Here is a 113,244-nt window from a genome sequence, read left to right on the forward strand (position 1 = left end):
GCCTCGCGCCGGTGCGCGGTTGTCACGCCCGCCGATCCTGCTACCCTCCGGTTCGCGATCGCACATGCCAGAGGACCTGAAGGGGGTGCGATATGATTTTACGCCATCGTAAAGCTGTTGCTGCGCTTGTTGTGCTGGGCGCTGCGACCGGGGCAAACGCCACCGAGCCGCAGAAACACCGCATCACGACCCACACGACCGTAGCGGTCTGCTCCGGCGGTGACCCGTGCACGGACAGCAAGATCCCGCCGGAAAGCTACACCCGCCTGGTGGTCGAAAACATGATGGCTGGCACAGCGAGTCCGGGAGCCAATGACAAGCGGACTTGGTTCCGCCGGTTCACCTCCTCAAAGGACATCGTGTTCGAGGCCTCGCTGGCCACCGAAACCGGGCGATTCAAGGATGTCACCCCGCTGATCTACCGGCGCTATGTCAGCGCGCGCAAATCGGGCGAGAATTTCACCCGCGAGATGACCATGGATGATCGGCAATACCCGCTCTTCCTGGTCACCGGGGACCCGACCAGCCAGATCGCGCGCTTCACCTTCGACGCGCGGTTCGAAAGCAAGCCCTCGACCGATGCAGCGCAAATGTCGCTCGGTTTCCTCAGCAATGCGCTGAAGGCCGTCTCGCCCGGCTCGGCTGTGGTCACCTCGCTTACCTCGGAAAGTGCCGACAAGGTCGCCACCAAGGTGGACGAATCCTTTGGCAAGTTCTTCGCGGAAAGCGTCGGTGAAAAACTGCGCTTCGATGTCGATCTGTACCGCTTCAAGCCGATGGTCATCACGGCCTTTGGGGGGGCGAAGGAAGAACAGTCTCTCAAGCCCAACCTGATCATCGGGCAATGGCGCGTTTCCTTCGCCCCGGCGCGGCCTTCGATCTTTTCTTCGGTCGAATGTGTGGCCAACCAGAACACCGGCGCGTGCGACCCTACGCGCAAGAAAGCCGCGTTTGACGATGCAGTCACCCGGCCCAACGCCGTGCTTGCGTTCGCGCTGATCGACAAGGTCGGCAATTCAGGGACCGTGCTGAGCTATCTCAAGCAGCAGGACTGGTGGGCTTCCGATCTGGGGGCGCTGCAGGGCAGCGGCGAGTTTGCGGCCTTTTGCCGAAAGATCCGCGGCGCAATGGGCGAAATCGGCCTCAGCGACATTGACGGCAAGATCATTGCCTACTCGGTGTCGCAGTCAGGCACGGTGACCAATCGGGTCAAGACCGGGCTGCAAAATGAAGCGGACTGCAAGAGCTGAGCCTGGTTACCCCAGCATCGCCACCCCCACTGCGAGCGCCTGCTTGGTCCGCAGCGGCACCGTGGTAGCGTAGAGCACGTTGGACACGGCCTGCTCCACCAGTCGGGCGCCGCCAACTATCGGGTTCAGCGCCATGACCGGGGCTTCGCAGGAGCCCTCAAGGTGAGGCGCGGTTGCCGCGTACGTCCCGGTGCGGCAGCCCGGCATTGCGCCGAGGGCTTCGCAGAACCGCTCGAACCGGTGGGCGACCACCCGATTGCGGCGCACCCGGTCCCGGCTCATCAGCTCGAAGCTGTGCGAAACCAGCGTGACCGCACCAATCCCGTGGGCCTGGGCGTGTTCGACCAGGCCGGTCAGTTCTGGCAGGGTGAGGGCGGTGATCTGGCCATGGCGCAGGCTCCCGCCGAAGTCCTCGATGCAGGCAATCGGCACTTCGATCGTGCCATGGTGCAGCACCGGGCGGCGGATCTCGGCTCCCAGCGTGATGGCGCAGTCGCCCCGGCCCGCCAGCGCCGGAGCATGGCTGGTGTCATAGGGGATGCCGATGTCCGCCAGCGCCCGCAGGGTATCGTCGTTGGCGCCATAGTTGCCCGCGCGGAAAGCAGTCGGGCGGGGCGCGCCCGCCGCCATCAGCGTGTCTTGTGCCCATTCGAGAATGCGGCACTGTTCCTCGAACGGGAAGTGCTTGATGTGCTGACCTGAAAGCCCGTCCGCCAGTGTGCCAGCCAGCCCGTTGCCGGGGGCAAGGGCGAGCCATTCGGTATGGCAGTGCAGCTGGACATCGTGCCCGCGCGTGACGATCGGTGCGACCACGTCCTCGATTGCAGCCACCCCCCATACCAGCGCCGGCATGGGATCGACGAAGAACACGCCTTTCAGGCCATGCCGGTCCATCACCGCCATCTGGTATTCTATGCCGGCTGGCCCGCCCGCAGTCTCGCCCAGGATCGAGCGGGCGAAGTTATCCGCCCGCGACCCGGGGCCGCCTTCGCCGGGCAGGTTGGCCGCATATTCGGTGTCGATGGTGATATAGACTGCCGTCATCCGGCCACGGTAGCGCAGCAGGTTTAACGGATGGTTGTGATCAGACCTTCGGCAAGGTGCCGGACCGCGCTGCGCGATCCTGCCACAGCTCGCGGGCATAGGCCTGGAGATCGGCAACCTTGTCTACCTCATCAAGGATCTCGATGCCGAAGATGGTCTCGACCACGTCTTCCAGGGTAATCACCCCGACCATCGTGCCATATTCGTCGAACACCAGCATGAGCTGGTGGTGCTGCTCCACAAAGCGCTTGAAGACCCGGTCGATCGGCAGGGTATCGAGGGTGGTGGCAGCCGGCCTGACAACGCTTTCCAGCGTCTGGCCGCTGTCCGGCCCGAGATGGACGAATTTCTCGAGCACTTCCGACTTGATGACGAAACCGGTGATCTCGTCGGGAGTGCCGGCATAGATCGGGATGCGGGTGAACGGCTTGCCGCGGGTTGCCTGGAGAAAATCGTCCAGCGGCATGGTGCCCGGCAGCGAAAAGACCGCCCGGCGCGGAGTCATGATGTCGGCGGTCAGCACCTTGTCGAGGCCAAGCAGGTTGCGCAGCACATCGGATTCGCGTGAATGGATCTGACCGGACTCTTCGCCCATCCTCGCCACCGCCAGCAGTTCTTCGCGGTGTTGCGGCACATGCGCCGCCTTGCCGAAGGTAATGAGCCTGGTCAGCTGCTGCGAGAACCACACCAGCGGGGCCAGCGCCGTGATCATGACCGGCAGAACGCGGGCCACGAACGGGCCGAGGCCCGCTGCATAACGCGCCCCGATCGTCTTGGGGATGATCTCGGTCAGGACCAACACGGCCACGGTCAGCCCTGCTGCGAAAAAGGCCTGCGTCGCATTGCCGAAAATCCGCACATATTCAGCCCCGGCGCCGGCTGCACCCATGGTGTGCGCGACGGTGTTGAGTGTAAGGATAGCCGCAAGGGGGCGATCGACGTTCTGCTTGAGCTCGGCCAGCCGGTCAGCCCAGGTTGCCCCATTGGTCTTTGCCGTCTGGATCGCGCTGGGGGTCAAGGTCAGCAGCGCAGCCTCGAGCAGGGAACAGAGGAACGAGATCCCCAGCGCCATCCCGATGTAGATGACCAGCATGGTCATCGTCAGATCCCGCCTGGCGTCCAGGCAAAGCCCAGCCGGTCCAGCCCGGCGCACAGGTCGGCAAGGCAGGCGTCAAGCGCGGCCCGTTCGGTCGAGCGGACGACGAAGTTCGACCCGACCCGGCCTTCGCGGAAGAAGGGATAGCTCCCGATCTGGCACCCGTCGTGCGCCTTTTCGACATCGCGCAGCAGCACGGCAACCTCGCTTTCGGGGATGAACCCGCCCACGGTCTCGCTGATCAGCGGCGCACCGCCTTCGAGCTGCCCGGTCAGGGCATCGAGCATGCCCGCCGTGATATGCGGAACGCCCGCCATCAGGAACAGGTTGCCAAGGCGGATGCCCGGCGCGCCGGACATGCGGTTGGGGATCAGCTCGGCGCCTTCCGGCACGCGGGCCATGCGCAGGCGCCCTTCGTTCAGGCCGCCCTTGTCGGTGTAGTAGCGTTCGAGGATCGCCCGCGCTTCGGGATGGATGACCACCGGCACTCCGAGAGCAGCAGCGACGGCATCAACCGTGATGTCGTCATGCGTCGGGCCGATTCCGCCTGTGGTGAACAGATAATCGTTGCGCGCGCGCAGGGCATTGACCGCCTCGACGATCCGCTCCTCGATATCGGCCACCACCCGCACTTCGGCCAGGCGGATGCCCTGCACCTGCAGCCAGCTCGCCACCTGGGCGATGTTCTTGTCGTGGGTACGACCGGAAAGGATCTCGTCGCCGATCACGACGAGCGCGGCAGTGAAAATGCGCTGGCTCATGCCCGTCTGTTAGGCGAGCCTGACGGCGCGCGAAAGGGCCGATTTGCCTATTCCGCCGCCTCCAGCTGCTCCTCCGGCAACGCGGCGCTGGCTCCGGCCTTGCGGAAGGCGAGGATCCCGTCATCGACCGGCGCCTCGCGCAGAACCTTGCGGTCGTAGACATATTCCTGGTTCAGCCGCCAGGGATAGGCCGTCGCGCTCTTGGGCATGATGTGCTTGCCGCGCTGGATATAGCCGGATGAGAAATCGAACAGGTCGTCTTCTTCCAGGCCGTGGTTTTCGGCCAGCACCGGCACGGCCGTATCGACCCCGCGCTTGTCCATCTCGTTCAGCACCCGACAGACGAATTCGGAATTGATGTCTGCGCGCAAGGTCCAGCTTGCGTTGAGATAGCCGAACACCACCGCCAGGTTGGGCAGGTTGGAGAACATGCAGCCCTTGTAATAGAACCGCTCGTTGAACTGCACCGGCGTGCCATCCTGGGTGATCTCGATCTTGCCGGCCAGCGCAAGGTTGAGGCCGGTGGCGGTGACAACGATGTCGGCCTCCAGCTCTTCGCCCGTTTCCAGCTCCACCCCGTGCTTGAGGAAGCGCTTGATCCGCCCCGTCACCACGCTGGCCTTGCCGCGCTTCATCGCGCTGAACAGGTCGTCGTCGGGCACCAGGCACAGGCGCTGGTCCCACGGGTTGTAGGGCGGGGTGAAGGGGGCGAGGTCAAAATCCTGGCCCATCGACTTGCGGATGCGCTTGTGCAGCCCGTCCTTCACCTTCTGGGGCTTGTTGCGGGCCAGCTTGAAGCTGAAATCCTGCATCGTGATGTTCTTCCACCGCGTGATCCGGTAGGCCAGTTCCTCGGGCAGGATGGAGCGCAGGAAGTTCGCCAGCCGGTCCTTGGCCGGGCGCGAGAACATCCATGTGGGGGTGCGCTGGAGCATGGTCACATGCGCCGCCTTGTCTGCCATCGACGGCACGATGGTGACGGCCGTGGCGCCAGAGCCGATCACGACCACCTTCTTGCCGGTGTATTCAAGATCCTCGGGCCAGAACTGCGGATGGATCACCTGCCCGGCAAACTCACCGAGATCGAAGCCCGGATCGTAAGGCTGGTCGTAATCGTAGTAGCCCGATCCGAGATAGAGGAAGTTCGCCGTCATCTGCGTGTGCGAACCGTCATCCAGCTCCATCGTCACATGCCAGCGCGCCTCGTCACTGCGCCAGTTGGCGGAAACGACTTTGTGCCCGAAGCGGATGTGGCGGCGGATATCGCGTTCATCGACGATGCGGTTGAGGTAGTCCAGAATCGCGGGGGCATCGGCGATCGACTTCTCGTGCTTCCACGGTTCGAACACGAAGCCCAGCGTATGCATGTCGCTGTCCGAACGGATGCCGGGATAGCGGAACAGGTCCCAGGTACCGCCCAGGTTGGCACGCCGCTCGACGACCGCGTAGCTGCGGTCGGGACACATCATTTCCATGTGCGCCGCCATGCCGATACCTGAAATCCCCGCGCCGACGATCAGGACGTCGAAATCCGCCGGAATACCCGCCGATGTTGCCAACATATGCCTCTCCTCTTGACGGAAAGGTAAACCATCGCAGCCCGCTTGGCGAGTCTTGATGGCAGTTTGCAACTGACTGGTGGAGCAGGTGCCGCTATGGGCCTTGGCATGCCTTCACGAATAACCCTTGTCGCCGCGCTGCCCGCGCTTGCCCTGCCGATTGTGTTCGCCGCGCCGCTGGCCGCGCAGGAGCAACCTGCCGAGCCTGCCGAGGTAATCGTGGTGACCGGGCGGGGCCTGCCCGAGCCGCCAGCGTCACCCGCCTACGGTGCGGTCGACATCGCCCGTGAAACACTGGTTTCGGCCCCGTCCGGCCGGATCGAGGAAGTGCTGGGCGGGGTGGCCGGTTTCCAGCAGTTCCGCCGCTCGGACAGTCGATCAGCCAACCCCAGCGCGCAAGGCATCACCTTGCGGGCACTGGGCGGCAATGCCTCCAGCCGTGCGCTGGTGTTGCTGGACGGGGTGCCGATGGCCGATCCGTTCTTCGGCTATATCCCCCTTTCCGCGCTGGCGCCTGAGCGGCTCGGCAGCGTGCGGGTGACGCGCGGTGGCGGTTCCGGGCCATTCGGGGCTGGCGCGCTGGCGGGCACGATCGAGCTGACCAGTGCCGATGCGGCTGCGCTCGGCCCGGTCTCTGCCTCATTGCTCGCCAATGACCGGGGGGAAACCGAAGCCAGCGGCACTGTGGCGACGGCGCTCGGCGCAGGCTTCGTGACGCTGGGCGGGCGATGGGACCGGGGCGAAGGGTTTTTCACCACGCCTGACGACCAGCGTGTCGCCGCCAGCGTCCCGGCCGCATTCGACGCATGGTCGGCGCGCCTTCGCGCAGTCGCCCCGCTCACGCCCGATATCGAACTTCAGGCCAGCGGGCTGCTGTTCCGTGACGACCGTACGCTCCGCTTCGCCGGGGCAGACAGCATGAGCGAAGGGCAGGACGCCAGCGTGCGGCTGGTCGGGCGGGGGGCGTGGCAGTTCGATGCCCTGGCTTATGTGCAGGCGCGCAATTTCGCCAACGTGGTCATCAGCTCGACCCGATTCACCCGCACGCTCGACCAGCGCAATACGCCCTCGACCGGGCTGGGCGGCAAGCTGGAGTTGCGCCCCCCGGTAGGGCCGGATCATGTTCTCCGGCTTGGCGTGGATTATCGCCGGTCGTCGGGCGAATTGCAGGAAGAGGCCTACAACGCCTTCAGCGGGGCGCAGACCGAACGGCGCCGCGCGGGCGGCGTTACCAGCGATCTGGGGCTGTTTGCGGAACATGACTGGCGGATCGGCGCACTGGTGCTGACCGGCGGTGTGCGGGCCGACCGCAGCGTGATCGCAGACGGTTTCTACCGCGCCGTCACCCCGGCGGGCGCGGTCGTTTCGGAAACGATTGCGCCGGACCGTTCGGACTGGACGGTGACCTGGCGCGGCGGGGCCGCCTGGCAGGCCAGCGATGCGCTGCGCCTGCGCGCGGCGGCCTATCGCGGGCTGCGGCTGCCGGCCCTGAACGAACTCTATCGCCCCTTCGTGGTCTTCCCGGTCGTGACCCAGGCCAACGCCGATCTGCGAAACGAACGCTTGCTCGGCTTCGAGGCGGGCTTTGACCTGCGCCCGGCCCAAGGCGTCTCGCTGGGCCTGACCCTGTTCGACAACGAGGTGGAGGACGCGATCGCCAATGTGACCTTGGCACCCAACCTGCGCCAGCGGCAGAACCTGCCGGCGATCCGCGCGCGCGGGGTCGAGGCAACGCTTTCTGCCACGCGCGGGGCGATCGGGTTTGAAGGCGCGCTTGCCTGGACCGACGCAGAGGTGCTTGGCGAAGGCGCGTCCCTGCCGCTTGACGGATTCCGCCCGGCGCAGACGCCTCGCCTTGCCGGGTCTGTGGCGGTGGCATGGAAGCCCGCCCCGGGCTGGCTGCTGTCCGCCACGTTGCGCCATGTCGGCGCGCAGTTCGAGGACGACCTGGAAAGCGATGTCCTGCCTGCCGCAACCACTCTGGGCGCTTACGCCCAGGTGCCGCTGACCCAAAAGCTGGCGCTGGTGCTGCGCGGGGAGAATCTGACCGACGAGACGGTCGTCACCCGCAATTCAGGCGGCAGCGTTGACCTCGGCACGCCCCGCACCCTGTGGGCGGGGCTTCGCTGGGGCTACTGACGGGCAACCAGTCCCCGCTGCTCCGCCATCCCCATCGAGACCAGCAGCGGCCCGGTACCGTCAGGACTGTCCTGCCGCGCCTTGAAATCCGTCTTGCTGCCCATCCCGCGCCAGTTTGCCAGGATCAGGGACTGCGCCACAGCCCCGCCCAGCGTGGTGCCAGGGCCGGTGACGATGAACAGGTCAGGCGCGAACTCGCGGGCGGCGACGGCGATGGTGCGGGTGAAATCATAGGTTTCGGTGACCTGCTGGCCCAGCGTGTAGCCCCGCAAGGCGGCCATATTGGTCGCGTGAGGCCACCAGATTGCGCCGCGACCGTCGACGAGCGGCACCCGCGGCTGCCCGAACAGCGATTCGGGCAAGGCTGCCCGCCCCCGCTCGGCGACGGGTCCCTGCAGTTGGGTGTGGAACGCGGCGTGGTTGCCCAGGCGCATCGGGAACCGGCCCTCGACCGGCTCCGCCTCGGTTTCGAATGCCTTGAGCCCGGTCTCGTTGCCCGCCAGCACCAGCATGCCCCCAAGGTCGATCGACAGGGCCAGTACGTGCCCCTCGCGTGCGTCGATCTGCGCGACATGTTCGAGCAACGCCGCCTTGCGCGCGGGGTCCGGCACCCAGTCCGGCCCGAGAAAGGGATAGACCAGTTGCCCGCCGATCAGCGCCTGCTGCATCAGCGTGCCCATGGTGTTGGCAATGGTAAAGCCATCGGATGGCGTGACCGCCCCGGCGCAGGCGAGGGCGGAGTACCAGCCCATCGAATTGCCGGTCACCGCCACCACGTCGATCCGCTCGCGGTCGATTGAAAGGACATCGCCCAGCGTGGCGGCGAAGATCAGGCCGGAGGCGTTATCGCCGCGGGTGTGGCGGGCAAGGCTGAACCGTTCCGCCCCGTCGAGATCGCTGAGCGTATCCTGCCCCTGCGCAGCCCGCTCCGCGTTGAATGCTGCCAGCAGGGCGGGATCGGGGAAGTGTCGGCCGAGATAGCCCAGCTCATCCTTGTTGTAGGTGCCGCGCCCGGGGCAGACCAGCACCGCGGTCTTGCGGCTGCTCATGACTTGCCCCCTGTTAGCGCCATGGCTGCGGCCACGATACTGTCGGCCGAAGGCATGGTGGCGGCATAGGCCGGGCCGGTGGGGATGAAGCTGTCCTCGGCCACATGCCGCGCGATGGGCTTGTCGGTCCGCTCCGCCAGCAGCGCCATCAGTGCTTCGGCGAGACCGCCGGTCCGGCGTGTTTCATCGACGATCAGCACATGTGCTGCATCACCCAGCGCCGCGATAAGCGCTTCCTCCGGCAAGGGGTTGAGCCAGTGCAGGTCGATCACCCGTGCCGCGATCCCCTGCGCTTCCAGCCGCTTCTGGGCCTGGAGCGAGAGGTGCAAGCCGTTGGCATAGCTGACGATGGCGAGATCGCGCCCCGCGCCATGCGTGGTCACCTGGCCCAGCCCGATCCGCTCCGAAGGATCCGGATAGTGCCGCAACCACGCGCCATCGCCTGGCTCATGGAGGTCGCGCATCGGATAGAGCGCGATCGGCTCGAGGAACACGACCAGCCGCTGCTCCTCGCGCGCCAGCCGCACGCATTCGCGCAGCAGCCGCGCCGCGTCCGCCCCGTTGGAGGGGCAGCACAGGATTACGCCGGGCACATCGCGCAGCGCAGCGAATGAATTGTCGTTGTGGAAGTGTCCCCCAAACCCCTTTTGGTAGCCGAGCCCGGCGATCCGCAGCACCATCGGGTTGGTGAACTGGCCATTGGAGAAGAACGGCAGGGTCGCGCCTTCCCCCCGGATCTGGTCCTCGGCGTTGTGGTAATAGGCGAGGAACTGGATTTCCGGCACCGGAATCAGCCCGTTGTGCGCCATCCCCAGCGCCAGCCCGAGGATCGATTGCTCATCCAGCAGGGTATCGATCACCCGCGCCTTGCCGAACCGGGTGACCAGCTTCTGGGTCACGCCATAAACCCCGCCCTTGGCCCCGACATCCTCGCCCATCAGCGCGATCTCGCGGTGTTCGAGCATCAGGTCGGTCAGCGCCCAGTTGATGCACCGGCTCATGATCTGAGGTGATTCCATCGCCTTGAGGTCCGGCCCGAACGCTTCGGCCCGCGCTTCGGCAGAGGGGCCGTTGCTCGGCGCATTGTTGCGGCGGGGCGGAACCAGACTCGCCATCACCTCTTTCGCGGCCTTGAGGCGCGGGCGGGTGACGACCTCGGCGCGCGCCCGCTCGACCCGGGCCAGCGTCTCCTGGTAGATCGCCAGTGCTTGCTCGCGGTCCAGCGCGCCCGCCTCGCCAAGCAGGCGGACAGTGTGGAGCAGCGGATCGTTCGCCTCGTCCGCTTCGACCTCGGCCTTGGTCATGTAGGCGGTCTGGACGTCGGCGCCGGCGTGGCCATAGAGCCGCACCGTGCGGATGTGCAGGAAAGCGGGCTTGCGCCGCTTGCGAACATAGTCCGCCGCCTCGCGCGCGACGCGATAGGTTTCATAGATGTCGAGGCCGTCGCAGGCGAAATATCCCAGGTCCGGGCGGCGGGAGAAGTTGGCCGCGATCCAGCCCGATGGGGTGCGGGTGGAAATGCCGATGCCGTTGTCCTCGCACACCCACAGCACTGGCATGGGCACCTTCTGGTATGCCGTCCAGCAGCTGGTATTGATCGCCCCCTGCGCGGTCGAATGGTTGGCGCTGGCATCGCCGAAGCTGCACACCACGATGGCATCGTCGGGCAAAATTGCGTGCTCGGGCCTTACCCGCTTGGCGAGGCCGATCGAGTAGGCCGCACCGACCGCCTTGGGCAGGTGGCTGGCGATGGTCGAGGTCTGCGGCGGAATGGTCAGCGCGCGAGAGCCCAGCACCTTGTGCCGCCCCCCGCTGATCGGATCATCGCTCGAACAGGCGAAGCTCAGCAGCATGTCCCACAGGATGGACTGGCCCGGTACCTGATTGGCGCGCTCGATCTGGAACGCGGCATCGCGGTAATGGAGGAAGGCCATGTCGGTCGGTCGCAGCGCAGCGGCGACTGCCGCCATCCCCTCGTGTCCGGAGGAGCCGATGGTGTAGAACCCCTCCCCCGCCGCCTGCATCTTGCGGCTCACGATATCGAGCGCCCGGGTCAGGCAACCGCTGCGGTAGAGCTGCACCGCCTGCTGTGCCTCCAGCGGCCCCAGCGGCGGCTGTCCTGAAGGCAAGCTCCCCCCTGCGACGTGGCGCAGGAAATTCTCGTGTACGATAACGCTCCGGTCCATGCAGCCCGGCCATAAGGCCGAATGCGGGCTATGGAAACGGCGTCTTGCACCAGATGCTCCTGCACTGCGGCCAGGGTGTCGTGACATGCAAGTCCAATGTCAGGACAGACATAGGCACCATTCGCAAAATCCCCCGGGTTCTGTCACAGAACCCGGGGGAAGGTGCGTTGCCAGTCTGGCTGCTCCACCACTTCAGTGGTGCCGGCAGCCCGTTTCCCGATCAGAACCGGACACGCAGGCCTGCGCGAGCACCATAGGCTTCGAATTCGCTGCCCTTGGCGCCGTTGGCTTCGATGAAGCCGCTCACGCCATCTGCCGAGCCAACGTTCACGCCAATCACGGCTTCGCCATAGTCGCCGATCGCGCGGTTATCGATCCGCACGGTCTGGCCGTTGTTGGTAAAGTCGATGCTGTCATCGCCCTTGAATTCATGCACGTAGTTGCCACCCGCATAGAGCACCACGTTACCCACCGATTGGGTGGGGAAGCTGGCCCCGATGCGTGCGCCCAGCTTTCCGCGAAGGCCATCATCATCAAGAAATGCGATGGTCGAGTTCTGGACGACCAGGTCATCGAGGTTGGACCGGACGTAAGCGATTGTGCCCACCGGTTCGGCATAAAAGCTGTCCGACCCCAGGCGGAACCCGATCTCCGCCTGTGCGCCGTAGGCATCGCCCTTCAGGTCAGCCGCATACTGGCCAGTCTGGCTCCTGGAGTCAGCCTTGTAGAAGTCGTACTTCGCGAGCGCGTTGGCAAACAGGCCGCCGGCGTTGAAACTGGCGTAGAGACCCGCATTGAACGCATCGAACGAAACACGGTCACTCACCGCGTTGAAGTTCATCCGGGAGTTCAGATAGCCGCCCGTTACGCCGAAGGCGAAATTGCCGGATTCACCGGCAGCGCCGCCAAAGTCAAAGCCCAGCTGCCCGCCGAAATAATCCTGCTCATAGCCCAGGTCATAAGTCCGGTTCAAGTTGTTGACTGTCGCAACGTTGTCGCGCTCCTCAAGCGAGCCGTACATCTGTGCCCAGAGCCGTCCGCCCGAATCACCCGCGCCATTTGCCCATACACCATCGCGCAGTTCGCGCATGTGGGCCGACCAGGCGTCCGCTGACGTGTGCCAGAGGTTGCGTGATCCTTCGACGAACGAGGCCGCGCGGTACACCGCAGCCCCTGGCGCACCCACCAGTGCGAAGCTGTTGTTGGCCGGATTGAACACCAGGCCTGTTTCGATCAGGCCGAAGTTCTGATTTCCGTCCGCCAGCACGAAGGCGCCGCTTTGGGTTCCGGCTCCGCCCTGGACCAGCACCACCCCTGAATTGAGGACGGCTGGGCCATTGTAGGAGACCAGCAAATCGGTCGAGCCGGTCGCTGCTCCGCCGATGATCAGACGATCGGCACGGCCTTCCCCCGCAAGGCTGACATCAAGTCCAAGCTGACTTGCGCCGGTTCCTGTAAACGTACCGGGCAGGGTGAGCGTGTCCCCCGTCACGCCGTTGCGCAGATCGATAATCCCGCCGGCGTTGTTGAAGGCCTCAAGGCCTGCGAAGGTTGCCGTTGCCGCACTGGTTGTTCCCGAACGCAGGCGCACCGTCCCGGCATTGTTGAACACGTCGGTTCCGGCCCCGAAATCGGGATTCGGGCCAATCACGAAGGTGCCGCTGTTGTTAACCGCTTCGGCGCCAGCCGTGAACCGAAGGTCGCTGGTCAGCGTGCCGCTGTTGTTTACCGTCAGCGGCCCGCCGAATGCAGCAACAGCAAAGCCGTTGGGGTTTTCCTGGATCACCCCCGCGTTGTTCAGCGTGCTGCCGTTGGCGGACGTCAGGACGATGCCGTCTCCATCGGTGGCTGTGACATTACCGTTGGCGCCCACTGTGACCGTAGCGGTGTCTCCGCCAGTCACCACCACCGCGTCGGCGCCTGCACCTGTGGCCTGAACGCGGCCGCGAAGAGTAGCCGCCGCATCCCGGGTTGCGGTAACCAGCACTGCGTTAACACCTGCGCCGGATGCCGACACATTGTTAACGGTGGCCTGCGCATTGCCGCCTGTTGCTTCGGCCGTAACGGTGGCGGAGTCAGCGCCGTTGAAACCCGTTCCGCTGGTCGACGCCGTGCCGGTCACAACTGCCGCAGCGTTGGCACCGCTGGCGAAAACAGCGGCTCGCCCGGTTTCAGCGTTTGCCGAGAGTGCAGCGACAGTGCTGACGTTATTGGCGCTGACAGACGCGTCGCCGGTGTCCGAAGTCGCGAAGATCCCGCCGCCGCCGCTTCCGCTGGCGACAACCGAGCCGGTTGTGGTCACACGCACATCGCCGGTGTCGGAGCTTGCCGTGATCGCGGTTGAACCGGGCCCCGAGACGGAAACGTTTGTGCCCACGACGGTAACATCTCCGCCGGTGGAGATAGCAGACAGCCCGTCCGACCCCTCGCCCGTCGTCGTCAGGTTGGCGAACCGCACGTCCGTGTTGGTACCTGCGGCCCGAATGGCGGTGGAGAAATCGCCGTCAGTGCGCACATTGCCGGCTCTCAGGACAACGTCGCCATCGCTCGATTGCGCATCAATCGCGTTTGACAAGGCACCCGCCGTTGAAACGTTGCCCGATCCTGTCAGAGTCACGTCACCCAGAGCGCGGGCGAAGATCCCGGGTGCGTTGTCGCCGGTTACAGTGACGGTCCCTCCAGCATCAATCAGCACATTGCCCTGATCGGCACGGGCAAGGACGCCAGCCGAGGCCGGAGCCGAGGCGGTGACGGCTACGTCATCGACCGAGACCTCAACATCGCCAAACTGGCTGACAGCCAGAACACCGACCGCCTCCGTCCCGGAAACGGAGACCGGAGCGCTGGCATCGATTCGCACATCGCCGCTTCCGAGCGCGAGGAGGCCGGTGGCGACGCCCGCGCTGTTCACGCTGACAGACCCGTTTGTTGAAATCGTCGAGATTGAACTGCCACCAAGGTCATCCTCGAGCAGCGCGATGCCAAACGATGCACTGGCCGGATTGGTGTTTTCAATCGTGATCGCGCCACTGTTGCTAATGGTATTGCTGACGTTTGCGCCTGCGCTCTGCCCAAACAGGCCAAGGGCGGTGGTCTGCGAAGAAGCTACATCGATATCGCCGCTATTGATGATCGTCACGTCGCCGGCAGTCGAAACGGCAGCAATCCCGGCCGCGATGTCCTGGGGGCTGGGCCCGGAAAGGGTAATGTCGCCCCGGTTCGTAATCGACGCTTCGCCGTCCGAGGCAGCGAGAATGCCGATCCTTGAAGCGCTGATCGTGGCGCCGTTATCGACAGTGGCGGTACCGCCCGGCAGGGCTGAGATCACCGAGATGCCGTCCTGGAAACTGGCAAGAGAGGCGCCATCGGCCACATTGACAACCGCAGCTGCGCCCGGTGCGGCGGCAAGCAGCTGGACCGCATCACCTACGCTGGCGTCGACCACCACATCGTCTTCGACCTCGATCGTCAGATCATCGGCAGTCGCGTAGCGAATGCCGGTGCTGTAGGGGTTGCTCTCGTCGGTGCAGGTGACCGTTCCGCCGGAGGGCAGGCCACATTCATTCTGCGCGTATGCAGCTGAGGGCAGAGCAAGAATAGATAAACTGACCGCACCGATGGCCGAACCTGCCCGCAGCGATGTGAGGCTCAGTGTAGAATTACGTAGACGCTGATTAAGCGTTTTCCCCAATGGTGTTTCACCTAACGCTGAATTCTGGCGGTCTGTGACTTTATAAGTCGGGTTAGCTGATCTCATCGGACGATCCTCTTCAACTGGCAGGTGTTTGCAGGGCCCCCGGTTACTTTCGGGTGCCCGCCTACAACAAGGAGGGCCGTCCATCGTTCCCTTGCAGCAACAGAGCGCCGGGAATTAATTTAATCCAGAGGAGCGGAGCAGATCGCACTGCTCGGGATGATCGTGGCTTTCATCGACAGAATGCCGGTCGGGGCGCAGGATGCTGCGCCTCGCGGAGGCGTGGCATGCGGGTCTGGGGCGGACCGATGGCAATGGCCGGAAAAGCGACAGAGCCGCGCTCTTCAGCGATGCTGTTTCAGGCCTAACCGTCTGACTTATTCGGGAAAGAAGTGGTGCCGCTTACGTGACTCGAACACGTGACCCCATCATTACGAATGATGTGCTCTACCAACTGAGCTAAAGCGGCGCTCCGGGTGTCGTGCACCCTGAAATGTGGAGGCCCGAGCCGGAATCGAACCGGCGTGCAAGGATTTGCAGTCCTCTGCGTAACCACTCCGCCATCGGGCCTCGCCTGCCCCGGCGGGGAGGCAGGAAGCGGCCCCCTAGCGGCTCGCCCGCGCCAAGGCAATCCGCTTTGCTCCGCGATGCTATCGGATGACGCAATTTGGGGATGGCGGGGGCGGGGCAATTGGCTATGGCCCGCGGCCATGTCTGTCGCCGAACTCCTTGCCCCGCTCGATGGCCGTGCCGGCCCGATCCACCTGCCCGCAGCCCAGGAATGGATGCAGGGGCGCACTCTTTATGGCGGCGCCTCGGCATTGCTCGCCTACACCGCTGTCATCCGCGCCTTTCCGGACCTGCCGCCGCTTCGCGCGGCACAAGTCGCGTTTGTGGGCCCGGTGGGGGACACGGTAACGGTGCGGACCGAAATTGTCCGGGCCGGGCGCAACGTCGTGCAGGTCCGCAGCGAACTGCTGTGCGACGGCGCGGTGGCGCTCAGTGCGTTCTGGCTGTTCGGCACGGCGCGCGATCCCAATGCGCTCCATGCGCCTGTCGCACTTGCCCCCTGGCCCGACTTGCCGGACCAATCGCTTGGCAGCGACAAGGGGCCAGCTTTCATCGTCAACAACTTCGAACTGCGCCGGGCGCAAGCAGAACGCGGCTCCGGTGCCCCGACGGTGCGGCGCTGGTTGCGGCTGAAGCAGCCGACCGGGCTCGACCCCGTTTCCGACCTGGTCCTGCTCGGGGATACGCTGCCGCCCGGCGCGATGCGGGCTATGCAGCGGCTTGGCCCGATCAGTTCGATCAACTGGTCGTTCAATATCCTTGATCCGGAGCCGCGCACGCAAGATGGCTGGTGGCTGGGCGAAACCGCCAGCGAATGGGCCGACCACGGCTATTCAAGCGAGCGCCTCCGGCTGTGGAGCGCGGACGGGCGGCAGGTGCTTGCGGGAATGCAGTCCGTGGCGGTGTTCGGGTAGAGCCACCTGCGCCACGCCGGGCGCTGCATCACACCTCCTGAAAAGCCGGTTTGCGCCGCTCCATCTCGGCCATCACCGCTTCTACCTGGTTCTTGGAGCGGATGATGCCGTGCTGTTCGCGGCTTTCCTCCATCAGCAGGGTATCCGTGTCCGCCTCGGGCATCTTGGCCGCGAGCCGCTTGGCCGCACGGATGGCGTGCGGGTTCTTGCCTGTAATCAGGCGCGCGATTGCCATGGCCCGGTCGAGCGGGTTGTCCTCGACATGGGTCGCCAGGCCCAGGGCCTGCGCCTCGGCGCCGGAAAATTCGCGGTTGGTGTAGACCAGTTCGCGCAGGACATCATCGCGCACCAGCCCGCGCCACAGGGCGTAGCCGCCCATATCGGGCACGAGGCCCCATTTCAGTTCCATGATCGCCATTCGCGTGTCGGGCGCGACCACCCGGATGTCGGCCCCGCTGGCAATCTGCAGGCCGCCGCCAAAGCACACTCCGTGCACGGCAGCGATCACCGGCACGGGCAGCTTGCGCCATTGCATGGCTACCTGCTGCGCCCGGTTGGCGTTGCCGTGCGTGCGAACGGTCAGGTCAGGCTCGTCCGGGTCGGGGTTGCGGGCGAAATTGGACAGATCGAGCCCGGCGCAGAACGCCTTGCCTTCCCCCGACAGGACCACTGCCCGCAGCCCCTTGCGGTCATGCAGCGCATGGCCAGCCTCGATGATCCGCTCGAACATCTGCGGGTCGAGGGCGTTCATCTTGTCGGCGCGGGTCAGGCGGACGTGGGCAAGCCCGTCTTCAAGGAAATCGATCGCCACGCGTTCATTGGGGGCAAGGTCCATGCTGGTTATCCGGGTTGTGATTCCTGTCGTTCACCGTTGCCGATCAGGAGATAACTGTCCAGCGCTTCGCTGGCTGCCGTGGCGGGCAGGACAGGTATCGCTTCGGCATCGAGCCGGTATCCGCCGCCCGGATCTGTCACCACCAGGCCGGTTATTCCATGCGCGGCAAGCTTGCGCCGCAAGCGGAAGATGTGGACTTCGAGCGTATTGGTCTCCGGCTCATGCCGCAGGCGCCAGACATCGCGCAGCAGGACGGTGCGGCTGAGGCTCGTGCGTGGTGATTCTGCCAGCCGCCAGAGCAGGCCGAACTCGCGGGGATGGAGGCGCAGCCAGCGATCCTGCAGCCAGGCATCGCGGTGATAAAGGTCAAGCAGGAGCGGCCCTGCGCTGAGCTGGCGCGGGATCAGGCCGGCCGGAGTGTTCACAGATAGCCGCCGCCAGCCATGCTGAAACACCGTCCACGGGCAAAGATGAGATGATCGATCAGCTCGACTTCCAGCGCGGCGCCGAGATCGCGCAGCAGCGCGGTTGATCGAATGTCAGCCGCGCTCGGGCGGCAATTGCCGGAGGGGTGGTTGTGCGCCAGCAGCAGCCCTCCTGCTCCAAGAGCGAGGGCGCGTTCGAACAGGGGCCGCACCCGGCCGACCAGCCCGCCGGTCGCGCCATCCGAGAAAACCTCGTCGAACAGGTAATGGCGCCACTGGTCGCAGTAGATCACCCGAAGCGATTCGCGTCGCGAAAAGGCAAGGCAGGAATGCAGGTAGGCCAGCAGCGCCGGATCGCAGCTGTCGATCCGATATCCGTGGCGGCCGGACGCAGTGCTGCGGCAAGGGTGGCTCCAGGCGGATCGGACTGGCTTGACGGATTCGACCACAGCCATGGCACGGTCAGGCCGTTAGGGCCGCGTGCCGCCAGTCGCGATAGGGGCCGTGCCGACGTTGGCGCTGGACATGGGCCCCTATCCCGCAGGCCAGTATGACCAGCTGCAGGTACGACGGCGCGACTACCAGTATGCTGTAGGCAATCGGCGTGATCTGGGTGAACGAATCGCGCGCGATATGGGCGTTGACGGCAATCAGCTGGCAGGCGGCCAGACCCATCGGATAGAGCCGGTTGGCCCGCAACGCGATCGGCACGATTGCGGCAAGGACGGCGATATCCAGGGCAAAGTGCCAGCCGTCCACGGTTTCAAGCTCGATCGCGGGCGTTACGAGAAGGTGATAGAGCCGGTCAGCCACGAACATCCCCACGAAGGCCCAGGCGCAGGCCTTCTCGGGCCCGCCTCCTCTCCGCCACGCCCAGACGGCCAGTATTGCAAACAGGGCCATCTGGATCACGAAGCGATAGGGGAAGGCGAGGATGTCCATCGCGATCAGGCGTGCTCTGGAACGCCGCTTGCGGGCGCGGCTTGCGGGCGGGCCTGATCGGGCAGGCTGCCCTCCAGCGGCGTGATGATCTGTTCGTCGGGGCCGCAGACGATCCGGGCGACGTCGTTCAGATCCCCGTGCACCCGGAAGATGTTGCTGGACATGGACACGGCCTGGCTTTCGGCCTGGACCAGCCGCATGATCGCGCGCTGGCCGATATCGACCGGCACGTCGGGGTTCTGGCGGGCGAGCAGCATGGCTTGCTTGAGGCGGGCGAGGGCGATCATCGCCTCATCCGACACGGCCTCTGCCTCCCGGATCAGTTTGCGAAGGGTGAGGGCGTCTGCCCCGATCTTGTCCGACATGGTCACATCCCGCTTCTGCGCCAGCTGCGCCCGCTCGATGGCGCGCCGCTATGGAGCTTCGGGGACGACGACTTCAGTCCCTGCGAGCGCCTCGCTCACGGTGAGTGCTGCCGTCATCACCAGCAGGACTACGGCAACGATGCCGACGGTCAGGCCAGTGATGACGGCGAGGCGAAAGAGGACAGCGTTCTCGCCGTTGAGCACCCCGGGGACTACCCGGGGCTCGTGCTGGACAGACCATGGCGCCTCGATCGCAAGTGGCGCCACATCTGCCAGCACGAATTCCCCGGGTGCGACCCGGTCTTCTGGTTGCGGCAGATCTGCAGGCTCCGGCAGGTGAGAATTTCTGTATGCAGGTTTTCTGGAGGGCTGTGCGCCGGTGCTTCGCGCGCGCTCCACCAGTTCGCCCAGCGATTCCACGGCGTAAATATCCTTGAGCGCCCGGATGTGCTGGTTGACCCGGCTTTCCGATACCCCGAGTTCGGCAGCGATTACCTTGATCGGCACGCGCCGGTCGAGCCGTTCGAGGACGGCGCGCTGTTTTTCCGTCAGCCGGGGGCTCTGGCTGGCAGGCATGGGCGGTCTCCTGTTGCCGCCGCAGGGTAAGTCACTCGGTAACTTTACGCAAACCTTGCGGCACCGGCGCCCCGGCGGGGCTCAGGCCGCGCCGGCATTGATCCCCAGCGAGGCGAAATAGCGCCGGATGTTGCGCGCCGCCTGGCGCAGCCGCTGCTCGTTCTCGACCATGGCAATCCGGACATAGCCCTCGCCATCCTCGCCGTAGCCGACCCCCGGGGCCACCGCGACATCGGCATGGACCAGCAACTGCTTGGAGAACTCGAGGCTGCCCATTTCCCTGAGGGCAGGGGGCAAGGGGGCCCAGGCGAACATGCTGGCCGGCGGCGGCGGAATGTCCCATCCGGCCCGCCCGAACGCCTCGACCATCACGTCGCGCCGCTTGTGATAGAGCTGCCGGTTCTGCTCGACAATGTCTTGCGGGCCGTTGAGCGCGGCGCAGGCAGCCGCCTGAATCGGCGTGAAGGCCCCGTAATCGAGGTAGCTTTTCACCCGGGTCATGGCCGCGATCAGCGCCTGATTGCCGACGGCAAAACCCATCCGCCAGCCTGCCATGGAATAGGTCTTCGACATCGACGTGAATTCGACCGCCACGTCTTTCGCGCCCTTGACCTGCATGATCGACGGCGTCGGGTTCCCGTCGAAATAGAGTTCGGAGTAGGCCAGGTCCGACAGGATCCAGACCTTGTTCTCGCGCGCCCAGGCCACCAGCCGTTCGTAGAAGGCAAGGTCCACTGTTTCCGCCGTGGGGTTGGACGGGTAGTTGACCACCAGCAGGCTGGGGCGCGGCACGGTGAAGGCCATGGCCCGCTCCAGGCTGCGGAAGTAGTTTTCGTCGGGCGTGGTCGGCACGCTGCGGATCGTGGCCCCGGCGATGATGAAGCCGAAGGTGTGGATCGGATAGCTCGGGTTGGGCGCCAACACGACGTCGCCCGGTGCGGTGATCGCAGTGGCAAGACTGGCCAGACCCTCCTTCGAGCCCATGGTGACCACCACCTCACGCTCGGGGTCGAGCTCCACGCCAAAGCGGCGGGCGTAGTAGTTGGCCTGAGCGCGGCGCAGGCCGGGAATGCCCTTGGACTGCGAATAGCCGTGGGCATCGGGCTTGGCCGCCACTTCGCATAGCTTGTCGATCACGTGCTGGGGCGGGGGCTGGTCAGGATTGCCCATGCCGAGGTCGATGATATCCCGCCCGGACTGGCGGGCCGCGTGGCGCATCGTGTTCACCTCGGCGATCACGTACGGCGGCAGGCGCTTCATGCGGTAGAATTCGGTATCCATCGACTTTTCTCGGATTCAGGTCTTGGTTGCGGTATCTCGGGTGCAGCGACGCTTCAGGAGCCGCTGCACGGCGCGCTACCGCACGATGCATACGAATCCTAGGAGAATAGCGGTCGCAGAGGAAAGCGATTTTCGCTATTGCCCCATGGCATTGCCGCTTGGTGCAGGACTTGGGAGCTTCGCAGATGGCCGGACGTCAGGACCCCTTCGGTGCCCTGTTTGACATGCAGGGCGAAGCCATGCGGGAAATGTTTGCCGGTGTCGGACTGACAGGCCCGGACGCCGGCGCCGCAGCGTCCGGGCAAGACGGGCAGGGTGATCAATCCGCGTGGCTGGGCGTGGCGGGGCAGCTCCAGTCGATGTGGCTGTCGTTCCTTGCGGAAAAGGGGATGGATGGCACCGGCGTGCCCAATCCGCTCGATCCGGCGCAGTTCCTGCTGATGACTCAGGGCTGGGCCAAGGCTGCACCTTTCCAGCCGGAAGCCATGCAGCAGCTCGTGCAGGACGGGATGGATCTGTGGCAGGGTGTGCTCGGCTCCATGCTGGGCAAGAGTGAACCGGCCGCCAGTCTGCCGCGCAAGGATCGCCGCTTCGCTGACCCGGCCTGGACCGGGCACCCCGCATACACCCTGCTGCATCAGACTTACCTGATGGTGGCTGATTATCTGGTCAAGGCGGCCAGAGATGTCGACGGCGTGCCGGACGAGGGCAAGGCGCAGCTGCGGTTTGCCACTCAGGCGCTGGTCGATGCCATGAGCCCGGACAATTTCCTTGCCACCAATCCCGTGGTGCTCAAGCGCACGATCGAGACCGGCGGGCAGAACCTGGTCAAGGGGCTGGGCCACCTGATCAACGATCTCAGGCGCGGGCAACTGACCCACACCGATGCCGAAGCGTTTACGCTGGGCGAAAACCTGGCTGCCACGCCGGGCAAGGTGGTGCACGAGACGCGGCTCTTCCAGCTTATCCAGTACACACCCACCACCGACAAGGTTCTGGCGACCCCGCTGGTGATCTTCCCGCCGTGGATCAACCGGTTCTACATTCTCGACCTGACGCCCAAGAAGAGCTTCATCAAGTGGGCGGTCGATCAGGGTGTGAGCGTGTTCGTGGTCAGCTGGAAATCGGCCGATGCGAGCCTGGCTGACGTGGAATGGGATGATTACATCCGGGCCCAGATCGAAACGATCGACTTTGTCCGCGCCCGGCTCGACGTGCCCGCAGTCCACGCAATCGGCTATTGCGTGGCAGGCACGACGCTGGCGGCAACCCTGGCTATTCTGGCGCGGCGGGGCGAGGCGGAGAAAGTCCGCTCGGCCACGTTCTTCACCGCCCAGGTCGATTTCGAGCGGGCGGGCGAGCTGCTCAATTTCATCGACGACAAGCAGATGGAGCTGATCGGCTCGCTCTCGCCGGACGGCTATCTCGACGGGCGGTTCCTGGCAGCGACCTTCAATTCCTTGCGCGGCAAGGACCTGATCTGGAACTATGTCGTCAACAACTACCTGCTGGGGGAGGATTATCCGGCGTTCGACCTGCTTCACTGGAACGGGGATGTCACCAACCTGCCCGCGCGCTGGCATCTGGCCTACCTGCGCGATCTCTACCGCGACAACAAGCTGGTCAAGCCTGATGCCATGAGCGCGGATGGCACGCCGATCGACCTCGGGCTGGTCGAGACGCCGAGCTATGTCCAGGCTGGCAAGGAAGACCATATTGCGCCCGCTGAAAGCGTGTGGCGGATTACCGAGCATTTCAGTGGCGACGTCACGTTCCTGCTGGCCGGGTCAGGCCACATCGCGGGTGTGGTCAACCCGCCCGCAGCGGGCAAGTACCAGTACTGGACCGGCGACAGCAAAGCCGGGTCGCTCAAGGAATTCGTGGCGGGCGCGACCGAGCATCCGGGCAGCTGGTGGCCCAATTGGCTTGCCTGGCTGTGCAACCTGGACGGGACAACCGTGGCTGCCAAGGGCAAGCGGGTGCCGGGCGGCAAGGGTGACAGCGTGATCGAGGATGCGCCTGGGCGCTACGTCAAGACCCGGTAATTCTGAGGCAATCCGGATTATTGTGCACTGCACAAAAAACCCTTGACTTGGGCTTGCGAACGACTATTTTGTGCACTGCAACATAAAGGGCTTCGGCCCGCAGAGCACAGGATACCCGCACGATGGCCACCAAGCCCGAAAGCAAGATCGATGCAGCTGCCGAAAAGGCCTATGCCGAAGCGGCTGCCAAGAAGGCTGACACCGCGCCTGCTGCTGCAGACGTGACTCCTGCTGCTTCCGCCGCGCCGGTCGTGGCAGAGAAGGCTGCGGCCGCTCCGAAGGCCGAGGCCAAGGTTGCCGTCGCCAAGAAGGCGGCACCGAAAAAGGTCGCGGCCCGTAAGGCCGCCGTCAAGCAGCCCGCGCCCAAGAAGGCCCCTGCCCGGGTCGCCGCCAAGATCGCAACTCCCAAGACCACTGCGCCCAAGCGCCCGGTCGCGGCCGTCAAGGCCACTGAACTGAAGGACACCATCATGACCAAAGCCAAGACTACCGCCGCTGACTACACCGCCCAGGTCAAGGAAGGCCTCGCCACCGCCCAGGAACGCGCCAAGGCCGCCTACGAGAAGAGCACCGTGCTGGCCGCCGAAATGGGCGAGTTCAGCAAGGGCAACCTCGAAGCCGTCGTCGAATCGGGCAAAATCCTCGCTTCGGGCGTTCAGACCATGGCCAAGACTCAGTTCGAAGACGCCAAGGCAGCAGTCGAAGTGCTGACCGCCGACGTCAAGGAAATGACTGCCGTCAAGTCGCCGACCGACTTCGTCCAACTCCAGGGCAAGATCGCCAGCCGCAACTTCGACGCTGCCGTGGCGCAGCTGTCGAAGACCACGGAAGCCTGGGTCAAGCTCGCCAACGACACTTTCGCGCCGATTTCGAGCCGCGCTGCGGTGGCGATGGAAAAGGTCCGCAAGGCGGCCTGATCCTCGCAAGAGTTCAGCGAACCCGGGCGTCTCTCCTCTCCCTTGCCCGGGTTCAGCCTAACGGGCCGGATTGCCTTTCGGGGCAGTCCGGCCTTTTCTTTCGCACCAGGCATCTTGCGGTCGCCTGCTTGCTTACGATATTGGCCCTGCCATGATCCGAACCCCGAACCTCGCCGACACAGCCGCCGCGCCCGTCCGCGCCGCCGACGAACGTGACGGAGAGGTGCCTGGAGACGGGCAGACCGGCGTTGCCACCAAGGCCAAGGCCAAGTCGAAAAAGCCCAGCCAGTACAAAGTGCTGATGCTGAATGACGATTACACCCCGATGGAGTTCGTGGTGCTGGTGCTCAAGCGTTTCTTCCGGATGGATCTGGAACAGGCAACCCGGGTCATGCTGCACGTGCACCAGCGCGGCGTCGGCGTGTGCGGCATCTTCCCTTATGAAGTGGCCGAAACCAAGGTGAACCAGGTGATGGATTTCGCCCGCCAGAACCAGCATCCGCTCCAGTGCACGCTGGAAAAGGCCTGATCGCCCTTCGCTGGTCAGGCGGATTCGCCGGGCCACACCGTTCGAAAACCATGACAGGGCATGACCGGGCCGATTTTTCGCGCTAGGGCAGGCGCTTCAGCAAAGGACTGGCCGGGCCCCGCGTGTTCGAATTCATTCCCAAGATAGACCGCTACATCTTCCGCCTCGTGCTTTTGCCGATGCTCGGCGTGTTCGCGCTGGCCGCCTCCTTGCTGACACTCGACAAGATGCTGCGTCTGTTCGACTTCGTCGCCGTCGAAGGCGGCCCGATCGGCGTGGTGTTCAAAATGCTCGGCGCGCTGGTGCCCGAATATGCCAGCCTGGCGATCCCGCTCGGCCTGCTGCTCGGCATCCTGCTCGCCTTCCGCAAGCTCGCCACCAGCAGCGAGCTGGACGTGTTGCGGGCGGTGGGGCTGGGATACGGCCGACTGCTTCGGGTGCCCTATGCAATCACGGCCGTGCTGATGCTGGTCAATGTGGCGCTGGTGTTCTTCGTCCAGCCGGTCAGCCGCTACTATTACGAGCAGCTCGATTACGAGCTTCGGTCCGGCGCCTTGGGAGCGTCGATCAAGGTGGGTGAATTCACCACCCTGAAGGACCGGATGGCGCTGCGGATCGATGCGAGCGAGGATGATGGCCGCCGCCTGCAGGGCATCTTCGCCCGCGTTGCCAACAGCAAGGGGCAGGTGCTGTCCATCTCCGCGCGCGAGGGCAGCTTCCTGGCGACCTCGGACAGCCCGGACACGATCATCCTGCGCCTCACCGAAGGTACCATCGTGCAGGATACCGGGGGCGAGGGCACAACGCCCCGGGTGCTCAGCTTCAGCCGGCACGACCTGCCAATAGACTTGCCGCGGATCGAGGAATTCCGCGCCCGGGGCGATGTCGAACGCGAATATATCCTGCCCGAACTCCTGCGGGTGGGCTGGAGCGCGGAGGTCACGCCTGACAAGCGCGCGGCGAGCCAGGCCAGCTTCAATTTCCGGCTGGTGGAAGTGGTGATGATGGCGCTGATGCCACTGCTGGCAGTGGCGCTGGCGATCCCGCCCAAGCGGTCGAGCAGTGCGCTCGGAGTGTTCGTCTCGATCGTGATGGTCGTCTCCTATCACAAGGTGAACCAGTATGCGGAGGATGTCGCCGCGCTCGGGCGGGTCGATCCGGTGATCGCCTTGTGGGTGCCGATGCTGCTGTTCGCGGCCCTCATCGTGTGGATGTACTACCGCGTTGCTCATGTGCCCGGCGGGCAGGCCATCGGCGCGCTCGAGGTGTGGTTCGCCAAGCTGGGCAAGCGGCTCAAGACGCTGTTCCGGCGCAGGGCTCGCGCTGGCTCTCGCCTGGCTCCGGCGGAATAAGGCGCACCACGGACATGCAGCTGGATTTCTTTCCCTCTCGCACGCTGACGCTCTACCTGGCGCGCCTGTTCGTGTTGCGGATCATGGCCATGCTGGCCCTGCTGGTGCTGGTGCTGATGATGCTCGACCTGCTCGGCACGAGCGGCAAGATCATGGCGGTCGAGGGCAATGGCCAGGCCGAGCTGTGGCGCTATGTCTCCTTGCGGGTGCCGCAGCTGATCGCGCGGTTCCTGCCTTACTCGGTTCTTCTGGCCACGGTCATCACCCTGCTCGCGCTCAACCAAAACAGCGAGATCGTGGCGATGAAGGCGGCCGGAATGTCGGCGCATCAGGTACTTGCTCCTTTGTTCCTTGCCGCCGCGGCTGTTTCCCTGGCCAGTTTCGCCTTCAACGAACGGGTGGTCACGCGCGCCACCGCCACCCTGAAGGCCTGGGAAGGCGCTCAGTTCGGCCCGGTTCCGCAAGAGGTGGGCGCCCGCAGCAATGTCTATTTCGCCGACGGCAATGACGTGCTCAGTGCGGCAACGATGACCGGCTCAGGCGAGACAATGGCCCTGCAGGACGTGACGTTCTATCGCCGCACCGCCGCCGGTACGCTGACCGAGCAGTTCCGCGCTCCGCGGGCGACGTATGCTGCTCCGGGCTGGGAGCTGGTCGGGGCGGAACGCTTCGACGTAGCGGCCGCCCGTACCGACCGGGTCGAGCGGATCGTGGTGGGAGAAGGCTTGACGATCGAACAGATCGAGCTCGACAGCGTCGATCCCGATGCACAGGGATTCTTCGCATTGCGGGAATCGATCGAGGCCTATGAGCGCGTGGGCCGCCGGACCAGCGAGCTCGAGGCAAAGTGGTGGCACAAGCTGGCTGGCCCGCTGTCTGCCATGCTGATGCCCCTGCTTGGGGCGGTGGCGGCTTTCGGGCTGGCGCGTTCGGGCCAGTTGTTCGTCCGCGCGCTCATCGCGATGGCGCTGGGCTTTGCCTACTTCGTGGTCGACAACGCCGCTCTGGCGATGGGCAGCTTCGGGGGTTATCCTCCGCTCCTCGCGGCGTGGGCGCCCTTCTTCCTGTTCCTGCTGATCGGGGAAACCGTGCTGGTTCGGACCGAAGAGTGAGCGCCGACTGGCACTTGCGGCTCGCCCGGCCAGAAGATGCAGCCCTGATGCCTGCCATCGAAGCGCGCGCCGGCAGGCTGTTCCAGGCGGTTGAAGGTCTTGCGGACATAGCGGGCCAGCACACTGTGCCGGTGGAGCAGCTGCAACGCCTGATCCGCAAGGGGCACTGCCTCGTCGCCCATGTCGATGACAGGATGGCAGGCTGGCTGGCCAATGAGCCGTTCGGCCGGGAACTGCACATCCGGGAATTCAACGTCGATCCCGACTTCCAGCAGCAGGGGATTGGGTCCGGCTTGCTCCGCGCCTGCCTGATCGACGCTGTCAATTGCGGCTTCCGGGCAGTCACCCTTACCACGTTTCGCGACGTTCCCTGGAACGCGCCGTTCTATGCCCGCCTGGGGTTCGAGGAGGTCACTGCACTGGACGCCCATCCGCGACTGGCAGGTCAACTGGCGGCCGAATCCGGGCACGGCCTGCCTGCCGACCGGCGCTGCGTAATGATCCGCTTTCTCGGTTGAACGCCTAGCGCGCCCGCATCGTGCTGCGGGCAATCCGGCTGACCAGATGCACCATGCCGGGATGATTGGCCCCGTCATAGGTGGAGCCGGCGCCGAGTTCGCGCTTCAGCCTGCGATGTGCCTCAGGCAGCGCGTGGTACGGCATGCTCGGCATCAGGTGATGGAGCGCATGATAGCGCAGGCCCACCGGTGCCCAGATTTCCGCCGCCAGCCCGGGGGGCGGTACGTTGACCGAATCGAGGAACTGCGCCGTTACCGTCATGGCTTCGCCTTCGTTCTCCCACAGGTGGGCCACCAGGGTACGGAGCTGGTTGAGCACGGCCGTCAGCGAGAGCACGGCCAGCGCCACCAGCAACGGCTTCCAGCCAACCAGCGCGGGGCTTGCGAGCAGCGCTACTGCCCAGACCGCGCCAGCGGCCTCCTGCCACAGAACCTGGCGGCGAAAGGCGCCTTCGGGCGGCTTGCGGCGGAAATCGGGATTGATCGACAATGAGGATGCCCGCTCCCACACCATCGTGCGCAGCGGCGGAATCAATGCGCCCAGGGGTACCAGCAGGCCGAACCGGATCAGCAGACCGATCGGCGCCAGCAGCGCGATGAGGACGAACAGCGGCAGGCTCCACGGCTTCATCAATGCCAGCGGGAGGTATTCCGGATCCTCGACCGTGCCATATTGGGTGCGCTTGTGGTGCAGGGTGTGCACTCCCTCGTACATGAAGGAGGGCATCAGCATCGGCACCCCGACCATCAGGTTCCAGCCCAGCCGGAACCCGGGCAGTGCATCGCGGTGGATATGGGTGAGTTCGTGAATGAACAGCAAGGCCCGGTAGAGCGCCAGCGCCGACACCAGACCAAGTGCGACGGCCAGCGGAACGCTCTCCACCAGTATGGCACCTGCCAGTGCGCCGTAGCCCAGCAGCGCGGAACCGACCATGTCGGGCCAGTAGATCCCGGGCCTGGCCTCGGCGATGTCCCGGGTAAGGTCGCGGGCGGCGCGCAGCATCGCCTTGTCGTCAGCAATGGCCGCCAACTTGCCCGCGCCGTGCGCAGGTTCCGGTGCCGCAAGGGCAGGATCAAGGGTCTGTTGCATGGTCATGGCATTTCCCGTCGTGCCGCCTTACCGCAAAATCACAGGCGAGGACAAACGAGTCCTCACTGACACAGTAATCGCCTCGCTTGCTTGACTTGGCGCAAAACGGACGCACAGGTCCGGGGCAGAGCTGTACAGGACAAGTCCGTGACCGTGGAAATAGGTATCCGCCCCCTATCCGGCAAGGCCGGGAGAGCCGCTTTCGTCGATCTCGGCCGCCGGTTTGCGGCGGAACTGCCCAACGCTGTGCCCCAGCTGCGATCGGAGCAGCTGGAGTTGCTGGACCCTGACCGCAACCCGTTTTTCGGCCACGCACGGGTGCAGCTGTTCCTGGCTGAGCGCGGGGGGCGGGCAGTCGGGCGGATCTCGGCCCACATTGACGAAATGGCCCTGGCCATGCCGGCCGAGCAGGGTTTCGGGCCCGGCACCGGCATGTTCGGCTACTTCGATGCCGAAGACGAGGCCGTGGCTCACGCCCTGCTCGCCCGGGCGAGCGAATGGCTGCGGGCGCAAGGCATGACCCGGGTGCTGGGGCCGATTTCGCTGTCGATCTGGGAGGAACCGGGTCTGCTGGTGCGCGGGCAGGACCATGCTCCGATGATCATGATGGGTCATCATCCGGCCAGTTACCACGGGTGGATCGAAAGCGCGGGGTTCAAGCCCGCCAAGCGCCTGCTGACCTATGATCTCGACGTGACAAAGGAATTCCCCCCGCTCATCGCACGGATCGTTGCCTCCGGGGAACGGAACCCGCGCATCCGGGTGCGGCACGTCGACAAGTCCCGCTGGCAAGAGGAGGTCGAAACGGTCCTCGGCATTCTCAACGATGCCTGGTCGAACAACTGGGGCTTCGTGCCCTTCACACCCGCAGAAATCGCCTATGCGGGCAAGAAGTTGCGGCCCCTGATCCGCGAGGATCTCAACATGATTGCCGAGCTCGACGGCAGGCCGGTCGCATTCATGCTCACCTTTCCCGACGTGAATGGTGTGCTGCAGAAGATTGACGGGAAGCTGTTCCCCTTCGGCTGGGTCAGCATGCTGCGATGGCTGCGGTTCCCCAGGGGATCGGGGATGCGGGTGCCGCTGATGGGCGTGATGCGCGATCTGCATAATTCGCGGCTCGCCAGCCAGCTTGCCTTCATGATGATCAACCGGATCCGCCACACCGCACATGTCACCTACGGCACAACCCGGGGCGAGGTGGGCTGGGTCCTTGAAGACAATCAGGGCATGGTGGCGATTGCCGACGCCATCCAGAGCAAGGTCAACCGCGAATATGTGATTTTCGAGCGAAAGCTCGCGAGTAAGATCGCTGAGGCGCTGTGAAAAAAAGGCCTCCACCCTTTTTGGGGGCGGAGGCCTTCTGGATATTGTCACCGCCGCTTGGACGGGAGGGGGGGTCTCGACGGTGACATGGAATAAAAGCCCGGCTGCGCGAAGCGTTCCCGCTGTGCCGCAAATTTTCGTGATTTTTCCCTCTCGTTCAGATTTCGAGCCTGCCGGGAACTTCCCCGCAGCCAGTGCGTTGCACGCGCAAACAGTCATTATGCATTTCCGATGGAGGGAAGGGACTACATGCCGCTCGGAGACCAGGTTGCCGCAAATCTTCCGTTTTTGCGCCGCTATGCGCGCGCTCTCACCGGCTCGCAGGAAACAGGCGATGCCTTCGTCCGGCAGGTACTCGAAGCCGCGTTGGCCGATCCTGACCTGAAAGCCTCCTTCGCAGATGGTCGGGTGGCGCTCTATCGGGCGTTCAACAAGATCTGGTCAGGTGCGCGGCTGGAAGCGGTCGGGAGCAGCGAGCCCGCCGGGATGCACGAGGGCGCCGTCCAGGAACGCCTTCTCGCGGTAACCCCGTTGGCCCGTCAGGCGCTGCTGCTGACGACGCTCGAAGATTTCTCCAATGCCGAAACCGCCGAGATTCTCGATCTGGACGAAGACGAGGTAGCGCGGCTGGTGCGGGAAGCCGTCTCCGACATCGATCGGGAAAGCGCGACGACCGTGCTGATCATCGAGGACGAGCCGCTGATTGCAATGCAGCTGGAGGACCTGGTGGCAGCACTGGGCCATGAAGTGTGCGGCACGGCTGCCACCCGGACCCAGGCCCAGTCGGTCTTTGCACGGACCACCCCTGGCCTGGTGCTGGCGGACATCCAGCTGGCCGATGGGTCGAGCGGGCTTGATGCAGTGGACGACATTCTCGCCACCACCAGCGTGCCGGTCATCTTCATCACTGCCTATCCCGAACGGCTGCTGACCGGGGATCGGCCTGAGCCGACCTATCTGGTCACCAAGCCGTTTCGCGAAGCAACCGTGCGTGCGGCCATCAGCCAGGCATTGTTCTTCAATTCCATTCGGCCGCTGTAGGGGCTGAGCCTGCAGGTCTGGCAAGGGCTGGACTGGTTCTCGGGGAGGCCGGGAGCTTTGGTTCCCGGCCTCTCCCGTTAGGTCGGCGACAAGAGCCTTACTGCGTCCGGTAACGGGCCCGCAGTGCGAAGTCGCTCGGCTTGCGCACCGGAATCAGCATGACGCAACGGACGCCGTCCGCTGCGAATTCGATTTCAACTGGCTGGCCCAGTTCATGGGCCACGATGCGCTCGATGAGATGAAGCCCGAAACCGCGCTGCCGCTCCGGCTTGACCGGCGGTCCGCCGTGTTCCTGCCAGGTTACCCGGACAAGCTTGTCGCTGACCAGGTCCCAGTGAACCGTGACATTTCCGCCGTGCACGCTGAGGGCCCCATAGCGCCCGGCATTTGTGCCAAGCTCGTGCACGGCCAGGCCGAACGACAGCGCGTCGTTCGGGGCCAGCTGGACCGGCGGACCACTGAGTTCGATGATCCGGTCATCCTGAGCGAGATAGGGCGCCAGTTCCGCCTCGACCACGTCGCGCAATGGCGTGGTTCCCCATTCGGACCGGGTGAGCAGGTCATGGGTGGCCGACAATGCGCGGATCCGGCCATCCAGCCCGTCCGCAAACTCGTCGACCCGATCGGTCCGGTTCCGTGTCAGGGCAATGATCGACAGAACATTGGCCAAGGTATTCTTGACGCGATGGTTGAGCTCGCGCGTCAGCGACTCCCGGATGGAATCCTGTTCCTGCAACCATTCGAGGGCGGCCCGGTCTTCATTGGCCTGGCGCGTGAGCAGCCTGAGCAGGGCCAGCATCAGGCTGGCTACCAGGAGCCCGAACGCCAGCGTCAGCACACCCATGTTCGACAGCCCGGCACCCCCGGACGATTCCAGCTGCAGGATCATCTGGTGGTTGGAGAAATTCACCGGCTGGGACACCGAAATGCCACCGGCCGCCGTGCTGCCCATCTGCGCGAGAAGGTTCTCCTCGTCGGGAGCACCGTCATAGAGGCTGATCCTCTGGCCGTAGTCAGGGGGCAGCTGGATTGTTGACGTAAGGAAGTCGCCGGCGTTGAAAGGACTGAAGATAAAGCCCTTGAGCCGCCGTGTGGGGCCAAGACCCTCGAAAACCGGCATGTAGATCAGAAAGCCGGGTTGGTCGCTTCGCCCTTCCTGGACGAGCACGACCCGCCCGGTTGCAGTAGGACGGACGCTCCGCTCCGCCTCATCCATGGCCGCGCGCCGCGCCGATTCGGAATACATGTCGAACCCCAGCGCCCGCTGGTTCCGCTCGGTATTGGGGTGAAGGTAGGTTATCGGAACGATCCGGTTGCCGCCGAGCAGAGGGCGCGGCGTGACCCGCAAGGGGGTGCCCAACTCCTCGCTCAAGGCAGTTTCGAATGCATCAATCTGCATCCGCGTGATGCCTCGCGCCCAGCCGATGCCCTCTGCGCCCAGATACTGGCTGTTGATCCGCAGTTCGTCGACGAAGGCGCCAAATTCCTCGCGGCTCAGGTCGCCATGGACGACAAACAGCGCCGCGCCCGCGCGCAGATAGGCCGCCGCGCCATCGCCCCGCCGCTCGATCGCCGAACCGATGGCCTGCGCTTCCTTGCGCAGCTCGGCCATGCTGCGTTCGCGCTCCCCGGCTTCGATGGCAAACACGCTCAGGAGCGTAATTGCCAGAACCAGCAGTAAGACAGCAAGCGGGACGGCCCTGGGAAAATCGGTCAGCCAACGCTGAATTCCGCCCCGCCGCGATCCGCTTTCGCGATTGCTGTCTGGCGTTGCAGTCAACATCTTCCCCGTAACAGTAACTCAGGCCCGTCGAGAGTGGGAACCATGTCCGGTCGACATCGTTCCCCATGCAACCTAGTAAATCAGCCGGTCGGCCAGTTCGGTCGCATCGTACGGCACAGACAGCATCTGGTAACAATAATGGCAACGCAGAATTTCAGTAATGGCAAGCCTCATCCCGGTATGATCGGAGCGGGCAACTCAGGGCGGGATTCACCGCCGCGGACGAAGGCAAAGGAAGGCCCTGAATGGGCGGATGGCCTGCGCAAGCTCTATGATTCGGTCGTCGAAGAGCCCCTCCCCGACAGTTTCCGGGACCTGCTCGACAAGCTTGATCGAGGCGCCTGATGGCCGTTCATGACCTGACCCAGGCCGACAGGGCGGCCTTCAAGCGCGAATTGGGGGAAGTGATTCCCCACCTGCGCGCTTTTGCGCGGGGCCTGTGCGGCAGGCCGGACATGGCTGACGATCTGGTGCAGGAAACCATGCTGAAAGCCTGGGCGGCGCAGGACCGGTTCGAACCCGGCACCTCCATGCGCGCCTGGACTTTCGTCATTCTGCGCAATGCCTACCTGACCGAGATGCGCCGCAACCGCTTTCGCGGCGAATACGATGAAGTGCAGGCAGAGCGCATCCTGGTGACGTCCGCCACGCAGGAAGAACCGCTCCATCTGTCAGACATGCGGCGCGCGCTGATGTCGCTGCCCGATGAACGGCGCGAAGCGCTCCTGCTGGTCGGGGCTGGCGGCTTCAGTTACGAAGAAGCGGCGCAGATCTGCGAATGCCCGGTGGGCACGATCAAGAGCCGGGTGGGCCGTGCCCGCGCCGCGCTCACTGCCATGCTTGATGACGGCCAGATGCCCGATGGAGATGGCGAGCCGGCCGAGAATGCCCATGCTGCCATCCTCCACGAACTGGAACGGCTGACCCGGCCCAAACCGGCGGCAGCTCTTTCCTGAAGCGTCTCTAGCGGCCTGACCCCAGAAGTCGGGACAGGCCGCTCGTTCCGGCGGCTTGCCCTCGGGCCGCCTTGACGGCGGCCGAGGGCGGTGCCGACTCAGGCCGGATAGGTCCAGGCTGTCCCGCGCGCGAGGTTCTCCGACGCGAAGGCCCAGTTGAGCTTCCCGCCGATAACCGCGTCGAGATAGGCTGGGCGCTTGTTCTGGTGGTCGAGGTAGTAGGCGTGTTCCCACAGGTCGATCACCAGCAGCGGGTTGAACCCGATGTCTGCCAGCGTGTCACCATCATGGGTTTCCTCGATCGACAGTGCGCCGTCCTTTTCCGCCAGCCATACCCAGCCGCTGGCGAAGTGGCCGACGCCCCGGTCAGCCAGTTGCTTGGCGAGCGCATCGTGCGATCCGAACGCGCTGTCGATCATCGCGGCCAGCTCGTCCGACGGGGTGCCACTTTCGGGTGACAGCGAATGCCAGAAGAAGCCGTGGTTCCAGCTCTGTGCGGCATTGTTGAACAGTCCCTGGTTGCTGCCGCGGGCGGCCACGATCACCTCTTCGAGCGACTTGCCGGCAAGGTCGGTGCCTTCAATCGCGGCGTTGGTCTTGTCGATATAGGCCTGGTGATGCTTGCCGTGGTGATACGAGAACGTCTCTGCCGAAATGGCAGGTTCCAGGGCGTCAGCGGCATAGGGCAGGTCGATCAGGGAGAAAGGCATGTCAGCTCCTGTTTGAGGGGTTTGTTTGATAATACCCTGCGAGCGTTTCGGTTGCAGGTCAATCGCTGCGCGCGCGCTCGACGGACGAGGCGACGGCCACGTTCATGGTCACATTGCCGAGGGTGCGCATGATGTCGGGCAGCATTTCCACCGCCACCAGCAGCGCCAGCGGCTCGACCGGCACCCCCATGGCAATCGCGATCGGGCCGATCGAGATGACGAAGCTGATCGATCCGGGCAAGCTGACCGAGCCGACGCTGATGACAAAGGCGACCGCGATCCCCGCCAGCAGCACGGTTGGAGTCAGCTCGACCCCCGCCAGCACCGCAATGTAAATCGCCACTGCCATGTTCATCGCCGGGCTGGTGGCGCGGAAGATGGCGACCGCCAGTGGCAGGGCGAAGTCGGCCGTGCTGTCGCGCAGGCCGAGCCGCTTGGCGCTGGCGAGCATGGCGGGCAGGCTGGCGAGCGAGCTCTGGGTCGAGAGGGCCACGGCCTGGGCCGGGATCATGGCCCGGCCGAAGGCCAGCGGGGAGATGCGCCCGCCGATCCAGGCCAGCAGATAGCCGCCGAGCAGCACCACCGTACCCATTGCCGTGACGGTCAGGATATAGTGCAGGAAAGTGGCAAAAGCGCCGCCCCCCGCCTTGGCTGCCACCCCGATGCCCAGGGCGAACACCCCGACCGGGGCCAGCCACAGCACCCAGCCGATCAGGGTCAGCATGGCATTGGCCAGCGCCCGGAACAGGGCGAGCAGGGTCTCGCGCTGGGCCTCGGGCAGGCGGGCCACGGCCACGGCGAACAGCGCGAAGAAGATGGTCAGCGGCAGCATTGCGGTCTCGGCCGCGGCTGCAATCACGTTGGGTGCGATCAGGGAGGTGACGAAGTCCGCCAGGCCCGGCACTTGCTGGGCGCCCACGCTGCCGGTATCGAGCAGGGCTTGCGCCGCCTGCGGGGCCGGGAAGGCGGCCAGCAGCAGCGGCATCAGCAGCGCGGTGGAAAGCCCGCTCAGCACCAGGATGGAAAATACCAGCAGCAGCATCCGGCGCGCCACCGCGCCGGCACTGGCGGCCAGCACCAGCTTGGCAATGCCCATCACCAGCAGGGCGGCGACCAGCGGAATGATGGTCATCTGCAGGGCGCGCAGCCACAGCTTGCCGACCACGTCGGTGACCGGGAGCACGCTGGCCAGCAGCGCGCTGTCGGACAGGATCCAGCCCAGTGCCAGGCCCGCCATCAACCCGCCGAAGGTCCACCAGACGGGCAGACGAATCGCGATCAGTTCGCTGGTTTCGGCTTTCGCCCCACCCACTTTGCCTTCATCCACGCCTGCTTGCCCTTCCCTTTGCCGCCGTTCCGCGCCAGAAGCCCGTTGCCAATAACCGCATGGGCGCCAGGCCCCAAGCAGCAAACGGAAAATCAGATCTATGGGACGCAAGTTCTTCGGCACCGATGGTATTCGCGGGCAGACCAACCGCGGCGCAATGACCGCCGCGATGGCGATGAAGGTCGGGCAGGCGGCGGGCGCGCATTTCCGCCGGGGCGACCATCGCCACCGGGTGGTGATCGGCAAGGACACGCGCCTGTCGGGCTACATGATGGAAAGCGCGCTGGTGGCGGGTTTCACCAGCGTGGGCATGGACGTGATCATGACCGGCCCGCTGCCGACCCCGGCGATTGCCCTGCTTACCCGCGAGATGCGGGCTGACATGGGGGTGATGATCTCCGCCAGCCACAACAAGTACCAGGACAACGGGATCAAACTGTTCGGCCCCGATGGCTTCAAGCTGTCGGATGATGACGAGCTGGCGATCGAGGCGCTGATCGAAAGCGATGTCCCGCTCGCCTCGTCCGATGCCATCGGCCGCGCCCGCCGGATCGAGGATTCGCGCGGACGCTACATTCACGCCGTCAAGCAGTCGGTTGCAAACGACATCCGGCTCGACGGGCTGAAGGTGGTGGTCGATTGCGCCAACGGTGCCGCCTATCAGGTCGCGCCCTCCGCCATCTGGGAACTTGGGGCAGACGTGATCACCCTGGGCGTCACCCCTAACGGCACCAACATCAACGACGGGGTCGGTTCGACTGCCCTTGACGCGATCAAGGCCAAAGTGGTCGCAGAAGGGGCGGACATCGGCATTGCGCTCGATGGCGATGCCGACCGGCTGATCGTGATCGACGAGAAAGGGCAGGAAGTCGACGGCGACCAGATCATGGCCCTGATTGCCACCCGGATGCTGGAGCGCGGCACCCTGCGCGGCGGCGGGGTAGTCTCGACCGTCATGTCCAACCTCGGGCTGGAACGGTACCTTGGCACCATCGGGCTGACGCTGGAGCGGACCAAGGTGGGTGACCGCTATGTGCTGGAGCGGATGCGCGAAGGCGGGTTCAATGTCGGCGGCGAGCAGTCAGGCCATATGATCCTGCTCGACCATGGCACCACCGGTGACGGCACCGTGGCCGCGCTGCGGGTGCTGGCCGGTCTGGTCCGCTCGGAAAAGCGCGCCAGCGAGCTGTGCCATGTGTTTGACCGGGTGCCCCAGCTGCTGCGCAATGTGCGCTATGCCGGTGCCTCACCGCTGGAGAACGCTGCGGTGAAGGCCTGTATTGCCGACGCCGAGGGAGAGCTGGCGGGCAAGGGGCGCCTGGTGATCCGCGCGTCCGGAACCGAGCCGCTGATCCGGGTCATGGCCGAAGGCGATGATCCGGCCCAGGTTGATGCCGTGGTGGTGCGGATCTGCGCCGAGGTGGAAAAGGCCGTCTGATGCTGGAGATGCGGCCCGATTGCGAGCGCTGCGGCACGGACCTGCCGGCCGAGGCACCGGGCGCGTTCATCTGCTCGTTCGAGTGCACCTTCTGCGCCGAATGCGCCGACGCCCTCGACGACCGCTGCCCCAATTGCGGCGGTGAACTGATGGACCGCCCGGCCCGGGCCAGGGCGTTGCACGCGAAGTTCCCCCCGGGCACGGAGCGCAGGTTCAAGGGGTAGAGGATACGCTAAAAGCGGGCATCTGGTTGGAGAACCCCGGAGCGCTCGATGCTTCTCTCCTGCAAGGGAAGAGGGCTATGTCTGTGCCCACCTCGCGCCAATACGATCCCACTCCCCGATCACCAAAAGCCGCCATCCCGTCTGCCCTGCAAAAAGCCGTCCCTGCCTGAGCGCGGGCTTGCTAAGGGGCTTGCCATGAGCACCACCCCTCCTCCTCCTCCACGCATTCTCTCCATCGCCGGTTCGGACTCGTCCGGCGGCGCGGGTATCCAGGCGGATATCAAGACCATCGCCATGCTGGGCGGCTATGCCATGACCGCCGTGACCACCGTCACCGCGCAGAACACGGTCGGGGTGCAGGCCATCGCCCCGCTCTCGGCAGATGTGGTGGCGGCCCAGATTTCCTCCTGCGCCAGCGACATCGGGGTCGACGCGATCAAGATCGGCATGCTGCACGATGTCCAGATCATCACCGCTGTGGCCGGGTGCCTGACCGGTGAGGCGGCGCTGGCCGGGCCGGTGGTGCTCGACCCGGTCATGGTCGCCACTTCCGGCGCGGTGCTGATCGCGCCGGACGCGATTGCGGCGCTTAAGGCGCATCTGTTCCCGCTGGCAACTGTGATTACCCCCAACCTGCCGGAACTGGAACACCTGTGCGGGCGGACCCTGCGCACCACCGCGCTGATGCAGGAAGGGGCAGCCGAGCTGGCGGCGCAATACGGCTGCCACGTGCTTGCCAAGGGCGGCCATACCGAAGACGCGCGGATCATCGACCTGCTGGTCGCCCCCGATGGCACGCCCGTCTTCTACGAACACGCCCGGATCGAGACGCGCCACACCCACGGCACCGGCTGCACCCTGTCATCGGCCATCGCGACCCTGATCGGCCACGGTCAGCCGCTCGACCAGGCGGTCAGGCTGGCGCGGCAATTCGTGCTCCGCGCGATCGAGGCAGCCCCCGGCTTCGGCGCAGGCAATGGCCCGCTCGGGCACCAGGCGGTCAGACGCTAGGGTTCAGCAGTCCAGTTCGTAGAACTCGGCGATGTGACACCAGGCGTCTTCGGCCGTTTCGCACCACTGGAACAGCTCCAGGTCCTTGTGGTTGATCGTGCCTTCGTCGGCCAGTGCCTCGAAATCGATCACCCGGGTCCAGAACTCCTTGCCGAACAGCATCACCGGGATGGGCTTCATCTTGCCGGTCTGGATCAGGGTCAGCAGTTCGAGAAACTCGTCCAGCGTGCCGAACCCGCCGGGGAACACGGCCACCGCGCGCGCACGCAGCAGGAAGTGCATCTTGCGCAGCGCGAAATAGTGGAACTGGAAACTCAGCGACGGGGTGACATAGCGGTTGGGTGCTTGCTCGTGCGGCAGCACGATGTTGAGCCCGATGCTCTCGGCCGAGGCGTCGCTGGCACCGCGGTTGGCCGCTTCCATGATCGAGGGACCACCGCCCGAGCAGATCACGAACTGGCGCTGGCCCTTCTCGATGATCGCCTTTTCGCTGACCATCCGGGCCAGCTTGTAGGCTTCGTCGTAGTACTTGGCCTTGGCGGCAAGGTTTTCGACCACGCGGCGTTCGCGCTCCGGCAGGTCCTTCGCCATGGCGAGCGAGGCCTCGGCCGCCTCGGGCGAGGGGATCCGGGCCGAGCCGTACATCACCAGGGTCGAGCCGACGCCGGCTTCGTCGAGCAGCATTTCGGGTTTGAGCAGTTCGAGCTGGAAACGGACCGGGCGCAGTTCCTCGCGCAGCAGGAAATCGCGGTCCTGGAAGGCCAGCCGGTAGGCCTGGTGCTCGGTCTGGGGGGTTTTTTCCGGCGCTGCCTTGGAGAATTCGGCCTCTTCTTCGGCCGGGTAGAACTTGCGCCCGGCAAGATCGTGCTGCTTCTTTTCTTCTTCAGTCATTTGGCCTGCGATAGGCGCGACGCCAGCAGCGGGCAAGTGCCGTGGGACCGGCCTGCCTCAGAACCGCGTTGTCAGCCGCAGCCCGGCGATTACCCCGGTATTGCGCACCGCAACTGCACTGTCGATCACCTGCACGCTGGCGGTCAGGCGGACGGGCTGTGCCACCTGCACGGTGTAGAACGCCTCCAGCCCTTCCTCGTCTTCCAGCGCGACCCGGTTTGCCAGTACCCGCACCAGCCGGTCCGTCAGCGAATAGCGGAACCAGGCGATGCCGAAGCGGTCATCCGGCCGCGCGCGCGGGTTGCCCGCTACGCCGATAAAGGCACTGCGATCGAGAAAGGTCGGGTCGCCGCGCGAGAGATAGACCTGCCCGAAAACGCCCCAGCCCTTGCCCGGATGTTCCGCGTATTCGACCAGGTTCTGGTACATGGCGAGGACCGCGCTGAACTCGCCGCGCCGCTCGGCAAAGCCGCTGCCCGGGGCGGGGATCAGCACCGGCGGCAGCGCGTCGTCGGCGATCGACCGCCGCGTCGATCCGGCCAGCTTGAGCGCATAGTATCCGCGCTTGCCCCCGATCTTGACCGGCAGCGTGACCGAGCTGAGGAACGCCACACCTTGCGAAAAGGGATCTTCCAGCCCGCTGCGGCGCGAGGACGAAACCGGATCGAACACCCACAGCCGGTAAAGCGCCTTCTTTGTCGGCACTTGCAGCAGCGCACCGGTGATCGAGCCCGGAACGATCGCGGTCGGGGGCAGCGCCATCGAAAGGTTCTGGAACCCTTCGTGCCCGCCGCCGCCAACGACCGGCAAAAAGGCAGCCAGATCAAGCACGTTGACCTTGCCCACCGTCAGCGTTGCGCCGCTTTTCCACTTCTTGGTGACATTGACGTTGAGATCGAACGCGTCGCCTTCGCCCGGATAGAACAGCTGGGTGTTGCTGGGGATCAGGCCGATCGTGCCATTGGCGCTCTCTCCGTACTTGAATTCGGGGTGGAGGTGGAAGGTGATCGAATCGTCGATCCCGAACGTGCTGCCCGCAATGTCGATATAGACATCGACCTTTCCGCCATGGCGCAGGGTCGAATCGGCATCGCCCGACACCGGAATGTCGAGAAACTGCGACCACACCACCCTGACGGCGTCAGGCCGCGCCGTTGCCGGTTTCGCTGGCTGGGGCGGCAGGGCAGCCGGGGCAGGGGTTTGCTGCGGGCCGGGCGACGAGATGGCATCCGGCGGAGCGGACTGATCCTGCGCTGCTGCTGGCATGGCGACAGTCAGACTGAACAGCGCAGCCACAAAGGATATGGTGCGCAAAAGAGGCAGGCGGCGCGAGGCGCGCGAAGAAATGGCTGTGATGGTCATGCGATCCGATGACGGTACCGCGGTGCGATCAGGCCGCTGCCCGGTTCTCTCCCGATTTGCGCTTCGCTCTGTTGTGGCGGGCGCCTGTCCACTTGCGCCCGCTGCAACTCATCGCCGCAAACGGCGGGTTTGGCAAGGTTCTGCCAATCCCCGCCCCACAGGTCAGCGCGGCAGGGTGGTCGCACCCATCAGAGCCAGATCGACAGACCGGGCGGCCTGGCGGCCTTCGCGAATCGCCCAGACGACCAGGCTCTGGCCCCGCCGCATGTCGCCACAGGCGAACACGGCTGCTTCGCTGGTGGCGTAATCCTGGGTATTGGCTGCGACATTGCCGCGCGCATCAAGCGCCACCCCGGCCCGGTCGAGCAGTCCGCGTTTGCGCGGGCCGGTAAAGCCCATTGCCAGCAGGATCAGGTCGGCCTGGAGCACGAAGGCGCTGCCGGGCACTTCCTGCATCTGGCCGCCGACCCATTCCACCCGCACGCATTCGAGCCCGGTGACCTGATCACCTTCGCCGATGACCCGCTTGGCCAGAACCGACCAGTCTCGCTCCACCCCTTCCTCGTGGCTGGAGGAGGTGCGCAGCTTCAGGGGCCAGTCCGGCCAGGTCAGCGCCTTGTCTTCCTTCTCCGGCGGGCGGGGCATGATTTCGAGCTGCGTGACCGAGGCCGCGCCTTGCCGGTTGGACGTGCCGACGCAGTCGCTGCCGGTGTCACCGCCGCCGATCACGATCACGTGCTTGCCAGTGGCGGTCAGCGAGCCGCGCGGGGCCGCGCGCACTTCGTCATCGCCTGCCACGCGCTTGTTCTGCTGGGTGAGGAACTCCATCGCCAGCCGCACTCCGGGCAGCTCGCCGCCGGGGATGTCGAGCATCCGGGGCTCCTCGGCCCCACCGGCGAGGACCACCGCGTCAAAGTTTTCCCGCAGCGCCTTGAAGCTGACCTCGACCCCGACTTCGGCACTGGTCTTGAAGGTCACCCCTTCGGCTTCCATCTGCACGCAGCGCCGGTTGATCAGCTGCTTTTCCATCTTGAAATCGGGGATTCCGTAACGCAGCAGGCCGCCGATCCGGTCGTTCTTTTCGAACACGGTCACGGCATGGCCTGCCCGCGCCAGCTGCTGCGCACAGGCCAGCCCGGCCGGACCCGATCCGACCACGGCGACGCATTTGCCGGTCTGCTTGTGCGGCACCTGCGGCTTGATCCAGCCTTCCTGCCATCCACGATCGACGATGGCGCACTCGATGCTCTTGATCGTGACCGGCTGGTCAACGATGTTGAGCGTGCAGCTCGCTTCGCACGGGGCCGGGCAGACCCGGCCAGTGAATTCGGGGAAGTTGTTGGTGCTGTGCAGCACGTCCAGTGCGTTCTTCCAGTCCCCTTCGTAGACCAGGTGGTTCCAGTCGGGGATCAGGTTGTTCACCGGGCAGCCGTTGTGGCAGTAGGGAATGCCGCAATTCATGCAGCGGCTGGCCTGTGCAGCCAGCTTTTCGGCCGGCAGCGGGACGACGAACTCCTTGTAGTTCTTCAGCCGCTCGGCCGGGTCGAGATAGGTCCGGTCGGACCGGTCGAGTTCGAGAAATCCGGTTTCCTTGCCCATTGTCCTGACCCTTATTCCGCCGCCACGCTTGCCGCTTCGAGGCGTTCGGCCTCGAGCGTGCGCAACGCATTGGCATAGTCGCGCGGCATGACCTTCACGAAGTGGCGAAGCGCCTCGTCCCAGTTTTCCAGCAGCTCGGTGGCCCGCTGCGAACCGGTGTGGAGTTTATGCCGCTCCATCAGGATGCGCAGGCGTTCGGCGTCGTGGCGCAGCATGTCGCCCATGCCGAAATCGTTGACCGACGTGCCGCGCTGCTTGGGCCGCCCGGTGCCCTCATCCGCGTCGATGCTCGTGGTGACCGGTTCCAGATCGACCTGGGCCAAGTTGCACAGCGAACCGAACCGACCATCGGGATCGTAGACATAGGCAATCCCGCCGCTCATCCCGGCAGCGAAGTTGCGGCCTGTAGCGCCGAGCACCACCACGACCCCGCCGGTCATGTATTCGCAGCCGTGATCGCCGGTGCCTTCGACCACCGCAATGGCACCCGAATTGCGCACGGCGAACCGTTCTCCGGCCACGCCGTTGAAGTAGGCCTCGCCCGCGATTGCGCCGTAGAGCACGGTGTTGCCGACGATGATGTTGTCAGTCGCGGTGCGGCTGGTGCTGGCAGGAGCACGCACGATGATCCGCCCGCCCGACAGGCCTTTGCCGACATAGTCGTTGGCATCGCCGGTCAGATCAAGCGTCACGCCGTGAGCCAGCCATGCGCCGAAGCTTTGCCCGGCCACCCCGGTCAGCTTGACTCGGATCGTATCGGGCGCAAGCCCGGCATGGCCGTGGCGCCGGGCGACTTCGCCCGACAGCATGGTGCCGACCGTGCGGTTGACGTTGCGAACCGCGCGCGCAATCTCGACCGGCTGGCCGCTTTCCAGCGCGGGACGGCAGGCCTCGATCAGGTCCCGGTCAAGCACGGTATCGAGCCCGTGATCCTGCTCCCCGACATGATGGAGCGCCTTGTCGGCACCCAGTTCGACCGTGTGGAGCAGGCGCGACAGATCGATCCCGTGCGCCTTCCAGTGGCGTTCGACCCGGCGCATGTCGATCCGGTCGACCCGGCCGATCATCTCCTCCACGGTGCGGAAGCCCATCTCGGCCATGATGGCGCGCAGTTCCTCGGCCACGAAGAACATGTAGTTGACCACGTGTTCCGGCTGGCCGGTGAAGCGGGCGCGCAGAACCGGGTCCTGCGTTGCCACGCCGACCGGGCAGGTGTTGAGGTGGCACTTGCGCATCATGATGCACCCGGCGGCGATCAGCGGGGCGGTGGCAAAGCCGAACTCGTCAGCCCCGAGCAGCGCGCCAATCGCGACGTCGCGTCCGGTGCGCAGACCGCCGTCCACCTGCACCGCAATGCGGCTGCGCAGATCGTTGAGCAGCAGGGTCTGCTGGGTTTCGGCAAGGCCGATTTCCCACGGAGAACCGGCATGGGTCAGGCTGGTCAGCGGGCTTGCGCCCGTGCCGCCTTCGTATCCGGAAATGGTGACATGGTCGGCCTTGCACTTGCTGACGCCTGCAGCAACCGTGCCCACCCCGACTTCGCTCACCAGCTTGACGGAGATGCGCGCGACCGGGTTCACGTTCTTCAGGTCGTGGATCAGCTGGGCCAGATCCTCGATCGAATAGATGTCATGGTGCGGCGGAGGGCTGATCAGGCCGACGCCGGGGGTCGAATGGCGCACTGCGCCGATCCGCTTGTCGACCTTGTGGCCGGGCAGCTGTCCGCCTTCGCCGGGCTTTGCGCCCTGGGCCATCTTGATCTGGATATCGTCCGAATTGACCAGGTATTCGGTGGTCACACCAAACCGGCCGCTGGCGACCTGCTTGATCCGGCTGCGCATCGAATCGCCGTTGTCCATCGGCGCAAAGCGGAACGGTTCCTCGCCCCCTTCGCCGGTGTTGGAGCGCCCGCCGATGCGGTTCATCGCGATTGCCATGGTCGAGTGCGCTTCATGACTGATCGAGCCCAGGCTCATGGCCCCGGTGGCGAAGCGCTTGACGATTTCGGCGGCCGGTTCGACTTCATCGATCGGCAGCGGCTGGTCAGCCTTCTTCAGCTCCATCAGCCCGCGGATCGTCAGCAGGCGCTCGGACTGCTCGTTGATCGAGGCGGCGAACTCGGCGTAGTTCCTCGGATCGTTGCCGCGCACGGCGTGCTGGAGCTGGGCTACATTGGCCGGGGTCCAGGCGTGTTCCTCGCCCCGCAGGCGGAACTGGTAGATGCCGCCGGTATCGAGCATTCCGGCATAGAGCGGGTCATCGCCGTATGCGAGGGCATGGCGGCGGACGGTTTCCTCTGCCACTTCAGCCAGGCCAATGCCCTCGATGGTGGTCGCGGTGCCGGTGAAATACCGGTCGACGAACGCCGATGACAGCCCGACCGCGTCGAAGATCTGCGCCCCGCAGTAGGACTGGTAGGTCGAAATGCCCATCTTGGACATGACCTTGAGAATGCCCTTGCCGATTGCCTTGACGTAATTGGCCTCGACCTTGGCGGGGTCCATCTCGGGATACTTGCGCGCGCGCAGGTCTTCCATCGTCTCGAAGGCGAGATAGGGATTGATCGCTTCCGCCCCGTAACCGGCCAGCACGCAGAAGTGATGCACTTCGCGCGCCTCGCCCGTCTCCACCACCAGCCCGGTCTGCATCCGCAGGCCCTGGCGGACGAGGTGATGATGGACGGCGGCAGTGGCCAGCGCGGCCGGCATCGGGATGCGGTCAGGCGATTGGGCCCGGTCGGACAGGATCAGGATGTTCTTGTCCTGCAGTACCGCCTCGGTCGCGGCCCAGCACATTTCCTTGAGCGCCAGTTCGAGGCCCTCGGCCCCGGTGGCCGCGTCCCAGGTGATATCGATCGTATCGGTGCGGAAGGCACCGTCCAGTGCCGCCTCGACCGAGCGGATCTTGGCCAGATCCTCATTGGTCAGGATCGGCTGGCTGACCTCGAGCCGCTTGTGGGTGCCGGCGTCACGCCCCAGCAGGTTGGGGCGCGGGCCGATCATCGACAGCAGGCTCATGACCAGTTCCTCGCGGATCGGGTCGATTGGCGGGTTGGTCACCTGGGCGAAGTTCTGCTTGAAATAGTCGTAGAGCAGGCGGCTGCGACCGGAGAGGACCGCAATCGGCGTGTCGGTGCCCATCGAGCCGATGGGGTCGTCACCCTGGAGCGCCATCGGTTCGAGGAAGCGGCTGATGTCTTCCTGGGTGTAGCCAAACGCCTGCTGGCGGTCGAGCAGGCTGGCTGCGGCATCCGCCGGTGCCAGGGCCTCGGGCGTCTGCTCCGGCTCGACCGTGTCGAGGTCCTCCAGCTTGTACTGGGTGCGGGCGAGCCAGTCATGATAGGGATGCTCTGCCGCCAGCCCTGCCTTGAGCTCGGCATCCTCGATGATCCGGCCCTGCTCCAGGTCGATCAGCAGCATCTTGCCCGGCTGCAGGCGCCACTTGCGGGTGATGTCGGCTTCTGCAAACGGCAGCACACCGCTTTCGGAGGAAAGACAGATCAGATCGTCCTTCGTGGTGCAGTAACGCGCCGGGCGCAGGCCGTTGCGATCCAGCGTGGCGCCGATCTGGCGCCCGTCGGTGAAGCATACCGCGGCCGGGCCGTCCCACGGCTCCATCAGAGCGGCATGGTATTCGTAGAAGGCGCGCCGCTCCGGCTCCATCAGCGGGTTCTTGGCCCATGCTTCAGGCATCAGCATCATCATTGCGTGGGCCAGGCTGTAGCCGCCCGCCAGCAGCAGCTCGAGCGCGTTGTCGAGACAGGCCGTGTCCGACTGGCCATGCGGGATCAGCGGCCACATCTTGTCGAGATCCGCGCCGAGCAGCTCCGATTCCATCGTCCGGCGGCGGGCGTTCATCCAGTTGACGTTGCCGCGGACGGTGTTGATTTCCCCGTTGTGCGCCATGAAGCGATAGGGGTGGGCCAGCCGCCAGCTGGGAAAGGTGTTGGTGCTGAAGCGCTGGTGCACCAGGCCGAGCGCCGAAACGCAGGCAGGGTTGCGCAGGTCGTCGTAGAACGAGCCCACCTGCGTCGCCAGCAGCAATCCCTTGTACACGATGGTGCGGCTGGAGAAGCTGGGAATGTAGGTGCTGGTCAGGTCCGGCAGGCCGTGCTTTTCCGCCAGCTTGGCCAGCGGGTTGAGCGTCTGCTTGCGGATCACGATCAGCTTGCGCTCGAAGGCGTCCTGGTCGGCGCAGTTGCTGCCGCGCGCCACCACGCACTGGCGCATGACCGGCATGGAGGCGATGACTGCCTTGCCGAGCCCGTCGAGTGTGGTCGGGACATCGCGCCAGCCGACCAGGCGCTGGCCTTCCTTGGCGACGAACTTTTCGAGCTGCTCGGTCACGAAGCCCCGGGCCACTTCGTCCTGCGGCAGGAAGCACTGGGCCACGGCATAGTCACCGGCCGGCGGCAGGTCGTGCCCTGCATCGGCAGCCCATGCGCGGAACAGCGGATCGGGAATCTGGAGCAGGATGCCGGCGCCGTCGCCCAGCAGAGGGTCGGCTCCCACGGCCCCGCGGTGGTCAAGGTTGGCGAGGATTTCCAGCGCGCTCGACACAATCGCGTGCGATTTCACGCCCCGGATATGCGCGACCATGCCGACGCCGCATGCGTCATGCTCGTTTGCGGGGTCGTACAGTCCTTGGGGCGCAAATTGTCCCATGCGAAACCATCCCATCATGTCCGGTGCCCGGCCAGGCGGCACGAGGGCCGCTGCGGGCAATGAAGCGCGCTACACCATGCCGCGCAGCGCAGCAAACTACGTGCGGGCACGCCACATGGCGACACGAAATGATTTTTGCAACTGCGAAGGGTTTCTTTGGCGGGTTAGCCAGACCCCGGATGGCCGGTGCCGGTCCGAAACGCCAAGGCCCCTGCGCCCGATGACCGGGGGCAGGGGCCAGGCTGTCGAATCACGTGCCGGGTCAGGCAGCGCCGCTCATGTGCTGGAGCTTGGCCAGTGCATCGCGCAATGCCGCTTCAGTAGCCTGCCGATCAGCGGGCTGGGCGAAGGCATGGCCGGAATGCTGGGCCGGAGACAGAGGCGGCGCAAACGGCGGGCGGCCGAAGGGCGCAGCCGCCGCAGGCTCGCGCGAGGGGCCATCGGGTGCCGGCGCGGCGCGCCCCGGCTGGGCCGTGCCGGGGAAAACCACCACCGGCTCGATTCCGGCGGCCGGGGCATCTTCGTCTTCGATCCGCACGAATTCACGGCCGGGCCCGAATCCGCTCTTCATGGCCAGAAGAGAGCCGAAGTGATCGTCCTCGACCGCGCTCTCTTCCGGTTCAGGCGCAGTGTCCTCGACCGGCTGCGGCATGGCGAAAGGCGCCGCAGGGGCTGCAGGTGCCGGGGCATCGGGCGTTGCAAAGGGCCTGGGCAGGCTGCCCAGCGGCAGAGAAAAAGCGTGGCTGAAGGCATCGCCATCGCCGTCATCGCCATCGATGTCTTCGTCGGTTTCCCCGAACCCGAACGGCTGCAAAGCCGCCGGCAGGGATGTTGGCAGGGAGGCGGGCAGCGAAGCGGTGCCGGCCAGTTTGCCGAATGACAGGGGGGCGGCCGGCTCTTCGACCGGGGCGGTGACAACCGGCGGGGCAAACGGTGGCAGAGCAGGCTCGACCGCCCCGATCGCCGCTTCCGGTATCGTGAAGGCTGGTGCGGCAGCTTCGTTCGCAATCTGTGCCGAAAGCTTGCTGGCCCGGCGCAGCGATTCGGCGAATCGATCGACCAGGTCGACCATCCCGAGGCCTGCGAGCCCGCCCGATTCGGGGCTGGTCCTGGCGGCAACCGGCGCTACTGGCGAATCCGGCGTCTGGTCGAGTGCCGGCGTACCCGGCAACGGCTGTGGCAGGGCGGAAAGTGGCGCGGCTACCGGGGCAGAAAACGGGGCAGAAAACGTAGCCGGGGCGGCGGCGGGCTGAGGCATTCCGAACGGAGCCATTGCCGACGCGGGAGCCGGAGCCGCAACAGGATCGGCAACAGGCTCGGTCGTTGCGAAGGGGCGGCCGAACGGGGGCGCAACCTCCGGCTCGGGCGCTGGTGCAGGGTCTGCAGCCGGAGCAGCGAACGGCGCCCGTGCAGCAGGCGGGGGCGAGAACGGGCGCGGCAGGTCGGGCGCGGCAAACGGCCCTGCGGCCAGTGGCGCGGTCGGCGCCGGCTTTCCGGGCATCGGCACTTCATCGGCAGGCCGGGCGAAGGGCGCACCGCCAAAGGGCTCGTACGCACTGTCCGCAGCGGCACTGCTCGCGTCGGTAATGGCCGGATCCGAAGGAAACGCCAATGATGCGGCGAACGGCTCCTGCACGGGAATGAAGGGTGATGCTGCCGGCTCGGTGCCGTCCTCGAAGTGGCCGAGTTCCAGTACCTGGTCATCCGCCAGATCGTGCACCCCCATCAGATCGAGCACATCGCCGCCACCGGGCAAGGGTGCCTGGGTGAGGTATTCGCTGGGAGCACTCTCGTCCGTCACCGCGAGGGCGCGGCGGCGGCCCGCCATGGGCTCGGACCCCGGCCGGTTCATCGCGGTCGCAATCGGTTCATCGAGGCCATCGCTGCCGAGTTCCTCAAGCGCGGAAATCGGGCGTTTGGCAGCGCGATCTGTCTTTTCGGCCAAGCCGCGCGTGGCGGCGGCCCGGGGTTTTGCCGTGCCTTGCCCGGCAACGGCCATGCGCGCCATCAACAGGCCGATCGCCGCACCGCCCAGTCCAGCCACCAGGCCGATACCGAACCGGAAGCCGAGGCCTGTCGTGCCAAGACCAGCGGCGCTGCCCAGCGCATCGAACAGCGTCTGCGGCAGCACTATCGTGCCCACGCCGAGCAGAGCGGCAAACCACAAGGCCACGATAACCGGAAACAGCGGGTGGGCGCTGACAGGGGCCTTGGCCGCCGGTTTCGCCATCCTCTGGGTGGTCACGATATCAATTCCCCGTTCAATTTCGGGCGCATCGCTGCCTGTTCAGGCGGCAGCGGACACTTGCCGATTGGACGACCGGCCTAGCAAGAGATGGTAAACGTCTTGATAACGACGCACGTTGCGTGACCAGTCATGGTTGTCGGCAACGTGCTGCTGTGCCCGCTGGCGCATGGCGTCCCACGATTCGCGCCGCCGGAGCAGGCCAGCCAGCGCGGCTGCGCAGCCTTCCGGATCGTCGGCCGGGAACAGCGTGCCGGTCACGCCGTCGGTGATCAGCTCGCGGTGCCCGCCGACGTCGCTGGCGGCCACCACCCTGCGCTGCGCCATCGCCTCGAGCGGCTTGAGCGGGGTAACCAGGTCGGTCAGGCGGCTGCGCTTGCGCGGATAGGCGAGCACGTCGATCAGCGAGTAATACCGTTCAACCTCCGCGTGCGGCACGCGTCCGGTGAAATGGATGGCCGCCGAAGCGGGCGACTGCCTTGCCTGCGCCTGCAGGGCCTGTTCCATCGGCCCCCCGCCAACCAGCAGCAACCGGGTGCCCGGGGCTTGCTCGCGCAGCAGGGCCAGGGCCGCAATCAGGTCGTCAAGCCCCTCGTAATCGTAGAAGCTGCCGATGAAGCCGATGACCGACTCCTCGCCGAAGCCCAGCTGCTGCGCGAGGGCGCAATCGCGCGAGGGCGGCTCGCCGAACAGTGAAAGGTCAACCCCGTTGGGGGCGATCCCGATCCGCCCGCCATCGAAACCGCGGCTGATCAGATCGTCGCGCAGGCCGTGGCAGATGGTGAACATCGCGTCCGCCCCGGCAATGACGCGATTTTCCAGCGCCCGGGTCATCCGGTATTTGAGCGAGCCTTCCTGCCCGGTGCCGTTGCCCACGGCGGCGTCTTCCCAGAAGGCGCGAATCTCATAGACCACCGGCAGCCCCAGCTTTCGGCCGGCGCGCAGGGCCGCCATGCCGCCCAGCGCAGGCGAATGGGCGTGCAGAACATCCGGCCGCCAGGTTTCGGCCAGGGCCACGATGGCATCGGCCAGCCGGGCGATCTCGCGCCATTCGCGCAGACCGACCGGACCGGAAGGCTCGCCTGGCGTACGGTGGAAGGTCAGCCCCTCCACCGTCTCGCAGGCAGGCCCCTCTGCGGCATGGCGAAGCCCGGTGATCCCCCTGACCTCCAGTCCCGCGGCCTGCTGCGCCTTCAGGATCGCGCGGGTGCGGAAGGTGTAGCCGCTGTGCAGCGGCAGCGAATGGTCGAGGACGTGAAGGATCCGGGTCATGGACCCACCATCTGCCACGCCTTGCTTAACGCGCCGTCAACTTGCCCCTGCTAGCAGGCGGCAAGGCCTGGCGTGCATGGGGCACGAACGGCTGGCCGGATGGCTTCAACCCGCAGGTAGAACCACGTGATCGACTATTTCGCTCTCGCGCTGATCCATGGCCTGCTGGCGGTGATGGTAATCCGCCTGTCCGGCCGGCCGGATCTCGACCGCGAGCAGCCTGCGGCGGCAGAGGACAGCGCCGATGCTTGACCTCGCGCTGTTCCTGTTCATCTGCTTCATGCTGCTTGCAGGCTTGCGGCGCCCGTACCTGTGGGTGCTGACCTATCTCTACATCGACATTCTCGCCCCCCAGAAGATCGGCTGGACGATTACCCCGGCCTTCCAGGTTTCGCTGATTGCGTTCTGCGCCGCCTTTGCCGGGTGGATCCTGGTCGACCCCAAACGCGGCAGCAAGTTCACCCTGCGCCAGGGGCTGCTGCTGGCCTTGCTGGTCTATTGCGGCTGGACCACCATGAACGCCGACTTCCCGGCAGACGCGCTGTTCAAGTGGGACTGGGTGTGGAAGACGCTGGTCTTCGCAATATTCCTGCCGCTGGCCCTGACCACGAAACTCCGGATCGAATCGGCGGCGCTGACCATGGTGCTGACCGCCGGGGCAATCATCATCGCCACCGGCATGAAAACCGCGCTGGGCGGCGGCGGCTATGAAAGCCTCAGCTTTTTCGTCAACAACAACAGCGGCATCTACGAAAGCTCGACCCTGGCGACCGTGGCAGTCGGGATCATCCCGCTGATCCTGTGGTTCACCAAACACGGCACGGTGTTCCCGCCCGACTGGCGGGTCAAGGCGTTCGCCTACGGGCTGATCTTCGCCTGTCTGCTGGTGCCGATCGGCACCGAAGCGCGCACCGGCCTGATCTGCATGGGCGTGCTGGCGCTGGTTTCGCTGCGGGACGTCAAACGCAGGCTGACCTTCCTGATGGGCGGCGCGGTGATGGTCATGGTGGCGCTGCCGTTCCTGCCCACCAGCTATTACGAGCGCATGGGGCTGATTGCCGGGTACAAGGAAGATTCGTCCGCCTCGACCCGCGTGGCGGTGTGGCAATGGACCTATGAATATTCGCTCGAAAATCCCTTCGGCGGTGGATTCGATGCCTTCCGCGGCAACCGCTTCGCCTATCAGATGCCGGTCAAGGAAGAGAGCGGGGCAAATACCGTTTCGATCGAATATCGCGAAGTGGTCGATGAAGCGCGGGCCTATCATTCGGCCATCTTCGAGATGCTGGGCGAACAGGGCTGGCCGGGCCTGATCATGTGGCTCTGGTTCCAGGCGCTCGGCGTCTGGCAAATGGAGCGGCTGCGGCGGCGCTGGCGCAATCGCGGCGGCCATGGCGAGCAGTGGCAGGCACCACTGGCCAGCGCGCTGCAGGTGGCGCAGATCGTCTACCTGGTCGGTGCGCTGTTCCAGGGCATTGCCTACCAGCCCTTCATTATGATGCTCGCCGGATTGCAGATCGCGCTGTGGACTTACTGCCGCCGCCATGATTCGCAGGTGCGCGACGCACGCCTGCCGCGCCGGCCGGTTGCCAGGGTGCGGACCGGCGGCAAAGCCGTAGCGGCAGGGGCGGGTGCGTTGCGCTAGCTGCAATCATGCGCCATGAAGCCGCCGCACAAACGCAGAATCGCGGCACAAAGGAGAGGCGCATGACCCCGCAGGAAATCGCAACCAAGGTCGGCCAGCACATCGGCACCAGTGAATGGGTGGAGATGAGCCAGGAACGGATCAACCTGTTCGCCGATGCGACCGGTGACCACCAGTTCATCCACATCAACGAGGAAGCCGCCAAGATGACGCCGTTCGGCGGCACCATCGCGCATGGCTTCCTGACCCTGTCGATGATCCCCTACCTCAGCGCCAATTCCGACCTGCCCAAGCCCGAAGGCGTCAAGATGGGCGTCAACTACGGCGGCAACAAGACGCGCTTCATCGCCCCGGTCCGCTCGGGCAAGCGCATCCGCGGCCACTGGAAGCTGCTCGAACTGGTCGAGAAGCGCCCCGGCCAGTGGCAGCAGACCCATGAGATCACCATCGAGATCGAAGGCGAGGACAAACCCGCCCTGATCACCGAATGGATCATGCAGTTCTTCGTTTAACCGTCGTCCCAGCTAAAGCTGGGATCGCTGTCCGCCAGATCGGACATATCCGAGAAAGATCCCAGCTTCCGCTGGGATGACGACTTTAGGGAAATCACAATGCGTGACGCAGTCATCGTCTCCACCGCCCGTACTCCGCTGACCAAGGCGGCCCGCGGCGCATTCAACAACACCACTGGCGCAACGCTCGGTGCCTGGTCGATCAAGGCCGCGGTCGAGCGCGCCGGGCTCGAAGGGGCCGAGATCGACGACGTGCTGATGGGCTGTGCGGTCCAGCAGGGCTCGACCAGCGGCAATGTCGCCCGGCTCGCGGCACTGCGCGCCGGCCTGCCCGTGACCGTCCCCGCGATGACCATCGACCGCCAGTGCTCCAGCGGCCTGATGACCATCGCCACGGCGGCCAAGCAGGTGCTGGTCGACAACATGGACATCTGCGTGGCCGGCGGGCTGGAAAGCATTTCCAAGGTGGTCGGCAGCGGCAAGATGTTCGTCGAGCCGGATCGCGAGCTGCTGGAAATGCACCCGCACATCTACATGCCGATGATCGGCACCGCCGAAGTGGTGGCCAAGCGCTACAACATCAGCCGCGAATACCAGGACGAATATTCGCTTGCATCGCAGCAGCGCACGGCAGCGGCGCAGGCGGCCGGCAAGTTCGATGACGAAATCGTCGCCTGCACCGCCACTATGGCGGTGATGAACAAGGAAACGAAGGAAGTGACCTATCAGGAGGTCACCGCCACCAGGGACGATTGCAACCGCCCCGATACCACGCTGGAAGGACTTGCCAGCCTCAAGCCGGTGATGGGCGAAGGCGGCGTGATCACGGCCGGCAACGCCAGCCAGCTGTCCGACGGCTCCTCTGCCTGCGTGGTGATGGAAGCCAAGGTTGCCGAAAAGCGCGGGCTCGAGCCGCTCGGCCGCTATGTCGGCATGGCAGTCGCCGGGACCGAGCCTGACGAAATGGGCATCGGCCCGGTCTTCGCCATTCCCAAGCTGCTCGAACGCTTCAACCTGAAGATGGACGACATCGGCCTGTGGGAACTGAACGAGGCCTTCGCGGTCCAGGTGCTCTACTGCCGCGACAAGCTGGGCATCCCTGACGAACTGCTCAACGTCAACGGCGGCTCGATCTCGATCGGCCACCCGTTCGGTATGACCGGCGCACGCTGCACCGGCCACGCGCTGATTGAAGGCAAGCGCCGCGGTGCGAAATATGCCGTGGTGACGATGTGCATCGGCGGCGGCCAGGGTGCAGCCGGCCTGTTCGAGGTGTTCTGATGCGGTTGGCCGCGCCGAGGATCGAACCGGTCGACATGGACCGGCTCGACCAGGCGCAGCAAGAGGCACTCGGCCCGTTCGCCAGCCCTGACAACAAGGTTGGCGGCGGGCGGGTGCTCAACATCTTCCGTACCCTGGCCCACGCGCCCAAGGCGCTGGCGGCTTTTCTCGGCTGGGGCAACTACGTCCTCTCGCGCCGCAACGCCCTGCCCGAGCGGGAGCGGGAACTCGTCATCCTGCGCACTGGCTGGAACTGCAAATCCGGCTACGAATGGATGCAGCACCGCCGGATCGGTCTCGACTGCGGGCTGACGACCGAAGAGGTCGAACGGGTCAAGCAGGGGCCGGACGCGCCGGGCTGGACGCCGCTCGAAAGCGCTCTGCTGCGCGCGGCCGACGAACTGGTGGGCAACCATTTTGTCAGTGACGGCACCTGGGCAGCGCTGGCGGAACTGGGGGACAAGGGCCGGATGGACCTGGTTTTCACCGTCGGCCAGTACACCCAGGTTTCGATGCTGCTGAACAGCTTCGGCGTGCAACTGGAAGACGGCGAAACCTGCGACCCCGACCTGAAGGGCTGAGCGCCCGCGATTGCGCTTTATGTCCTGCTGGCCCATGTTTGCTCCCTGATGGGGAGCATCGGCCATGGGCATAATGGAAGTGATCGGGATTGCCGGCAGTGTCAGTCTGCTGGCTGGCTGGCGGCTCTACCTGTGCATTTTCGCCACCGGGCTGGCCATGCGCTATGACGTGCTGCCCTTGCCCGAGCATCTCGCCAGCCTGGGCGTGCTGGAAAATCCCTGGATCATGGCCATCGCCGCCCTCGCCGCGCTGGCGGAATTCTTTGCCGACAAGGTGATGTGGCTCGATTCGCTGTGGGACAGCGTGCACACCCTCATCCGGCCGGTCGGCGGTGCGCTGCTGGCGCTGGCGATTGTCGATCCGGGCGATCCGGCGACGCAGGTGATCGCTTTCCTGCTCGGCGGCAGCGCCACTCTGGCGGCGCACGCGGGCAAGGCTGGTTCGCGCGCGGTGGTCAACGCCAGCCCCGAGCCATTCTCGAACATGGTCGTTTCGACGACCGAAGACGTGGCGACGGTCGGCCTGCTCTGGCTCGCCTACGAATACCCCTATGCTGCCGGCGCGATCGCGCTGGTGCTGCTCGCCCTTACGGTCTGGCTGCTGCTGGTTACCCGGCGGATGGTCCGCGCCCTGTTCGGGCGGCGGACGGCCGGGGACAACCCTTAGCGGCTTGCGTCAGGCCGACCCGGCCGGAACGATCTCGCCCTTGCCGTGGCGGGCAATGAACGCCTCGACCACCGGAGCGATCTGGTCACGCCAGCGGCTGCCGTTGAAGATGCCGTAGTGGCCTGCCCCTTCAGCGAGGTGGTACTGCTTCTTCGACTGGGCGAGGTCGGTGGCAAGCTCCAGTGCGGCCTTCGTTTGCCCTAGCCCGGAAATATCGTCGCGCTCGCCCTCGACCGCCAGCAGGGCAGTGTCGCGGATGTCCGACGGCAGCACGAGTTCGCCGCGGTGGCGGAAGGTGCCATTCGGGATGGCGTGGACCTGGAACACCTCTTCTACCGTCTGGAGATAGAATTCAGCCGTCATGTCGCAGACGCTGCGGTATTCCTCGTAGAAGTCCTTGGTCGTCTGGGCGCTGTCCTGGTCGCCAACCGTCAGGTGCTTGAACATCTCGTAGTGGCTTAGCATGTGGTTGCCCAGGTTCATGCTCATGAACCCCGCCAGCTGGAGGAAGCCGGGATAGACTTTCCGTCCGGCGCCGGGATAGGTCATCGGCACAGTGGCGATCACGTTGTGACGGAACCAGCTCAGCGGACGCTCCATCGCCAGGTCGTTGACGGTGGTCGGTGACTTGCGGGTGTCGATCGGACCGCCCATCAGCGTCAGCGTGGCCGGGCGGCAGGGATCCTTGCGCGCGTTCATCAGTGCCGTGGCGGCATAGGCCGGAACCGAAGGCTGGCACACCGCAATCATGTGCGGGCGACCACCGTTACCGTCGAGCCCGATGAAGTCGAGGAACTCGACCAGGTAGTCGATATAGTCGTCAAGGTCGAACCGGCCATCGCTCACCGGCACCATGCGCGCATCGGTCCAATCCGTGATGTAGACCTCGCATCGCTCGGCCATCCGTTCCACGGTGCCGCGCAGCAGGGTGGCGTAGTGTCCGCTCATCGGGGCGACGATCAGCACCTTGGGGGCCTTGTCGGCCAGGCCTTCGCGCCGGAAGCGCAGCAGGTCGCCGAATGGCTTGTGCAGCACGGTCGCCTCGCTCAGCGCGTGGCGCGTGCCGTCCACCATGACGCTGTCGATCCCGAAAGACGGCTTGCCGCGCGGGGCGGCCGCATGGGCAAACACCTCCAGCGCCGAGGCCGCGATCGGGCCCAGCCCCATGTAGCCCATCGGCAGACGCGGGTTGGACAGCATTCCTGCAGAAATCGTGGCCCAGTTGCTGGCGCTGGTCAGCCAGGCGCGCTGGAGTTCATAAGCGTGATAAAGCAATCGTATTCCCCTGCTTCAGCGCTTCTGGCGAGCGCCTCGACCCCTACCCTTGTGCAGTGCAAGGTAAGCCCTGCCTTAAATTGTGCAATGCATCATTTTATCCGAAATGCCGCTTTCCCGTATCCTGAGGCTTGCGGAGGTGGATTTCTGGCGCCGCGATAGCTAGCTGAGAAGCATGGATGTGGAGACAACCGCCGAAGCCCCTCGCCGGGGCCTGTTCGCCCGCCGGGGCACCCCAAAGCCGCAGGATGACGCCGCCAAGCCGGCCCGCACGCTCGGCCCCTTGCGGATGATCCTGCGCGAAGCGGCCAATTACCCGGGGCCGCTGGCGGCGGCTGCGGCGGCATTGCTGGTGACGGCGGTGATCACCTCGCTGGCCCTGCCGACCGCGCTCAAGCTGATCATCGACCGGGGTTTTGCCGAAGGCGGCGACCCGGCCGATATCGGCCGCTGGTTTCGCTATCTGCTGATGCTGGTCGCCCTGCTGGGCGCAGGCACGGCGGTGCGGTTCTACTTCGTCAGCTGGCTGGGCGAGCGGGTGGTGGCCGACATCCGCCGCAAGGTGCAGGACAACCTGCTGCGCCTGTCGCCTGCCTTCTTCGAGGAAAACAGCCCGAAGGAGATCTCCAGCCGGATGACCGCAGACACTGCGATCATCGAGCAGGTGGTGGGGACCACGCTGTCGGTCGCGGTGCGCAACGTCATCATGGCGGTGCTGGGGACGGGCTACCTGTTCTGGCTCGCCCCGCAGCTGGCGATCTGGATGTTTGTCGCGATCCCGCTGGTTATCGTGCCGATCGCGGTGTTCGGGCGGCGCCTGCGCACGATCAGCCGGACCAGCCAGGACCGCGTGGCCGATGTCGGCGCGATCATCACCGAAACCCTGTCAGCCATGAAGATCGTCCAGGCCTTCAACCAGGAGAGCCGCGAAGGCGAACGCTTCGGCGATGCGGTCGAACGGACTTTCGATACGGCGCGCCGCCGGGTCCTGATCCGGGCTGTGATGACCGCGCTGCTGATCACCCTGATCTTCGGCGCGCTGACCGTGCTGTTGTGGCGAGGGGCCCTGCTGGTGATAAGCGGCGCCATTACCGGGGGGACGATCTTCGCCTTCATCATCGCCGGGGTGATCGTGGCCGGTGCCTTCGGTGCGCTGACCGAGGTGTTCGGCGACCTGCTGCGCGGTGCCGGTGCCGCCAGCCGGCTGGAGGAACTGCTCAACGAAAAGCCGGTGATCTCCGTGCCGGCCCGGCCGGAAAGCCTGCCGGAGCCCCCGCGCGGCAGCCTCTCGTTCCGGAACGTCACCTTCCGCTACCCCACGCGCCCAGAACAGGCCGCGCTCAAGGACTTCACGCTGGAGGTGGAGCCGGGCGAGACAGTCGCGCTGGTCGGCCCGTCAGGCGCAGGCAAGTCGACCGTGTTCCAGCTGGCTGAACGGTTCTACGATCCGCAGGCGGGCACGATCCGGCTCGATGGCGTGCCCCTGCCCAGCGCTGACCCGGCCGAAGTGCGCAAGCGGATCGCGCTGGTGCCGCAGGACGGGGTGCTGTTCAGTGCCAACGCGCGGGACAACCTGCGCTATGGCCGGTGGGACGCGAGCGACGAAGAGATCTGGGAGGCCGCCCGCGCCGCCAATGCCGAAAGTTTTCTGCGCGAACTGCCGCAGGGGCTCGATACGTTCCTCGGCGAAAGCGGCACCCGCCTGTCGGGCGGGCAGCAGCAGCGGCTGGCGATTGCCCGCGCCCTCCTGCGCGATGCGCCGATCCTGTTGCTGGACGAAGCGACCAGCGCGCTCGACGCCGAGAGCGAGCGGCTGGTGCAGGATGCGCTGGAGCGGCTGATGCAGGGGCGGACCACGCTGGTCATCGCCCACCGGCTGGCCACGGTGCGCTCGGCTGACCGGATCGTGGTGCTGGAAGAGGGGCAGATCGTCGAACAGGGCACCCATGCTGTGCTCTCGGCCCAGGGCGGTCTCTACGCCCGGCTGGCCGCCCTGCAGTTCACTGCCAGCGAAGCCGCCTGACGCCCCTGTTGCGTCCAGGTTTTCGACCAACTCCGCTCTGCGCCCGACCAGCGGCCCCTCCCGGCTGCACGGCTGGCTATGGCTGTACGCATTCTGGCTGTCGCCTCGTCGCGGCGGCCCAATACTCGGGGATGCTGTGATGACCAAGACTTTGCTTGCCGCCGGTGCCAGCGCGCTGGCCCTGATGTTCGCTGCGCCGCTTGCTGCGCAAGGGGACGATATCGTGGAAGTGGCGCAGCCAGCCGAGACGGGCTCGACCCTGCCGACCATGAGCTTTGGCGAGTGGGGGGTCGACACCACCCTCCTGTCCGACACGATTGCGCCGGGTGACGACTTCTTCGGATACGTCAATCAGGAGTGGCTCGACGCCAATCCCCTGCCGCCCGAATTCAGCCGCTTCGGTGCGTTCACCTTGCTGGCCGAAAAATCGACCGCCGACGTGAAGGCGCTGGTCGATGAGCTGGTGGCAAGGGACGGCGCACTGTCGGCTGGCGAGCAGCGGATCGTCGATGCCTACAATGCCTTTGCCGATACGGCTGCAATCGAGGCGGCAGGGCTTGCTCCTGCCCGGCCCTACCTGGGTGCGATCTTCGGGGCTGCCGATCTCGATGCCCTCGTCAAGGTCTGGGCCACGCCCGGCATTCCCTCTCCGCTCGGTGCATTCGTGACGGTCGACCAGAAGGCGCCCGATACCTATGTCACCTATGTCTCCAGCGGCGGGCTGGGCTTGCCGGACCGCGATTACTACAGCGACGAAAGCGAGCGCGGCCGGACCATCCAGCAGAAATACCGCGAGTACCTGGAATTCCTGCTGGGCGAGGCCGGCTATGCTGACCCAGCCGCCGCTGCACAGGCGGTCTATGCACTCGAGGAGCGGATTGCGCGCGAGATCTCTTGGGACCGCACCGTCAGCCGCAACCGGGACCTGACCTACACGGCGGCCACGCCGGAGGAATTCGCGGCGATGGCAGGCGATTTCCCGCTCGCAACCATGCTGGCGGCGACCGGGTTCGACCGCGCACCCAAGTTTGTCATCCCTCAGGTTCCCCCATCGCCGGAACGGGTGGCCGAACTCGGCCTGGCGCCGGAGGTGGTCGCCAAGATTGGCAAGGGCACCCCGGGTATGTTCGGCCTGCTCACCGAGACGCCGCTTGCAACCCTGCAGGCGTGGACTGCGGTGCGCCTGCTGTCGGGCAATGCAGCCGTGCTGCCGGAGCGGTTCGACAAGGCCCAGTTCGCCCTCTACGGCACCTTGCTCACCGGCACGCCGGAGCAGCGCCCGCGCTGGAAGCGGGCGATTGCCGAAACCGAGGGGCATCTCGGCGAGGTAGTTGGCAAGGCCTATGTCGAGCGCCATTTCCCCAAGGAAAACAAGGCTGCGATGGATGAGCTGGTGCGCAACCTGCGCAGCGCCATGGCCGAATCGATCAGCGAACTCGACTGGATGGGGGCAGACACCAAGCGCGAGGCCATGGCCAAGCTGGAAAGCTTCGACCCCAAGATCGGGTACCGGGACAACCTGGAAACCTACGAAGGCCTTGCGATCACCCGTGATCCGATGGCCAACCGCATGGCGGCGGCCAGGTGGGGCTTCGAGGACAATCGCGCCAAGCTGGGCCAGCCGATCGACCGGACCGAATGGGGCATGTTGCCGCAGACCGTGAACGCCTATTACAACGCCACCAAGAACGAGATCGTCTTCCCGGCCGGTATCCTGCAGCAGCCGTTCTTCGGCATTACGGCGGACCCGGCGGTCAACTACGGTGCCATCGGCGGCGTGATCGGCCATGAAATGGGCCACGGCTTCGATGACCAGGGCTCAAAGTCCGACGCCCGCGGCGAACTGCGCAACTGGTGGACCGACGCGGACCGCGCCGAGTTCGACAAGCGTGGTGACAAGCTGGTGGCCCAGTACAATGCATTCTGCCCGCTCGACGATGGCAAGACCTGCATCAACGGCCGCCTCGCGCTGGGCGAGAACATCGGCGATATCGGCGGCCTCAGCCTGGCCTATCGCGCCTACAAGCTCTCGCTGGGCGGGCGTGAGGACAAGGTGATCGACGGGCTGACCGGCGACCAGCGCTTTTTCATCGCCTGGGCGCAGGTGTGGCGGGCGCAGAACCGCGAAGATGCCATGCGCCAGCGTATCCGCCTCGGGCCGCACAGCCTGGAGCAGTTCCGCGCCAATGGCCCGGTGCGCAACATGGACGCGTGGTACGAGGCTTTCAACGTCGGGCCGGAGAACAAGCTCTACCTGCCGCCGGAACAGCGCGTGCGGATCTGGTGACACCAATGGCGGGGCAAGTCGCGGTTAGCGTTGACTTGCCCCGGCCAATCGCCTTGAGCGGCGAGCCATGAACGAAACAGTCACCGCAATCCTGCTCGGTATCCTGGAAGGGCTGACCGAGTTCCTGCCGGTATCCTCCACCGGGCACCTGATCCTCGCCACCGAGCTGTTCGGCTATGATGCCGCGCAGTGGGCGCAGTTCAACATCGTCATCCAGCTGGGGGCGATCCTGGCGGTAGTGGTGAGCTATTTCCGCACATTCTGGACTATGGGCACCGGCCTGCTGCGGTGGGAGCCCACCTCGGTCCGGTTCGTGCGCAATATCCTCGTCGCCTTCATTCCCGCCGCCGTCATCGGGCTGATGGTCAAGGATACGATCGACGTGATGCTCGAATCGCCCAACGTGGTGGCCTGGGCGCTGGTTATCGGCGGGATTGCCATGCTGGGGCTGGAGAAGACAATCCGCCCGTCCGAAGACACCGGCGTTGCCGACCTTCCCCTGAAGAAGGTGATCGGGATCGGGTTCGTCCAGTGCCTGGCGATGATTCCCGGGACCAGCCGTTCGGGGGCGACCATCCTGGGCGCACTGGCGATGGGCGTGGGTCGCAAGACCGCGGCGGAGTTCAGCTTCTTCCTTGCCGTGCCGACCATGATTGGCGCCGCAACGGTGAAAATCCTCTCCGAGCCTGAAAAACTGCTCGCGGGCGGCGGCCTGGTTGGGTGGGACGAAATCGCCATCGGTTTCGTGGCTGCCTTCCTTGTCGCTCTGGCGGTGATCCGCGCATTCGTCGCCTATGTCAGCCGTTACGGCTTTGCACCGTTTGCCTGGTACCGCATCGTTATCGGAATCGCGGCGCTGGCGTGGCTCACCTTGCGCTGATTGTCACGGTTCATCGCATCTTCGGGAACCAGATTGCCGTCGCTGTTTTAACCCCACAGCGGGGCGCGTGTGCCGCGTTCAACGGGTGCAGTGCACCCTACGACAAGGGGAAAATACCATGAAGAATTCGTTCCTGATTCCGGCCGCCATCCTCTCGCTCGGCCTTGCTGCCTGTGACGGCCCGCGCGAAGAAGCGGCTGAGGAAACTGGCGAGCAGATGGTCGAGAATGCCGACGCCCAGGCCGAAGCGATGGAAGAAGCCGGCCAGATCACTGACGCGCAGGAAGACGCCATGGTGGACAACGCCGAAGAGCAGGCGGACGCCATGGAAGAGAACGCTGAAGAAGTTGACGAGGCCACCGGTCAGTAAGCCAGGCAATCTGTTACAGCGAGGGCGGTCCGGGAGCGATTCCGGGCCGCTTTCGTTTGCGTTCGATCCTGTGGTCAGACCGGCGCGGCGCCGCTGCCCCGCCCGCCGCGCAGCAGGTATTCCTGTGTCCCGCGATGCAACACGTTGTCGACGTCGATCACCGCCGAGTTGGCATAAGTGAAAGCCGGGGCGAGGTTCCGGTAAAGCCGGTCGAAATCGCGCTCGACGGTCTGGCGGTAGAGATCCTCGAAGCTCTCGATCACGAAATAAGTCGGTTGCAGGTCGCTGATCACGTAGTCGGTCCGCATGACCCGGTCGACATTGAGCATGATCCGGTTCGGGCTCTGGGCCTCGATCGCATAGACCGCCTCGGTCGGGCCGGACAGGATTCCGGCACCATAGGCGCGCAGGTCCTTGCCATCCTCGAGGATCAGCCCGAACTCGACCGTATACCAGTAGAGCGCACCCAGGGCCTTGAGCCGGTTGTAGCGCATCGCCTTCCACCCGGCGCGGCCATATTCCTGCATGTAGTCGGCATAGACCGGGTCGGCCAGCATCGGCACGTGCCCGAACACGTCGTGGAACACGTCGGGTTCCTGGATGTAATCGAACGTCTCGCGGGTGCGGATGAAGTTGCCGGCCGGGAACCGCCGGTTGGCCAGGTGCCAGAAGAACACGTGGTCCGGGATCAGCATCGGCACGGGGACCACGCTCCAGCCGGTCAGCGCGCCCAGTTCCTCCGACAGCTTGCCGAAATCGGGCACGCCGCCCCGGCCGAGGTCCAGCCGGTCGAGCCCTGACAGGAACGCGCTGGCGGCCCGGCCGGGCAGCACGTCCACCTGCCGCGCAAACAGATCGTCCCAGATCCCGTCTTCTTGGCGGGAATAAGCGGTCTGGGCCGGCTCCAGCCAGTCCTCGCCCACGTGTGCCGGCCGCCGGAGCGGCGCAGTGAAGACATCGGCCGGCATTTCCGGCAGGACAGTGAAATCGGATTCGGGGTTCGCGAGCGTGGCCATGGTTTCAGTTGCAACCATTAGCACTTTGCGGGCGGACTGACAAACAGGAGAACACCGGTTGGAAAAGCTCAAGGGCAAGGCCTACGAAGAACTGCTCGAGCCGCTCGAGGAGGAACTGGTGGCCATGGCGCGCTGGGCGCGAACCACCGGTGCGCGCATCTGCGTGCTGTTCGAGGGGCGTGACACGGCGGGCAAGGGCGGCGCGATCAAGGCGGTCAGCGGTCGGCTCAATCCGCGCCAGTGCCACGTGGTGGCGCTCCCCAAACCGACCGAGCAGGAGCGCGGCCAGTGGTATTTCCAGCGCTTCGTGCCCTACCTGCCCGGGGCGGGCGAGATCGTGCTGTTCGATCGCAGCTGGTACAACCGGGCCGGGGTGGAGAAAGTCATGGGCTTTGCCAGCGAGTCCGAAGTGGCGCGTTTCCTGGAGGCCGCGCCTGCGTTCGAGCGGCAACTGGTCGATGACGGCATCCTGCTGTTCAAGTACTGGCTCACCACCGACCAGGCGCAGCAGGAGGAGCGGCTGGCCGAGCGGCTGGATGACCCGCTCAAGCGCTGGAAACTCTCCCCGATCGATCTTGCCGCGCGGGAAAAATACGCCGCCTACACCGAAGCGCGCGAGGCGATGCTGGCGGCGACCCATACCGAGTGGGCGCCGTGGACCCTGGTCGACTTCAACGACCAGAAGCGTGGGCGGCTGACCCTGATCCGCAATCTGCTGGACCGGCTGCCGGAAACCCATGTCGAGCCGGAAGCACTGGAGTTCCCGCCGCTGGGGCACGAACCGATGGAAGAAACCTACGGCGTGGTGCAGCCGATTGCGCCCTATCCTGTCAGCGAAGCGTAGCGCCGGCCTTCAGCGTCTGGCGCCCGTCGCTGGCGAACGACCCCAGTTCCAGCCCCTCGGCCGTTTCGCGCACGGCCAGATGGAGCGGCTCGCCCGCAATCGCCGGGCTGACGGCGCGGAAGCTGAATGTCTTCAGCCGGTTCTCGCCGTGAATGCGCGCGGCAAGGCCGAGCAGCAGCGTAGCGATCAGCGGGCCGTGGACCACCAGTCCGCGATAGCGCTCTATCTCGCGCGCATAGGGCGCGTCGTAGTGGATGCGGTGGGTGTTGAAGGTCAGCGCCGAGTAGCGGAACAGCAGCGTTTCCGATGGCACAATTGTTTCAACCTGCTCCCATTCGTCCGGCGCAAAGGCACCATCGCCTGTCGGGGGCGGGCTGAGCGGTGCATCAGGCAGACTTGCCTCGCGATAGACCAGCGTCTGCTTCTCCCGCACTGCCTCGACAGCGTCTGCCGTGGTGACATGCTCGACCTCGACGAAGCCGAGTTTGCCGGTCGATCCGTCCTTCTCGCTGACCGAGACGATCCGGCTGGTCCGCTCGATCTGCGCGCCGACCGTGATCGGGGCGAGGAAGGCAATGTCGCTCGCCGCCCACATCCGGCGCGGCAGGGGTAGCGGCGGGAAGAAGCTGTCGGGGCTGTCGTCGCGGGCCGGGTGGCCGTCGATACCCAGTGCGGCGGTGGCGGCTTCAGGCGTGCAGAGGCAGAAGTGGATGCCCTGCGGCATCGCGCTGCCTGATGGAGCAGCCCGGTCGAGCGCAGCCAGCCAGCGGCGGCACAGCGCCTTGTCGGCCCGGTCGGTGCGGACTTCGGTGCGCCCGATCCAGGCATCCCAGGCGCCCATCAGGCGGCCCGTTCGAACACGGCGGCCATGCCCTGCCCGCCGCCGATGCACATGGTCTCGAGGCCATAGCGCGCACCGCGCCGGTGCATTTCGTGCGCCATGTCCGCCAGAATGCGCCCGCCGGTCGCCCCGATCGGATGGCCGAGCGAAATGCCCGAGCCGTTGACGTTGAGGATTTCGCGGCGGCTGTCGTCTGCCGACCAGCCCCAGCCATTGAGCACGGCCAGCACCTGCGGCGCGAAGGCCTCGTTCAGTTCGACCAGGTCGATCTGGCTCCAGTCCATCCCCGTGCGGGCGAACAGCCGCTCCACCGCCGGGACCGGGCCGATGCCCATGCGGCTGGGATCGCACCCGGCGGCTGCCCAGCCGGTGAACCACAGCATCGGTTCAAGGCCGAGTTCCTCCAGCTTGTCTTCCGCCACCACCAGGCAGGCGGATGCAGCATCGTTCTGCTGGCTGGCGTTGCCGGCGGTCACCACCGCACCGGGCGTCCTGGCTTCAAGCGCGCGCAATGCACCGAGGCTGTCCATGCTTGCATCCGCGCGGAAGCCCTCGTCGCGGGTGAACAGCACCGGATCGCCTTTCCGCTGCGGCACGGGGACGGCGACCAGTTGCGCATCGAACTTGCCCGCTTCCCAGGCAGCGGCGGCGTTCTGGTGGCTGCGCACGGCATAGGCGTCGCAGGCCTCGCGGCTGATATCGTAATCCTTCGCCAGGTTCTCCGCCGTCTCGATCATGCCGGTGATGACGCCGAACCGCTCGACCGGCTGGCTCATCACCCGGCCCCGGGTGAGCCGGTCATGCAGGGTGAGGTTGCCCGCCTTGATCCCCTGACGCACGTCGGTGGTGTAGTGCTCGACGTTCGACATCGATTCGACCCCGCCGGCCACCACGCAGTCAGCCACCCCGGTCTGGACCATCATCGCCGCGTTGGCGACTGCCTGCAGGCCAGAGCCGCAGCGCCGGTCAACCTGATAGCCGGGCACTTCCAGCGGCAGCCCGGCGGCAAGCCAGGCCCAGTGGCCGATTGCCGGGGCCTCGCCATTGCCGTAGCCCTGGCTGAACACCACGTCGTCCACCCGCTCCGGGTCCACCCCGCTGCGCTCGACCAGCGCCTTGAGGATCACTGCGCCAAGCTGGCCGGCATTCATGCTCGCAAGCGAGCCCATGAACCGGCCCACGGGTGTGCGCAGGGGTGAGCAGATGGCAACGCGTCTGAGGGTCATGCTTCCGTATTCCTAACCGAGGTGGTGAAAAGTCATCGCGCTTGATCCGATAGCGCCACCGTCCCCGCATCGACCAGTTTCGCGATCGCCCCAGACGACAGCCCCAGCCGTTCGCACAGTACTTCCTCGCTGTGCTGGCCAAGATAGGGTGCAGGCTTGGGGGCGCCCGGTTCGTGCCCGTGACGCCGGGCGAAACTGCGGGTGGCGGGATAGGCGAAGCCGCTCGGGTTGGCGGGCGATGGGCCGAACAGCGGGTTTTCGCCCACCAGCACGGGGTCATTCGCTGCCTCGTGCATGGTGCGATAGCGTTCGAACGTGCATCCCTGTGCAGCCATCCGCTGCGACAGGTCGGACCAGTCGAGTGCGTCCGCCGCCTGCTGGAACAGCGCGAACAGCCGTGCCCGGTGGTCGAAGCGGGGCGTGTCGCCATCCGCGAATCGCACGCCGAGTTCGTTCTCGAGCGCGGCGATCCCGCTGTCGATGCCGAATGCGGTAACCAGCCCGTCCCACTGCTTCGGGGTAAGCGCGGCGACCATGAAGCGCACCCCGTCACGGCTGCGGAAATCGCGCCCGAACGCGCCCCAGATCGCGTTGCCGAGCCGCTGCCGGTCCGCCCCGCGATAGAGCATCTCCGCCATCGATCCGCTGTTGGCCATGGTCCCGATTGCGACATCGCCCAGCGGCAGTCGCAGCTCGCTGCCCTCGCCGGTGCGGGCGCGGTGGTGGAGCGCGGCCATCAGCGCGAAGGCACCGTAAGCACCGGTGATGAAATCCCACGCGGGAAGCACCTGATTGACCGGCGGTGCGGTCGCCGCGTCCCAGTCTTCCGGGCCGCACATCAGCGGATAGCCGCTGGCCGCGTTGACGGTGAAGTCCATCGCCTGGCGCCCGTCATGCCAACCCATGACCCTTAAAGACACCATATCGGGCCGCCCCTGGGAAAGGACATCATGACCGAGGAAGCTCCGCTCGGGCAGGTTGGTGACCAGCTGGCCGGTGGCCCGCGCCAGTTCCACCAGCAGCTCGCGTCCTTCGCCCGATTGCAGGTCGAGCGCGACCGACTTCTTGGCCCGGTTGAGGTTCTCCCAGCTCAGGGAGCGGCCATCAGCCGTGAGCATATAGCGCCTGTAGTCGAGCCCGCCTGCCTTGTGGTCCACCCGGATCACCTCGGCCCCCATCTGTGCGCAGTAGAGGCCGACTGTGGGCGAGGCGACGAAGCTGGAGACTTCGATCAGCGAAAGGTCCGGCAGGAGGTTATACATCGGATTGGAGACCTATCTTGATTGCCGCATCACACGGCCCGTAGGGCCGCAAGCGCGACTGCGCGCCCGCAGCGACGGGGCCTTCAGGCCCCATGAGCGAGGAAGTCGCAGCCCGGATGGGCTGCGGAAAATCAAGACTCTCTCCATTCGCGCAGCATGTGCTTGGCGATCTGGAGCTGGAGGATCTGCGTCGTCCCTTCGTAGATGCGGTAGATGCGGGCATCGCGGAAGAACCGCTCGGCATCGTATTCGGCAAGATACCCTGCCCCGCCGTAGATCTGCACCACCCGGTCGACCACCCGGCCGCACATTTCGGAAGCGAAGACCTTGAACGCGGCGGCCTTGACCAGGATATTCTCGCCCGCATCGGCGCGGGCGGTCACGTCGGCCATCATGCATTCGGCAGCGTAGATTTCGGTCTCGCTCTCGGCCAGCATCTGCTGGATCAGCTGGAAGTTGGCGATCGGTTCGCCAAAGGCCTTGCGCTCGTTGGCATAACGCAGCGCGGAATCGAGCGCGCGGCGGGCATAGCCGGTGCTGGCCGCGCCGACCGAGATGCGGCCGTTGTCGAGGCTCTTCATCGCGAATACGAAGCCCTGGCCGGTTTCCCCGCCGAGCAGTGCCTCGCCGGGCACATGGACATCCTCCAGGATCACGTCCGAAATATGCGCCCCGGCCTGGCCCATCTTCTTGTCCGGGCTGCCGGTCGAGACGCCGGGCGTGTCCATCGGCACGATGAAGGCGGAAACATGGGCGTTCTTGGGCAGGGCCTCCTTCTCCGTGCGCGCCATGATCAGGGCGACATCGGCGTGCGGGGCATTGGTGATGTAGCGCTTGGTGCCGTTGAGGATCCAGCCATTGCCAGACGGGTCGGGACGGGCGAAGGTCTGCATCGCCGCGCTGTCGGAGCCGGAGCCGGGCTCGGTCAGGCCGAAGCAGGCAATCGCGCCGCCCGCGATGCGCGGCCACCATTCCGCCTTCTGTGCATCGGTGCCGCCGTTCTTGATCGCGGAATTGAACATGCCGACGTTGATCGAGAAGATCGAACGGAAGGCAGGCGCGGCATAGCTCATGCACCTGACCGTGCGCGCATATTGCGTGGTGTTGAGCCCGGCGCCGCCGAATTCTTCCGGCACGGTCAGGCCGAACAGGCCCATATCCTTCATTTCCTGCAGGATATCGTCCGGCACGCGGTCATTCTCGATCGTGTCGCGCTCGGCCGGGATCAGCCGTTCGCGCACATAGCGATCGAGCTGGTCGATGAACTGCTCGAAGGTTTCGGGGTCCATACCGTTCTGGCTGATGCCGGCCTGGCTCATGGCGATCGGGCTCCTCTTGTGATCGGCTTGTTTATTATTGTGCGGGCGGTGCCGGAGCGGGCGTTTCGGCGCTGGTTGCTTCGCCCTCAACTGCGGGATTGGATAGCGCTTCGGGCGGCAAGCGCCGCTGCTCGAGCATCTCGGCGGCTTCGTCGAGTGCGCGGGCTTCGTCCACTGTCACCCCGCCCGGCCCGGGGTCATTCCCGGACGGTCCGCAACCGCCCAGAGCCAGCACGGCCAGTATCGTTCCGAAACGCATCATGGGCGCGACCATAGCGGACGCGCCGCAAAGGAAAAGCGGGCGAATCGGTTGCCCGATCCGCCCGCCCTGTTTCCTTGCCCGATGCAGCGCTTACTCGGTGGCGGCTTCGGCTTCTTCCGCAGCGGCGGCAGCGACTGCAGCGGCAGCTTCTTCAGCGGCAGCACCGGCCTCGTCGGCCGACTGGTTGGCGGCATCTTCGCCAGCCGGTTCCGGAGTGGCGGTCGCAGCCGGATCGGCGACCGGCTCGGCCGTGACATCAGCCATGGCTTCGTCGGCAGGCAGTTCGACGGTGTCGGCTTCGGCTTCTTCGGAGGCGTCATCGGCGCTGCCGCACGCAGCCAGCGAAAGTGCGAAAGCGGCAGCGGCGGCGGCCTTGAGGATTGTCTTCATGAGTATCTCCCTGGAGTGGTGGATGGGTTGCGGGCCTGAATAGCGCGGGCGCCGGAACGCTTCAAACGGGAAAACGGCCTGCCCACGGTTTCCTGCACTGCCCCGCTGTGCCATCGCCGCCGGGCCATGCCGCTGTCAGACAATCCCACTGCGCCCGCGCCTGACCAGCCGGGGCCCGATACGCTCGAACAGGCGCGCGCGCGATTGCAGGCCCTGTTCGGGTTCAGCGATTTTCGCGGGCGGCAGGGCGATGTCGTCAAGCGCGTGCTGGCCGGGCAATCGACCCTGGCCGTGATGCCGACCGGGGCGGGCAAGTCGCTGACCTACCAGCTTCCCGCCACCATGCTGCCCGGCACCTGCGTGGTGGTGTCGCCGCTGATCGCGCTGATGCATGACCAGCTGCGGGCCGCCCGTGCCAACGGCATCCGCGCAGCCACGCTGACCAGCCAGGATGCAGACTGGCGCGAGACGGTCGAGGCCTATCGGGCCGGGGCGCTCGACCTGCTCTATGTGGCACCAGAGCGGGCCAGCCAGCCGGGTTTCCGTGATCTGCTCGGCTCCGCTCCGCTGGCCCTGTTTGCCGTCGACGAGGCGCACTGCGTGTCCGAATGGGGGCACGACTTCCGCCCCGATTACCGCCTGCTTGGCCCGATGATGGACCTCTATCCCGGCGTGCCCCGGCTGGCGCTGACGGCGACTGCCGATGCGCGCACCCGTGCCGATATTCTCGCCCAGCTCGGCATCCCCGAACAGGGCATGATCGTGGCCGGGTTCGACCGGCCGAACATCCGTTATGCCTTGCGCCACCGCGATAACCCGGTGCGCCAGCTTACGGCCCTGATGGCGGCGCATCCCGGGCCGGGGATTGTCTATGTGCCCACCCGCCGCAAGGCCGAGGAACTGGCGGACAAGCTGGCCGCCGCCACCCGCCGCCGGGTGCTGCCCTACCACGCCGGGCTGGAGCCTGAGGTGCGCGCGGCCAATCAGGCCGCTTTCGTCGACAGCGAGGACATGGTGATGGTCGCCACCGTCGCCTTCGGGATGGGGATCGACAAGCCCGACGTGCGCTTCGTTGCCCACGCCGGCATCCCCAAGTCGATCGAGGCCTATTACCAGGAAACCGGCCGTGCCGGGCGCGACGGCGATCCGGCCGAGGCGCTGCTGCTGTGGGGTGCGGGCGACTTTGCCATGGCCCGCCAGCGACTGGCCGAGGTTCCGGCCGAGCGCCAGGCCGGGGAGCGCGTCCGGCTCGATGCGCTCGCCGGGCTGGTGGAGACGGCGGGCTGCCGCCGCGCGGTGCTGCTGCGCCATTTCGGCGAGGACCCGCCCGCTGCCTGCGGCAATTGCGACAACTGCCTTGAAGCCCCCGGGGTGACCGACGCGACCGATACCGCGCGCAAGCTGCTCTCGGCGGTCTATCGCACGGGGCAGAGCTTCGGCCTCGGCCATATCCAGAAAGTGCTGACCGGTGCCAGCGATGACCGTATCCGTCAGCGCGGGCATGACCAGCTGAGCGTGTTCGGGATTGTCGGGGGAGACGAAGCCCGCCTGCTCCAGCCGCTGGCGCGGGCCTTGCAGGCGCGGGGCTGCCTGGCGGCGAACGAGCATGGCGGGCTGGCGCTGGCTGGTGATGCCAGGGCGATCCTCAAAGGCGAACGCACGGTGGAAATCGTGCTGCCGCCCAAGGGCAAGCGCAAGGCCGCTGCCGAGGCCAACCCGGTGGGCGACCCGCTGTTCGATGCCCTGCGCGAGCTGCGGCGGGACCTGGCGAAGGATGCGCAGGTGCCGCCCTACGTCATTTTCCACGATGCCACCTTGCGCGAAATGGTGCGGCTGCGGCCGGGATCGCTGGCAGAGCTGGGCGAAGTCCCCGGCGTCGGAAGCCGCAAGCTGGATGCCTACGGGGAATACTTCCTCGACGTGATCATGCGGCACTGAATCATACGGCCTGAGCCGCCGCCCGCTGTCCGATCAGCGGGACAGCAGGACCGGCATTGTCAGGCCGGCGAACAGATCGCTGGTCGCACTGCCAAGCACCCAGCGGCGCAGGTTCGAATGGCCGAACCCGCCCATCACCAGCAGCGCGGCGCCGCGTGCATGGGCCTCGTCCTGCAAGGCAGCGGCAATGCTGCGCGAGCCCAGCTCGGCCACGCTGTGGCGGGCTGTCAACCCGCGCCGGGCGCTGGTGGTCACCAGCAGGCTTTCGGCCAGATCGGCAGGCAGGTCCTTCTCGCCGCTGATGGTGAGGAAATCGGCCGCATCGAGATCGAGCAGGGCCACGGCATCGCCCAGCGCCCGCGCTGCAGCTGCGGTGCTGTCCCAGGCCACGGCAGCCTGCGATCCGCCTGCGCCCGCGCCATGGCTCTGCGGCACCAGCAGCACCGGGCGGCCGCTTTCGAACAGTAAATGCTCGGCAATGTTGCGCTCGCTCAGCATGCTGCTGTCATCCGTCCCGGTCACGATCAGGTCGTGCAGCCGGGCCTGCTGGCAGATGGCCTCGTGCACCGTCATCGCATGAGAGTGGCTGGTCACGGTCTGGCAATCGACGCCGGCCGTCCGCGCCGCTTCGGCGATACCCTGGGCCACTGCCGCTGCATCGGTGTCACGCCCCGGCGTGGTCACATCGAGCGGCACGACAAAGGCGGTGAGAGTGGCGCCGTGGTTGCGGGCAAGATCGATCGCCAGGGCAGACGGACCGGCCTGCGCGCTGCCCGTTTCGGCGGGAGCAAACAGGAATATCGAACGAAGGCTCATGATACGCTTTCCTTATGCCTTGGCCGCTGGCTCGGTTTCGTCACCGCGGGTCTTCCACAGCGAATAGCCGATTCCCGCCGCGATCAGGCCCAGGGTTACACCCAGGCTGAGCAGCGGCGGAAACTTGGTTCCGCCCAGCAGGAAATCGGAAACGAAGATCTTCGAGCCGATGAAGATCAGCACCACCGCCAGCGCATACTTGAGATAGTGGAAGCGGTGGATCATCGCAGCCAGCGCGAAGTAGAGCGCGCGCAGGCCGAGGATGGCCATGATGTTGCTGGTGTAGACGATGAACGTGTCGGTGGTGATGGCAAAGATCGCCGGCACCGAATCGATCGCGAACACCAGGTCGGCGAGGTTTATCACCACCAACGCCAGCAGCAGCGGGGTCGCCGCCAGCGCCAGCTTGCCGGTTTTCGCGTCCGGCACGCGGACGATGAACTTCTGCCCGTGCAGATCGGGCGTCACCCGCATGTGCCGGGCAATCCACTTGATCGCCGCGTTGTTGGCCAGGTCCGGATCGCTGTCGTCGGTGAACAGCATTTTCACCCCGGTCACGATCAGGAAGCCGGCGAACAGGTAGAGCACCCAGTAAGCCTGCTCGACCAGCGCCGCGCCGCCCGCAATCATCAGCCCGCGCAGCACGATGACGGCGAGAATGCCCCACAACAGGGCGCGGTACTGGTATTTGCGCGGGATCGCGAAGTAGGTGAAGATCAAGCTGATGACGAACACGTTGTCGATCGAGAGCGCCTTTTCGATGAAGTACCCGGTATAGTACTTCATGCCGAGGTCGGCCCCGCGCTCGAACCAGATCCACACGCCGTAAACCATCGCCACTGCGATGTAGAAGACGCTCAGGCGGAGCGATTCGGCGATGCCGAGTTCGCGGTCTTCCTTGTGCAGGATGCCCAGGTCGAAAGCGGTCAGGGCCAGCACCAGGGTGATGAACACGCCCCAGAACCATACCGGGGTACCGAGCCAGTCGGCGAGGAGGAATTCGGGCAAGGGTAGCTCCCTGAAACGCGGTTTCGGTCTCGTTCGATCGGAGGCGCCGGGCTTGTGGAGCCACTCAGCCGGCGGGTCAGACTGGCCCTGTGCTGCGCTGAGTCGGCACTATCCGATTGCGGTCCGACATCGCGCCGCGACCACCCGAAGGGCAACCGCAGGCGCCAGAGGGGCCCGGTCCGCTTCTCCCCAATGGGCCTGTCCATCCGCGGCTTCAAGGGGGGATTGACACTAATCGTAATCTGACATTAATATGATATCAGAATTAATCAGGGGGTTTCATCAATGTCAGCTTTACCAGGTTCCATGGCGGCCAGCCGCGAATCCGGCGCCCGCACCAGCAACGGCTTTGTCCTGCTGGCGGTTATGCTTGCCGCGATCATCGTGGGGGTTCTCGCGCTCGGTTTCGAGAACGTGGGCCTGAAGCTGGCGCTGATCATTCCCGCCGCAGTTGCGGCATTGCTGATCCTGTGCGGGTTCTTCATGCTGCAACCCAACCAGGCGGTGGTGGTGACCCTGTTCGGGGCCTATCGCGGCACCGAGCGGACCGGCGGGCTGCGCTGGGTCTGGCCGTGGATGATGCGCACCAAGCTGTCGGTCCGGGCGCACAACGTTCATTCGGAACGGGTCAAGATCAACGACCTGCGCGGCAACCCGATTGAAATCGCCTGCAACGTCGTCTGGCGCGTGGCCGACACTGCCCAGGCGGTGTTCGATGTCGATGACTACAAGGAATTCGTCGAGATCCAGATCGAGGCCGGCCTGCGCACGGTCGGCGCGCGGCACCCTTACGACGACATGAGCGACGAGGACGAGACGACCCTGCGTGGCAGCGCCGACGTGGTCAACCGCGAGCTGTGCGAGGAGCTGAACGAACGGCTCAAGGTCGCCGGTATCGTGGTCGACGAGGCCGGGTTGACCCACTTGGCCTATGCGCCGGAGATTGCCGGGGCAATGCTGCGCCGCCAGCAGGCCGACGCGGTGATCGCGGCGCGCAAGAAAGTGGTGATCGGCGCGGTGGGCATGGTGGAGGATGCGCTGGCAAAGCTCAGCGCGGACGGCATCGTCGACCTCGATGACGAGCGCAAGGCGGCGATGGTGTCCAACCTGATGGTGGTTCTGTGCGGGGACCGGGAAGCCCAGCCAGTGGTCAATGCAGGGACGCTCTACCAATAGAGCGCCGCACCAGCCCACCATGCCCACCAACTCATCCCGGAAATCCTTCGCTCTCCGTCTCGACCCTGCGGTTCACGCTGCGGTCGAGCGGCTGGCGGCTGGCGAATTGCGCTCGCTCAATGCCCAGATCGAGATTCTGCTGCATGAGGCGCTCAGGACGCGCGGGATCGAAGTGGTCAGAACCCCTGCCCCAAGACGGGGCCGTCCGCCGGCTACAGTGAAGGGAGACGACAGATGATCAGATGGATGCACCGGCTAATCGGCTGCGGTGCCCTGCTGCTGGCTGCAACCGTGCCGGCGGGTGCGGAACCGGGAGGGCCCCGGGTCGATAGTGCAGGTATGGAACTGGAAGCACCCGGACCGCTGGGTTCGCTCAAAGGAACGTATCGGCCGCCTGCGCAGGGCAAGCCCGTGGCGCTGATCATCCCCGGATCGGGGCCGACCGACCGTGACGGCAACAATCCGGCCGGTCTCGCCTCGTCCACTTATCGCCTGCTGGCCGAAGGTCTGGCGCAGCGCGGCATCGGCACGCTGCGAATCGACAAGCGCGGGATGTTCGGCAGCGCGGGCGCAGTGGCTGATCCCAACGCGGTGACAATTGACGATTACGTGGCCGACATCGCCCGGTGGAAAGCTGCCGCTCTGGCCCGGTCGGCGCGCGACTGTGTCTGGCTGATCGGCCACAGCGAAGGGGGGCTGGTTGCTCTGGCAAGCGCCGCCCGGTCGCCCGAATCAACCTGCGGCGTGATCCTGCTGGCCGCTCCGGGCCGGCCGCTCGGAACCCTGCTGCGTGAACAGATCACCCGCAATCCCGCCAATGCGCCCGTGGCCGAAGAAGCGGGGCGCCATATTGCCCGCCTTGAACAGGGCCAGACCGTGGCGAAAGAGGAGATCAATCCACTCCTGCTTCCCCTGTTTGCGCCGCAGGTGCAGGGTTTCCTGATCGATGCGATGGCCCGCGATCCGGCCAGGCTGGCGGGGGAAACGGTGCTGCCCATGCTCATCGTGCAGGGCGGCAGTGATCTGCAGGTCGCTCTGGCCGACGGGCAGGCGCTGGCTGCGGCCCGCCCCGATGCCCGCCTGCTGGTGCTGGACGGCGTCAGTCACACGCTCAAGCGGGTCGAAGGCGAAGGGTTGTCCGCCAATTACCGCACCTATTTTGACACCGCCTTGCCGCTTGACCCGCGCGTGGTCGATGCGGTGGCGGAGTTCATGCAGCAGGGCTCGGCGGCGCCGGCTGACAGGGCGGGTATGCGGCGCACGCGTTGACGCGACATGACATCAGGAGGGAAGGGCAATGCTGCACAAGTTCTTTGAAAAGGGATACTGGTTCGAAACCAAGAAGCTTGGCTACGGCGCGGGCCTGCCGATTGCATGGCAGGGCTGGGTGCTTCTGTTGTCACACCTTGTCCTGATGATCGGGCTGGGCCTGCTGATGACACGGGGCGACGTGACGAGCTTTGTGCTCGGCGTGGCCGGCATGGTTGCGTCGACGGTGGGGGTGGTCATGATCGCAAAGGCCCGCACCCGCGGGGAATGGAAATGGCGCGGTTGATGCCGCTCGGGGGTTCGAACCCGGCGCATCCTTAGCCGCACGTTAAACCTTTGGCGCTAGGATGGGCGGCATGGAAAAGCCTGCCCGCCCTCCTTACGCCACCACCGCCACGGCGCCGCTGTCCAGCTGGCTGTTTGGTGCCTTGGCCGTTGTCGCCGTCGCCATGATCCCCGCTGCTGCGGTCATCGCGCAGACCGGATCGCAGCCGTTCACCGTGGCTGAAACCGGCGACAGTTTCGGCACCCTGCAGGAGGCGGTCAATGCGATCGGATCGGGCACCGGCACCATCGCCATTGCGCCCGGCACCTATCGCGACTGCGCTGTGCAGGAAGGCGGCTCGATCGCTTTCCTCGCCACCCAGCCGGGCGCGGCCGTGTTCGACGGCGGCACGTGTGAAGGCAAGGCGGCGCTGGTGCTGCGCGGGCGCGAGGCGAAAGTCTCCGGGCTCGTCTTCCGCCGCATGGCCGTGGCTGATGGCAATGGGGCCGGCATCCGGCTGGAGCAGGGCAACCTGACCGTCACCCAGAGCTGGTTCGCCGACAGCCAGCAGGGCATTCTGACCGCTGACGACCCCTCGGGCCGGATCGTGATCGACAAGTCGACCTTCTCGGGCCTCGGCACGTGCGAGAATTCGGCCGGGTGCGCCCACTCGATCTACATCGGCAACTATGGCCAGCTGCGGGTGACCCGCAGCCGCTTCGAACGCGGCACCGGCGGGCATTACGTCAAGGCGCGCGCCGCCCGGGTCGAGATTGCCGCCTCCAGCTTCGACGATTCGGCTGGCCGTGCCACCAACTACATGATCGACCTGCCGGCCGGCGCGGTCGGCCAGATCACCAACAACTGGTTCGTCCAGGGGCGCGACAAGGAGAATTACTCCGCCTTCATCGCGGTCGGCGCGGAAGATGTGCTGCGCGGCTCGGACGGATTGCAGATCGCCGGCAACGACGCGCGGCTGGTTCCGGCGCTGCGCCGCAGCACCACCTTCGTGGCGGACTGGACCGGCGACCGGCTGGCGATTGCCGACAACAACCTCGGCACCGGGCTCAAGAGTTTCGAAAAACGCTGACGACGAATTCGGCTGCCGAATTCAGCTGAGCAGGTGCCCTGAGCGGTCCCGCTTGGTGGCGAGATAGCGGGCATTGTGCGGGTTGTCGGGCAACTGGTGCGGCACCCGTTCGGCGACACTGACCCCGGCATTTTCGATCGCGCCAACCTTTTTGGGGTTGTTGGTCATCAGCCGGATCGATCGGACCCCCAGCAATTCCAGCATCCGGGCGGCAACCGGAAAGTCGCGCGCTTCGTCAGGCAGGCCCAGGCGCTGGTTGGCGTCGACCGTGTCGAACCCCTGGTCCTGCAGGCGATAGGCGCGCAGCTTGTTGATCAGGCCGATCCCCCGCCCTTCCTGCCGCAGATAGAGCAGCACGCCCCAGCCGCCGCCCGCCGCTTCGTGCGCCATGGCGTGGAGCGCGGCATCGAGCTGCGGCCCGCAGTCGCACTTGAGGCTGCCGAGAATATCGCCGGTCAGGCATTCCGAATGGAGCCGCACCAGCGGCGGCACATCACCCTGCTGCTGCCCGATCACCAGTGCGACATGCTCGCGCAAGTCATCGGCGCTGCGGAAGGCGACGATTTCCGCGGTCTCGCTGGCACGCACCGGCAGGTGCGCGCGGGTGACGATCCGGAGGGCGGCATGATCCTGCCAGTGGGCCAGATCGCCCGCGCCGACGGCAACCGGCTCGCCCGCCTCAGCCGGGTCGACCATGAAGGCGGGCAGGATCCCGGCGATCCGGGCCAGTTCCAGCGCCGCCTCGGCCTGTGCCTGCCAGGCAATGGGCTCGGCCTTGAAGGGGCCTTGCAGCGGGTTGGCGAGGTCCAGCGCCGGATCGGCCACGGGCAGCGCGCTGCGCAGCGTGAAGGGCTCCCCGCCATGGATCAGCACCGGGGCGTGGGGCACGGCTGCTTCGCGCTGGTTGGCGAGTTTCAGCGTGGCCGCGCGCGCGGCAGAGATGAGCAGCTGATGCGCGGTAGCCGCAGTGGCAACGCCTGTCTCGATCGGCAGCAGGACCGGCCCACCCTCCAGCGCCAGCGCCCAGCCGTGCCGCAAGGCATCGACCGCCTGCGCCACCCGCCGCGCGGGCGACGGGCCGGATGCCGGTTCCTCGCTCAGAGGGCGAATTCCGTGATCAGCGGCACGTGGTCGCTCGGGCTCTCCCACCGCCGCGTTTCCTCGACGAAGCGATGGCTGACCGCCTGCGGGGCAAGCTCGGGGCTCGCCCACATATGGTCAAGCCTGCGCCCCTGGTCCTTCTGCCGCCAGTAGCTGCGATAGGACCACCAGGAATAGTTGCGCTCCGGCGCGGGGATCAGCTGGCGGCCCAGATCGACCCAGCCATGGGCGTCGCGGAACCGGCCCAGCGTCTCGACCTCGACCGGCGTATGGCTGACCACCTTGAGCAGGGCCTTGTGGTCGTAGACGTCGCATTCCAGCGGCGCGATGTTGAAATCGCCGACGATCAGCGTGGGCCGGTCCAGCGCATCGGCCCAGCGGGTCATGCGTTCGAGGAAGTCGAGCTTCTGCCCGAACTTGGAGTTCACTTCGCGGTCGGCAATGTCGCCCCCGGCCGGGATATAGACGTTCTCCAGCACCAGCCCCTGCCCCGGACCGAGCAGTTCCACGCCAACATGGCGCGCCTCGCCATTGTCCTGCCAGTCATTGCGGGACAGTTCGCGCAGGGGAATCCGGCTGACGGTGGCGACTCCGTGATAGCCCTTCTGCCCGTGGACTGCCTGATGGACATAACCCAGCTCGGCCAGCGCCTCGGCCGGGAACTGGCTTTCCTGGCATTTGATTTCCTGCAGGCACAGCACGTCGGGCCGCTGCTCGCCCAGCATCCGCGCCACCTGGTCGATGCGCAGGCGGACCGAGTTGATGTTCCAGGTAGCGATAGAGACAGTCGGGCTGGCCATGGCACGCGCGATAGGCAGACGGTGCGGGTTTGTCCAACCCGCCTTGTTAACGACGGAGTTCACGCCGGACAGGAAAAACGGCCCACCGATGGCGGGCCGTTCAAAGGCGCTTCAGGCGCCGGTCCAGGTAGCCGAACCGGGCGAACCCGAATCGGCTGGCGTCAGTTCAGGCGCAGAGGGTCTTGCGGCCGCGACGGCGACGGGCACGCAGCACCTTGCGGCCGCCCGGGGTTGCCTTGCGGGCAAAAAAGCCGTGGCGACGGGCGCGAACGAGATTGCTGGGCTGGAATGTCCGCTTCATGGGTACCTCGGTATTGGTTCAGATGACGTCATCAAAACGAAAAAGGGCCGCCCCGGAAGGCGACCGCCTGTGTGGGAGGGCCGTTACGGCAGCAGCGCCCCCAAGTCAAGATAGGCAAGGCGCGGTGCCGCAGCAGCCGGAGCTTCGCCAAGCCAGCGCCGCATTTCTGCAGCGCCAAGCCACTTCGCCTGGTTGAAACCGACCGAATTGGTCATGTCATAGAACGCACGCGCCTCGCCATCCGCCATGCCCATCTCGCGGTAGTAGGCAAGGTACCCGGCGTGCTCTGCCGAACCGGCGGCGAACTGGTGCGCCTCGCGCCCGTCCTCGGCAATCCAGGCATGGACGGCAAATTCGGCTCCGTCATCAATCCGCCGCTGTGTGCCCGCCAGCAGCAGTTCGACCGCGCCGGAGCGGACCGACCCCCCGGCCGGGACATGGGTTGCCAGGCCCGCGGCGCGAATCATCCGGCCCAGTTTCAGGTTGGCGCGGTCATCCTCGGTGCCGGGGCATTCGACCAGTTCGAGGGTGGCGATGCCGGGATGGTCGCGCAGCATCGCGGCAAACTGCGCCGGGCTGGCCGAATCGGTTACATCGACCAGCGCGGCGCGTTTCCCGTCGATTACCCGGAACGGGCCGTAGCGGGCGACCGCGTCGCGCTCGACTGCGGCATGAAGCGGGACAAACCGGGCACCACCCGCGGGGGCCGGGGCCATGCGCCACTGGGCGAACATCAGGTGGGTCAGCCCCTCGGGCCGGTCTGACGGCACCTGCCCCGCACCCGGCCCGGCAACCGACCCTGCCACCTGTGCAGCCACGGGCGTGGCAAGCAGGGCAAGTGCAGCAGCAAGGCAGGTCAGAAATCGCATGGTCATCCTGTGCGCCGCCTGCACTTGCCGAATGCCCAACCGATATCCTTGCCAGAAGGTTGACCGCGATGTTGACCGCGACTCGGGGCTTTGCGACAAGACCCGCCGATCGCGCATTCTGCTCAGGCCTCGCCTGCGCAGACCAATGGGGCATTTTGCGTGGTCGCACTCGTCAGGACAGTTGCCTATCTCGGCCTGGAAGCGCGTAGCGTCGAGGTGCAGTGCTCGATCGCGCCGGGCCTGCCGCAGTTCAACATCGTCGGCCTCGCCAACAAGGCGGTGGGGGAAAGCAAGGAGCGGGTGCGGGCCGCGCTCTCTGCCATGGGGCTGGCGCTGCCGCCCAAGCGGATCACCATCAACCTCTCGCCTGCCGACCTGCCCAAGGAAGGCAGCCATTACGATCTGCCAGTGGCGCTGGCCCTGCTCGCCGCAATGGGTGTGACCGATGCCGAGCAGTTGGGGGACTTCGTGGCGGTGGGTGAACTGGCACTGGATGGCCGGGTCGTGCCCTCGCCCGGCGTGCTGCTCGCCGCGCTCCACGCCAGCAGCGAGGAAGCCGGGCTGATCTGCCCAGCGGCGCAAGGGAGCGAAGCGCGCTGGGCGAGCGACATCCCGGTGGTCGCCGCACCAGACCTGGTGGCGCTGCTCAATCACCTGAAAGGGACCAGCCGCCTGCCCGACCCGCCGCCGGGCGAGGTCGAGGCCCCGGCTCCGGGGCCGGACCTCAAGCAGGTCAAGGGGCAGGAAGTGGCCAAGCGCGCGCTGGAGATTGCGGCGGCGGGCGGGCACAACCTCCTGATGGTGGGGCCGCCGGGGGCGGGCAAGAGCCTGCTGGCCTCGTGCCTGCCCGGGGTCCTGCCGCCGCTGACCTCACCCGAGGCGCTGGAGGTTTCGATGGTGCAGTCGGTCGCGGGCCTGCTCGAAGGCGGGCGGATCAGCCGCACCCGCCCGTTCCGCGCGCCGCACCATTCGGCCAGCATGGCGGCGCTCACGGGCGGGGGGCTGAAGGTGAAGCCGGGCGAGGTCAGCCTCGCGCACCTCGGCGTCCTGTTCCTGGACGAATTGCCCGAGTTCCAGCGCGCGGTGCTGGACAGCCTGCGCCAGCCGCTGGAGACCGGCCATGTCGATGTCGCGCGGGCCAATGCCCATGTCACCTTTCCCGCGCGGGTGCAGCTGGTCGCAGCGATGAACCCGTGCCGCTGCGGGCATCTGGGCGATCCCGCGCTGGCCTGTTCCCGCGCGCCGCGTTGTGCGGCAGACTACCAGACCCGCGTTTCCGGCCCCCTGCTTGACCGGATCGACCTGCATGTCGAGGTCGATCCGGTCAGCGCCGCCGACCTCGCCCTGCCCCCGCCGGCCGAAGGCAGTGCAGAGGTCGCCGCGCGGGTGGCGCGGGCGCGCAGTGTCCAGTCCGGCCGCAGCGTTGAAAGCGGCGCGCGCACCAACGCCGAACTGGAAGGCGAGGCGCTTGAGCGGTTTGCCACGCCGGATGAGCCGGGCCGGCGCCTGCTGATGCAGGCTGCCGAGGCCATGCGGCTCAGCGCGCGGGGCTATACGCGGATGCTGCGGGTGGCGCGCACGATTGCGGATCTGGCCGGGGTCGAGGGGGTCGGCCGGATCCACGTGGCCGAAGCATTGAGCTATCGCAGGCAGGCACCAAGGGCCTGAGGCTCTACTCTGCGGCGCGGATCGCCGGGTCTTCGGCGTAGCTGCCCAGTTCCAGCCGCTGGCCCGCCTCTGCGCGTGACCCGTCGGCCCGCAGGCCGAGGGTTTCCGGCTTGACCAGGCGCAAGTCAGCCGGGCCCAGAATCCGGCCATCGTGGGCCAGGATCGAGACCGGGCCGATCGGCAACCGGTCCAGCTCGTCGACCAGCACCGGGTTCTCGATCACTTCGTGGCCGTACTTCTGCCCCCACTGGCGCAGCGCGAGCATGGCCGGGAGCAGGTCGAAGCCCTTCTCGGTGAGCCGGTACTCGATCCGGCGGCGGTCCTCCGCACAGGGCGCGCGATCAAGGATGCCATGCTCGACCAGGCGGGCCAGACGGTTGGAAAGGATGTTGCGGGCAATGCCCAGTTCGCTCAGGAATTCCTCGAAGTGGTGCAGCCCGTTGAAGCTGGCGCGCAGGATCATGAAGCTCCACCGCTCGCCCATCACCTCCAGCGCTTCGGGCAGCCCGCAAGCTGTCAGATCGCGCAGCGGCTCTCGCAAATCACCCATTGGCATTCCTTCCCCGTCCCGGTTCTAGCGTGTTCTGCGCCAACGCAAAACCGAAACTAAGTTTCTAGTTGCAACCTGCAATCTAATTCATTAGGTAGCGATTCGCAACCAGTTGCCATTCGAAACCTGAATGGGAGCTGGCCAAGCCCCCAAATGACCTGTCACAGGAAAGCGACTCATGACCCTCTCCCTCCCCCGTTTCCGTACTTCGGCCGCTTTCGGCGCTGCCGTACTCTACACCGCCCTGACCTTCGGCGCGACGCTCACCCCCACTCCTGCCATGGCCCAGTCGGCCGGCGCCTATTACAGCGCCGAACTGGCCGCCCCCGCCAAGGATGCCCGCGTCATCGGCGGCGGCGTGGTGTGGCGCTGCGAAGGCACCAGCTGCGTTGCCCCGCGCGGCACCTCTGCTCCGGCCACCATGTGCCGCAAGCTGTCGCGCGAAGTCGGCACCATCGCCAGCTTCTCGGCCAAGGGCGAAGCTCTGGCTGAAGACAAGCTGGCCAAGTGCAACGGCTGATTATCCGAATAACCCCCGTCCTCTCCATCACGGGTGGCACTCGGCTCCTGGAGCACCGCTCCGGGGGCCGTTTTTTATCCGGCGATCAGGCCTCGCCCGGCAAGGTCCCGCTGAAGCGCAGCGGCTTCGGAAAAGTGATGAACCTGCCAACCAAGCGCCGCGGCAGCCGCGATGTTGGCACCATTGTCGTCGATGAACAGCATGGCCCCGGGGGAATGACCGAAACGGCGCTCGGCCAGCCGGAAGATCGCCGGGTCGGGCTTGGCGAGCTTTTCTTCACCGGACACGACGATATCGCGGAAATGGTCAAACACCGGGGCTGTCGGGCGGAACATGGCCCACAACTCCGCCCCGAAATTGGTGATGGCGTATAGCGGCACCTGCGCCGCCGCGAGCAGGCCGACCAGTTCAAGGCTGCCGGGCACTGGCCCCGGGATCGTCTCGTTGAACCGCTGGGCATAGGCGGCAATCAGGTGCGCGTGGCCGGGAAATGCGGCCTGCCGTTCGGGGACCATCTCGGCCAGCGGGCGCCCGGCATCATGCTGGAAATGCCATTCCTCGGTCACCACGTGGGCCAGAAACCAGTCAAGCTCTGCCGGATCGTGGATCAGCTTCTCGAACAGTGTCCGCAGCTGCCACTGATAGAGCACCCGCCCGACATCGAACACGACAGCCTCTACGGGCACATCAACTGGCTGCACGGGACTGCCCCCTATGCAAACGGCCCGCACTCCGCTGGGGAGGCAGGCCGGTTGTCTGCCCGGCAAAACCGGGCCAATCGGGCTGGATCAGCCCTGGCGCGCCTTGAAGCGGCGGTTGGTCTTGTTGATCACGTAAGTCCGGCCACGGCGGCGGATCACGCGGCAATCCCGGTGGCGGTCTTTCAGCGACTTGAGGCTGTTACGGATTTTCATTGGTCTATCCCGGAAACAAATCCGGCACCGGAACACGCTTCCGATGCCGTACGATCAGCCCGCGCCACTAGGGGGTGATCGCCGCTGAGTCAACCGTCTGCGCGGATGGCAGACAGGCGTTCCTCCCATGCCAGGGCATGGCTGACGATCGTATCGAGATCAGCGTGGCGCGGCTGCCAGGGCAGGGTGGCGCGCAGCAGCGCCGGATCGGATACCAGCGTGCCCGGATCGCCCGCCCGGCGCGGTTCCATCCGCCGTTCGATTCGCTTTCCTGAAACGCGCCCGACCGCATCGAGCACCTCCAGCACCGAGAACCCGCGCCCATAGCCGCAGTTCATCCGCAGCGACCGTGCTGGCTCGGCCATCAGCGCCTCGAGCGCCAGGACGTGTGCATCGGCCAGGTCGGAGACATGGATGTAATCGCGCACCCCGGTTCCGTCGGGCGTGCCGTAGTCAGTTCCGAACACGGCCACATGGTCACGCTTGCCGAGTGCTGCTTCCACCGCGACCTTGATCAGGTGGGTCGCACCTGCGGTCGATTGCCCGGTCCGCCCTTGGGGATCGGCACCAGCCACATTGAAATAGCGCAGGGCCCCGTAGTTCAACGGATGGGCCAGGGATACATCGGCCAGCATCTGCTCGGTCATCAGCTTGGACCAGCCATAGGGATTGATCGGGACCTGCGGGGTCTGCTCGGTCACGCTGGGCGTGTCAGGCACGCCATAGGTGGCTGCGGTCGAACTGAAGATGAAATGCGGCACCCCCGCCGCGACCGTCGCCGCGATCAGCGCCCGGGTCTTGGCGGTGTTGTTGTGATAGTACTTGAGCGGATCGGACACCGATTCCGGCACCACCACCGACCCTGCAAAATGCATGATCGCGCCTGTTCCCTGCTCGGCAAAGATCCGGGCCAGCAGGCCGGCGTCCTCGATATCGCCCTCGTAGAACGGCACCCCGTCAGGCACGGCGAAGCGGAATCCGGTCACGAGATTGTCGATCACCGCCACCGGCCAGCCCGCATCGCGCAAGGCCAGCACGGCATGGCTGCCGATATATCCGGCACCGCCGGTAACGAGGACGGAAGGGCGAGAGAGTGCGTTCATGGGATACCCTTTACGTCGAAGTCGTTTGCAGAAGATTGCTTCCGCATTGCTGGCCCATCGCTGGCACACCTCGCGGGATGCGCCTAGACTCATCCAGAAGGAGTCGCACCATGAAAATGTTCCCGCTTTCGGCGCTCGCCATAGCCGCATTGACAGCATCGGGCTGCGCCACGACGCCCGTTGCCGGCCCGGTCGAAGTCACCCGCTTCGTGGCCCCAGACGCATCCGCCCGCCTCGGGCAGGGGACGGTTTTCGTCGAGAGCGCGCCCGGGCAGGACGGGGAAGCGCTGGCGCTTGCACCCTACAAGGCCGCAATCGCACGGGAGCTGGCACGACTCGGGTATCGCGAAACGCCGCGCGAGGCCGCCGAGCAGGTGGCGCAGCTGCGGATCGAGCAATTCACCTCGGCGGGCGAAAGTACACGCCGCGGCCCGGTGAGCGTGGGGGTGGGCGGGTCGACCGGCAGCTGGGGCTCGGGACTGGGTCTTGGTCTGGGCATCAACCTTGGCGGCGGCGGCAAGCGTGAACAGCTTGTCACCCGGCTGGGGGTGATGATCCGTGACAAGGCAACCGGTACGACATATTGGGAAGGCCGCGCGCAATTTTCGGTAAGCCCCGATTCACCGCTTGCTGCCAGTCAGGCCAACGCCGATGCAATGGCCAGTGCCTTGCTGCGGGACTTTCCCGGTGCGAACGGCGAAACCGTAGAAGTGAAAGTGACACAGTGACCCAGATCCAGATCGACGGCCAGTTCGACAGCGGCAATATCGAAGTTCTCTCGCTCGACGGGACGACGGCCCGCCTGGCTGTCCGGGCCGACACCATGTCCGAATTCCGCCAGTGGTTCCATTTCCGCGCCAGTGGCGCGGCGGGGCAGGCGCTGACGCTCAAGATCACCGGCCTTGAAGGATCGGCCTATCCGCTTGGCTGGCCCGGGTACAACGCCCGCGTCTCGGAAGACCGGGAATACTGGGCTGCCGCCCCCACGAGCTACGATCCTGCCGAGGATGGCGGCACGTTGACGATACACTACACCCCGCAGTCTGACCTTGCCTGGTTCGCCTATTTCGCGCCCTACTCGATGGAGCGGCACCACGATCTGGTAGCGCAGGCAGCGGCAAGCGATGGCGTGCATTACCGCCATCTCGGCACCACGCTGGACGGCCAGCCGATCGACTGCCTGAGCTTCGGCGAAGGCGAGACAGTCGTGTGGCTGACCGCCCGCCAGCATCCCGGCGAAACGCAGGCCGAATGGTGGATGGAGGGGATGCTTGACCTGATGACCGACCCGGCGAGCGCGGTGGCGCGCGAACTGCGCTGCCGCTGCACGTTCCATGTCGTGCCCAACTGCAATCCCGATGGTTCGCGCCGCGGCCACTTGCGCACCAACGCAGTGGGGGTGAACCTCAACCGTGAATGGGAAAGCCCCAGCGCGGAAAAGTCACCCGAAGTGCTCGCGATCCGCAATGCGATGGATGCAACCGGGGTGGATTTCGCGATGGACGTGCATGGCGATGAAGCGATCCCGGCCTGCTTCCTGGCCGGTTACGAAGGCATTCCGGACTTGGCCGAAGAGCATCTTGGCCGTTTCACCCGCTATCGGGCGATCCTCGCGCGGCGCACGCCCGATTTCCAGGAAAAGCGGGGCTATCCGGTCTCTGCCGCGGGCAAAGCCAACATGACCATGTGCACGACTCAGGTTGCGCACCGGTTTGGTGCCTGCGCCATGACCCTCGAAATGCCGTACAAGGACCATGACGACGCCCCCGATGCGGCGCAGAACTGGAGCCCGGAACGGTGCCGCCAGCTGGGTGCTGATTGCATGGGCGCGCTGCTTGAATGGCTGGAGGGCTGATCCGCTCCGCACCATGTCCCGCACCTCACTGCGTCATCACCGATCGGCGCAACCGGGCGAGCATGTTTCGCACGATCAGGCGGTGCGCAAGCCCCACCGGGACCATGTAGGCACGACCGAACCGGTTGTGGGTGATGACCGAAGACGTGATTGTCAGGACCGGTCCGGCGCAGGAAACGCACGTCATCACGTCAAGGTGCCGGTCCCGCTCGGTCAGGACCAGCCGCTCGGGCGTGGTTTCCTCAACCAGGAAGAAGTCGAGATAGTCTCCTGCAGAAACCTCGCTCACCCGCTGTCCGCTGAAGCCACCAATCCGTTTCACGCCGAAGCGGGCGGAAATCGCATCGCGGATGCGGAAGGCGGCCCCGAGCAAGGGCTGAGGGCTTGCCATGATCATGTTCCACGCCTGCAGCGGCGCGAGTGGACGGGCCAGTGTCACCGACTGGCTGTCATGATAGTCCAGCGTGGCGACCGGCCCCAGCGTTCTGATCACGGCGCGCTCTTTCGTTCGGCTCAGCCCAGGCTTGCCGGACCGAAAGCGTGGGGGAGCAGCACTGACAGGGGAATGCTGCGGACCTCCTCGGCGCCGACGCACAGCACGACCGGGTCGGTCCCGCCGAGCTGCGCCAGTTCGTTGAGCACCTGGCGGCATCGCCCGCACGGGGTGATCGGGTCCGCCGTCGGGCCCACCACCGCGACCGCTTCCAGCCCGCCGCGCACCCCCTCTGCCATGGCCTTGGCCACGGCCACGGTTTCGGCGCACAGTGCCAGGCCATAGCTGGCGTTTTCGATATTGGTCCCGGTCACCACGCTGCCATCGGCAAAGCGCAGCGCCGCGCCGACGGCGAAGCGGGAATAGGGCGAATAGGATTGTTCGGCGGCCGCGCGGGCAGCCTGGACAAGTTCGGCATCGGGCATTTCTGATTCAGGCAGTTCAATGGCGCTCATGGCTACGTCCTTCATTCCTAGGGCCGCGCGACAACCCAGCGAACCGGCTCTTCACCGGCTGCGCTTTCGAGCGCCTCGTTGGCGGTCCACAACAGCCACGGGCGCTTGCTGTAGGTCGGTTCGAACCGGGTCCCGGTGACCCACAGGTTGCGCTCGATCCGGGCGGCAATCGGGTGCCGCTGCTCGAAGTCCTTGCCCAGCATCAGGATCACCGGCTTGCCCGCGTGCATTTCGATCTGGTTGATGAGGGTCATCAGCTCGCTTGCCACTGCTGCATCGGGCACTTCGCCGCCACAGGCATCCACCGTGCGTTCCAGTGCGATCGCGGGTGGCAGCATCCCGGTCCCGCGCGGCACCAGGGTGACGAAGTTGGCCGACTGCCCGCCGGCCATCGCGCAAGGGTCGAACCGGTGGACCGCCCCGACCTGGAGCCCGGCTTCGCGCGCTGCGGCCAGATTGCGGGCGAACCGGCGATCCTGCCCTGCCGCGCCGTCGCTCGCCTCGAGGTAGGCAAAACCCGCCCCCAGCGCGGCCGCCGTGCGGAAGCTGACCGCGCCTTCGCCCTCGCCCACCAGAATGCCCTGGTCCGGAAATGCGGCCTCGGCCGGGGTCCAGTGGGTTACGTGCCACCACAGCCAGGCACCGCCGGCCAGTGCCAGCAGAACCAGCAGCGCCAGCGCACGCGCACCCCAGCCTGATCCCTTGCGTTTGCGACCCATGAAATTCCCGCCCGGGCTGCTTTGCCCGCCCTTCCGTCAACCCTTGATGTGCAGCACGCAGATCAGCGTGAACAGCCGCCGCGCCGTGGCAAAATCGGTCTCGACCTTGCCCTCCAGCCGCTCGAGCAGGAGCTCGGCCGCTTCGTTGTGAATGCCGCGGCGGGCCATGTCGATCGTTTCGATCTCGGCCGGGGTGGCCTTGCGGATCGCCTGGTAATAACTGTCGCAGATGGCAAAATATTCGCGGATCGGGCGGCGGAACCGGGCGAGGCCGAGCAGGAGCATCTCGAGCGGATTGTCAGCCTCGTCGCGGATATCGAGCGCCAGCCGCCCGTCCTGCACGGCCAGCCGCAACCGGTAGGGGCCATTGTGGCCCGCTTCGGCAGCGCGGCACGGCTTGAAGGTGTTTTCCTCGATCAGGTCGAAGATCGCCACGCGACGCTCCTGCTCGACATCGGCATTGCGCCACAGGATCGTATCCTCGTCGAGCGCGATGTGGCTGATACGCCAGGAGGAGAGCGGAGCGGTCATGCCACCTGCCTTTCGCAGAAGCGCAGGGGGCGGGGCAAGTGTTTCGATGGTCATCCCCGATATCCACAAGTGTCCTGCGGCAATCATGCACCGGGGGGACCTTGCGATGCGCGTTTGCTGCGCCCACAAGGCTGCCCATGGCCGACAATGACCTCATGATCCGCACCGAATCAGGCCTCAAGCCGGTCAGCTCCGTGGCGCCCGGCCGCAGCCTGCCGGCCAATATCGAGGCCGAGGCGGCTTTTCTCGGTGCGGTCCTGATCGACAATTCGGTGATCGAGGAACTGCCGATCGCGTTGCGCCCGGATCATTTTTTCGAACCCCTGCACCAGCGGATCTATGAGCGGGTCCTGACCCTGATTGACCGAAATGCCGTGGTCACCCCGGTTACGCTCAAGCCCTATTTCGACAGCGACGAGACCATGCGCGAGCTGGGCGGCATTACCTATCTCGCCCGGTTGACGGCGGATGGCCACGGCCTCCTCGCCCCGCGCGAACTGGCCCAGCAGATCTACGACCTGGCCTTGCTGCGCCAGCTGATCACCGTGGGCCGCGACCTGGTAGAGGGCGCGCTCGATACCTCGCAGGAGGTCTCGCCCAAGGAGCGGATCGAACAGGCCGAGGCCGAACTCTACCGGGTGGCCGAAGGCGCCACGACCAGCAGCGAAGCGCAAAGCTTCAAGGACGCGTCCTTCGGGGCCTTGAAGCTGGTCGAGGCGGCGCTCAATTCCGGCGGCCGGTTTTCGGGCAAGACCACCGGTCTGGATGCGATCAACGAGAAAACCTCGGGCCTGCACAATTCTGACCTGATCATCCTGGCGGGGCGCCCCGGGATGGGCAAGACCTCGCTCGCCACCAACATCGCCTTCAACGCCGCGGCCCGCCTGATGCATGACCGGCGGGCGGGAATCGAGAATTCGCCCGGTGCGGCGGTGGCGTTCTTCAGCCTGGAAATGAGCGCGGACCAGCTCGCCACCCGTATCCTGTCGGAGCAGGCAGAGATCTCCAGCGAAGCGCTGCGGTCGGGCGATATTGACAGGGCGCGTTTCCAGAAGCTCTCCTTCGTCAGCCAGGAACTGGCCGAGCTGCCGCTCTACATCGACGATACGCCGGCCCTGACGATTGCCGGCCTGCGCGCCCGGGCCCGGCGGCTCAAGCGGCGGCACGATATCGGCATGGTGGTGGTCGATTACCTGCAGCTGCTGCAGGGTTCGGGCCGGGCCAACGACAACCGGGTCAACGAGATTTCCGAAATCAGCCGCGGCCTCAAAACGCTGGCCAAGGAACTGCACGTGCCGGTGATTGCGCTGTCACAGCTCAGCCGTGCGGTCGAAAGCCGCGAAGACAAGCGGCCCCAGCTGTCAGACCTGCGCGAATCGGGCTCGATCGAGCAGGACGCCGACATGGTCTGGTTCATTTTCCGGGCCGAGTATTATCACAACTCGCTCAAGCCCGACACGCCCGACGCGACCAGCTCGCCCGAAGTGCGCGAAAAGTATGACGCGTGGGAGCAGCACCACCTGGAGCTGGTGGGCAAGGCAACCCTGATCATCGCCAAGCAGCGGCACGGGTCGACCGGCAATGTCCCGCTGCACTTCCAGAGCGAGTTCACCAAGTTCAGCTCGCCCGAGCGGCGCGATTATTCGGACTTCGAATAGGTCCTGCGCCCCTAGAGCCCCAGGTTCAGCCGCCGGCTGACAGTGTAGTCGACCACCGTCACCAGGAACCATGACAGGCCCCAGCGCAGCCGGTTCCATAGGGTGGCCCGGCGGCGATGTTCGGCCAGCACGATCTCTTCCGACCAGGGCAGATGCCCAGCCACGAAGCCGCGCATCCGCTCGGCCAGGACAGCATCGTCAATCCGGATCATCAGTTCCAGGTTGAGGAACAGGCTGCGCATGTCGAAGTTGGAGCTGCCGAGATAGGTCACATCATCGATCACGATCAGTTTGGTGTGCAGCTTGCACGGGGCGAATTCCCAGATCCGTACCTTGCGCTTGAGCAGGTAGGTGTAGAGTGAGCGCGTTGCGCCGACCGTGGCCGGATTGTCGCTCTTGCCCGCCAGCACCAGTCTGGCCTCGCCCGTCCGCCCGATCCGCGCGATCCGCCGCAGCAGGCCGGCCGAGGGCGAGAAATAGGCCATGACCATGTCGACCCGCGATCCCTGGCGCAGGTCATGCCCGACGTGCCGGGCCCAGCCTGACAGCCCTTCGGTTGGCCCGCCGATCAGCAGCTTCGCCGGACCATCGCCCGGCTCCCACCGGCGGACCTGCCGCCGGATGGCCAGCAGTTGCTGCCGGGGATGGGACAGCCATTGTTCCAGCGCGCCGTACCAGCGCACCAGATCGGTCACCAGCGAGCCTTCGATGCCGATCCCCAGGTCGCGCCAGCCGTCAGTCTCGGGCGGGTCGAAATAGCCGTGCTCGATGTTGAAGCCACCGATCAGCGCCCGCACGCCATCGGCAATTGCCATCTTCTGGTGATTGCGGATCAGGTAGCGCCGCCCGAAGCGCGGGGTGAAGACGTGGTACTGCCCGCCGGCTGCCTTGAATGCGGCAAAGAAGGGGGAATCTTCGTCTGCCGCCGCGCCGAACCCGTCGACGATGAGACGGGTATCGACCCCGCGCTCGACCGCCGCGACCAGCGCATCGCGCACCCGCAGCCCGGCTTCGTCCTCGACAAAGATGTAATAGCACAGCCGCAGGGACTCGCGGGCGCCCGCGATCAGGGCGAGCAGGGCATCTAGCCGGTCTTTCCCGGCAGGATAGAACGTCAGCGCCTGCCCCTGTGCGGAAACCGCAAAGGGTTCCTCATCGCGGAAAGCTGCGGCTGGCTCCGCCGCAGCGGGCGTCAGATGCGGAGGGTGCTCGCCGGTCATCGCGACCTGCCTAGACGAGATTTGCGGTGAGGGGCAATTTCTTGACTCTTTACCCGCTGCTGCCTATGGGGCTTCCTTTCCCGAAACCACTTGTTCTGCTGGAGTGCCCGATGGCGCGCGTTACCGTCGAAGATTGTGTCGACAAGGTTCCCAACCGTTTTGATCTCGTTCTGCTGGCTGCCCAGCGTGCGCGCGAGATTTCCGGCGGTGCCGAACTGACCATCGATCGTGACCGGGACAAGAACCCGGTCGTGGCGCTGCGCGAAATCGCCGAACAGACCATTGGTCCGCGCGACCTCTACGAATCGGCCGTGGTCAACCTGCAGAAGATCCTGCCGGACGACGAGGACGAAGCGGATGAAATCGGCTCGCTCAGCCAGTCGGCCGAAGCGCTGCGGATCACCGCTGCGGCACCGGCCCGGTCCAACTCGCTCGGGGTCGATTACGACGGCTGAGCCTGTTTTCCTGGCAAAGTGTGAAAGGCCGCCTTCGGGCGGCCTTTTTCGTTTGGCTTGCGCGCAGCTCCATTCCGGCTGACAGTACCGGCCTGCCCACGAAGCGGGCTGACGGCGCGGCGTGATGGCTTGGAGGACTGGGCAGATGGCAGTGATTGCGGTCTACAGCGTGAAAGGCGGGGTGGGGAAAACCACGCTGGCGGCAAACCTGGCCTGGTGCAGCGCTGAGCTTGATCGCCAGCGCACCTTGCTGTGGGATCTCGACGCCGCGGGCGGAGCCGCTTTCCTGACCGGGCTGGATCCGGCCGGCAAGAAGCGGGCGGGCGGGGTGTTCGCCCGTGACCGCGATCCGGCCAGCGTGATCCGCACCACGGCTTACCCGCTGCTCGATGTCCTGCCCGCAGACGACAGCCTGTGGGCGCTGGACCGCCAGCTCACCAGCATCGGCAAGAAGCGCCGCCTGGCCAAGCTGGCGGAGGAACTGGGCCAGACCTACCCCCGGATCGTGCTCGATTGCCCGCCGGTACTCAACGAAGTGAGCGCGCAGGTGCTGCGCGCGGCCGATCTGGTGGTGGTACCGCTGCCGCCTTCGCCGTTGTCGAGCAGGGCCTTCGAACTGGTTGCCGAAGCGGTCCGGGAGATGGGCAAGGGGCATCCGCCGATGCTGCCGGTGCTGTCGATGGTGGACCGCAGGCGGGCCCTGCACCGGGCGGCGATGGAAGCGAACCCGGGCTGGCCGGTCATCCCCTGGTCGAGCGCGATCGAGCAATGTGCGGTCAGGCGCGCGCCGGTGGGGGTGTTTGCCCGGTCGTCGCCGGGCGCGCGTTGCATCGCCGCGCTGTGGCAGGGAATCGAGCGCAAGCTGGCGGGCAAATAGCCGCTATCGCGGGGGCAAAGAATGCCTCTATACAAGCCGTTACAGGTTCCACGGGGGCGGGCAATGAGCGGGCTGGGTGACGGGATCGGCACGGCAATCGAAGGCGGCTTGCTTGGCCGCGCGGTCGAGCCCGGGGCGGGCGAAGGACAGGAGCAGGCGGGGTCGGCCACGGTCTGCGCCAACTGCGGCACCGGCTTCACCGGCAAGTTCTGCCCCGAATGCGGCCAGAAAGCGCACATCCACCGCAGCCTGGCGGCGATCGGGCATGACATCATGCATGGCGTGCTCCACCTCGATGGCAAGCTGTGGAACACCCTGCCGCTGCTGGCCTTCAAGCCGGGCAAGCTGACCCGCCGCTATGTCGACGGGGAGCGGGCGAAGTTCGTCAGCCCGATGGCCATGTTCCTGTTCACCGTGTTTGCGATGTTTGCGGTGTTCCAGATGGTCGGGGTGACGGCGCCAACGGATTTCAGCGAAGGAATGATCGAAGGCTTTACCGACAATTCCGTTGTGGAGAAGAGAATCCAGGAACAGATCACCGCGCTGGAACAGGAACGCGACGGCCTGCCGGAGGGTGCCCCGAGACGGGAAGAGATCGATAGCGAGGTAGAAGCACTCACCGGTGTGCTCGATGCTGCTGCCAGCGCGCCAGCGGGCATCGATACGAGCAACATCAAGGTCACCGGCATCGGCTTTCTCGATGAGGGCATCATCGGGAAATGGAAGTCCAACCCCGGCCTGATGCTCTACAAGCTCCAGACCAATGCCTACAAGTTCAGCTGGCTGCTGATCCCGCTGTCGATCCCGTTCGTGTGGCTGCTGTTTGCCTGGCGGCGCCAGTTCAAAGCCTATGATCACGCGGTGTTCGTGACCTATTCACTGGCTTTCATGTCGCTGCTGTTCATTGCGATGTCGCTGCTGGGCGTGATCCCGGGCGGCTGGGGCAATGGCATTGCGGCCATCCTGCTGACAATCGGGGCGCCGCTGCACCTCTACAAGCAGCTGCGCCATGCCTATGGCCTGACCCGGTTTTCGGCCCTGTGGCGGTTCTTCGCCCTGCTAATATTCATTAACCTGGTGATCGTGCTGTTCCTGCAGACACTGCTGGTGCTGGGCGCGTTCTGACGCCCAAGCAAAAGGGCGCCCGGATCGCTCCGGACGCCCTTCAAATCAGGATCAGGTCGATCAGGCCCCGAGCGGCGCTTCGTCACCCTTGGGTCCGCCGAATTTGCGGCCTGCCTTGGGGATGGCCGAGCCCGCGACCGGGCGCAGGACCGGCTTCTGCGGCTCGCTCGGACGGTCAATCTTGCCGTCGTCGAGCAGCTGCTTGATCTCGTCCCCGGTCAGGGTCTCGTATTCGAGCAGGGCCTGGGCCAGCAGGTGGAGCTTGTCCTCCTGGGTGGTCAGGATCTGCGTTGCACGGGCATGGGCCCCTTCGACCAGGCTCTTGATCTCGCTGTCGATCAGCTTGTTGGTCTCGTCCGAACCCATGGTCCGCATCGATTGGCCCATGCCGAGGTAGCCTTCGTTCTGCTCCTCGTACTGGAGCGGCCCGAGCTTTTCCGACATGCCCCACTTGGTCACCATGTTGCGGGCGAGCTTGGTGGCATACTGGATGTCGCTGCTGGCGCCGGAGCTGACCTTGGAGTGGCCGAAGATCAGCTCTTCCGCCACACGGCCGCCCATGGCCACGGCAAGGTCGGCGTGCATCTTGTCACGGTGGTAGGAGTAGTTGTCCCGCTCCGGCAGGCGCATGACCATGCCCAGCGCACGGCCGCGCGGGATGATGGTGGCCTTGTGGATCGGGTCGCTCGCATCCTCGTTCATGCCGACCAGAGCGTGGCCTGCCTCGTGGTAGGCGGTCATCTTCTTTTCGTCATCGGTCATGACCATCGAGCGCCGCTCGGTGCCCATCATGACCTTGTCCTTGGCGTCCTCGAACTCCTGCATCGCGACCAGCCGCTTGTTGCGGCGGGCAGCCAGCAGGGCCGCCTCGTTGACGAGGTTGGCGAGGTCCGCGCCGGAGAAGCCCGGGGTGCCGCGCGCGATCGTGCGCGGGTTCACGTCGGGCGCCAGCGGCACCTTCTTCATGTGCACGCCGAGGATCTTCTCGCGCCCATCGATGTCGGGGATCGGCACCACCACCTGGCGGTCGAACCGGCCCGGGCGCAGCAGCGCCGGGTCGAGCACGTCGGGGCGGTTGGTCGCCGCGATAATGATGATGCCTTCGTTGGCTTCAAAGCCGTCCATCTCGACCAGCAGCTGGTTGAGGGTCTGCTCGCGCTCGTCGTTCGAATTGCCGAGGCCATGCCCGCGGCTGCGGCCGACCGCGTCGATTTCGTCGATGAAGACGATGCACGGCGCGTTCTTCTTGGCCTGTTCGAACATGTCGCGCACGCGGCTGGCGCCGACGCCGACGAACATTTCGACGAAGTCGGAACCGGAAATGGTGAAGAACGGCACGCCCGCCTCACCCGCGATGGCGCGGGCGAGCAGGGTCTTGCCGGTGCCGGGGCTGCCGACCAGCAGCGCGCCCTTGGGAATCTGGCCGCCCAGCTTGGAGAAGCGGCTGGGATCGCGCAGGAACTCGACGATTTCCTCCAGCTCCTCGCGCGCTTCATCAATCCCGGCGACATCGTCAAAGGTCACCCGGCCCTGTTTTTCGGTCAGCATCTTGGCCTTGGACTTGCCGAAGCCCATTGCCCCGCCAGCGCCGCCGCCCTTCTGCACCTGGCGCAGGGCGAAGAAGGCGATGCCGAGGATCAGGATGAAGGGGAGCGACTGGACCAGGATTGCCAGCCAGATGTTCATCCGCTCGGGCGCGGTGCCGGAATAATCGACCCCGTTCTCGTCAAGCAGCTCGGTGAGGCGGGTGTCGGTGGCGACCGGCGTGGTGGTGAACGGCTCGCCGTTCTTGAGCGTGCCGGTGATCCGGTCAGGCGCAATGGCCACGTCCTTGACCAGGCCCTGTTCGACCTGGCTGCGGAAAGCGGAATAACCGATCTCGGTGCCTGCCGACTGGCCGGCACCGCCGAACATGGAGATCATCATGACCAGGGCAAGAAACACCCCGCCCCAGATCATCAGGCTGCGAATCCACGGGTTGGGGCCTTCGGGGCCCTGCTGGTTCGGGTCGCGGCTCTCGCTCATTGCACGGGTTCCTTTCGTCTGCCCCAATGTAGGCACAGCGGAGTGAATGGCAAGTTGATGCCGCGGGGCGCGGATCAGCCAATATTCCGATGACGGTTATCGGGAATAGGCCCGCAGGAACACGTCGACCGCCCCGGCGATCCGCGCCTGCTCGCGCGCCGCGTCGGGAATGGCTCCGAACCGCCGTTCCAGATCGCCCATGCCCTTGCAAAGCGAGGCAAATTGTTCGGCCGCCAGCTCCGGATCGGGAATGTCGAGCTCGCCGCCGGCATGGGCGTGGGTCAGCAGCGCAGCAAAGGCCGCCTTCATCCGGCGAGGCCCGTTGTCGAGGAAAGCTATGCCGATTTCGGGTTCATGCTCCGTCTCGGCGGCAATCCGCCGTTCGAACTGGATCATTTCGGGGCGGGAGAGGAAGGCGACCATGGCGGTGCCGATGGTGAGCAGGCGATCCCGCAGGTCCGCGCCGCTGTCGGCCTCGATGGCGAAGTGGCCGCGCATCCGCTCGCACTCGCGCCCGACAGCGGCGGCCAGCAAGGTCCGCTTGTCCCCGAAGTGGTTGTAGACGGTGACCTTGGAGACGCCGGCCCGGGCGGCGATGCCTTCGATGGTGCTGGCGGCATAGCCGATCTCGAAAAACGAATCGGTCGCTGCCGCGATGATCGCGTCATGCTTGGCCGGATCGACCGGCCGCCCCGCCTTTCGTTTTCTTACGGTTGACAATCTGAACGGCCCCGTTCAATAAAACGCTAGCGTTCACTAATGCGCTGATGTTGATGTTCCCGCAACCCTCTCGAAGCGCGAAAGGTTCCCCCGCCTGTGCTCTGGATCGCCATCCGCATGCTGACCGGGGACCGGACCAAGTTCTTCGGGCTGCTGTTCGGGATCGGATTTTCCACCCTGCTGATCACCCAGCAGCTGACCATCTTCGTCAACTTGATCCAGCGCGGGGCCAGCGGCGTCTACAACGTCGCCGAAGCGCAGGTCTGGGTGATGGACCCGGTCAGCCGCACGACCGATGTGGCCTATGCCATGCCCGCCACCGCGCTGGAGCGGGTGCGCGGGGTGCCCGGGGTCGAATGGGCGGTGCCGCACCTGCGCGCCAACGCGTCTGTCCGCACTGAAACCGGCGATCTGGAGGGGGTCGGCATCATCGGGGTCGATGATGCCACGCTGATCGGCCTGCCCCGCCGGATGATCGAAGGCAGCCATGAAGTGCTGGCCCGCCCCGACAGCGTGATCATCGACGACGTCGGCACCACCAACATGTTCCCTGACCAGCCGAGCCCGCTGGGCGAGATGCTGGAATTGAATGACCAGCGCGCCGTGATCCGGGGGGTGGCGGACGCGACCCCCAGCTTCACCAGCACCGTGGTGCTCTACACCCGCTATTCGCAGGCGCTGCGTTACGTGCCGGGAACCCGCAACCGGCTGAGCTTCGTCCTGGTCGGCGCAGCCGACGGCGTCAGCGCCGACACCCTTGCGGCGCGGATAACCGAGCAGACCGGCCTGCGCGCCCGGACGCGGGATGAATTTGCCCAGGACGGGGTCGACTTCATCATCGAGAACACCGGCATTCCCTTCAACTTCGGGATTACCGTATTGCTCGGCTTCATTGTCGGGGTGGCCATCGTCGGCCTGACCTTCAGCTTGTTCATCCGCGACAACATCAAGCAGTTCGGTGCGCTGAAGGCGATCGGCGTGACCAACCGCAAGCTGATCGGCATGGTTGCCGCCCAGGCCGGGATGGTGGGCGCGATCGGCTATGCCCTGGGGCTGGTCGGCACCGTCCTGTTCATCTCGGGCTTCGGCAGCAACCCCACCTTCAAAGGCTTCTACCTGCCATGGCAAATCCCGCTGTTCTCGCTGGTGGGTGTGGCCCTGATCCTGGCCATGACCGGCTGGATGGCGATGCGCAGCGTGCTCAAGGCCGAACCGGCGGCGGTGTTCCGGTGAGCCCCGTGCGTTCTGCAAGCCCCGCGGTAGACACAACTGCTATCGGCGGGTGCAGCCCGGAATCCGCGATCTGCACCCGGGGGGTGACGCGCGAGTTTCCGGCCGGGCAGGGCACGATCACCGTGCTGCACGGGATCGACCTCGATGTGCGGGCGGGGGAAATGACCTACCTTGTCGGCGAAAGCGGCTCGGGCAAGACCACGCTGATCTCGATCATGTGCGGCATCCTGTGGCCTACCGCAGGCCAGGTGCGGGTGTTCGGGACCGATATCTATGCCCTCACCGACACCCAGCTGGTCGAGTTCCGCCTCGCCAACATCGGCTTCATCTTCCAGCAGTACAACCTCATCCCCAGCATCGATGCCGCGGCCAATGCCGCGGTGCCGCTGATTGCGCGCGGGATGCCGGTGCACGAGGCGCGCGAACACGCGATTGCGATGCTCGAAAAGCTCAACATCGGCGATCAGGCCGCCAAGTTGCCGCGCCAGCTTTCCGGCGGCCAGCAGCAGCGGGTGGCGATTGCCCGCGCGCTGGTCCATGCGCCCCGGCTGGTGGTGTGTGACGAGCCGACCGCAGCGCTCGATGCCCGCTCCGGCCGCCGGGTGATGGATCTGCTGCGCGAAGTGGCCGTGGCGGACGATCGCTCGGTCATCATCGTCACCCACGACAACCGCATTTTCGATCTCGCTGACCGCATCCTCGTGCTGGAGGACGGGCGTATTACCCATGACGGCAAGACCATGCCGGAGGATCACTGACCATGGCACTCTCCCTGCGCAAATTCAGCTTCTCGCGCCAGCTCCTGCCCGCGCTGGCGCTCGCCGGGGTGGTCGGCGGGGTGGCCTATATCGCCACCAGCCAGCCGGACCGGACGCTGGAGGAGCCGACCCGCGAACCCCCGCGCGCCACCGGTGCGCTTGCGACCGGGTTGCGGGTGGCCGGATCGGGCGTGGTCGAGCCGTCGAGCGAGACCATCGACATCGGCAGCGCCCTGTCGGGCCTGGTGATCGACCTGATGGTCCAGCCGGGTGACCGGGTGGGTCAGGGGCAGCCGCTGTTCACGGTCGATGACCGGGCGGTGCGGGCGCAGCTGCGGCAGGCCGAGGCCGGGATCAACGAAGCGCGCGCCGCCATTGCCGAAGCGCAGACCGCGCGTACCACGGCCGAGCGGCAGCTGGCGCTCTACCGCTCGGTGGAGGACAGCGCGGCGGTCAGCCGGGCCGAAGTGATCCGGGCCGAGGGGGAAGCCAATGCCGCCCGGTCGCGCCTTGCCCTGGCGCAGGCGCGGCTCGAAGCCGCCAATGCCGCCGCCGGTGCGGCCCGGACCGAACTGAGCCGCCTGACCGTGCGCGCGCCGATTGCGGGCGAGATCCTGGCGGTCAACATCCGCAAGGGCGAATATGTCTCGACCATGGGCGGGGCACAGAGCCAGCCGTTCATCCAGATGGGGCAGACCGTCCCGCTTCATGTGCGGGTCGATATCGACGAGAGCGAGGCGACCCGGATCGATCTGGGCAAGGCGGCGGTGGTCTCGCCGCGCGGCGCGGCCGACCGCCAGGTCGAGGCGCGGTTCGTGCGGGCCGAGCCGCTGGTGGTGCCCAAGCGATCGCTGACCAATTCCTCGCAGGAACGGGTCGATGTGCGGGTGCTGCAGGTGATCTACGAGCTTCCTGCCGGGGCCGGGGGAGACAGCGCGCTGTTCCGCGTCGGCCAGCAGATCGATGCCTTCATTCCCGGCATTCCCGGCAAGGCGGCGCAATGATGCGGGGCGCGCTTCCGCTCCTGGCTGCCGTGGCACTGTCGGCCTGTGTCGCCGGCCCGCCGCCCGAAGTGGCGACGCCCGCGCCGGACCTGCCGGACAGTTTCGCGTGGCAGCCTTCCGCCGGAACGGGCGCGGCGCTGGACCGGCTGATGCCGACGCAGGATCCCGCCTATCGCGCCCTCTCCGGCCAGGCGCTGGAGTCAGGCCCGACTCTGGCCGAAGCCCTGGCCCGCGTCGAAGCGGCCCGCGCCGGAGCAGCCCGCGCAGGGGCCGAGCGCCTGCCTCTGGTTGGCGCCAATGCCTCGGCCACCGGCCAGCGCACCAGCCCCAACCAGTTCGGCACCGGCCTGCCCCCCGGCGTGGCGTTCGACAGCGAACGGATGGCCTATGCTGCCAACCTCACCGCCAGCTGGGATGCCGACCTGTTCGGCCGATTGCGGGCACAGGAACGCGCGGCGCTGGCGCGGCTTGATGCCGCCGGGGCCGACGCAGTTGCTGTCCGGCTGGCCTTGCTGGCGGAAATCGCCGCCGCCGTGATCGACTGGCGGACCATCGAAACGCGCGAGGCCGCCCTGGGCGAAGACCTCGTCGCCGCAGAGTCGCTGGTAGCCCTGACCGATATCCGCGAGCGCGCCGGGATCGCGCCGGGGTTTGACCGGGTCCGCGCCGAAACCGCTGCCGAGGCAAGCCGCAGCCGCATCGCGGCCCTCGCCAGCGAGAAAGCGCGGATCACCGGCAGGCTCGTCACCTTGACCGGGCTGGGCGGACGGGCAATCCAGGCGGCTCTGGCGGAAAGCGCGCCAGCCGATCCCGCATCCGCACCGCCCGCCAGCCTGCCCGCGCAGCTTCTGGCCAACCGGCCCGATGTGCTGGCGGCGCAGGCCCGGCTGGCGGCGAGCGATGCCGAGCTGGCTGCGGCGGCCGCGCGGCGCTTCCCCCAGCTGACCCTGTCTGCCGCGCTTGGCCTGCTGGCCTTCGATCTGGGCGACCTGTTCGACGGCGATGCGGTGGTCGGGTCGGCGGGGGCCGGGCTGCTTGCCCCGCTGCTCGATTTCGGGCGGATCGGTGCCGAGATCGACGGTGCTGCCGCCACCAAGCGGGCTGCCTTTGAGGCCTATCGCGGGGCGGTGTTCGCGGCCCTGGGCGAGGCGGAGGCGGGCTACGGGCTGGTCGCAGCTGCCGACGCGGAGGCCGCTGCGGCCGCCCGCGAGGCCGCCAGTGCCGAGCGCGCGACCGAGCTGGCCGAATTTCGCTTCCGTGCTGGTCTGGAGAATTTCCTCGCCGTGCTCGAAGCGCGCCGGGCTGCCGATGCCAGCGGCGAACGCGCGGCGGCAGCACAAGGGCGCGCGCGCCGGGCGCGGGTGCTACTTTGGCAGGCGCTGGGCGGAGACTATCCCGCCAGCCGGTCCACCAGCCAGTAGGCTCCGGTAATCCCGATCCCGTAGGATGCCAGCCGCATGGCCGGTTCGAGCCGCGCCGACGCCACACGGGTAAGCGCCGCAATCGCCGCCAGAGTCACCCCCACCACCAGCAGTTGCCCCGCCTCGACCCCGAGGTTGAACGCGACCAGCGCCGGCACCAGCGCGTCATCCGGCAGGCCGATTTCGGCCAGCGCCCCGGCAAAGCCGAACCCGTGGAGCAGGCCGAACAGGAAGGCGACCACCCACGGCAGGCGCATGGCGAGGCTGGGCCGCGCGGGGTCGCGCCGGGCAATCTCCACCGCCAGGAACACGATCGACAGCGCGATCAGCACCTCGACCGGGCGCTGCGGCATGGCGAGCCAGCCGAGCGAGGCACCCGCCAACGTGATCGAATGGGCGACCGTGAAGGCGGTCGCCGCGATCACCGCCTGCCGCCATGAGCGCAGCAGCAGGACCAGCGCGATCACGAACAGCAGGTGGTCCCACCCTTCGAGGATATGCTCGACCCCGATCACGAAATAGGTCCGCCACACCGGCGGGCGGATTTCCTCGGCGGCGATGGTGGCTTGCGGCGTGGCTGCGGTGATCCGGATCGCCTGGGCCGGAGCATCGAGTGGGATGACGCGCGCCAGCAGGTCGGTCTGGCCGATCAGGTCGGCCACGCCGAGCGTCTTGCCGGCGACCGCCCCGGTGCAGCGGACGTCCGCCCGGCCCAGCACCGCCCCGCCCGCCGCGCCTTGCCGCACTTCGCCCTGATAGGTGCAGTTATCCGGCAGGATCGGCGGGGGCGGCGGCTCGGGCGGGGGCTGGAGATAGGGCCGTTTCCACGCCAGCGACCATTGTCCCGGTGCCTGCTCGGCAAACTCTATATAGCCGGGACGCAGCTCGTCAGCGCGGGCCGGAACCGCCAGCGCCAGCCACAGCAGCAGGAGCGCGGCCAGCGTTCTCACCGCGCGACCGTGATCCGGTAGGAATCGCGCAGCAGGCGATAGGCCTCCTCCTTGCGCGCGGCGCTGGTGGCGGTGCGCCAGTCGGCCTCGACCCGGTCGCGGATCTCAGCGAGTGGCGGCACTTCGCCGGTCTCGCGGGCGCGCAGCTGGACCAGATGCCAGCCGAACCCGCTGGCCACCGGGCCGTGCCATCCTTGCCCAACCGGCGCTGCGTCCAGCGCCGTGCGGAACGCCTCGCCGAACCGCTCGTCCACCTCGCGGCGGCTCGCCCCTTCCATGGCGGGTGGAAGCGAGATGGCTTCGCCGCGCGGATCGGGTGATGGCAGCGCGCGCCGGGCCGTGTCCTGCTCGGCAAACCAGCGCTGGTCAAAGCTGTAGCGCACCTCCGGAGCGAACCGTTCGGGGTGGGTGTCGAGCCATTGCTGCAAGGTCGTATCCGGGGCGCTGGCGGTCTCCGCCATGCTCGCGGCAAGATAGTCCATCTTGCCTGCCAGCCGCTTGCGCAGCACGGCGTCATCCTGATCGAGGCCGAGGCGCAGCGCTTCGCGGTAGAGCACCTCTTCGCGGATGAACTGCTCGGTCAGGCCGTCCAGCTCGGCATCGGTCGGCGCGCGCTGCAGGGTCCGCTCCCATTGCAGCGCCAGCCGGGCGCGGTCTTCCTGCGTTACGGTGATGGCGCGACTGGCCGGATCGACCGGCTCCCCCTGCCAGGACAGGACGAACCAGATGGCTGCCCCGGCGGCTAGGAAATGGACCAGCGGCTCGCGGGTCCAGCCGGGCAGCGTCATCCGAGTCTCTTGGCGCGGCTCAGGCGATTGCGATCGAACAGGGCCGTGGCCGTTGCCGCTGCACCCGTGGCAGGGCCGATCCAGACCGGCGAGCTGTAGGCCCGCTCCTGCGCCACGGCATCAGCCAGGGCATCCGGCGACAGCTGGTAACCAAACCGCACCGCATCGTAGAGCGGCCAGCGCGGGGTCGGGATTTCCAGCACGCGGACATAGTAGAATGCGCGCTGCCCCGGGCGATAGTCCGGATCGGTCCAGGTCACGCGCAGTTCCGGTGCGCCAATCGTGTTGGTCCAGGTCGCCTTGGCCCGGTCGACCGTATCGCCCACCGCCGGCACCTTGCCGCCGACCTGCACGCGCGTGTCCATGTTGGACCAGACGACGTCGTAGACCTGTTCCTGTGTCTGGCCATCGGCGCTGACCCAGCCCTTGACCACCTGCACCCGGTCCAGATTGGCGCCTTCCGGGTCTTTCAGGGCCGAAATGAGGAAGGTCGGGGCCTTGCCTTGTTCCTTCAATGTGCCGCCCATCGGCACGCCGCGGGTATAGCCGGCCCTGACCCAGTCCCCCTGCCAGTCGGCCTCGGTGAAATCGAACCCGGCGAACAGCCGCACCACCATGCGCGATCCGGTGGTGGCATAGACTTCCCGCCGCATCATCGCGTCGAAGATTTCCGCCCGGGTGTTGGCGCGTGCCCAGACCGCGGCATAGCCGCCCGCGAGATAATGCCAGCCGAACCGCCCTTCGCGCGTGCCCAGGTTCTGCGATTCGAGCGCGCGCTTCGCATTGGGTTCGTTGCCGGTGTGCTTGCCGAAGAAATTGTCCTCGTCCGCCGTGGCGAGCGAGGTGTGGCTGTCGGTCGAGCCGATCATGCCGAAAGCGTAAGGGTTGGCCCCGGTCCGCTGCTCGATCGACAGGCCGCGCTTCAATGCCTCGCGCAGGTATTCGCCGGCCAGCATGGAATCGTCCTTGCCGGCGGTCAGCGGCAGGTTGCCCAGTTCCCAGCCGACGTCACCGAAGCTGGCGAATTCATCGTTGGGGGACAGGAACGGATGGCTCTCGCTGTCGCCCTTGATCTGGGTCGCCTCGACCACCGGCTCGCGCAGCGCGCGGCGGCGGGCATAGGCCGCGCTCATCGGGCCTCCTTTCGAATCGGTCAGCTCGAACATCAGCCCGTTGGAGACATTCGAATTGTGCGGGATGGCCAGCGCCTTGCCGCCGGTCGCCTTCTCGTAGGCGTCCATATAGTCCCACAACTGGTCGATCGCCCCGTCGAGGCCGGGATAGGGCAGGACAGTGCTGGTCCGGTCGTAACCGTCGCGGAACATGACCACCCGGTGCAGGTTGTTGCCGTCCGGCATCAGGGTGTACTCGAACCCGGCCAGCGGGGTGAACACGCCGGGTTCGTAGTACTTGTCGATGGTTGCAAGGTGATCGGTCCAGATCTCGCGGGTGTTTTCCTCGGCATCGGACTGGTCGCGCAAGGCTTCGGGCAGGGTGCCGTTGGACGCGGCCGTGATCAGTTCCGCCACCGCACGCTGCGAGCCTTCGGGCGATTCGTGCATCATGTCGTGCCAGCGGAGCAGGGTTTCGTCGCGGATCAGGAAACGCGGGGCATCATAGAGCCGCTTGGTCGCGCCCAGACCGTCCGAATGGTCAGCGATGACGAGGAAATCGAGCGGGCGGGCGAGCTTCGCCTTGAGCCCGGTGGTGGCGGTTACTTCCTCACCGCGCGCGAACTTGAGCGCTTCGTCCGGCCCCAGCCGGGTGCCGAAACCGAAGGCATCGATCGAATTGTCCGTATGCAGATGGGTGTCGCCCCACAGCGGCCGCTCGGGAAATTCGGCCAGGGCCACGGCAGCTTCGGCTTCGGCAACCACGGCGGCCTGGTCGCCGCAGGAAGCCAGCCCGGCAGCAAGTCCGATTACCAGTGCGGCATGGATCAAATTCTGGCGCATCGTTGCATTCTCCCCCGTCACCACAATGGCACGGCCAGCCGGGCCGTCAAGCCGCAGGGTTTACGTGCGCGTCAGGCCCGGCCGAGCTCGACCAGCTTCATTTCGACGGCGCTCCACAGCCTGCCCATCGCCCGCGATGCCTCGGATGAATTGGCGAACACGGGCACGGGTTCGCGGCGCAGCGCCATCTGTTCGACATGGCTGCTTTGCGGAATCACCGGCCAGCCCTTGCCATCGCCTTCGCGCACTTCGCGGTGCAGCTTGCGCCGCGAATCGTACATGGACAGCACCGGCAGGATGGGCGGATGGCTCCTGTGGTGCCGCGTCAGTTCATCGCGAACCTGGCCCAGGGCGCGGGACGCCAGCGGAGAAGGCGGCAGCGGCAGGAGCACGATATCGGCGGCCGCCAGGATCTGGTCGCTCACTTCGTTCATCATCGGCGGGCAATCGAGCACGATCCGGCGATAATCCGCGCGCAGATAAGCAAGCAGCTGGGCAAGGCGGGTCTTGCCCCCGATTCGCGCCAGCTGGACCGGCATCCCGCGCAGGCTTTCGTCCGCCTGAAGCAGGTCGAGCCGTTCGAACCGGCTTTGCTCGATCAGGTCGCGCGGGCGGCTGTCACGGTGGAACAGGGACATGGCCCGCGCTGTCCGCCGCGGCGGTGCGTCGAGCAGGAAACCGGCACCGCCCTGCTGGTCCAGATCCCACAGCAAGGTCGGATACTTGCCGACCTGCGCGCAACGCCAGGCAAGATCGACCGCAAGCGTGGTTTTGCCCACGCCGCCCTTGACGCTGTAAACCGCGATGACCGGCATGGACTGCGACCCCCTGTTTGCGCCTAAGTGCTTATACTTAGCGGGGTTGCAAGCGGATTAACCATTGTGCCCGGCTGCGGGACAGAAATCGCTGGCCGATTCATGCCGCAACGCGTGCCATGGTCGAGGGCAACTTGATTGCAAATGAAACCGGGTTCAAGGCGGCAGCCAGCCAGTCCATCACTTGTTGAAGAGTCGCCGATGCCGTCTCCCGCGCCGCTTGATCGCCAAACCCTGCGCCTCGCCTACCGGCAGGAGGAGCAGGCCTGCCTGACCGAGCGTCTGCGCCAGGCCGCTCCTGCCAGTGCGGTCCACGCCGAGGCTGCCGCCACTGCCAGTCGGCTGATCGCAGGCGCACGCCAGCGCAAGGCGAGCGGGCTCGATGCCTTCCTCCAGCAGTTCGGGCTCGATACCGAGGAAGGCATCGCCCTGATGTGCCTCGCCGAAGCCCTGCTTCGGGTGCCCGATGCCGCCACCGCCGATGCGCTGATCCGCGACAAGCTCGGCCCGATCGACTGGTCGGAGCACCTCGGCGAAAGCGGCTCGACCTTCGTCAACGCCGCCACGTTCTCGCTGATGCTGACGGGCGAAGTGCTGGAGCGGCCGGAAGATCACCAGCGCGGCATGGGCGCAGCACTCAGGCGCGCGATCGGCCGGGTGGGCGAGCCGGTCATCCGCACCGCGACCTTGCAGGCGATGAAGATCCTCGGCGGGCAGTTCGTGTTCGGGCGGACCATCGACGAGGCACTCAAGCGGGCCGCACCCGAACGCGCGAAAGGCGTGACTCACAGCTTCGACATGCTGGGCGAAGCGGCGATGACGATGGCCGATGCCGAACGCTATCGCCGGTCCTACGAGGCCGCGATTGACCGGCTGGCGCGCGAAACCGCCAGCGGGTTCCGCACCGCGCCGGGTATCTCGGTCAAGCTGTCGGCGCTCTATCCGCGCTACGACTTCTGGCACGCCGGGGCCGCGCTCGATCATCTGATACCAGTGGTGCGGGCGCTTGCCGCCAGGGCCCGCGATGCGGACATGCATTTCACCATCGATGCCGAGGAAGCGGAGCGGCTGGAGCCGTCGCTCGACCTGATCGAGGCGCTGGTCGCCGACGACGCGCTGTTCGCCCGGCCCGATGGCAGCCAGTGGGAAGGCTTCGGCCTGGCGGTGCAGGCCTACCAGAAGCGCGCGGTCCATGTCTGCGACTGGGCGGCCAGGCTGGCGCGGCGGCACGGGCGGCGGCTGATGGTCCGGCTGGTCAAGGGCGCTTACTGGGACAGCGAGATCAAGCTGAGCCAGGTGGGCGGTTTTGCCGATTACCCGGTGTTCACCCGCAAGGTCGCGACCGACGTGTCCTACCTCGCCTGCGCCGCGCGCCTGCTCGAAGCGAGCGACGTGATCTATCCCGCTTTCGCCACCCACAACGCCTACACCATTGGCGCGATCAAGGCGCTCGCCGGTGAGCGGGAATTCGAATACCAGCGCCTCCACGGCATGGGCGAGGAAGTCTATGCCGAGCTTGCCCGGCTCGAAGGCAACCGCCCGACCCCGGTCCGCATTTACGCGCCGGTCGGCGGGCACAAGGACCTGCTCGCCTATCTGGTGCGCCGCCTGCTCGAAAACGGGGCCAACTCCAGCTTCGTCAACCGCATGGGCGATGCCGAAGTGCCGGTGGCAGACCTGGTGACCGATCCGGTGGCGGACCTCGCCGCGCTCGAGCCGCTGCGCAATCCGGCCATCCCCCTGCCCGGCGCGATCTTCCCGGGGCGCACCAACAGCGCGGGCGTCGATCTGGCGGACCCGCTGGTACGCGGGCCATTGCTGGAGCGGCTACAGGCGCTTGAAGGCGTGATGTGGCAGGCGGAACCGACCGGGACTGCAGGCAAGCCGGGCCAGACCTGCGCCATTGTCAGCCCGCAGGCCCATGCCCGGCAGGTCGGGCTGGTAACCGAAGCGAGCCTGTCCGACATCGACCGCGCCCTTGCCGCCGCACAGGCGATCCAGCCCGGCTGGTGCGCGCTGGGCGGCGAAAAGCGCGCGCTGCTGCTGGAAGCGGCGGCCGACCTGTTCGAACAGCATACCGACGAATTCCTCAGCCTGTGCCAGCGCGAGGCCGGCAAGACCCTGCTCGATTCCGTGCTGGAACTGCGCGAGGCGGTCGATTTCCTGCGTTACTACGCGGGCGAGGCACGCCGCCTGTTCAGCGCGCCTGTCCCGCTGCCCGGCCCGACGGGCGAGGAAAACCGCCTGAGCCATCACGGACGCGGGGTGTTCGCCACGATCAGCCCGTGGAACTTCCCGCTGGCGATCTTCATCGGCCCTGCCGCTGCCGCGCTGGCGGCGGGCAATGCCGTGGTGGCCAAGCCTGCCGAGCAGACCCCGCTGATCGCCAGTCTCGCCGTGCGTCTGTGCCACGAAGCCGGCATTCCGCAGGAGGTGTTCCAGCTCCTGCCCGGTGACGGCAAGGTCGGCGCGGCGATCACCTCCGATCCGCGCATTGCCGGGGTCGCGTTCACCGGTTCGACTGACACCGCCCGGGCGATCAACCGCAGCCTCGCCGCTCGCGAAGGGCCGCTCGGCATCCTGATTGCCGAGACCGGCGGGCAGAACGCGATGATCGTCGACAGCTCGGCCCTGCCCGAACAGGTGACGCGCGATGTGGTCGGCAGCGCCTTCCAGAGTGCGGGCCAGCGCTGCTCCGCCCTGCGGGTGCTCTACCTGCAGGAAGACGTGGCCGACCAGATGCTGGCGATGATCACCGGCGCGTTCGAGGCGCTGGTCATGGGCGATCCGGCCGATCCGGCAACCGACGTCGGCCCGGTGATCGACCGCGAGGCATGGGCTGCGCTGGAAGGCCATGTCGAGGCGATGCGGGCGGACGGGCACCGCGTCACCCGGCTGGGGGAATCGTCCGACGGGGACGGCTGGTTCGTTGCCCCCACGATCATCGAGATTCCCTCGATCGCCGCGCTCGACCGCGAACATTTCGGACCTATCCTCCATGTCGTGCGTTTCCGCGCCGACCAGCTGGAGCAGGTAATCGATGACATCAATGCCACCGGATACGGCCTCACCCTTGGCCTACACAGCCGCATTGCCGCCACCCGGCGGCTGGTCGAAGCACGCGCGCGGGTGGGCAATTTCTACGTCAACCGCAACCAGATCGGCGCGGTGGTGGAAAGCCAGCCGTTCGGCGGGGAAGGCCTGTCGGGCACCGGGCCGAAGGCCGGCGGGCCGCATTACGTCGCCCGCTTCGCAACCGAACGGGTTGTCTGCATCGACACCACAGCGGCGGGCGGGAATGCCAGCCTGCTGGCCAGCTGAGCCCGCGGGGTTTGCCGGATGCGGCCCGGGCTTGCTAAGGGTGGCGGGATGAATCGCTTTCTTGCTACCCTGCTGGCGCTGATCGCGCTCGCCTGGCCCGGCGCTGCCAGTGCCGACGTGCTGATGAGCTTCCATTCGTTCAGCGGCTCCGTCTTCTCCGGGCGCTATCCGCATACCTTCATCGTCCTTGAAGGCACGCTGGACGCAACCGGAGAGCGGGTCAGCGAGAACTACGGTTTCACCGCGAAGGAGGTCAGCCGCGCGGTGCTGCAGGGGCCGGTCGAGCACGCGATCCAGGTCGAGCCGGCGAAATACATCAAATCGACCAAGCGCCACTTCACCGTCAAGCTGAGCGATGCGCAGTACCGCCGGGTCAGGGCAGAGGTGGAACGCTGGCGCACCGCGCCGGGCAAGTACTACGATCTGGATCGGCGCAACTGCCTCCACTTCGTTGGCGCCATGGCCGAAATCGTCGGGATCAAGGTGGTCTATCCCCAGTCGATGCTGCGCAAGCCGCGCCAGTGGCTCGACCACCTCGGCAAGCTCAACCCCTGGCTCGCGCCGCCCCGAAAGCGGCGTTGATTTCGAGGCGGGGCGGGAGGTTTGCGTCCGCCACAAGAATGCAAGTAACGGGGGACAGTGCGCGCGCCATCTTGCCCGCGCGCGCCGGCTCGGGAATCACATCGCCATGGCGATTCTCTCAGACAAATGGATCCGCACCCAGGCGCTCGAACACGGCATGATCGAGCCGTTCGTGGAGGCGCAGCGGCGCGAAGGCTGCATCTCCTATGGCCTGTCGAGCTATGGCTACGACGCGCGGGTGGCGCCCGAGTTCAAGATCTTCACCAACGTCGATTCCAGCGTGGTCGATCCCAAGCAGTTCGACCCGAAGAGCTTCGTCGACCGTGAGACCGATGTCTGCATCATCCCGCCCAACAGCTTCGCGCTGGCCCGCACGGTGGAATATTTCCGCGTGCCGGAAGATGTGCTGGTGATCTGCCTCGGCAAATCGACCTACGCGCGGTGCGGGATCATCGTCAATGTCACCCCGCTGGAGCCGGGCTGGGAAGGGCACGTGACGCTGGAGTTCTCCAACACCACCCCGCTGCCCGCGAAAATCTACGCCAACGAAGGCGCCTGCCAGTTCCTGTTCCTGCAGGGCAACGAGCGGTGCGAGACCAGCTACAAGGACCGCGCCGGCAAATACATGGGCCAGCGCGGCGTGACCCTGCCGCGGCTTTAGACCTGCCCCGTGCACGGGATCACGCAGCCTTTTCCTACACCGCGCTTACCTGTTATGAACCGCAGAACGCTTGGGGCAGGGCTGCCCGGCCAACCTCTGCCCCCCGGGGGGCAGTCAATTGGCAGGAGGCCCGAGCAAGGGCAGAAAATTATTTTTAATCAGTATGATGAATGTACAGAGCGAAATTGACAGGGTGTCAAGTTCGTCAAGCAAGTGTCAAGTCTTCCGGTGCCCGTTCACCGCACTGTGCCGTATCTGATCCGACCCGAGGAGAATCCGCATGACCCGTGACCCGCGTGAATTCGACATCATCGTTTATGGCGCCACCGGCTATACCGGCCGTCTCGTGGCCGAACATTTCGTGCGCGAATATGCGGGCAACGCGGATGCCCCAAAATGGGCAATGGCCGGGCGCAGCCTGACCAAGCTGCAGGAAGTGCGCGACGCAATCGGCGCGCCTGCGGATACCCCGTTGGTGGTCGCCGATGCCGACGATCCGGCCAGCCTCGACGCGATGTGCGGCCGTACGAAAGTCGTCCTGACTACAGTTGGTCCGTACCAGCTCTATGGCGATGCGCTGGTGTCCGCCTGCGTCAAGACCGGGACCGACTATGCCGACCTGTGCGGCGAACCGGCGTGGATGCGCGAGCAGATCGACCTGCACCACGAAGCGGCCAAAGCCAGCGGGGCGCGGATCTGCTTTTCCAGCGGGTTCGATTCGATCCCGTTCGATCTGGGCGTGCTGATGTTGCAGCAGGAGGCAAAGGCCCGATTCGGCAAGGCCGCGCCGCGGGTGCGCGGGCGGGTCCGCTCGATGCAGGGCACCTTCTCCGGCGGCACGGCGGCCAGCCTGACCGCCACGGTCAAGGCGGCAGCGAAGAACCCCTCGATCATCAAGGTGCTCAACAATCCGTTCGGCCTGACCCCCGGCTTTGAAGGCGCTGACCAGCCCTCCGGCATGATGCCGCATTACGAGGAAGACCTGGGCCGCTGGGCCGCACCCTTCATCATGGCGACGATCAACACCAAGAATGTCCACCGGACCAACTTCCTGCTCGGCCACCCCTGGGGCAGCGACTTCCAGTATGACGAAATGATGCTGACCAGCCCGGGCGAAGCCGGGAAGGCGGCGGCCAATGCCGTGGTCGAGATGCTCAAGAACCCGTTTGGCGCCAAGCCGCCCAAGCCGGGCGAGGGGCCGACCCCGGAGGAACGCGAGAACGGTTTCTATGACGTGGTGTTCGTCGGCGAGATGCCGGGCGGGGAAACGATCCGGTACGGCGTCAAGGGCCGCTACGATCCGGGTTATGGCTCGACCAGCCGGATGCTGGCGGAAACCGGGATGGCGCTGCTGGAGAGCGAGGCCGAAGGCGGCGTCGGCACGCCGGGCGCGTTCCTGGGCGAAGCTCTGGTCGAGCGCCTGCGGACGCACGCCGAGATCAGCTTCGCAGTGGAAGACTGATCCCGGCGACGCTTGCCGGGTTCACGGATGTGAACTGGCAGACCCGGGGGGGTGGTCCGATCCCCGAATGTGGGCGCCTTAGAAGCTGGTCCTGACGCTCAGCCGCACGTTGCGGCCAGCCAGCGGGACGAAGTCCTTGGTGAAGCTGGCGTGGCGGCGGGCCGTCACGTCGAACAGGTTGTTGCCCTGCAGCAGCACGGTCACATTCCTGTCCCCGCGGAAGGGTTTCCACGCGATCGAGGCGTTGACCAGGGTGAAGCTCTCGGTCGGCGTTTCGAAGGCAGTCACGCGATCCTGGCCGTCAAACCATTCGACCTCGCCGCGCACCTCGAACCGCTCGGTCTGGGCTTCCAGTGCACCGAGCAGCCGCAGCGGCGGGATGCGCGGCAGCGGGGTGCCGTCTGACAGTTCGGCCTTGATGTAGTCGCCCCGCAGATCGGCGATCAGCCGGAACGGGCCGCTGTCGACGATCGGCACGCTGACTTCGCCTTCGACGCCCATGTAGTCGACATCGCCCTGCAGGTATTCGAACACCGGCAGTTCGTCCTCTTCCAGGCCTGTTTCGTTGAGGTAGATGAAGTTGTCGAACCAGTTGCGATAGACCGCCACGTTGACGCTGACCGGACCGACCCGGCCGCGCACGAAGGCCTCTACGCCCCAGGCCCGTTCGGTGGTGAGGTCGGGATTGCCGATTTCGAAGGCCTGGGTCGCGATATGCGGTCCGTTGGAATAGAGCTCTTCCGCGCTGGGCGCGCGCTCGGCGCGGTGGCCGGTCACCCCGAAGCGCAGGCCCTGCTCGGTTTCATGGGCCAGGCCGACCGCGCCCGAAAAGGTATCGAACGACCGTGCTGCGCCGATCACGCGCGATTCCACATCGGTGGTTTCGTATCGGCCAGCCAGTTCAAGCTGGACCGGGCCGAGCGGAACTTCCTGCAGGCCGAACACCGCGAACTGGTCGGTGCGGTTCTTCGGGACATAGGCCTCTGCCCCGAAGGCATCGAAATCGCGGTAATAGTACTGCACGCCCAGCGACCCGCGCCAGCCGTTGCGGTTGGCCTGTTCCAGCACCGCGCGCGCTTCCATGCCCTTGACGTCGAACACGGTGCCGACCTCGTCGCCCTCGAACTCGGTGTGGGTATAGTTGGAATAGCCCACCCGCGTGTTCAGGGCTTCGAAGAACCCGTTGCCAAGTGCCAGCCGCCCGCGCAGGTCGGCGCGGAACTGCCTCAGGTCGATGGTGACGTTTTCGTTCTCTTCGCCTTCCTCGCCTTCATGTTCTTCGCCCCCGTGTTCTTCACCCCCGTGCTCCTCTTCCTCGCCGTGGTGATGCCCGGCACCGGGGCGCATCGGCACGCCGTAGCGGGTGTCGTACCAGCCGATTGCGGCACCCAGGGTGCTTTCGCCGGCAAAGAAGGCGAAGCCGGTGTTGGCTGACCAGGTGCGGGTCGCGCTGTTGGCCAGAGTGCCGCGCGCGTTGGCCGCTTCGCGCAGCTCTTCGGCCTCTTCCAGTTCGCCTTCTTCCTCTTCCTCGTCGGCCTCGGCCAGCAGCTCGGCGCGCAGGCCGTCCGCCACCACGAAGCCGGGGACGCGCATGTCGTCGGTCTCGCGCCAGCCGCCGCTGGCGTGGAAGACGAAGTTCTGGCCCAGCGGGACGTCGAGCGAGGCGCCGGCCTCACGCAGGTCGAACGCGGTATCGATCGCGCCGGCGGTATCGAGATGGAACGGCTCGGTCATGCGGCGCAGCGGGATGCGCTTGTCGATCACGTTGACCGCGCCGCCAATCGCCTGGCTACCGAACAGCAGCACCGCCGGGCCGCGCAGGACCTCGATCCGTTCCGCGGTCAGCGGGTCGATCGTGGTGGCATGGTCGACCGAGGTGTTGGAGACGTCGGTCGTGCCGATGCCGTCAACCAGCACCCGCACCCGTTCCCCCTGGAACCCGCGCAGGACCGGGCGTGATGCACCGGGCGAGAAGCTGGTGGCGGAAACGCCCG

The 113,244-nt window shown here is 66.1% G+C and carries 103 protein-coding genes and 2 tRNA genes (1 of these 105 running past the window's edge); 49 read left to right on the forward strand and 56 right to left on the reverse strand.

The window, feature by feature from the left end:
- The first annotated feature begins 92 nt into the window (after nt 1-92).
- Entirely contained in the window at nt 93-1,250 is a 1,158-nt protein-coding gene (locus U4960_RS01975; protein WP_324261940.1) for a hypothetical protein, read from the forward strand.
- A gap of 6 nt (nt 1,251-1,256) precedes the next feature.
- Here U4960_RS01975 and U4960_RS01980 read toward each other — a convergent pair whose 3' ends face one another.
- The 4 genes from U4960_RS01980 to U4960_RS01995 are packed head-to-tail and all read right to left on the reverse strand — an operon-like array spanning nt 1,257 to nt 5,713.
- Nucleotides 1,257-2,294, reverse strand: a complete 1,038-nt coding sequence (locus U4960_RS01980; RefSeq protein WP_324261941.1) for a polysaccharide deacetylase family protein — start codon at nt 2,292-2,294, stop codon at nt 1,257-1,259.
- Nucleotides 2,295-2,334: 40 nt separating this feature from the next.
- Nucleotides 2,335-3,393: a CNNM domain-containing protein gene (locus U4960_RS01985; protein ID WP_324261942.1), complete on the reverse strand. Its 1,059-nt coding sequence runs from the start codon at nt 3,391-3,393 to the stop codon at nt 2,335-2,337.
- 2 nt (nt 3,394-3,395) lie between these two features.
- On the reverse strand, nt 3,396-4,151 hold the full coding sequence (locus U4960_RS01990) for a competence/damage-inducible protein A (RefSeq protein ID WP_324261943.1): 756 nt from the start codon (nt 4,149-4,151) through the stop codon (nt 3,396-3,398).
- A gap of 47 nt (nt 4,152-4,198) precedes the next feature.
- Nucleotides 4,199-5,713 (reverse strand): flavin-containing monooxygenase, encoded by a 1,515-nt coding sequence (locus U4960_RS01995; RefSeq protein ID WP_324261944.1) that lies wholly within the window; start codon nt 5,711-5,713, stop codon nt 4,199-4,201.
- A 105-nt stretch (nt 5,714-5,818) separates the two neighbouring features.
- Here U4960_RS01995 and U4960_RS02000 point away from each other — a divergent pair, with 105 nt between their 5' ends.
- Entirely contained in the window at nt 5,819-7,849 is a 2,031-nt protein-coding gene (locus U4960_RS02000; RefSeq protein ID WP_324261945.1) for a TonB-dependent receptor, read from the forward strand.
- Here the strand turns inward: U4960_RS02000 and U4960_RS02005 are convergent.
- The 5 genes from U4960_RS02005 to U4960_RS02025 form a co-directional block, all read right to left on the reverse strand.
- Entirely contained in the window at nt 7,843-8,898 is a 1,056-nt protein-coding gene (locus U4960_RS02005) for an ACP S-malonyltransferase (protein ID WP_324261946.1), read from the reverse strand. The two genes, U4960_RS02000 and U4960_RS02005, sit on opposite strands and share 7 nt — an antisense overlap.
- Nucleotides 8,895-11,084, reverse strand: a complete 2,190-nt coding sequence (locus U4960_RS02010) for a dehydrogenase E1 component subunit alpha/beta (protein WP_324261947.1) — start codon at nt 11,082-11,084, stop codon at nt 8,895-8,897. The genes U4960_RS02005 and U4960_RS02010 overlap by 4 nt, the downstream gene beginning before the upstream one ends.
- A gap of 220 nt (nt 11,085-11,304) precedes the next feature.
- Entirely contained in the window at nt 11,305-14,775 is a 3,471-nt protein-coding gene (locus U4960_RS02015) for an autotransporter domain-containing protein (protein ID WP_324261948.1), read from the reverse strand.
- A gap of 396 nt (nt 14,776-15,171) precedes the next feature.
- Nucleotides 15,172-15,247, reverse strand: a tRNA-Thr gene (locus U4960_RS02020).
- A gap of 27 nt (nt 15,248-15,274) precedes the next feature.
- Nucleotides 15,275-15,348: transfer RNA gene (locus U4960_RS02025), tRNA-Cys, on the reverse strand.
- A gap of 140 nt (nt 15,349-15,488) precedes the next feature.
- Between U4960_RS02025 and U4960_RS02030 the strand changes: the two genes are divergently transcribed.
- A complete protein-coding gene (locus U4960_RS02030) occupies nt 15,489-16,262 on the forward strand; it encodes an acyl-CoA thioesterase (protein ID WP_324261949.1) in 774 nt (257 codons plus the stop codon).
- A 28-nt stretch (nt 16,263-16,290) separates the two neighbouring features.
- Here U4960_RS02030 and U4960_RS02035 read toward each other — a convergent pair whose 3' ends face one another.
- From U4960_RS02035 to U4960_RS02065, 7 genes are all read right to left on the reverse strand, one after another.
- On the reverse strand, nt 16,291-17,097 hold the full coding sequence (locus U4960_RS02035) for a crotonase/enoyl-CoA hydratase family protein (RefSeq protein WP_324261950.1): 807 nt from the start codon (nt 17,095-17,097) through the stop codon (nt 16,291-16,293).
- 5 nt (nt 17,098-17,102) lie between these two features.
- Complete coding sequence (locus U4960_RS02040) at nt 17,103-17,522, reverse strand: winged helix-turn-helix domain-containing protein (protein ID WP_324261951.1); 420 nt, start codon at nt 17,520-17,522, stop codon at nt 17,103-17,105.
- Nucleotides 17,519-17,977, reverse strand: a complete 459-nt coding sequence (locus tag U4960_RS02045; protein ID WP_324261952.1) for a JAB domain-containing protein — start codon at nt 17,975-17,977, stop codon at nt 17,519-17,521. Before U4960_RS02045 ends, U4960_RS02040 begins: the two co-directional genes overlap by 4 nt.
- Before the next feature lie 7 nt (nt 17,978-17,984).
- Nucleotides 17,985-18,464: a hypothetical protein gene (locus U4960_RS02050; RefSeq protein ID WP_324261953.1), complete on the reverse strand. Its 480-nt coding sequence runs from the start codon at nt 18,462-18,464 to the stop codon at nt 17,985-17,987.
- 5 nt (nt 18,465-18,469) lie between these two features.
- Nucleotides 18,470-18,829, reverse strand: coding sequence for a hypothetical protein (locus U4960_RS02055; RefSeq protein ID WP_324261954.1), 360 nt, complete (start codon nt 18,827-18,829; stop codon nt 18,470-18,472).
- Between the two features lie 48 nt (nt 18,830-18,877).
- Nucleotides 18,878-19,405: a helix-turn-helix transcriptional regulator gene (locus U4960_RS02060; RefSeq protein WP_324261955.1), complete on the reverse strand. Its 528-nt coding sequence runs from the start codon at nt 19,403-19,405 to the stop codon at nt 18,878-18,880.
- 81 nt (nt 19,406-19,486) lie between these two features.
- Nucleotides 19,487-20,686 carry an LL-diaminopimelate aminotransferase gene (locus U4960_RS02065; RefSeq protein ID WP_324261956.1) on the reverse strand — a complete coding sequence of 400 codons (1,200 nt, stop codon included), beginning with the start codon at nt 20,684-20,686 and terminating at the stop codon, nt 19,487-19,489.
- Between the two features lie 185 nt (nt 20,687-20,871).
- On the opposite strand from U4960_RS02065, the gene U4960_RS02070 reads away from it, so the two are divergent.
- The 6 genes from U4960_RS02070 (at nt 20,872) to U4960_RS02095 (ending at nt 27,159) form a co-directional block, all read left to right on the forward strand.
- Nucleotides 20,872-22,731, forward strand: coding sequence for a PHA/PHB synthase family protein (locus U4960_RS02070; RefSeq protein WP_324261957.1), 1,860 nt, complete (start codon nt 20,872-20,874; stop codon nt 22,729-22,731).
- A 122-nt stretch (nt 22,732-22,853) separates the two neighbouring features.
- Nucleotides 22,854-23,648 (forward strand): phasin family protein, encoded by a 795-nt coding sequence (locus U4960_RS02075; RefSeq protein WP_324261958.1) that lies wholly within the window; start codon nt 22,854-22,856, stop codon nt 23,646-23,648.
- 151 nt (nt 23,649-23,799) lie between these two features.
- Nucleotides 23,800-24,177: an ATP-dependent Clp protease adapter ClpS gene (gene clpS / locus U4960_RS02080; RefSeq protein WP_324261959.1), complete on the forward strand. Its 378-nt coding sequence runs from the start codon at nt 23,800-23,802 to the stop codon at nt 24,175-24,177.
- A gap of 122 nt (nt 24,178-24,299) precedes the next feature.
- Nucleotides 24,300-25,529, forward strand: coding sequence for an LptF/LptG family permease (locus U4960_RS02085; RefSeq protein ID WP_324261960.1), 1,230 nt, complete (start codon nt 24,300-24,302; stop codon nt 25,527-25,529).
- 14 nt (nt 25,530-25,543) lie between these two features.
- Nucleotides 25,544-26,641, forward strand: coding sequence for an LPS export ABC transporter permease LptG (lptG, locus tag U4960_RS02090; RefSeq protein ID WP_324261961.1), 1,098 nt, complete (start codon nt 25,544-25,546; stop codon nt 26,639-26,641).
- On the forward strand, nt 26,638-27,159 hold the full coding sequence (locus U4960_RS02095) for a GNAT family N-acetyltransferase (protein ID WP_324261962.1): 522 nt from the start codon (nt 26,638-26,640) through the stop codon (nt 27,157-27,159). Before lptG ends, U4960_RS02095 begins: the two co-directional genes overlap by 4 nt.
- Before the next feature lie 4 nt (nt 27,160-27,163).
- On the opposite strand, the gene U4960_RS02100 is transcribed toward U4960_RS02095, so the two are convergent.
- Nucleotides 27,164-28,255, reverse strand: coding sequence for a fatty acid desaturase family protein (locus tag U4960_RS02100; RefSeq protein ID WP_416379090.1), 1,092 nt, complete (start codon nt 28,253-28,255; stop codon nt 27,164-27,166).
- Nucleotides 28,256-28,396: 141 nt separating this feature from the next.
- On the opposite strand from U4960_RS02100, the gene U4960_RS02105 reads away from it, so the two are divergent.
- Entirely contained in the window at nt 28,397-29,575 is a 1,179-nt protein-coding gene (locus U4960_RS02105) for an N-acetyltransferase (RefSeq protein WP_324261964.1), read from the forward strand.
- A 249-nt stretch (nt 29,576-29,824) separates the two neighbouring features.
- Nucleotides 29,825-30,616 carry a response regulator gene (locus U4960_RS02110; protein WP_324261965.1) on the forward strand — a complete coding sequence of 264 codons (792 nt, stop codon included), beginning with the start codon at nt 29,825-29,827 and terminating at the stop codon, nt 30,614-30,616.
- A gap of 97 nt (nt 30,617-30,713) precedes the next feature.
- On the opposite strand, the gene U4960_RS02115 is transcribed toward U4960_RS02110, so the two are convergent.
- Nucleotides 30,714-32,264 carry a CHASE domain-containing protein gene (locus tag U4960_RS02115; RefSeq protein WP_324261966.1) on the reverse strand — a complete coding sequence of 517 codons (1,551 nt, stop codon included), beginning with the start codon at nt 32,262-32,264 and terminating at the stop codon, nt 30,714-30,716.
- Between the two features lie 273 nt (nt 32,265-32,537).
- On the opposite strand from U4960_RS02115, the gene U4960_RS02120 reads away from it, so the two are divergent.
- A complete protein-coding gene (locus U4960_RS02120) occupies nt 32,538-32,744 on the forward strand; it encodes a NepR family anti-sigma factor (protein ID WP_324261967.1) in 207 nt (68 codons plus the stop codon).
- On the forward strand, nt 32,744-33,355 hold the full coding sequence (locus U4960_RS02125) for a sigma-70 family RNA polymerase sigma factor (protein WP_324261968.1): 612 nt from the start codon (nt 32,744-32,746) through the stop codon (nt 33,353-33,355). The genes U4960_RS02120 and U4960_RS02125 overlap by 1 nt, the downstream gene beginning before the upstream one ends.
- 98 nt (nt 33,356-33,453) lie before the next feature.
- On the opposite strand, the gene U4960_RS02130 is transcribed toward U4960_RS02125, so the two are convergent.
- The gene (locus U4960_RS02130; protein ID WP_324261969.1) at nt 33,454-34,065 is read right to left on the reverse strand and encodes a superoxide dismutase; all 612 of its coding nucleotides are present in this window, start codon (nt 34,063-34,065) and stop codon (nt 33,454-33,456) included.
- A 58-nt stretch (nt 34,066-34,123) separates the two neighbouring features.
- Complete coding sequence (locus U4960_RS02135; RefSeq protein WP_324261970.1) at nt 34,124-35,392, reverse strand: dicarboxylate/amino acid:cation symporter; 1,269 nt, start codon at nt 35,390-35,392, stop codon at nt 34,124-34,126.
- A gap of 100 nt (nt 35,393-35,492) precedes the next feature.
- On the opposite strand from U4960_RS02135, the gene glmM reads away from it, so the two are divergent.
- The 3 genes from glmM (at nt 35,493) to thiD (ending at nt 38,065) form a co-directional block, all read left to right on the forward strand.
- A complete protein-coding gene (gene glmM / locus U4960_RS02140; RefSeq protein WP_324261971.1) occupies nt 35,493-36,830 on the forward strand; it encodes a phosphoglucosamine mutase in 1,338 nt (445 codons plus the stop codon).
- Nucleotides 36,830-37,054, forward strand: coding sequence for a DUF1272 domain-containing protein (locus U4960_RS02145; RefSeq protein ID WP_324261972.1), 225 nt, complete (start codon nt 36,830-36,832; stop codon nt 37,052-37,054). Before glmM ends, U4960_RS02145 begins: the two co-directional genes overlap by 1 nt.
- Nucleotides 37,055-37,249: 195 nt before the next feature.
- Entirely contained in the window at nt 37,250-38,065 is an 816-nt protein-coding gene (gene thiD / locus U4960_RS02150) for a bifunctional hydroxymethylpyrimidine kinase/phosphomethylpyrimidine kinase (protein WP_324261973.1), read from the forward strand.
- A 3-nt stretch (nt 38,066-38,068) separates the two neighbouring features.
- On the opposite strand, the gene U4960_RS02155 is transcribed toward thiD, so the two are convergent.
- From U4960_RS02155 to U4960_RS02180, 6 genes are all read right to left on the reverse strand, one after another.
- Nucleotides 38,069-38,956: an LOG family protein gene (locus U4960_RS02155; protein ID WP_324261974.1), complete on the reverse strand. Its 888-nt coding sequence runs from the start codon at nt 38,954-38,956 to the stop codon at nt 38,069-38,071.
- A 57-nt stretch (nt 38,957-39,013) separates the two neighbouring features.
- On the reverse strand, nt 39,014-40,318 hold the full coding sequence (locus U4960_RS02160; RefSeq protein WP_324261975.1) for a carbohydrate porin: 1,305 nt from the start codon (nt 40,316-40,318) through the stop codon (nt 39,014-39,016).
- 162 nt (nt 40,319-40,480) lie between these two features.
- Nucleotides 40,481-41,917 carry a glutamate synthase subunit beta gene (locus tag U4960_RS02165; protein WP_324261976.1) on the reverse strand — a complete coding sequence of 479 codons (1,437 nt, stop codon included), beginning with the start codon at nt 41,915-41,917 and terminating at the stop codon, nt 40,481-40,483.
- Between the two features lie 11 nt (nt 41,918-41,928).
- Nucleotides 41,929-46,581 (reverse strand): glutamate synthase large subunit, encoded by a 4,653-nt coding sequence (gene gltB / locus U4960_RS02170; RefSeq protein ID WP_324261977.1) that lies wholly within the window; start codon nt 46,579-46,581, stop codon nt 41,929-41,931.
- Between the two features lie 262 nt (nt 46,582-46,843).
- Entirely contained in the window at nt 46,844-48,826 is a 1,983-nt protein-coding gene (locus U4960_RS02175; RefSeq protein WP_324261978.1) for a hypothetical protein, read from the reverse strand.
- Nucleotides 48,827-48,868: 42 nt separating this feature from the next.
- Complete coding sequence (locus U4960_RS02180) at nt 48,869-50,098, reverse strand: TIGR04063 family PEP-CTERM/XrtA system glycosyltransferase (RefSeq protein ID WP_324261979.1); 1,230 nt, start codon at nt 50,096-50,098, stop codon at nt 48,869-48,871.
- A 126-nt stretch (nt 50,099-50,224) separates the two neighbouring features.
- Here U4960_RS02180 and U4960_RS02185 point away from each other — a divergent pair, with 126 nt between their 5' ends.
- From U4960_RS02185 to U4960_RS02210, 6 genes are all read left to right on the forward strand, one after another.
- On the forward strand, nt 50,225-50,350 hold the full coding sequence (locus tag U4960_RS02185) for a hypothetical protein (RefSeq protein WP_324261980.1): 126 nt from the start codon (nt 50,225-50,227) through the stop codon (nt 50,348-50,350).
- Nucleotides 50,343-51,743, forward strand: a complete 1,401-nt coding sequence (locus U4960_RS02190) for a DUF5935 domain-containing protein (RefSeq protein ID WP_324261981.1) — start codon at nt 50,343-50,345, stop codon at nt 51,741-51,743. Before U4960_RS02185 ends, U4960_RS02190 begins: the two co-directional genes overlap by 8 nt.
- A gap of 62 nt (nt 51,744-51,805) precedes the next feature.
- Nucleotides 51,806-52,255 (forward strand): MaoC family dehydratase, encoded by a 450-nt coding sequence (locus U4960_RS02195; protein WP_324261982.1) that lies wholly within the window; start codon nt 51,806-51,808, stop codon nt 52,253-52,255.
- A 99-nt stretch (nt 52,256-52,354) separates the two neighbouring features.
- Nucleotides 52,355-53,536, forward strand: coding sequence for an acetyl-CoA C-acyltransferase (locus tag U4960_RS02200; RefSeq protein WP_324261983.1), 1,182 nt, complete (start codon nt 52,355-52,357; stop codon nt 53,534-53,536).
- Entirely contained in the window at nt 53,536-54,117 is a 582-nt protein-coding gene (locus U4960_RS02205; protein WP_324261984.1) for a carboxymuconolactone decarboxylase family protein, read from the forward strand. Before U4960_RS02200 ends, U4960_RS02205 begins: the two co-directional genes overlap by 1 nt.
- 64 nt (nt 54,118-54,181) lie before the next feature.
- The gene (locus U4960_RS02210; RefSeq protein WP_324261985.1) at nt 54,182-54,784 is read left to right on the forward strand and encodes a DUF4126 domain-containing protein; all 603 of its coding nucleotides are present in this window, start codon (nt 54,182-54,184) and stop codon (nt 54,782-54,784) included.
- A gap of 9 nt (nt 54,785-54,793) precedes the next feature.
- Here the strand turns inward: U4960_RS02210 and U4960_RS02215 are convergent, their stop codons facing one another.
- Complete coding sequence (locus U4960_RS02215) at nt 54,794-56,059, reverse strand: polyhydroxyalkanoate depolymerase (protein WP_324261986.1); 1,266 nt, start codon at nt 56,057-56,059, stop codon at nt 54,794-54,796.
- Nucleotides 56,060-56,234: 175 nt separating this feature from the next.
- On the opposite strand from U4960_RS02215, the gene U4960_RS02220 reads away from it, so the two are divergent.
- The 4 genes from U4960_RS02220 (at nt 56,235) to U4960_RS02235 (ending at nt 61,619) form a co-directional block, all read left to right on the forward strand.
- Nucleotides 56,235-58,082, forward strand: a complete 1,848-nt coding sequence (locus tag U4960_RS02220; RefSeq protein ID WP_416379091.1) for an ABC transporter transmembrane domain-containing protein — start codon at nt 56,235-56,237, stop codon at nt 58,080-58,082.
- 139 nt (nt 58,083-58,221) lie between these two features.
- Complete coding sequence (locus U4960_RS02225; RefSeq protein ID WP_324261987.1) at nt 58,222-60,369, forward strand: M13 family metallopeptidase; 2,148 nt, start codon at nt 58,222-58,224, stop codon at nt 60,367-60,369.
- Nucleotides 60,370-60,436: 67 nt separating this feature from the next.
- Entirely contained in the window at nt 60,437-61,249 is an 813-nt protein-coding gene (locus U4960_RS02230) for an undecaprenyl-diphosphate phosphatase (RefSeq protein ID WP_324261988.1), read from the forward strand.
- Nucleotides 61,250-61,367: 118 nt separating this feature from the next.
- Nucleotides 61,368-61,619, forward strand: a complete 252-nt coding sequence (locus tag U4960_RS02235) for a hypothetical protein (protein WP_324261989.1) — start codon at nt 61,368-61,370, stop codon at nt 61,617-61,619.
- A 74-nt stretch (nt 61,620-61,693) separates the two neighbouring features.
- Here the strand turns inward: U4960_RS02235 and phhA are convergent, their stop codons facing one another.
- Nucleotides 61,694-62,635 (reverse strand): phenylalanine 4-monooxygenase, encoded by a 942-nt coding sequence (phhA, locus tag U4960_RS02240; protein ID WP_324261990.1) that lies wholly within the window; start codon nt 62,633-62,635, stop codon nt 61,694-61,696.
- Between the two features lie 58 nt (nt 62,636-62,693).
- Between phhA and ppk2 the strand changes: the two genes are divergently transcribed.
- Complete coding sequence (ppk2, locus tag U4960_RS02245; protein WP_324261991.1) at nt 62,694-63,479, forward strand: polyphosphate kinase 2; 786 nt, start codon at nt 62,694-62,696, stop codon at nt 63,477-63,479.
- On the opposite strand, the gene U4960_RS02250 is transcribed toward ppk2, so the two are convergent.
- From U4960_RS02250 to U4960_RS02275, 6 genes are all read right to left on the reverse strand, one after another.
- On the reverse strand, nt 63,466-64,320 hold the full coding sequence (locus tag U4960_RS02250) for an FAS1-like dehydratase domain-containing protein (protein ID WP_324261992.1): 855 nt from the start codon (nt 64,318-64,320) through the stop codon (nt 63,466-63,468). The two genes, ppk2 and U4960_RS02250, sit on opposite strands and share 14 nt — an antisense overlap.
- A complete protein-coding gene (locus tag U4960_RS02255) occupies nt 64,320-65,546 on the reverse strand; it encodes an acetyl-CoA C-acetyltransferase (RefSeq protein ID WP_324261993.1) in 1,227 nt (408 codons plus the stop codon). Before U4960_RS02255 ends, U4960_RS02250 begins: the two co-directional genes overlap by 1 nt.
- 32 nt (nt 65,547-65,578) lie before the next feature.
- A complete protein-coding gene (locus U4960_RS02260; protein WP_324261994.1) occupies nt 65,579-66,808 on the reverse strand; it encodes a CoA transferase in 1,230 nt (409 codons plus the stop codon).
- Nucleotides 66,809-66,939: 131 nt separating this feature from the next.
- Nucleotides 66,940-68,127 carry an acyl-CoA dehydrogenase family protein gene (locus U4960_RS02265; protein WP_324261995.1) on the reverse strand — a complete coding sequence of 396 codons (1,188 nt, stop codon included), beginning with the start codon at nt 68,125-68,127 and terminating at the stop codon, nt 66,940-66,942.
- Nucleotides 68,128-68,161: 34 nt separating this feature from the next.
- Complete coding sequence (locus tag U4960_RS02270; RefSeq protein WP_324261996.1) at nt 68,162-68,389, reverse strand: hypothetical protein; 228 nt, start codon at nt 68,387-68,389, stop codon at nt 68,162-68,164.
- A gap of 90 nt (nt 68,390-68,479) precedes the next feature.
- Nucleotides 68,480-68,779, reverse strand: coding sequence for a hypothetical protein (locus U4960_RS02275; protein ID WP_324261997.1), 300 nt, complete (start codon nt 68,777-68,779; stop codon nt 68,480-68,482).
- Between the two features lie 126 nt (nt 68,780-68,905).
- On the opposite strand from U4960_RS02275, the gene recQ reads away from it, so the two are divergent.
- On the forward strand, nt 68,906-70,717 hold the full coding sequence (recQ, locus tag U4960_RS02280; RefSeq protein ID WP_324261998.1) for a DNA helicase RecQ: 1,812 nt from the start codon (nt 68,906-68,908) through the stop codon (nt 70,715-70,717).
- Between the two features lie 33 nt (nt 70,718-70,750).
- On the opposite strand, the gene U4960_RS02285 is transcribed toward recQ, so the two are convergent.
- Both U4960_RS02285 and U4960_RS02290 read right to left on the reverse strand, forming a co-directional pair.
- A complete protein-coding gene (locus tag U4960_RS02285) occupies nt 70,751-71,533 on the reverse strand; it encodes a universal stress protein (protein WP_324261999.1) in 783 nt (260 codons plus the stop codon).
- Between the two features lie 12 nt (nt 71,534-71,545).
- Complete coding sequence (locus U4960_RS02290; protein ID WP_324262000.1) at nt 71,546-72,541, reverse strand: TerC family protein; 996 nt, start codon at nt 72,539-72,541, stop codon at nt 71,546-71,548.
- A 285-nt stretch (nt 72,542-72,826) separates the two neighbouring features.
- Between U4960_RS02290 and U4960_RS02295 the strand changes: the two genes are divergently transcribed.
- The 5 genes from U4960_RS02295 to U4960_RS02315 all read left to right on the forward strand — a co-directional run bounded on the left by U4960_RS02295 (nt 72,827) and on the right by U4960_RS02315 (nt 76,341).
- A complete protein-coding gene (locus U4960_RS02295) occupies nt 72,827-73,717 on the forward strand; it encodes an SPFH domain-containing protein (protein WP_324262001.1) in 891 nt (296 codons plus the stop codon).
- 19 nt (nt 73,718-73,736) lie between these two features.
- Nucleotides 73,737-73,955 (forward strand): toxin-antitoxin system HicB family antitoxin, encoded by a 219-nt coding sequence (locus tag U4960_RS02300; protein ID WP_324262002.1) that lies wholly within the window; start codon nt 73,737-73,739, stop codon nt 73,953-73,955.
- Entirely contained in the window at nt 73,952-74,986 is a 1,035-nt protein-coding gene (locus U4960_RS02305; protein WP_324262003.1) for an alpha/beta hydrolase, read from the forward strand. The genes U4960_RS02300 and U4960_RS02305 overlap by 4 nt, the downstream gene beginning before the upstream one ends.
- Before the next feature lie 28 nt (nt 74,987-75,014).
- Nucleotides 75,015-75,272, forward strand: coding sequence for a hypothetical protein (locus U4960_RS02310; RefSeq protein ID WP_324262004.1), 258 nt, complete (start codon nt 75,015-75,017; stop codon nt 75,270-75,272).
- 70 nt (nt 75,273-75,342) lie between these two features.
- Nucleotides 75,343-76,341 (forward strand): right-handed parallel beta-helix repeat-containing protein, encoded by a 999-nt coding sequence (locus U4960_RS02315; protein ID WP_416379092.1) that lies wholly within the window; start codon nt 75,343-75,345, stop codon nt 76,339-76,341.
- Between the two features lie 21 nt (nt 76,342-76,362).
- Here the strand turns inward: U4960_RS02315 and ribA are convergent, their stop codons facing one another.
- From ribA to U4960_RS02335, 4 genes are all read right to left on the reverse strand, one after another.
- Nucleotides 76,363-77,490, reverse strand: coding sequence for a GTP cyclohydrolase II (ribA, locus tag U4960_RS02320; RefSeq protein WP_416379093.1), 1,128 nt, complete (start codon nt 77,488-77,490; stop codon nt 76,363-76,365).
- A complete protein-coding gene (locus tag U4960_RS02325) occupies nt 77,439-78,242 on the reverse strand; it encodes an exodeoxyribonuclease III (RefSeq protein ID WP_324262005.1) in 804 nt (267 codons plus the stop codon). Before U4960_RS02325 ends, ribA begins: the two co-directional genes overlap by 52 nt.
- Before the next feature lie 166 nt (nt 78,243-78,408).
- Complete coding sequence (rpmH, locus tag U4960_RS02330; RefSeq protein ID WP_130005632.1) at nt 78,409-78,543, reverse strand: 50S ribosomal protein L34; 135 nt, start codon at nt 78,541-78,543, stop codon at nt 78,409-78,411.
- An 83-nt stretch (nt 78,544-78,626) separates the two neighbouring features.
- Nucleotides 78,627-79,418: an alpha/beta hydrolase gene (locus tag U4960_RS02335; protein ID WP_324262006.1), complete on the reverse strand. Its 792-nt coding sequence runs from the start codon at nt 79,416-79,418 to the stop codon at nt 78,627-78,629.
- Nucleotides 79,419-79,571: 153 nt separating this feature from the next.
- Here U4960_RS02335 and U4960_RS02340 point away from each other — a divergent pair, with 153 nt between their 5' ends.
- Nucleotides 79,572-81,080 carry a YifB family Mg chelatase-like AAA ATPase gene (locus U4960_RS02340; RefSeq protein ID WP_324262007.1) on the forward strand — a complete coding sequence of 503 codons (1,509 nt, stop codon included), beginning with the start codon at nt 79,572-79,574 and terminating at the stop codon, nt 81,078-81,080.
- 4 nt (nt 81,081-81,084) lie between these two features.
- Here the strand turns inward: U4960_RS02340 and U4960_RS02345 are convergent, their stop codons facing one another.
- On the reverse strand, nt 81,085-81,630 hold the full coding sequence (locus U4960_RS02345; protein WP_324262008.1) for a winged helix-turn-helix transcriptional regulator: 546 nt from the start codon (nt 81,628-81,630) through the stop codon (nt 81,085-81,087).
- A 178-nt stretch (nt 81,631-81,808) separates the two neighbouring features.
- Between U4960_RS02345 and U4960_RS02350 the strand changes: the two genes are divergently transcribed.
- Complete coding sequence (locus U4960_RS02350; RefSeq protein WP_324262009.1) at nt 81,809-82,150, forward strand: CC_3452 family protein; 342 nt, start codon at nt 81,809-81,811, stop codon at nt 82,148-82,150.
- A 74-nt stretch (nt 82,151-82,224) separates the two neighbouring features.
- On the opposite strand, the gene U4960_RS02355 is transcribed toward U4960_RS02350, so the two are convergent.
- The 3 genes from U4960_RS02355 to galE all read right to left on the reverse strand — a co-directional run bounded on the left by U4960_RS02355 (nt 82,225) and on the right by galE (nt 84,167).
- Nucleotides 82,225-82,851, reverse strand: a complete 627-nt coding sequence (locus U4960_RS02355) for an HAD-IA family hydrolase (RefSeq protein WP_324262010.1) — start codon at nt 82,849-82,851, stop codon at nt 82,225-82,227.
- 87 nt (nt 82,852-82,938) lie between these two features.
- Nucleotides 82,939-83,064, reverse strand: a complete 126-nt coding sequence (gene ykgO, locus U4960_RS02360; protein WP_029941846.1) for a type B 50S ribosomal protein L36 — start codon at nt 83,062-83,064, stop codon at nt 82,939-82,941.
- Between the two features lie 89 nt (nt 83,065-83,153).
- Nucleotides 83,154-84,167, reverse strand: coding sequence for a UDP-glucose 4-epimerase GalE (gene galE, locus U4960_RS02365; RefSeq protein WP_324262011.1), 1,014 nt, complete (start codon nt 84,165-84,167; stop codon nt 83,154-83,156).
- Between the two features lie 110 nt (nt 84,168-84,277).
- Here galE and U4960_RS02370 point away from each other — a divergent pair, with 110 nt between their 5' ends.
- Together U4960_RS02370 and U4960_RS02375 are read left to right on the forward strand one after the other, a co-directional pair.
- The gene (locus tag U4960_RS02370; RefSeq protein ID WP_324262012.1) at nt 84,278-84,895 is read left to right on the forward strand and encodes a DUF4136 domain-containing protein; all 618 of its coding nucleotides are present in this window, start codon (nt 84,278-84,280) and stop codon (nt 84,893-84,895) included.
- Entirely contained in the window at nt 84,892-86,022 is a 1,131-nt protein-coding gene (locus U4960_RS02375) for a M14 family metallopeptidase (RefSeq protein ID WP_324262013.1), read from the forward strand. Before U4960_RS02370 ends, U4960_RS02375 begins: the two co-directional genes overlap by 4 nt.
- A gap of 25 nt (nt 86,023-86,047) precedes the next feature.
- Here the strand turns inward: U4960_RS02375 and U4960_RS02380 are convergent, their stop codons facing one another.
- Genes U4960_RS02380 through U4960_RS02395 form a run of 4 tightly spaced genes read right to left on the reverse strand, consistent with a single transcriptional unit; the run spans nt 86,048 to nt 88,220 of the window.
- Nucleotides 86,048-86,515: a DUF2867 domain-containing protein gene (locus U4960_RS02380; protein WP_324262014.1), complete on the reverse strand. Its 468-nt coding sequence runs from the start codon at nt 86,513-86,515 to the stop codon at nt 86,048-86,050.
- Nucleotides 86,516-86,535: 20 nt separating this feature from the next.
- Complete coding sequence (locus U4960_RS02385; RefSeq protein ID WP_416379094.1) at nt 86,536-86,970, reverse strand: cytidine deaminase; 435 nt, start codon at nt 86,968-86,970, stop codon at nt 86,536-86,538.
- A 17-nt stretch (nt 86,971-86,987) separates the two neighbouring features.
- Nucleotides 86,988-87,689 carry a glycoside hydrolase family 25 protein gene (locus U4960_RS02390; RefSeq protein WP_324262015.1) on the reverse strand — a complete coding sequence of 234 codons (702 nt, stop codon included), beginning with the start codon at nt 87,687-87,689 and terminating at the stop codon, nt 86,988-86,990.
- Between the two features lie 36 nt (nt 87,690-87,725).
- Nucleotides 87,726-88,220: a UPF0262 family protein gene (locus U4960_RS02395; protein WP_324262016.1), complete on the reverse strand. Its 495-nt coding sequence runs from the start codon at nt 88,218-88,220 to the stop codon at nt 87,726-87,728.
- A gap of 137 nt (nt 88,221-88,357) precedes the next feature.
- Between U4960_RS02395 and U4960_RS02400 the strand changes: the two genes are divergently transcribed.
- Complete coding sequence (locus U4960_RS02400) at nt 88,358-89,878, forward strand: replicative DNA helicase (protein WP_324262017.1); 1,521 nt, start codon at nt 88,358-88,360, stop codon at nt 89,876-89,878.
- 11 nt (nt 89,879-89,889) lie between these two features.
- Here U4960_RS02400 and U4960_RS02405 read toward each other — a convergent pair whose 3' ends face one another.
- The gene (locus U4960_RS02405) at nt 89,890-91,098 is read right to left on the reverse strand and encodes a phospholipase D-like domain-containing protein (RefSeq protein ID WP_324262018.1); all 1,209 of its coding nucleotides are present in this window, start codon (nt 91,096-91,098) and stop codon (nt 89,890-89,892) included.
- A gap of 110 nt (nt 91,099-91,208) precedes the next feature.
- Here U4960_RS02405 and rpoZ point away from each other — a divergent pair, with 110 nt between their 5' ends.
- The 3 genes from rpoZ to U4960_RS02420 all read left to right on the forward strand — a co-directional run bounded on the left by rpoZ (nt 91,209) and on the right by U4960_RS02420 (nt 93,555).
- Nucleotides 91,209-91,553 (forward strand): DNA-directed RNA polymerase subunit omega, encoded by a 345-nt coding sequence (gene rpoZ, locus U4960_RS02410; RefSeq protein WP_324262019.1) that lies wholly within the window; start codon nt 91,209-91,211, stop codon nt 91,551-91,553.
- Between the two features lie 145 nt (nt 91,554-91,698).
- Complete coding sequence (locus tag U4960_RS02415) at nt 91,699-92,430, forward strand: ParA family protein (RefSeq protein ID WP_324262020.1); 732 nt, start codon at nt 91,699-91,701, stop codon at nt 92,428-92,430.
- A 63-nt stretch (nt 92,431-92,493) separates the two neighbouring features.
- Nucleotides 92,494-93,555: a DUF3667 domain-containing protein gene (locus tag U4960_RS02420; protein ID WP_324262021.1), complete on the forward strand. Its 1,062-nt coding sequence runs from the start codon at nt 92,494-92,496 to the stop codon at nt 93,553-93,555.
- A 60-nt stretch (nt 93,556-93,615) separates the two neighbouring features.
- Here the strand turns inward: U4960_RS02420 and ftsH are convergent, their stop codons facing one another.
- Complete coding sequence (ftsH, locus tag U4960_RS02425; RefSeq protein ID WP_324262022.1) at nt 93,616-95,580, reverse strand: ATP-dependent zinc metalloprotease FtsH; 1,965 nt, start codon at nt 95,578-95,580, stop codon at nt 93,616-93,618.
- Between the two features lie 96 nt (nt 95,581-95,676).
- The gene (locus U4960_RS02430) at nt 95,677-96,300 is read right to left on the reverse strand and encodes a TetR/AcrR family transcriptional regulator (RefSeq protein ID WP_324262023.1); all 624 of its coding nucleotides are present in this window, start codon (nt 96,298-96,300) and stop codon (nt 95,677-95,679) included.
- Nucleotides 96,301-96,396: 96 nt separating this feature from the next.
- On the opposite strand from U4960_RS02430, the gene U4960_RS02435 reads away from it, so the two are divergent.
- From U4960_RS02435 to U4960_RS02450, 4 genes are all read left to right on the forward strand, one after another.
- Nucleotides 96,397-97,533, forward strand: a complete 1,137-nt coding sequence (locus tag U4960_RS02435; protein ID WP_324262024.1) for an ABC transporter permease — start codon at nt 96,397-96,399, stop codon at nt 97,531-97,533.
- A gap of 83 nt (nt 97,534-97,616) precedes the next feature.
- A complete protein-coding gene (locus U4960_RS02440; protein ID WP_324262025.1) occupies nt 97,617-98,291 on the forward strand; it encodes an ABC transporter ATP-binding protein in 675 nt (224 codons plus the stop codon).
- 2 nt (nt 98,292-98,293) lie between these two features.
- Nucleotides 98,294-99,295, forward strand: coding sequence for an efflux RND transporter periplasmic adaptor subunit (locus U4960_RS02445; protein WP_324262026.1), 1,002 nt, complete (start codon nt 98,294-98,296; stop codon nt 99,293-99,295).
- Nucleotides 99,292-100,716, forward strand: a complete 1,425-nt coding sequence (locus U4960_RS02450; RefSeq protein ID WP_324262027.1) for an efflux transporter outer membrane subunit — start codon at nt 99,292-99,294, stop codon at nt 100,714-100,716. The genes U4960_RS02445 and U4960_RS02450 overlap by 4 nt, the downstream gene beginning before the upstream one ends.
- Here the strand turns inward: U4960_RS02450 and U4960_RS02455 are convergent.
- The 4 genes from U4960_RS02455 to U4960_RS02470 form a co-directional block, all read right to left on the reverse strand.
- A complete protein-coding gene (locus tag U4960_RS02455; protein WP_324262028.1) occupies nt 100,686-101,666 on the reverse strand; it encodes a HupE/UreJ family protein in 981 nt (326 codons plus the stop codon). The genes U4960_RS02450 and U4960_RS02455 overlap by 31 nt on opposite strands.
- Entirely contained in the window at nt 101,663-102,454 is a 792-nt protein-coding gene (locus U4960_RS02460; RefSeq protein WP_324262029.1) for a peptidylprolyl isomerase, read from the reverse strand. Before U4960_RS02460 ends, U4960_RS02455 begins: the two co-directional genes overlap by 4 nt.
- Nucleotides 102,451-104,409: a DUF3604 domain-containing protein gene (locus tag U4960_RS02465; RefSeq protein ID WP_324262030.1), complete on the reverse strand. Its 1,959-nt coding sequence runs from the start codon at nt 104,407-104,409 to the stop codon at nt 102,451-102,453. The genes U4960_RS02460 and U4960_RS02465 overlap by 4 nt, the downstream gene beginning before the upstream one ends.
- Before the next feature lie 71 nt (nt 104,410-104,480).
- Nucleotides 104,481-105,224: a ParA family protein gene (locus U4960_RS02470; RefSeq protein WP_324262031.1), complete on the reverse strand. Its 744-nt coding sequence runs from the start codon at nt 105,222-105,224 to the stop codon at nt 104,481-104,483.
- 201 nt (nt 105,225-105,425) lie between these two features.
- On the opposite strand from U4960_RS02470, the gene putA reads away from it, so the two are divergent.
- From putA to U4960_RS02490, 4 genes are all read left to right on the forward strand, one after another.
- Nucleotides 105,426-108,545 carry a bifunctional proline dehydrogenase/L-glutamate gamma-semialdehyde dehydrogenase PutA gene (gene putA, locus U4960_RS02475; RefSeq protein ID WP_324262032.1) on the forward strand — a complete coding sequence of 1,040 codons (3,120 nt, stop codon included), beginning with the start codon at nt 105,426-105,428 and terminating at the stop codon, nt 108,543-108,545.
- Between the two features lie 48 nt (nt 108,546-108,593).
- A complete protein-coding gene (locus U4960_RS02480) occupies nt 108,594-109,127 on the forward strand; it encodes a hypothetical protein (RefSeq protein WP_324262033.1) in 534 nt (177 codons plus the stop codon).
- Between the two features lie 106 nt (nt 109,128-109,233).
- Nucleotides 109,234-109,788 carry a dCTP deaminase gene (dcd, locus tag U4960_RS02485; RefSeq protein WP_324262034.1) on the forward strand — a complete coding sequence of 185 codons (555 nt, stop codon included), beginning with the start codon at nt 109,234-109,236 and terminating at the stop codon, nt 109,786-109,788.
- 280 nt (nt 109,789-110,068) lie between these two features.
- On the forward strand, nt 110,069-111,250 hold the full coding sequence (locus U4960_RS02490) for a saccharopine dehydrogenase family protein (protein WP_324262035.1): 1,182 nt from the start codon (nt 110,069-110,071) through the stop codon (nt 111,248-111,250).
- Nucleotides 111,251-111,328: 78 nt separating this feature from the next.
- Here U4960_RS02490 and U4960_RS02495 read toward each other — a convergent pair whose 3' ends face one another.
- Nucleotides 111,329-113,244 carry the 3' portion of a TonB-dependent receptor gene (locus U4960_RS02495; protein ID WP_324262036.1) on the reverse strand. The gene runs 274 nt beyond the window's last position, so 1,916 of the gene's 2,190 nt are visible here — the last part of the coding sequence; the start codon falls outside the window, past its right edge; its stop codon occupies nt 111,329-111,331.

This window comes from Altererythrobacter sp. H2 (genome assembly GCF_035319885.1).
GTDB lineage: Bacteria > Pseudomonadota > Alphaproteobacteria > Sphingomonadales > Sphingomonadaceae > 34-65-8.

What these genes read in the sequence shown, in the direction of transcription:
- U4960_RS01975 (WP_324261940.1), top strand. Translation starts at nt 93, where the DNA reads ATGATTTTACGCCATCGTAAAGCTGTTGCTGCGCTTGTTGTGCTGGGC.
- U4960_RS01980 (WP_324261941.1), bottom strand. Translation starts at nt 2,294, where the DNA reads ATGACGGCAGTCTATATCACCATCGACACCGAATATGCGGCCAACCTG.
- U4960_RS01985 (WP_324261942.1), bottom strand. Translation starts at nt 3,393, where the DNA reads ATGACCATGCTGGTCATCTACATCGGGATGGCGCTGGGGATCTCGTTC.
- U4960_RS01990 (WP_324261943.1), bottom strand. Translation starts at nt 4,151, where the DNA reads ATGAGCCAGCGCATTTTCACTGCCGCGCTCGTCGTGATCGGCGACGAG.
- U4960_RS01995 (WP_324261944.1), bottom strand. Translation starts at nt 5,713, where the DNA reads ATGTTGGCAACATCGGCGGGTATTCCGGCGGATTTCGACGTCCTGATC.
- U4960_RS02000 (WP_324261945.1), top strand. Translation starts at nt 5,819, where the DNA reads ATGCCTTCACGAATAACCCTTGTCGCCGCGCTGCCCGCGCTTGCCCTG.
- U4960_RS02005 (WP_324261946.1), bottom strand. Translation starts at nt 8,898, where the DNA reads ATGAGCAGCCGCAAGACCGCGGTGCTGGTCTGCCCCGGGCGCGGCACC.
- U4960_RS02010 (WP_324261947.1), bottom strand. Translation starts at nt 11,084, where the DNA reads ATGGACCGGAGCGTTATCGTACACGAGAATTTCCTGCGCCACGTCGCA.
- U4960_RS02030 (WP_324261949.1), top strand. Translation starts at nt 15,489, where the DNA reads ATGTCTGTCGCCGAACTCCTTGCCCCGCTCGATGGCCGTGCCGGCCCG.
- U4960_RS02035 (WP_324261950.1), bottom strand. Translation starts at nt 17,097, where the DNA reads ATGGACCTTGCCCCCAATGAACGCGTGGCGATCGATTTCCTTGAAGAC.
- U4960_RS02045 (WP_324261952.1), bottom strand. Translation starts at nt 17,977, where the DNA reads ATGGCTGTGGTCGAATCCGTCAAGCCAGTCCGATCCGCCTGGAGCCAC.
- U4960_RS02050 (WP_324261953.1), bottom strand. Translation starts at nt 18,464, where the DNA reads ATGGACATCCTCGCCTTCCCCTATCGCTTCGTGATCCAGATGGCCCTG.
- U4960_RS02055 (WP_324261954.1), bottom strand. Translation starts at nt 18,829, where the DNA reads ATGTCGGACAAGATCGGGGCAGACGCCCTCACCCTTCGCAAACTGATC.
- U4960_RS02060 (WP_324261955.1), bottom strand. Translation starts at nt 19,405, where the DNA reads ATGCCTGCCAGCCAGAGCCCCCGGCTGACGGAAAAACAGCGCGCCGTC.
- U4960_RS02065 (WP_324261956.1), bottom strand. Translation starts at nt 20,686, where the DNA reads ATGGATACCGAATTCTACCGCATGAAGCGCCTGCCGCCGTACGTGATC.
- U4960_RS02070 (WP_324261957.1), top strand. Translation starts at nt 20,872, where the DNA reads ATGGCCGGACGTCAGGACCCCTTCGGTGCCCTGTTTGACATGCAGGGC.
- U4960_RS02075 (WP_324261958.1), top strand. Translation starts at nt 22,854, where the DNA reads ATGGCCACCAAGCCCGAAAGCAAGATCGATGCAGCTGCCGAAAAGGCC.
- clpS (WP_324261959.1), top strand. Translation starts at nt 23,800, where the DNA reads ATGATCCGAACCCCGAACCTCGCCGACACAGCCGCCGCGCCCGTCCGC.
- lptG (WP_324261961.1), top strand. Translation starts at nt 25,544, where the DNA reads ATGCAGCTGGATTTCTTTCCCTCTCGCACGCTGACGCTCTACCTGGCG.
- U4960_RS02100 (WP_416379090.1), bottom strand. Translation starts at nt 28,255, where the DNA reads ATGACCATGCAACAGACCCTTGATCCTGCCCTTGCGGCACCGGAACCT.
- U4960_RS02110 (WP_324261965.1), top strand. Translation starts at nt 29,825, where the DNA reads ATGCCGCTCGGAGACCAGGTTGCCGCAAATCTTCCGTTTTTGCGCCGC.
- U4960_RS02120 (WP_324261967.1), top strand. Translation starts at nt 32,538, where the DNA reads ATGGCAACGCAGAATTTCAGTAATGGCAAGCCTCATCCCGGTATGATC.
- U4960_RS02125 (WP_324261968.1), top strand. Translation starts at nt 32,744, where the DNA reads ATGGCCGTTCATGACCTGACCCAGGCCGACAGGGCGGCCTTCAAGCGC.
- U4960_RS02130 (WP_324261969.1), bottom strand. Translation starts at nt 34,065, where the DNA reads ATGCCTTTCTCCCTGATCGACCTGCCCTATGCCGCTGACGCCCTGGAA.
- glmM (WP_324261971.1), top strand. Translation starts at nt 35,493, where the DNA reads ATGGGACGCAAGTTCTTCGGCACCGATGGTATTCGCGGGCAGACCAAC.
- U4960_RS02145 (WP_324261972.1), top strand. Translation starts at nt 36,830, where the DNA reads ATGCTGGAGATGCGGCCCGATTGCGAGCGCTGCGGCACGGACCTGCCG.
- thiD (WP_324261973.1), top strand. Translation starts at nt 37,250, where the DNA reads ATGAGCACCACCCCTCCTCCTCCTCCACGCATTCTCTCCATCGCCGGT.
- U4960_RS02155 (WP_324261974.1), bottom strand. Translation starts at nt 38,956, where the DNA reads ATGACTGAAGAAGAAAAGAAGCAGCACGATCTTGCCGGGCGCAAGTTC.
- U4960_RS02160 (WP_324261975.1), bottom strand. Translation starts at nt 40,318, where the DNA reads ATGACCATCACAGCCATTTCTTCGCGCGCCTCGCGCCGCCTGCCTCTT.
- U4960_RS02165 (WP_324261976.1), bottom strand. Translation starts at nt 41,917, where the DNA reads ATGGGCAAGGAAACCGGATTTCTCGAACTCGACCGGTCCGACCGGACC.
- gltB (WP_324261977.1), bottom strand. Translation starts at nt 46,581, where the DNA reads ATGGGACAATTTGCGCCCCAAGGACTGTACGACCCCGCAAACGAGCAT.
- U4960_RS02180 (WP_324261979.1), bottom strand. Translation starts at nt 50,098, where the DNA reads ATGACCCGGATCCTTCACGTCCTCGACCATTCGCTGCCGCTGCACAGC.
- U4960_RS02190 (WP_324261981.1), top strand. Translation starts at nt 50,343, where the DNA reads ATGCTTGACCTCGCGCTGTTCCTGTTCATCTGCTTCATGCTGCTTGCA.
- U4960_RS02195 (WP_324261982.1), top strand. Translation starts at nt 51,806, where the DNA reads ATGACCCCGCAGGAAATCGCAACCAAGGTCGGCCAGCACATCGGCACC.
- U4960_RS02200 (WP_324261983.1), top strand. Translation starts at nt 52,355, where the DNA reads ATGCGTGACGCAGTCATCGTCTCCACCGCCCGTACTCCGCTGACCAAG.
- U4960_RS02205 (WP_324261984.1), top strand. Translation starts at nt 53,536, where the DNA reads ATGCGGTTGGCCGCGCCGAGGATCGAACCGGTCGACATGGACCGGCTC.
- U4960_RS02210 (WP_324261985.1), top strand. Translation starts at nt 54,182, where the DNA reads ATGGGCATAATGGAAGTGATCGGGATTGCCGGCAGTGTCAGTCTGCTG.
- U4960_RS02220 (WP_416379091.1), top strand. Translation starts at nt 56,235, where the DNA reads ATGGATGTGGAGACAACCGCCGAAGCCCCTCGCCGGGGCCTGTTCGCC.
- U4960_RS02225 (WP_324261987.1), top strand. Translation starts at nt 58,222, where the DNA reads ATGACCAAGACTTTGCTTGCCGCCGGTGCCAGCGCGCTGGCCCTGATG.
- U4960_RS02230 (WP_324261988.1), top strand. Translation starts at nt 60,437, where the DNA reads ATGAACGAAACAGTCACCGCAATCCTGCTCGGTATCCTGGAAGGGCTG.
- U4960_RS02235 (WP_324261989.1), top strand. Translation starts at nt 61,368, where the DNA reads ATGAAGAATTCGTTCCTGATTCCGGCCGCCATCCTCTCGCTCGGCCTT.
- phhA (WP_324261990.1), bottom strand. Translation starts at nt 62,635, where the DNA reads ATGGCCACGCTCGCGAACCCCGAATCCGATTTCACTGTCCTGCCGGAA.
- U4960_RS02250 (WP_324261992.1), bottom strand. Translation starts at nt 64,320, where the DNA reads ATGGGCGCCTGGGATGCCTGGATCGGGCGCACCGAAGTCCGCACCGAC.
- U4960_RS02255 (WP_324261993.1), bottom strand. Translation starts at nt 65,546, where the DNA reads ATGACCCTCAGACGCGTTGCCATCTGCTCACCCCTGCGCACACCCGTG.
- U4960_RS02260 (WP_324261994.1), bottom strand. Translation starts at nt 66,808, where the DNA reads ATGTATAACCTCCTGCCGGACCTTTCGCTGATCGAAGTCTCCAGCTTC.
- U4960_RS02265 (WP_324261995.1), bottom strand. Translation starts at nt 68,127, where the DNA reads ATGAGCCAGGCCGGCATCAGCCAGAACGGTATGGACCCCGAAACCTTC.
- U4960_RS02270 (WP_324261996.1), bottom strand. Translation starts at nt 68,389, where the DNA reads ATGATGCGTTTCGGAACGATACTGGCCGTGCTGGCTCTGGGCGGTTGC.
- U4960_RS02275 (WP_324261997.1), bottom strand. Translation starts at nt 68,779, where the DNA reads ATGAAGACAATCCTCAAGGCCGCCGCCGCTGCCGCTTTCGCACTTTCG.
- recQ (WP_324261998.1), top strand. Translation starts at nt 68,906, where the DNA reads ATGCCGCTGTCAGACAATCCCACTGCGCCCGCGCCTGACCAGCCGGGG.
- U4960_RS02285 (WP_324261999.1), bottom strand. Translation starts at nt 71,533, where the DNA reads ATGAGCCTTCGTTCGATATTCCTGTTTGCTCCCGCCGAAACGGGCAGC.
- U4960_RS02295 (WP_324262001.1), top strand. Translation starts at nt 72,827, where the DNA reads ATGTCAGCTTTACCAGGTTCCATGGCGGCCAGCCGCGAATCCGGCGCC.
- U4960_RS02300 (WP_324262002.1), top strand. Translation starts at nt 73,737, where the DNA reads ATGCCCACCAACTCATCCCGGAAATCCTTCGCTCTCCGTCTCGACCCT.
- U4960_RS02305 (WP_324262003.1), top strand. Translation starts at nt 73,952, where the DNA reads ATGATCAGATGGATGCACCGGCTAATCGGCTGCGGTGCCCTGCTGCTG.
- U4960_RS02310 (WP_324262004.1), top strand. Translation starts at nt 75,015, where the DNA reads ATGCTGCACAAGTTCTTTGAAAAGGGATACTGGTTCGAAACCAAGAAG.
- U4960_RS02315 (WP_416379092.1), top strand. Translation starts at nt 75,343, where the DNA reads ATGGAAAAGCCTGCCCGCCCTCCTTACGCCACCACCGCCACGGCGCCG.
- U4960_RS02325 (WP_324262005.1), bottom strand. Translation starts at nt 78,242, where the DNA reads ATGGCCAGCCCGACTGTCTCTATCGCTACCTGGAACATCAACTCGGTC.
- rpmH (WP_130005632.1), bottom strand. Translation starts at nt 78,543, where the DNA reads ATGAAGCGGACATTCCAGCCCAGCAATCTCGTTCGCGCCCGTCGCCAC.
- U4960_RS02335 (WP_324262006.1), bottom strand. Translation starts at nt 79,418, where the DNA reads ATGACCATGCGATTTCTGACCTGCCTTGCTGCTGCACTTGCCCTGCTT.
- U4960_RS02345 (WP_324262008.1), bottom strand. Translation starts at nt 81,630, where the DNA reads ATGGGTGATTTGCGAGAGCCGCTGCGCGATCTGACAGCTTGCGGGCTG.
- U4960_RS02350 (WP_324262009.1), top strand. Translation starts at nt 81,809, where the DNA reads ATGACCCTCTCCCTCCCCCGTTTCCGTACTTCGGCCGCTTTCGGCGCT.
- ykgO (WP_029941846.1), bottom strand. Translation starts at nt 83,064, where the DNA reads ATGAAAATCCGTAACAGCCTCAAGTCGCTGAAAGACCGCCACCGGGAT.
- galE (WP_324262011.1), bottom strand. Translation starts at nt 84,167, where the DNA reads ATGAACGCACTCTCTCGCCCTTCCGTCCTCGTTACCGGCGGTGCCGGA.
- U4960_RS02370 (WP_324262012.1), top strand. Translation starts at nt 84,278, where the DNA reads ATGAAAATGTTCCCGCTTTCGGCGCTCGCCATAGCCGCATTGACAGCA.
- U4960_RS02385 (WP_416379094.1), bottom strand. Translation starts at nt 86,970, where the DNA reads ATGAGCGCCATTGAACTGCCTGAATCAGAAATGCCCGATGCCGAACTT.
- U4960_RS02390 (WP_324262015.1), bottom strand. Translation starts at nt 87,689, where the DNA reads ATGGGTCGCAAACGCAAGGGATCAGGCTGGGGTGCGCGTGCGCTGGCG.
- U4960_RS02395 (WP_324262016.1), bottom strand. Translation starts at nt 88,220, where the DNA reads ATGACCGCTCCGCTCTCCTCCTGGCGTATCAGCCACATCGCGCTCGAC.
- U4960_RS02400 (WP_324262017.1), top strand. Translation starts at nt 88,358, where the DNA reads ATGGCCGACAATGACCTCATGATCCGCACCGAATCAGGCCTCAAGCCG.
- U4960_RS02405 (WP_324262018.1), bottom strand. Translation starts at nt 91,098, where the DNA reads ATGACCGGCGAGCACCCTCCGCATCTGACGCCCGCTGCGGCGGAGCCA.
- rpoZ (WP_324262019.1), top strand. Translation starts at nt 91,209, where the DNA reads ATGGCGCGCGTTACCGTCGAAGATTGTGTCGACAAGGTTCCCAACCGT.
- U4960_RS02415 (WP_324262020.1), top strand. Translation starts at nt 91,699, where the DNA reads ATGGCAGTGATTGCGGTCTACAGCGTGAAAGGCGGGGTGGGGAAAACC.
- U4960_RS02420 (WP_324262021.1), top strand. Translation starts at nt 92,494, where the DNA reads ATGAGCGGGCTGGGTGACGGGATCGGCACGGCAATCGAAGGCGGCTTG.
- ftsH (WP_324262022.1), bottom strand. Translation starts at nt 95,580, where the DNA reads ATGAGCGAGAGCCGCGACCCGAACCAGCAGGGCCCCGAAGGCCCCAAC.
- U4960_RS02445 (WP_324262026.1), top strand. Translation starts at nt 98,294, where the DNA reads ATGGCACTCTCCCTGCGCAAATTCAGCTTCTCGCGCCAGCTCCTGCCC.
- U4960_RS02450 (WP_324262027.1), top strand. Translation starts at nt 99,292, where the DNA reads ATGATGCGGGGCGCGCTTCCGCTCCTGGCTGCCGTGGCACTGTCGGCC.
- U4960_RS02460 (WP_324262029.1), bottom strand. Translation starts at nt 102,454, where the DNA reads ATGACGCTGCCCGGCTGGACCCGCGAGCCGCTGGTCCATTTCCTAGCC.
- U4960_RS02465 (WP_324262030.1), bottom strand. Translation starts at nt 104,409, where the DNA reads ATGCGCCAGAATTTGATCCATGCCGCACTGGTAATCGGACTTGCTGCC.
- U4960_RS02470 (WP_324262031.1), bottom strand. Translation starts at nt 105,224, where the DNA reads ATGCCGGTCATCGCGGTTTACAGCGTCAAGGGCGGCGTGGGCAAAACC.
- putA (WP_324262032.1), top strand. Translation starts at nt 105,426, where the DNA reads ATGCCGTCTCCCGCGCCGCTTGATCGCCAAACCCTGCGCCTCGCCTAC.
- U4960_RS02480 (WP_324262033.1), top strand. Translation starts at nt 108,594, where the DNA reads ATGAATCGCTTTCTTGCTACCCTGCTGGCGCTGATCGCGCTCGCCTGG.
- dcd (WP_324262034.1), top strand. Translation starts at nt 109,234, where the DNA reads ATGGCGATTCTCTCAGACAAATGGATCCGCACCCAGGCGCTCGAACAC.
- U4960_RS02490 (WP_324262035.1), top strand. Translation starts at nt 110,069, where the DNA reads ATGACCCGTGACCCGCGTGAATTCGACATCATCGTTTATGGCGCCACC.